The 115,343-nt window shown below is 45.0% G+C and carries 91 protein-coding genes and 4 tRNA genes (1 of these 95 running past the window's edge); 50 read left to right on the top strand and 45 right to left on the bottom strand.

Annotated elements, in window-relative coordinates:
- The 4 genes from AC5WJX_RS08500 to AC5WJX_RS08485 all read left to right on the top strand — a co-directional run.
- Positions 1 to 283 carry the 3' portion of a TonB-dependent receptor gene (locus tag AC5WJX_RS08500; protein WP_494484176.1) on the top strand. It extends 3,047 nt beyond the left edge of the window, so 283 of the gene's 3,330 nt are visible here — the last part of the coding sequence; its start codon lies beyond the left edge, outside the window; its stop codon occupies positions 281 to 283.
- A gap of 23 nt (positions 284 to 306) precedes the next feature.
- Positions 307 to 1,824 carry a RagB/SusD family nutrient uptake outer membrane protein gene (locus tag AC5WJX_RS08495; protein ID WP_494484175.1) on the top strand — a complete coding sequence of 506 codons (1,518 nt, stop codon included), beginning with the start codon at positions 307 to 309 and terminating at the stop codon, positions 1,822 to 1,824.
- A 95-nt stretch (positions 1,825 to 1,919) separates the two neighbouring features.
- On the top strand, positions 1,920 to 2,783 hold the full coding sequence (locus tag AC5WJX_RS08490) for a PfkB family carbohydrate kinase (RefSeq protein ID WP_494484174.1): 864 nt from the start codon (positions 1,920 to 1,922) through the stop codon (positions 2,781 to 2,783).
- Positions 2,784 to 2,824: 41 nt separating this feature from the next.
- Complete coding sequence (locus tag AC5WJX_RS08485) at positions 2,825 to 2,998, top strand: hypothetical protein (protein WP_494484173.1); 174 nt, start codon at positions 2,825 to 2,827, stop codon at positions 2,996 to 2,998.
- Positions 2,999 to 3,005: 7 nt separating this feature from the next.
- On the opposite strand, the gene AC5WJX_RS08480 is transcribed toward AC5WJX_RS08485, so the two are convergent.
- Entirely contained in the window at positions 3,006 to 3,758 is a 753-nt protein-coding gene (locus tag AC5WJX_RS08480) for a LytR/AlgR family response regulator transcription factor (RefSeq protein WP_494484172.1), read from the bottom strand.
- A gap of 52 nt (positions 3,759 to 3,810) precedes the next feature.
- Positions 3,811 to 4,875 carry a sensor histidine kinase gene (locus AC5WJX_RS08475; protein WP_440431494.1) on the bottom strand — a complete coding sequence of 355 codons (1,065 nt, stop codon included), beginning with the start codon at positions 4,873 to 4,875 and terminating at the stop codon, positions 3,811 to 3,813.
- A 146-nt stretch (positions 4,876 to 5,021) separates the two neighbouring features.
- On the opposite strand from AC5WJX_RS08475, the gene AC5WJX_RS08470 reads away from it, so the two are divergent.
- Positions 5,022 to 7,601: a TonB-dependent receptor gene (locus tag AC5WJX_RS08470; protein ID WP_494484171.1), complete on the top strand. Its 2,580-nt coding sequence runs from the start codon at positions 5,022 to 5,024 to the stop codon at positions 7,599 to 7,601.
- A gap of 19 nt (positions 7,602 to 7,620) precedes the next feature.
- On the opposite strand, the gene AC5WJX_RS08465 is transcribed toward AC5WJX_RS08470, so the two are convergent.
- The 3 genes from AC5WJX_RS08465 to AC5WJX_RS08455 all read right to left on the bottom strand — a co-directional run bounded on the left by AC5WJX_RS08465 (position 7,621) and on the right by AC5WJX_RS08455 (position 12,896).
- Positions 7,621 to 9,990 (bottom strand): ABC transporter permease, encoded by a 2,370-nt coding sequence (locus AC5WJX_RS08465; protein WP_494484170.1) that lies wholly within the window; start codon positions 9,988 to 9,990, stop codon positions 7,621 to 7,623.
- A 171-nt stretch (positions 9,991 to 10,161) separates the two neighbouring features.
- Entirely contained in the window at positions 10,162 to 11,523 is a 1,362-nt protein-coding gene (locus AC5WJX_RS08460) for a sensor histidine kinase (RefSeq protein WP_494484169.1), read from the bottom strand.
- A complete protein-coding gene (locus AC5WJX_RS08455) occupies positions 11,520 to 12,896 on the bottom strand; it encodes a sigma-54-dependent transcriptional regulator (protein ID WP_494484168.1) in 1,377 nt (458 codons plus the stop codon). Before AC5WJX_RS08455 ends, AC5WJX_RS08460 begins: the two co-directional genes overlap by 4 nt.
- A 214-nt stretch (positions 12,897 to 13,110) precedes the next feature.
- On the opposite strand from AC5WJX_RS08455, the gene AC5WJX_RS08450 reads away from it, so the two are divergent.
- The 9 genes from AC5WJX_RS08450 to AC5WJX_RS08410 all read left to right on the top strand — a co-directional run bounded on the left by AC5WJX_RS08450 (position 13,111) and on the right by AC5WJX_RS08410 (position 28,423).
- A complete protein-coding gene (locus AC5WJX_RS08450) occupies positions 13,111 to 13,482 on the top strand; it encodes a hypothetical protein (protein WP_494484167.1) in 372 nt (123 codons plus the stop codon).
- Positions 13,483 to 13,634: 152 nt separating this feature from the next.
- Positions 13,635 to 14,879 (top strand): efflux RND transporter periplasmic adaptor subunit, encoded by a 1,245-nt coding sequence (locus AC5WJX_RS08445; protein WP_494484166.1) that lies wholly within the window; start codon positions 13,635 to 13,637, stop codon positions 14,877 to 14,879.
- 96 nt (positions 14,880 to 14,975) lie between these two features.
- Positions 14,976 to 15,674 carry an ABC transporter ATP-binding protein gene (locus AC5WJX_RS08440; protein WP_440431508.1) on the top strand — a complete coding sequence of 233 codons (699 nt, stop codon included), beginning with the start codon at positions 14,976 to 14,978 and terminating at the stop codon, positions 15,672 to 15,674.
- 1 nt (position 15,675) lies between these two features.
- Complete coding sequence (locus AC5WJX_RS08435) at positions 15,676 to 18,045, top strand: ABC transporter permease (protein WP_494484165.1); 2,370 nt, start codon at positions 15,676 to 15,678, stop codon at positions 18,043 to 18,045.
- 43 nt (positions 18,046 to 18,088) lie between these two features.
- The gene (locus AC5WJX_RS08430; protein WP_494484164.1) at positions 18,089 to 20,461 is read left to right on the top strand and encodes an ABC transporter permease; all 2,373 of its coding nucleotides are present in this window, start codon (positions 18,089 to 18,091) and stop codon (positions 20,459 to 20,461) included.
- Between the two features lie 32 nt (positions 20,462 to 20,493).
- Positions 20,494 to 22,881: an ABC transporter permease gene (locus tag AC5WJX_RS08425; RefSeq protein WP_494484163.1), complete on the top strand. Its 2,388-nt coding sequence runs from the start codon at positions 20,494 to 20,496 to the stop codon at positions 22,879 to 22,881.
- 13 nt (positions 22,882 to 22,894) lie between these two features.
- The gene (locus AC5WJX_RS08420; RefSeq protein WP_494484162.1) at positions 22,895 to 25,261 is read left to right on the top strand and encodes an ABC transporter permease; all 2,367 of its coding nucleotides are present in this window, start codon (positions 22,895 to 22,897) and stop codon (positions 25,259 to 25,261) included.
- 23 nt (positions 25,262 to 25,284) lie between these two features.
- A complete protein-coding gene (locus AC5WJX_RS08415; RefSeq protein ID WP_494484161.1) occupies positions 25,285 to 27,678 on the top strand; it encodes an ABC transporter permease in 2,394 nt (797 codons plus the stop codon).
- A gap of 61 nt (positions 27,679 to 27,739) precedes the next feature.
- Positions 27,740 to 28,423, top strand: a complete 684-nt coding sequence (locus AC5WJX_RS08410; protein WP_494484160.1) for an ABC transporter ATP-binding protein — start codon at positions 27,740 to 27,742, stop codon at positions 28,421 to 28,423.
- Between the two features lie 245 nt (positions 28,424 to 28,668).
- Here the strand turns inward: AC5WJX_RS08410 and AC5WJX_RS08405 are convergent, their stop codons facing one another.
- Genes AC5WJX_RS08405 through murQ form a run of 3 tightly spaced genes read right to left on the bottom strand, consistent with a single transcriptional unit; the run spans position 28,669 to position 30,875 of the window.
- The gene (locus AC5WJX_RS08405; protein ID WP_440431521.1) at positions 28,669 to 29,433 is read right to left on the bottom strand and encodes a Bax inhibitor-1/YccA family protein; all 765 of its coding nucleotides are present in this window, start codon (positions 29,431 to 29,433) and stop codon (positions 28,669 to 28,671) included.
- A 51-nt stretch (positions 29,434 to 29,484) separates the two neighbouring features.
- On the bottom strand, positions 29,485 to 30,054 hold the full coding sequence (locus tag AC5WJX_RS08400; protein WP_440431523.1) for a hypothetical protein: 570 nt from the start codon (positions 30,052 to 30,054) through the stop codon (positions 29,485 to 29,487).
- A 14-nt stretch (positions 30,055 to 30,068) separates the two neighbouring features.
- Positions 30,069 to 30,875, bottom strand: coding sequence for an N-acetylmuramic acid 6-phosphate etherase (gene murQ / locus AC5WJX_RS08395; protein ID WP_440431524.1), 807 nt, complete (start codon positions 30,873 to 30,875; stop codon positions 30,069 to 30,071).
- A 232-nt stretch (positions 30,876 to 31,107) separates the two neighbouring features.
- Here murQ and AC5WJX_RS08390 point away from each other — a divergent pair, with 232 nt between their 5' ends.
- Positions 31,108 to 32,715 carry a S41 family peptidase gene (locus AC5WJX_RS08390; RefSeq protein WP_440431526.1) on the top strand — a complete coding sequence of 536 codons (1,608 nt, stop codon included), beginning with the start codon at positions 31,108 to 31,110 and terminating at the stop codon, positions 32,713 to 32,715.
- A 40-nt stretch (positions 32,716 to 32,755) separates the two neighbouring features.
- Here AC5WJX_RS08390 and der read toward each other — a convergent pair whose 3' ends face one another.
- Positions 32,756 to 34,057, bottom strand: a complete 1,302-nt coding sequence (der, locus tag AC5WJX_RS08385; protein WP_440431528.1) for a ribosome biogenesis GTPase Der — start codon at positions 34,055 to 34,057, stop codon at positions 32,756 to 32,758.
- 46 nt (positions 34,058 to 34,103) lie between these two features.
- Positions 34,104 to 34,982: a GTPase Era gene (gene era, locus AC5WJX_RS08380; RefSeq protein WP_440431530.1), complete on the bottom strand. Its 879-nt coding sequence runs from the start codon at positions 34,980 to 34,982 to the stop codon at positions 34,104 to 34,106.
- Between the two features lie 109 nt (positions 34,983 to 35,091).
- Here era and AC5WJX_RS08375 point away from each other — a divergent pair.
- The 5 genes from AC5WJX_RS08375 (at position 35,092) to AC5WJX_RS08355 (ending at position 36,848) form a co-directional block, all read left to right on the top strand.
- A tRNA-Met gene (locus AC5WJX_RS08375) sits at positions 35,092 to 35,167 on the top strand.
- Between the two features lie 39 nt (positions 35,168 to 35,206).
- Positions 35,207 to 35,278 (top strand) — tRNA-Glu (locus tag AC5WJX_RS08370).
- A gap of 42 nt (positions 35,279 to 35,320) precedes the next feature.
- Positions 35,321 to 35,396 (top strand) — tRNA-Met (locus tag AC5WJX_RS08365).
- Positions 35,397 to 35,432: 36 nt separating this feature from the next.
- Positions 35,433 to 35,504: transfer RNA gene (locus AC5WJX_RS08360), tRNA-Glu, on the top strand.
- Positions 35,505 to 35,738: 234 nt separating this feature from the next.
- Positions 35,739 to 36,848, top strand: coding sequence for an acyltransferase family protein (locus AC5WJX_RS08355; RefSeq protein WP_494484159.1), 1,110 nt, complete (start codon positions 35,739 to 35,741; stop codon positions 36,846 to 36,848).
- A gap of 97 nt (positions 36,849 to 36,945) precedes the next feature.
- Here the strand turns inward: AC5WJX_RS08355 and AC5WJX_RS08350 are convergent, their stop codons facing one another.
- From AC5WJX_RS08350 to AC5WJX_RS08335, 4 genes are all read right to left on the bottom strand, one after another.
- Positions 36,946 to 37,974, bottom strand: coding sequence for a phosphotriesterase family protein (locus AC5WJX_RS08350; protein WP_494484158.1), 1,029 nt, complete (start codon positions 37,972 to 37,974; stop codon positions 36,946 to 36,948).
- A gap of 83 nt (positions 37,975 to 38,057) precedes the next feature.
- Entirely contained in the window at positions 38,058 to 39,308 is a 1,251-nt protein-coding gene (locus AC5WJX_RS08345) for a GntP family permease (RefSeq protein WP_494484157.1), read from the bottom strand.
- Positions 39,305 to 40,456, bottom strand: a complete 1,152-nt coding sequence (locus AC5WJX_RS08340; RefSeq protein WP_440431538.1) for a glycerate kinase family protein — start codon at positions 40,454 to 40,456, stop codon at positions 39,305 to 39,307. Before AC5WJX_RS08340 ends, AC5WJX_RS08345 begins: the two co-directional genes overlap by 4 nt.
- A gap of 15 nt (positions 40,457 to 40,471) precedes the next feature.
- Positions 40,472 to 41,041, bottom strand: a complete 570-nt coding sequence (locus AC5WJX_RS08335; protein ID WP_494484156.1) for a DUF4256 domain-containing protein — start codon at positions 41,039 to 41,041, stop codon at positions 40,472 to 40,474.
- A gap of 182 nt (positions 41,042 to 41,223) precedes the next feature.
- Here AC5WJX_RS08335 and AC5WJX_RS08330 point away from each other — a divergent pair, with 182 nt between their 5' ends.
- Entirely contained in the window at positions 41,224 to 41,979 is a 756-nt protein-coding gene (locus tag AC5WJX_RS08330; protein WP_494484155.1) for an MBL fold metallo-hydrolase, read from the top strand.
- Here the strand turns inward: AC5WJX_RS08330 and AC5WJX_RS08325 are convergent.
- Entirely contained in the window at positions 41,976 to 42,578 is a 603-nt protein-coding gene (locus tag AC5WJX_RS08325; RefSeq protein ID WP_494484154.1) for a 2'-5' RNA ligase family protein, read from the bottom strand. The two genes, AC5WJX_RS08330 and AC5WJX_RS08325, sit on opposite strands and share 4 nt — an antisense overlap.
- A gap of 100 nt (positions 42,579 to 42,678) precedes the next feature.
- Between AC5WJX_RS08325 and AC5WJX_RS08320 the strand changes: the two genes are divergently transcribed.
- The gene (locus tag AC5WJX_RS08320; RefSeq protein WP_494484153.1) at positions 42,679 to 43,302 is read left to right on the top strand and encodes a hypothetical protein; all 624 of its coding nucleotides are present in this window, start codon (positions 42,679 to 42,681) and stop codon (positions 43,300 to 43,302) included.
- Positions 43,303 to 43,308: 6 nt separating this feature from the next.
- Complete coding sequence (locus AC5WJX_RS08315; protein ID WP_494484152.1) at positions 43,309 to 43,839, top strand: dihydrofolate reductase family protein; 531 nt, start codon at positions 43,309 to 43,311, stop codon at positions 43,837 to 43,839.
- A gap of 80 nt (positions 43,840 to 43,919) precedes the next feature.
- Here the strand turns inward: AC5WJX_RS08315 and AC5WJX_RS08310 are convergent, their stop codons facing one another.
- The 8 genes from AC5WJX_RS08310 to AC5WJX_RS08275 form a co-directional block, all read right to left on the bottom strand.
- Positions 43,920 to 45,269 carry a Gfo/Idh/MocA family protein gene (locus tag AC5WJX_RS08310; RefSeq protein ID WP_494484151.1) on the bottom strand — a complete coding sequence of 450 codons (1,350 nt, stop codon included), beginning with the start codon at positions 45,267 to 45,269 and terminating at the stop codon, positions 43,920 to 43,922.
- 80 nt (positions 45,270 to 45,349) lie between these two features.
- Positions 45,350 to 46,009 (bottom strand): carbohydrate-binding family 9-like protein, encoded by a 660-nt coding sequence (locus AC5WJX_RS08305; RefSeq protein ID WP_494484150.1) that lies wholly within the window; start codon positions 46,007 to 46,009, stop codon positions 45,350 to 45,352.
- Entirely contained in the window at positions 46,002 to 47,129 is a 1,128-nt protein-coding gene (locus AC5WJX_RS08300; RefSeq protein WP_494484149.1) for a phosphotransferase enzyme family protein, read from the bottom strand. The genes AC5WJX_RS08305 and AC5WJX_RS08300 overlap by 8 nt, the downstream gene beginning before the upstream one ends.
- 29 nt (positions 47,130 to 47,158) lie before the next feature.
- A complete protein-coding gene (locus tag AC5WJX_RS08295) occupies positions 47,159 to 48,283 on the bottom strand; it encodes an acyltransferase family protein (RefSeq protein ID WP_494484148.1) in 1,125 nt (374 codons plus the stop codon).
- A 22-nt stretch (positions 48,284 to 48,305) separates the two neighbouring features.
- Positions 48,306 to 49,172, bottom strand: coding sequence for a PKD domain-containing protein (locus tag AC5WJX_RS08290; protein WP_494484147.1), 867 nt, complete (start codon positions 49,170 to 49,172; stop codon positions 48,306 to 48,308).
- Positions 49,173 to 49,200: 28 nt separating this feature from the next.
- The gene (locus AC5WJX_RS08285; protein WP_494484146.1) at positions 49,201 to 50,718 is read right to left on the bottom strand and encodes a RagB/SusD family nutrient uptake outer membrane protein; all 1,518 of its coding nucleotides are present in this window, start codon (positions 50,716 to 50,718) and stop codon (positions 49,201 to 49,203) included.
- A 27-nt stretch (positions 50,719 to 50,745) separates the two neighbouring features.
- On the bottom strand, positions 50,746 to 53,754 hold the full coding sequence (locus AC5WJX_RS08280; protein ID WP_494484145.1) for a SusC/RagA family TonB-linked outer membrane protein: 3,009 nt from the start codon (positions 53,752 to 53,754) through the stop codon (positions 50,746 to 50,748).
- A gap of 196 nt (positions 53,755 to 53,950) precedes the next feature.
- Positions 53,951 to 54,991: a LacI family DNA-binding transcriptional regulator gene (locus tag AC5WJX_RS08275; protein ID WP_494484144.1), complete on the bottom strand. Its 1,041-nt coding sequence runs from the start codon at positions 54,989 to 54,991 to the stop codon at positions 53,951 to 53,953.
- Between the two features lie 135 nt (positions 54,992 to 55,126).
- On the opposite strand from AC5WJX_RS08275, the gene AC5WJX_RS08270 reads away from it, so the two are divergent.
- The 12 genes from AC5WJX_RS08270 to AC5WJX_RS08215 all read left to right on the top strand — a co-directional run bounded on the left by AC5WJX_RS08270 (position 55,127) and on the right by AC5WJX_RS08215 (position 68,942).
- The gene (locus AC5WJX_RS08270) at positions 55,127 to 56,053 is read left to right on the top strand and encodes an alpha/beta hydrolase (RefSeq protein ID WP_494484143.1); all 927 of its coding nucleotides are present in this window, start codon (positions 55,127 to 55,129) and stop codon (positions 56,051 to 56,053) included.
- 30 nt (positions 56,054 to 56,083) lie between these two features.
- On the top strand, positions 56,084 to 56,524 hold the full coding sequence (locus AC5WJX_RS08265; RefSeq protein ID WP_494484142.1) for an RrF2 family transcriptional regulator: 441 nt from the start codon (positions 56,084 to 56,086) through the stop codon (positions 56,522 to 56,524).
- 216 nt (positions 56,525 to 56,740) lie between these two features.
- A complete protein-coding gene (locus AC5WJX_RS08260; protein WP_494484141.1) occupies positions 56,741 to 58,831 on the top strand; it encodes a ferredoxin-like domain-containing protein in 2,091 nt (696 codons plus the stop codon).
- A complete protein-coding gene (gene cobA, locus AC5WJX_RS08255) occupies positions 58,828 to 59,619 on the top strand; it encodes a uroporphyrinogen-III C-methyltransferase (protein WP_494484140.1) in 792 nt (263 codons plus the stop codon). Before AC5WJX_RS08260 ends, cobA begins: the two co-directional genes overlap by 4 nt.
- Positions 59,597 to 61,105 (top strand): TSUP family transporter, encoded by a 1,509-nt coding sequence (locus tag AC5WJX_RS08250; RefSeq protein WP_494484139.1) that lies wholly within the window; start codon positions 59,597 to 59,599, stop codon positions 61,103 to 61,105. Before cobA ends, AC5WJX_RS08250 begins: the two co-directional genes overlap by 23 nt.
- A gap of 22 nt (positions 61,106 to 61,127) precedes the next feature.
- Positions 61,128 to 61,844, top strand: coding sequence for a phosphoadenylyl-sulfate reductase (locus AC5WJX_RS08245; protein ID WP_494484138.1), 717 nt, complete (start codon positions 61,128 to 61,130; stop codon positions 61,842 to 61,844).
- Positions 61,845 to 61,853: 9 nt separating this feature from the next.
- Positions 61,854 to 62,744, top strand: coding sequence for a sulfate adenylyltransferase subunit CysD (cysD, locus tag AC5WJX_RS08240; protein WP_440431575.1), 891 nt, complete (start codon positions 61,854 to 61,856; stop codon positions 62,742 to 62,744).
- Positions 62,744 to 63,994 carry a sulfate adenylyltransferase subunit 1 gene (locus AC5WJX_RS08235; RefSeq protein ID WP_494484137.1) on the top strand — a complete coding sequence of 417 codons (1,251 nt, stop codon included), beginning with the start codon at positions 62,744 to 62,746 and terminating at the stop codon, positions 63,992 to 63,994. Before cysD ends, AC5WJX_RS08235 begins: the two co-directional genes overlap by 1 nt.
- Before the next feature lie 95 nt (positions 63,995 to 64,089).
- The gene (locus AC5WJX_RS08230; RefSeq protein WP_494484136.1) at positions 64,090 to 66,381 is read left to right on the top strand and encodes a GH92 family glycosyl hydrolase; all 2,292 of its coding nucleotides are present in this window, start codon (positions 64,090 to 64,092) and stop codon (positions 66,379 to 66,381) included.
- Positions 66,382 to 66,387: 6 nt separating this feature from the next.
- On the top strand, positions 66,388 to 67,695 hold the full coding sequence (locus AC5WJX_RS08225) for a M28 family metallopeptidase (protein ID WP_494484135.1): 1,308 nt from the start codon (positions 66,388 to 66,390) through the stop codon (positions 67,693 to 67,695).
- Positions 67,696 to 67,754: 59 nt separating this feature from the next.
- Positions 67,755 to 68,597, top strand: coding sequence for a transporter (locus tag AC5WJX_RS08220; RefSeq protein WP_494484134.1), 843 nt, complete (start codon positions 67,755 to 67,757; stop codon positions 68,595 to 68,597).
- A 15-nt stretch (positions 68,598 to 68,612) separates the two neighbouring features.
- Entirely contained in the window at positions 68,613 to 68,942 is a 330-nt protein-coding gene (locus tag AC5WJX_RS08215; RefSeq protein ID WP_494484133.1) for a hypothetical protein, read from the top strand.
- Positions 68,943 to 69,088: 146 nt separating this feature from the next.
- On the opposite strand, the gene AC5WJX_RS08210 is transcribed toward AC5WJX_RS08215, so the two are convergent.
- A complete protein-coding gene (locus tag AC5WJX_RS08210) occupies positions 69,089 to 69,493 on the bottom strand; it encodes a VOC family protein (protein WP_440431588.1) in 405 nt (134 codons plus the stop codon).
- A gap of 352 nt (positions 69,494 to 69,845) precedes the next feature.
- Between AC5WJX_RS08210 and AC5WJX_RS08205 the strand changes: the two genes are divergently transcribed.
- Positions 69,846 to 72,254 carry an ABC transporter permease gene (locus AC5WJX_RS08205; RefSeq protein ID WP_494484132.1) on the top strand — a complete coding sequence of 803 codons (2,409 nt, stop codon included), beginning with the start codon at positions 69,846 to 69,848 and terminating at the stop codon, positions 72,252 to 72,254.
- A 122-nt stretch (positions 72,255 to 72,376) separates the two neighbouring features.
- Here AC5WJX_RS08205 and AC5WJX_RS08200 read toward each other — a convergent pair whose 3' ends face one another.
- The 8 genes from AC5WJX_RS08200 to AC5WJX_RS08165 form a co-directional block, all read right to left on the bottom strand.
- Positions 72,377 to 72,745, bottom strand: coding sequence for a cupin domain-containing protein (locus AC5WJX_RS08200; RefSeq protein ID WP_494484131.1), 369 nt, complete (start codon positions 72,743 to 72,745; stop codon positions 72,377 to 72,379).
- 17 nt (positions 72,746 to 72,762) lie between these two features.
- Entirely contained in the window at positions 72,763 to 73,335 is a 573-nt protein-coding gene (locus tag AC5WJX_RS08195) for a DapH/DapD/GlmU-related protein (protein WP_494484130.1), read from the bottom strand.
- 147 nt (positions 73,336 to 73,482) lie between these two features.
- Positions 73,483 to 74,211, bottom strand: coding sequence for a peptidase associated/transthyretin-like domain-containing protein (locus tag AC5WJX_RS08190; protein WP_494484129.1), 729 nt, complete (start codon positions 74,209 to 74,211; stop codon positions 73,483 to 73,485).
- 202 nt (positions 74,212 to 74,413) lie between these two features.
- Positions 74,414 to 74,764: a DUF4180 domain-containing protein gene (locus tag AC5WJX_RS08185; RefSeq protein ID WP_494484128.1), complete on the bottom strand. Its 351-nt coding sequence runs from the start codon at positions 74,762 to 74,764 to the stop codon at positions 74,414 to 74,416.
- Positions 74,765 to 74,830: 66 nt separating this feature from the next.
- Complete coding sequence (locus tag AC5WJX_RS08180; protein WP_494484127.1) at positions 74,831 to 76,318, bottom strand: RagB/SusD family nutrient uptake outer membrane protein; 1,488 nt, start codon at positions 76,316 to 76,318, stop codon at positions 74,831 to 74,833.
- A 12-nt stretch (positions 76,319 to 76,330) separates the two neighbouring features.
- Positions 76,331 to 79,492, bottom strand: coding sequence for a SusC/RagA family TonB-linked outer membrane protein (locus AC5WJX_RS08175; RefSeq protein WP_494484126.1), 3,162 nt, complete (start codon positions 79,490 to 79,492; stop codon positions 76,331 to 76,333).
- A 347-nt stretch (positions 79,493 to 79,839) separates the two neighbouring features.
- Positions 79,840 to 80,508, bottom strand: coding sequence for a DUF2490 domain-containing protein (locus AC5WJX_RS08170; protein ID WP_494484125.1), 669 nt, complete (start codon positions 80,506 to 80,508; stop codon positions 79,840 to 79,842).
- A 7-nt stretch (positions 80,509 to 80,515) separates the two neighbouring features.
- Entirely contained in the window at positions 80,516 to 81,103 is a 588-nt protein-coding gene (locus tag AC5WJX_RS08165; RefSeq protein WP_494484124.1) for a hypothetical protein, read from the bottom strand.
- Positions 81,104 to 81,414: 311 nt separating this feature from the next.
- Between AC5WJX_RS08165 and AC5WJX_RS08160 the strand changes: the two genes are divergently transcribed.
- On the top strand, positions 81,415 to 82,389 hold the full coding sequence (locus AC5WJX_RS08160; protein ID WP_494484123.1) for a bifunctional helix-turn-helix transcriptional regulator/GNAT family N-acetyltransferase: 975 nt from the start codon (positions 81,415 to 81,417) through the stop codon (positions 82,387 to 82,389).
- 4 nt (positions 82,390 to 82,393) lie between these two features.
- On the opposite strand, the gene AC5WJX_RS08155 is transcribed toward AC5WJX_RS08160, so the two are convergent.
- Together AC5WJX_RS08155 and AC5WJX_RS08150 are read right to left on the bottom strand one after the other, a co-directional pair.
- Complete coding sequence (locus AC5WJX_RS08155) at positions 82,394 to 83,419, bottom strand: acyltransferase family protein (RefSeq protein ID WP_494484122.1); 1,026 nt, start codon at positions 83,417 to 83,419, stop codon at positions 82,394 to 82,396.
- Positions 83,420 to 83,648: 229 nt separating this feature from the next.
- Positions 83,649 to 84,173, bottom strand: coding sequence for a GNAT family N-acetyltransferase (locus AC5WJX_RS08150; RefSeq protein WP_494484121.1), 525 nt, complete (start codon positions 84,171 to 84,173; stop codon positions 83,649 to 83,651).
- Between the two features lie 78 nt (positions 84,174 to 84,251).
- On the opposite strand from AC5WJX_RS08150, the gene AC5WJX_RS08145 reads away from it, so the two are divergent.
- Entirely contained in the window at positions 84,252 to 84,809 is a 558-nt protein-coding gene (locus tag AC5WJX_RS08145) for an arylesterase (RefSeq protein ID WP_494484120.1), read from the top strand.
- Here the strand turns inward: AC5WJX_RS08145 and AC5WJX_RS08140 are convergent.
- On the bottom strand, positions 84,802 to 85,434 hold the full coding sequence (locus tag AC5WJX_RS08140) for a DUF6266 family protein (RefSeq protein WP_494484119.1): 633 nt from the start codon (positions 85,432 to 85,434) through the stop codon (positions 84,802 to 84,804). The two genes, AC5WJX_RS08145 and AC5WJX_RS08140, sit on opposite strands and share 8 nt — an antisense overlap.
- A gap of 343 nt (positions 85,435 to 85,777) precedes the next feature.
- Between AC5WJX_RS08140 and AC5WJX_RS08135 the strand changes: the two genes are divergently transcribed.
- Both AC5WJX_RS08135 and AC5WJX_RS08130 read left to right on the top strand, forming a co-directional pair.
- Positions 85,778 to 88,198 carry a TonB-dependent siderophore receptor gene (locus AC5WJX_RS08135; protein WP_494484118.1) on the top strand — a complete coding sequence of 807 codons (2,421 nt, stop codon included), beginning with the start codon at positions 85,778 to 85,780 and terminating at the stop codon, positions 88,196 to 88,198.
- 97 nt (positions 88,199 to 88,295) lie between these two features.
- A complete protein-coding gene (locus AC5WJX_RS08130; protein ID WP_494484117.1) occupies positions 88,296 to 89,609 on the top strand; it encodes a PepSY-associated TM helix domain-containing protein in 1,314 nt (437 codons plus the stop codon).
- Between the two features lie 5 nt (positions 89,610 to 89,614).
- On the opposite strand, the gene AC5WJX_RS08125 is transcribed toward AC5WJX_RS08130, so the two are convergent.
- The 4 genes from AC5WJX_RS08125 to AC5WJX_RS08110 form a co-directional block, all read right to left on the bottom strand.
- Complete coding sequence (locus AC5WJX_RS08125; protein ID WP_494484116.1) at positions 89,615 to 90,121, bottom strand: DUF6438 domain-containing protein; 507 nt, start codon at positions 90,119 to 90,121, stop codon at positions 89,615 to 89,617.
- Positions 90,070 to 90,561 carry a hypothetical protein gene (locus AC5WJX_RS08120; protein WP_494484115.1) on the bottom strand — a complete coding sequence of 164 codons (492 nt, stop codon included), beginning with the start codon at positions 90,559 to 90,561 and terminating at the stop codon, positions 90,070 to 90,072. The genes AC5WJX_RS08125 and AC5WJX_RS08120 overlap by 52 nt, the downstream gene beginning before the upstream one ends.
- A gap of 83 nt (positions 90,562 to 90,644) precedes the next feature.
- Positions 90,645 to 90,803 (bottom strand): hypothetical protein, encoded by a 159-nt coding sequence (locus AC5WJX_RS08115; protein WP_494484114.1) that lies wholly within the window; start codon positions 90,801 to 90,803, stop codon positions 90,645 to 90,647.
- An 87-nt stretch (positions 90,804 to 90,890) separates the two neighbouring features.
- A complete protein-coding gene (locus AC5WJX_RS08110; protein ID WP_494484113.1) occupies positions 90,891 to 91,265 on the bottom strand; it encodes a hypothetical protein in 375 nt (124 codons plus the stop codon).
- A gap of 165 nt (positions 91,266 to 91,430) precedes the next feature.
- Between AC5WJX_RS08110 and AC5WJX_RS08105 the strand changes: the two genes are divergently transcribed.
- The 4 genes from AC5WJX_RS08105 to AC5WJX_RS08090 all read left to right on the top strand — a co-directional run bounded on the left by AC5WJX_RS08105 (position 91,431) and on the right by AC5WJX_RS08090 (position 97,034).
- The gene (locus AC5WJX_RS08105) at positions 91,431 to 93,074 is read left to right on the top strand and encodes a carboxylesterase/lipase family protein (protein ID WP_494484112.1); all 1,644 of its coding nucleotides are present in this window, start codon (positions 91,431 to 91,433) and stop codon (positions 93,072 to 93,074) included.
- A gap of 45 nt (positions 93,075 to 93,119) precedes the next feature.
- Positions 93,120 to 93,809 carry a pseudouridine synthase gene (locus AC5WJX_RS08100; RefSeq protein WP_440431632.1) on the top strand — a complete coding sequence of 230 codons (690 nt, stop codon included), beginning with the start codon at positions 93,120 to 93,122 and terminating at the stop codon, positions 93,807 to 93,809.
- An 11-nt stretch (positions 93,810 to 93,820) separates the two neighbouring features.
- Positions 93,821 to 95,086: an alkaline phosphatase family protein gene (locus AC5WJX_RS08095; RefSeq protein WP_494484111.1), complete on the top strand. Its 1,266-nt coding sequence runs from the start codon at positions 93,821 to 93,823 to the stop codon at positions 95,084 to 95,086.
- 364 nt (positions 95,087 to 95,450) lie between these two features.
- The gene (locus AC5WJX_RS08090) at positions 95,451 to 97,034 is read left to right on the top strand and encodes a S8 family peptidase (RefSeq protein WP_494484110.1); all 1,584 of its coding nucleotides are present in this window, start codon (positions 95,451 to 95,453) and stop codon (positions 97,032 to 97,034) included.
- Between the two features lie 72 nt (positions 97,035 to 97,106).
- On the opposite strand, the gene AC5WJX_RS08085 is transcribed toward AC5WJX_RS08090, so the two are convergent.
- Positions 97,107 to 97,292 (bottom strand): hypothetical protein, encoded by a 186-nt coding sequence (locus tag AC5WJX_RS08085; protein ID WP_440431638.1) that lies wholly within the window; start codon positions 97,290 to 97,292, stop codon positions 97,107 to 97,109.
- Between the two features lie 139 nt (positions 97,293 to 97,431).
- Between AC5WJX_RS08085 and AC5WJX_RS08080 the strand changes: the two genes are divergently transcribed.
- A complete protein-coding gene (locus tag AC5WJX_RS08080; RefSeq protein WP_494484109.1) occupies positions 97,432 to 100,617 on the top strand; it encodes a LamG-like jellyroll fold domain-containing protein in 3,186 nt (1,061 codons plus the stop codon).
- A gap of 20 nt (positions 100,618 to 100,637) precedes the next feature.
- The gene (locus AC5WJX_RS08075) at positions 100,638 to 100,844 is read left to right on the top strand and encodes a hypothetical protein (protein ID WP_494484108.1); all 207 of its coding nucleotides are present in this window, start codon (positions 100,638 to 100,640) and stop codon (positions 100,842 to 100,844) included.
- Positions 100,845 to 100,854: 10 nt separating this feature from the next.
- On the opposite strand, the gene AC5WJX_RS08070 is transcribed toward AC5WJX_RS08075, so the two are convergent.
- From AC5WJX_RS08070 to AC5WJX_RS08055, 4 genes are read right to left on the bottom strand one after another with little or no spacing between them, the layout of a single operon-like run.
- Positions 100,855 to 101,718 carry an N-acetylglucosamine kinase gene (locus AC5WJX_RS08070; protein WP_494484107.1) on the bottom strand — a complete coding sequence of 288 codons (864 nt, stop codon included), beginning with the start codon at positions 101,716 to 101,718 and terminating at the stop codon, positions 100,855 to 100,857.
- An 18-nt stretch (positions 101,719 to 101,736) separates the two neighbouring features.
- Positions 101,737 to 103,083, bottom strand: a complete 1,347-nt coding sequence (locus AC5WJX_RS08065; protein ID WP_440431646.1) for a TolC family protein — start codon at positions 103,081 to 103,083, stop codon at positions 101,737 to 101,739.
- Between the two features lie 6 nt (positions 103,084 to 103,089).
- On the bottom strand, positions 103,090 to 106,206 hold the full coding sequence (locus AC5WJX_RS08060) for an efflux RND transporter permease subunit (protein WP_494484106.1): 3,117 nt from the start codon (positions 106,204 to 106,206) through the stop codon (positions 103,090 to 103,092).
- A 10-nt stretch (positions 106,207 to 106,216) separates the two neighbouring features.
- Positions 106,217 to 107,284, bottom strand: coding sequence for an efflux RND transporter periplasmic adaptor subunit (locus tag AC5WJX_RS08055; protein ID WP_440431650.1), 1,068 nt, complete (start codon positions 107,282 to 107,284; stop codon positions 106,217 to 106,219).
- A 146-nt stretch (positions 107,285 to 107,430) separates the two neighbouring features.
- Between AC5WJX_RS08055 and AC5WJX_RS08050 the strand changes: the two genes are divergently transcribed.
- The gene (locus tag AC5WJX_RS08050; RefSeq protein WP_494484105.1) at positions 107,431 to 109,224 is read left to right on the top strand and encodes a M61 family metallopeptidase; all 1,794 of its coding nucleotides are present in this window, start codon (positions 107,431 to 107,433) and stop codon (positions 109,222 to 109,224) included.
- 77 nt (positions 109,225 to 109,301) lie between these two features.
- Here AC5WJX_RS08050 and AC5WJX_RS08045 read toward each other — a convergent pair whose 3' ends face one another.
- A complete protein-coding gene (locus tag AC5WJX_RS08045) occupies positions 109,302 to 109,781 on the bottom strand; it encodes a hypothetical protein (protein ID WP_440431654.1) in 480 nt (159 codons plus the stop codon).
- 221 nt (positions 109,782 to 110,002) lie between these two features.
- Between AC5WJX_RS08045 and AC5WJX_RS08040 the strand changes: the two genes are divergently transcribed.
- The 3 genes from AC5WJX_RS08040 (at position 110,003) to AC5WJX_RS08030 (ending at position 115,300) form a co-directional block, all read left to right on the top strand.
- Positions 110,003 to 111,775 carry an AMP-dependent synthetase/ligase gene (locus tag AC5WJX_RS08040; protein WP_494484104.1) on the top strand — a complete coding sequence of 591 codons (1,773 nt, stop codon included), beginning with the start codon at positions 110,003 to 110,005 and terminating at the stop codon, positions 111,773 to 111,775.
- Positions 111,753 to 113,483, top strand: coding sequence for a gamma-glutamyltransferase (gene ggt, locus AC5WJX_RS08035; protein ID WP_494484103.1), 1,731 nt, complete (start codon positions 111,753 to 111,755; stop codon positions 113,481 to 113,483). The genes AC5WJX_RS08040 and ggt overlap by 23 nt, the downstream gene beginning before the upstream one ends.
- Positions 113,484 to 114,103: 620 nt before the next feature.
- Positions 114,104 to 115,300, top strand: coding sequence for an endo-1,4-beta-xylanase (locus AC5WJX_RS08030; RefSeq protein ID WP_494482823.1), 1,197 nt, complete (start codon positions 114,104 to 114,106; stop codon positions 115,298 to 115,300).
- The last annotated feature ends 43 nt before the right edge of the window (positions 115,301 to 115,343 follow it).

Raw genomic sequence — 115,343 nt, 5'->3', positions numbered from 1 at the left:
AAACAGTCAGACTTCTTCGCGCTTTTTAGAAGATGGCTCTTATTTCCGGATGAAAACGGTACAGCTGGGTTATACCTTGAAAGATGATTTCGCAAAGAAATTAAAGATCAGTTCTTTCCGTACTTATGTGAGTGCAGATAACCTTTTCACCATCACCAATTACAGCGGCTTTAACCCGGATCTGGGTAGAACAGGTTCTATTTTCGATAGGGGTGTGGATTATGGTCACGTAGCTTATCCTTTGGCAAGAACCATTTCCTTAGGCATTCAGTTAACCTTGTAAAATCAACCTTAAATCAAAAAATCATGAAGAAAATATATATAGCTTTTTGTTTCGCCGCGCTGCTTGGCGGATGTAAGAAAAGTGAATTGGAGTTAATTAACCCGAATCAGATCGTTTCGGAAACCTACTGGAAAACGGAAACCGATATACATAGTGCATTCGCGGCAACCTATGGCTTATTGCGAAATGTAGATGGTGGTTTCTGGGGTGTGCGCGGAATAGAACTGGGTAACGGTCGTGGTGATGACTTCTTTATCCGGAACGACGTTGCGGATCTTTATCGCTTATCAACCTTTACCAATAATGCAGATAATGGTACAGCAAATTCACTCTGGAACTACGCTTACCGTGGTATTTTCCGCGCTAACCAAATTCTGGAGAATGTAGGCAGGGTGCCATTGGATGACGCCAAGATGAAGGCCTATATTGCCGAGGCGAAGTTCCTGAGGGGATTGAACTACTTTATCCTGGCGATCAACTTCGGTGATGTGCCTTTGATCTTGTCTGTTCCTAAAGATGAAACCGAGTACGCCAGGCCGAAAGCTGCTGAAGCAGATGTCTGGAAACAGATCATTGCCGACTTTACGGAAGCGGGGGTGGATCTACCAACATCTTACGGAGCGGAATGGGTTGGCCGTGCCACCAAAGGTGCTGCACTTGGCTACCTGGGTAAAGCATACCTTTTTACGAAGGATTATGCGAATGCGGAAACCACCTTGCGCCAGGTAACTGGTATGGGCTATTCCTTGATGCCGAACTATGAAGACAACTTCTTGGTAACGAAGGAAAACAATGCGGAGTCATTGTTTGAGATCCAACTTGGTGACGTTGGTGGAACCAACGCCTGGGGCGGCGAGAATGCAAGTGGTGCTCTAGGCGTTACGACGGCACAAGAGTTTGCACCGTCGGAAGTTGGTGGCTGGTTTGAGGCCGGACCAACAGACAAGTTGTTCAACGAGTTCCAAAAGGAACGGACCACCGATGGTGAGTTGGATCCAAGGATGTACGCGACATTGATCTGGGACTATCCTGGAGCGACGTTCTACAGAAAACCATTCAGTGATTTCAAGCTGCCATTCGGTTTCAAATCTCTGTTTAAGAAGTATCAGAACTATACCCAGGCGAATGAACTAGCAGGTGCCAGCGGTGCGTCTAACTATACTTCCAGCAATAACGAAAGAGCACTGCGTTATGCAGATGTACTGTTGATGCTTGCTGAGGCGGTAACGATGCAAGGCAGGCCAGCGGATGCTTACCAGTATGTGAACCAGATCCGTACCCGTGCGAAGCTTGCTGCACTGCCCGCTGGTTATGATCAGGCGCAGATGATGAATGAGATTGTACACCAGCGTATGATTGAGTTTGCACGTGAAAATCACCGTTTCTATGATCTTAAACGTTGGGGATTACTTCAGCAGGAGATCAGCAACAGCGACAAGGTTGGTAAGCAGTTCTTTGTTCCAGGGAAACATGATTACTTCCCGGTTCCGCAGAACGAGATCAACACTAATCCACTAATGACACAGAACAGCAACTGGTAAATCTTCCAGGCTGGTATATCAAAAGGCTTTCAGGTAACTGGAAGCCTTTTGTTTTAAATCAGCAAAAACTTGTACATTAAGCTTTATTTTTGCGTATGGTTGATATTTGTTGCGTAGGACACATTACGTCTGATAAAGTAGTTACCTCAAACTCCACGATGTATATGCCGGGTGGCACTGCTTATTACTTTTCCTTCCCCTTTGCAAATCTTGATGTAAAGTATTTGTTGGTCACTGCACTGGCACAAGTGGATTTACGCTATGTGGAAACGCTTCAGGAGCAGGGCATTGAGGTGCAGGTACAGGACAGTAAGCATACCGTGTGTTTCGAGAATGTTTACGAAGAGAATACCGACTTCAGAACGCAGTTTGTTTCTCAGGAAGCAGATGCATTTACGGAAGAAGCGTTGCTTGAGGTAGAGGCGAAGATCTTTCACCTTGGACCCTTATTGGCAGGTGACATATCCGTTTCGCTGATCAAAGCGCTGGCGACAAAAGGACGGGTAAGCATGGATGTTCAGGGCTATTTGCGATTGGTAAAAGACGGCAAGGTTTATGGCACCGACTGGGCTGAAAAGCAACAAGCATTGGCTTATGTCGATATTCTGAAGGCAGATGAAACGGAGCTGAGAACACTGACAGGTGTTGAGGATATCCGCGAAGCAGCCGCTTTGGTGGCTTCCTGGGGCGTTAAAGAAGTGGTGATTACAAATGGCAGTCAGGGGTCGATGATCTACAGCGCCGGTGAGTTTTACCCTGTTCCCGCATTTCCACCAGCAAATCTGGTTGATGCCACAGGCTGCGGGGATACGTATATGGCCGGTTATCTCTATCAGCGTATTAAAGGTGCAGATGAGTTGCAGGCCGGGTGTTTTGCTGCGGCATTGGCAACAAGGAAGTTGGAATCAGCAGGACCATTTAAAGGGGTTATTGAAGACGTGCTTGCCTTACTTGATTAATTGTTTGAAGATCATTATCTTGTATCATTAACGTTCAACTGATGACAGATAAGTACTTTATTCTAAAAGCATTGATTGTAGGCTTTGCTTTCTTCTTTTTTCGCTATTCCTTTTATCTTACCAATGGTCCAACAGAAAAGAGAAAATACCTGGGGCTGCTTTCTTTAGTTTTAGTAGGCATCGGCGGGTATTTCGTTTATCTTAAATCAACGTAACACTAAATTATAACCAGTTTTTTAGTAGTTCGGCAAATCCTTCTTTGTACTGTTCCGTAACGGGGATTATCGTTTGTCCAATTTGTACAGAATTCTTGGTTAGCGACTTAATGTGTTCAACACCGACAATGAAGGAACGGTGAATCCTCAGGAAAGCAGGCGTAGCAAGCTTTTCTTCCAGGCTTTTCAGGCTGGTTAAGGTGAGTAGGGGCTTATCTTCTCCTTTTAAAAATAGTTTCACATAATCTTTTAATCCTTCGATGTACAGGATATCTGCCGTGTCAACCTTTTGCAGTTGATAATCCACCTTCAGGTATAAGTATTTCTTTTCAGAGACCGCAAGTGGCAGGTTTGCAGGTAGCGGATTCAAGCTATGCTCCAGCATGATGAAATAATCGTATGCCTTGGTCGCAGCTCTCGAAAAATCCACGAAACTGAATGGCTTAAGCAGGTAATCCAAGGCGTCGACTTTGAAGCCTTCCAATGCGTATTGATCGTAAGCTGTTGTAAATACAATTCTTAAATGCTTCTTTCTGCCCGTTTGTTCAACAATACGGGCGAGCTCGATCCCGCTCAGATCCGCCATACGGATATCCAGAAAGATAAGCTGTATATCTGGGTTTTCGTGTATCGCCTTTAATCCCTCGACACCATTGCTGTACGCGGCTACCAGGTTTAAAAAAGGGGTTTTTTCCACATAGGAGCTGATCAGGCTTAAGGCAAATGGCTCATCGTCTACAGCGATACAATTGATTTTCATCTTTTAGGAATGATGTTATTTGATCAGGATCTTCCCTTATGCAAAGGATCGTTTAACTGAAATCCAAAGTTAGCATAACGGTGTATTCTTTGGTGCTGGTATTGTTGTCAACCGCTAAAGTATGTTTCCCTGGGTAAAGCAGATCCAGCCTTCTTTTGGTATTGATCAGGCCGATGCCATTGCTTTCTTCCAGGTGTTCACGTGCCTCAAAGGTAGAGTTCTTAATTTCTATTTTAACGGTATTGTTCAACTGCCGGATGTCTATGTAGACATAACTCGGATGGAGACTGCTGATACCATGTTTAAAAGCATTTTCAATGAAAGGTAGCAACAACATTGGAGCAACCTCGTAGTTCTTCATATTGGCTTGCTTTTCAAAGATCACCTGCACCTCACCGGATAGCCGCAGCTTCATTAGCTTGATATAATCTTCCACAAACTTCACTTCGTTTTCCAGGCTGGTGAGGTCATTTTTAGTATCGTAGATCACGTAGCGCATCATGTGCGACAGGGTATAGATGGCATCTTTGGCGGCGTTGGTATTACTATCCGTTAAGGCGTAAATAGTATGCAAGGTGTTGAAAAAGAAGTGTGGATTGATCTGCGACTTCAGGAAGGATAGTTCGGAATTGATCTTATCTTTTTCTGTTGCCTGAAAGGCAAGCTGATCATGCTGCATTTTCTTCGAGAGTGCAATAACGGTACTTACGCCATAGATCACCATGGCCATAATGATGGTGATGTAGGTCGCTGAATGATCCTGCTTTTCCGCAGACTTGTGCATCTTCGGGCCGAAGATCTTCTCCATGGCCTCAGGAACGCCTAAAAAGCTGTCCAGCCAATGGTTCAGGAATACGGTAGCGAACAAGGTTGCGATAACAAGAATGACGAAAATCCCTGTACGGTGATTGTAAAGCAGCCGCGGGGTGAAGATGAAATAGTTAGCATAGAACAGTCCTGCCCACATCAGGTTGATCAGCACTTGTTTGATCCAGAATTCAATTGGTAAACGGATGGGCCAGGTAAGTGGAAAGAAGATCAGCACCAGCAATGCCGCCACAATGAAATAGTGGACGGAGGGGAGTTTTTTGCTGATACCGGTAAACGCTGTTGTCATGATAACAAAGATGAAAGATTATCATCAGATATGGTTCAGCGCTCGTCGATCCAAATGGCCGCTCTGTCTATTTTTTATGCCTAACCATCTATAAGGCAATTTAGCATAGCGGTAAATTGCTTGTTTTGCGGTAAATCATAATGATTATGAAGATGAATGCTTACAAACTTTCGAAGTTCCTAAGGGCAAGTTCCAGAAGCGGACTTGTTCTGCTTATATTATTTTTTGCGGTTAGTTGGGCCGGCTCGGTTCAGGCCCAGGTGCCTGGAGCGGGCCAGCCGGCTGCAGCAGCGGCAGGTGGCAGCGTAAGTGGTACGGTGATCGACTCCATCAGTAAGAAACCAGTGGATTATGCCACCGTGAGTTTGTTTAAAGCTGGTTCGACAACACCATTCAGCGGCGGTATCAGCGATGATAAAGGCGCGTTTAAAATCGGCAATGTACCTGCGGGTACCTACCGCGTTCAGGTAAACTATATCGGCTATAATGTGAAGAACATTTCCGGGGTGGTTCTAGCGCCAGGAAAGCAGGATAGAAACCTTGGGCGTATCGTTATTGCACCAAGTGCCAACCTGCTGGAAGCGGTACAGATCACCGGTCAGGCGGCCTTAATCGAGAACAAGATTGATAAACTTGTTTTTAACGCCGAGAAAGATGTGACCAGCACCGGCGGCAATGCTTCGGATATCTTGCGTAAGGTACCCATGGTTTCGGTGGATATGGACGGCAACGTTGCACTTCGCGGCAGCCAGAACGTGAGGATCCTGATCAATGGTAAACCATCCGGTGCATTAACCACGAATGCTGCGGATGTACTGCGCTCCATGCCTTCTGATCAGATCAAGAATGTAGAGGTGATCACCTCGCCTTCGGCGAAATATGATGCAGAAGGTTCTGCGGGTATCATCAACATCATCACCAAGAAAAAAGAGGTTTCAGGTGTGAGTGGCTCGGTGAATGCCGGCATTGGCACGCGTCAGAATAACCAGAATGCCAACATTAACTTCAACAAGAACAAGTTGAGCATCACAGCCAATGTAGGTTATAATACCGGCTGGCCACAGACCACCTATTCATCATTTGAAAGTTCAAACAGCTTGTTGAACACCGAATCTTCGTCCAATGGAGAGAGCACTTCCAACCGCCACTTTTTAAGCGGTTCGGCTTCCCTGGGCTATGAGTTTAACGATAATAACAGCTTTTCTTCATCCTTCAGCAGACGTGGCGGTGCGTTCAAGAATGATGGTTCTTCGGTTAACAGTAACTTTTCTCCGGCACAAGGTCTGATCAATTATACTGCGCAAACCAGAAATGAAAATGCCTTTTCTAACTTCGACTGGAACAATGATTTCACCCATAAATTCAAGCGTGAAGGTGAGGAGATCAGTATTGCAGCCCAGTGGACCCATGGTACCTCAGATGTGGATTACGCTACAGAGTATTCTGCTTTTACGCAGAATCAACAGGCCTTAAATGCTGGAAAGAACAATGAGTACACCGTGCAGCTGGACTATGTAGTGCCCATAAACAAGATGTTTAAATTGGAAGCCGGTGCAAAGACCATCATTCGTGAGATAACGAGCGACTACGACTTCTTTAATCCAAATGAAGCAGGACAATATGTCCTTAATCCAATCACTTCCAATGCTTATGACTATGGTCAGGATGTTTACTCCGGCTATGGATTGTTGACGACGAGTCTTAGCAGCGGGTACACCATCATGGCAGGTGCACGTGTAGAAAATACAAGTATTGATGGCCGGTCTGGAAATACATCCAATGGTTTACAGCCTTTTCAGAACGACTACCTGAACTTTGTGCCCAGCCTTATTATTTCTAAGGCCTTAACGCCGACACAAACGGTGAAGCTGAGCTACAGTAAGCGTATTCAACGCCCAAGTTTACAGTTCCTGAACCCCTTCCGCAATACCAGTGACCCTTTGAATCAGAGTCAGGGTAACCCGGAGCTTTCTCCGGAGATCGGGCAGACCATAGAATTCAACTATTCTACCTTCGTGAAATCGTCTGTGATTAATGCTTCGGTGTATTACCGCAAAACTGAAGACATCATTGAAAGTGTGGTGAGCACTGTTCCGTTTACAACAGTGGACAATGCCGGGAATGAAGTTACCCGTGATATCTCTTTAACGAGCTTTCAGAATGTTGGAAATAACAATTCCATCGGATCAAGTCTGTTCGGTTCCGTACAACTTTGGAAAGCACTTACGCTTAGAGGGAATATCAATGCGTTTACGTACAAGCCGCAGATTATCAATAGCTTGCAGCAAGGTGAACAGTCGACCTACATCCAGTACAATGCCTTCGTAAGTGCAACGGTAAAGATAAAGCCTACCCTTAGTGCAGAAACCTTCCTGATGCAGAACTCGGCACGAAGGACCTTCCAGGGTACGAATCCGGCATTCAACCTTTGGGTGATCGGAATTAAGCAGGAAGTCATGAATAAGCGTGGTACCATTGGTTTAAACATCACACAGCCAACTAAGGACTACAAAGATTTCGAATCTAAGATCAATAGTGGACCCCTAACGCAGCGCAGCAAGTTCTCGGTACCATTCCGCTCATTCGGAATTAACTTTGCATACAACTTCGGAAAGATGAATTTCGGTGCACAGCCGCCAAGAAAGAAACGTGGCGTAACCAACGATGACCTTTTACAGGGTGACGCAAACGGACAAGCTGGTGCTGGAGCAGGTGGACAAAGATAACTTGAATTGATGCGCTGATTTACTCGTACTTCAGCGCATCTACTGGGTTAGCTTTAGCTGTCTTGTACGCTTGTACACTCAAGGTTAGCAGGGCAATGGTTAAGGTGCCCAGGGCAGCAACTGGAATGATCCACCAGCTGATATCTGTACGGAATTCGAAGTTGGTTAACCATTTGTTCATTACAAGATAACTGATTGGAACGGCGATACAGATGGCTAATAAGATCAATTTCAGGAAAGAAATAGACAACAGCTGCATCAAGCTGCCCAGGGATGCACCAAGGACCTTTCTGACCCCAAATTCCTTTGTGCGCTGCTCGGCGCTGAATGCAACTAAGCCAAATAGTCCGATGCAGGAAACGAAGATTGCCAATCCTCCGAAAAGGTTCGAAAGCACACCAAGGGTTTTTTCCTTTTGCAGCAGCTGGTCAAAAGATGTACTTGCAAAACTTAGTTCTACCGGATAAGCCGGATTGATTTCTTTTGTGATCCTTTCTATGGTTGCTATACTTTCCTGCAGGTTCTGCGCTGGATTCAGACGCATGGTAATGCTGCGTGCAGCCCTGCTAAAGTAGATGATCATTGGATTGCTCGACTTGTACGGAGAATCCCAGGCATAGTCTTCAAAAACCCCAATGATATTTACCCTATAGCCATCAAACTTCAGGGTTTTTCCGATCGGCTCATTCATGTTCATGATTTTAGCTGCTGCACTGCTGATCAGTACAGCTGTTGTGTCTGAGGCATATTGTTCGGAGAAATCCCTTCCTTTTAAAAGCTTTAGCCCTGAGGTTTTGATGAAATCGTAAGCCGTGCCGACACGATTAAACATGATACTATTTTCCGCAGGCGTAATGCCGGGCCATTGCAGCCCATTGAAGTTCTCGCCGTGGTGGATCAAGCTAACGGTTGTTTTAGCTACTGCAGTTACGGCGCCGGAATTGATCAACTTAGATTTTAACAGGTCGAAACGGCTATCGAGCTTGCCTTCATAAGGCATTTCAACGAGCGCATTCACATCTATTCCTACCGGTTTATTCTTAATAAATTGAATTTGTTTATAGATCACCAGCGTTGAGATCATGAGCATGACTGCAAAACAGAACTGGGTTACAATGAGCACTTGCCTTAAGCTGAAGCGAAACATTCGACGGGTACTTACTCTTCTTTTAAATACTTCTATTGGATTGAAGGACGATAAATATAAAGCAGGATAACTGCCGGCGATGAGGCCAGTAATGAGTACCGTGCCGAGGATGACCAGCCAGGTCTTATAGTCGAAGAAGGAGATGTCGAGTTTAAGGTTAAGCAAGTTGCCGAATGCCGGAAGAAAGGCTTCTACGAGTGCAATGGCGATGAAAACACTTACGGCAGTGAGTACAATTGACTCGGTCAAAAACTGTACGACTAGGGTGCTGCGGGTGGCGCCAATAGTTTTCTTGATCCCCACCTCTTTGGCTCTTTTCTCTGATTTAGCCGTGGCCATATTCATAAAGTTGATGCAGGCAATTAACAGGATGCCTAAGGCAAGTCCGGTAAAGAGCCAAACCTGGCCGATGTCGCCGCCTACACTTTTGCCGTTTTCGAATTTGCCATATAGATGCAACTTGCTAAGTGGATATAGAAAGAATGGGGTACGTTTCCAATCCGTTTGCTTTTTGATTACCTGGTCCACTTTCTGATTTACATGCGTTAAATCGGCATCAGGGTCAAGTCGTATCAACGTTATAAAACTATAGTTATCCCAGTTTAGATTTTCGGCCCCGGTATCGTACAGTTTATAATCTGACCATGGTAACAGGTAGTCGAAGCGGTTGGAGCTGTTTTCGGGCATATCTTTGATAACTCCGGTGACCTTAAATTCTAACTGATCCTGCAGGCGCAAGGCTTTGTTTAGCACATCTGTACTGCCGAATAGGGTTCTTGCCATCTGTTCGGTAAGTATAATTGATCCCGGTTTTACTAATGCGGTGTTGCGGCTGCCGGCGATAAACTGGAAATCAAAGATGTCCATGATCGCTGCATCTGCGAACTTAGCCTTTTTCTTAAAGCTGTTTTCGCCATTTGCAATCAGCATCACTTTGTCATAGCTTATCCGGGCAACCTGTTTAATTTCAGGTATGCCGCTGGCCAGGGCTGTGGCAAGTGCAGTGGGCGTGCCGTCAAAGGTGGCGATGTCCTTACCGAAATCGTCTGTAATGTGAGTCATTACAACATGCACATCTTTGTGGTGCCTCGAATGCTTATCAAAGTTCCATTCGTAGTTTACATAAATCAGCAACATCAAACATGCGGCAAGCCCGATGGCTAAACCGATAATGTTGATGAAAGAAGTTGTCTTGCTTCTCCAGATGTTACGCAAGGCGATTTTGAAGTTTAAGATTGACATGGGTATTGCCGTTAAAGGTTTGATTGCCAATCACTAAGCCTGTGCCAGTGTCTTGATTAAAGATAACTAATTGTTTTTCAGATTTTTAGCTTTGTTGTAAAATGATGGACGTTCGTTATCGAACAGTTCAATGTCCGGCAATGGACAATTTAATAATGATAACCCATTGGCTTACTGGTATTTGAAAACCAGGGAGAATACCGTTCTCTCAAAGGGCTGCGATTGGATTTCCACACTGCCGTGATGCATTTTCATGATGTTCCTGGTAATCGTTAATCCAATGCCGGAGCCGTTCTTTCGTGTGGTGAAAAATGGAATGAATACTTTCTTGGCGAGTTCATTATCTACGCCCTTGCCATTATCAATCACATCAATGTACAAACGGCTATTTTCAAGCCTGTAGCCAATCTCAATAAAGGGATCTTCCACGTTCTCTACCGCGTAAATGCTGTTGGTCACCAGGTTGATCAAGGCCTGCTCGATCAGCTTGATATCCAGTCGCAGGCTAATTTTAGAGGATGTTTGTACGACTCTTAGATCGATGTTCTTGCCAGAGGCAAATGGCTGCATCAGGATCTTGATGTGTTGCAGGATCTCGCCGATGGTATGATCCTGGAGTACAGGAGTGGGCAGTTCGGCCATGAGCCGGTAGTCTTTCACAAAGTCGAGCAATCCTTCAGAACGGCGTTTGATGGTTAGCAAAGCTGGTTTCAAGTCCTCCAGATCTTCTTTATCCAGGTGATCTTTTCCATCAACCATAGAACTTACCGTATCTGAGAGCGAGCTGATTGGTGTAATGCTGTTAAGGATCTCATGGGAAATTACCCCGATCAATCTGTTCCAGGCCTCCGATTCCTTCTGTTCAATCTCATCTTTGATGTTCTGGAAAGAGATGATGATGTGATCGGTATTGTGCAGGTTTAAGGGAATCAGTTCAGTGGAAAGCTGGGTAAGTTTGTCCTGAATTTTAAGTTCAATGAACTTTTTTCCGCCTTCCGTGATATCGCTTATCTGGTTCGCGAACTCCGGCCGATGGCTTTTCAGCCGATGCCAGTATTTGTATGCCGGCACCTGCAAGAGGTTGCTTGCCGCCATGTTGAAAAACACGATCTCTGCTTTTTCAACATCTTTCTCCAGGGGTTTTAAGACAATAACCCCTACAGGGACCTGTTCGAGGATGGTTTTGATCAGCTGGAACATGGATTCCTTTTCCAGTTGAATCCGTTTATGCACCTGGATGATATCGTCGAAAGAGCGATAAAGTTCCGGGAAGCTGCTTTTATGGCTTTTAGCTTTAAAGTTAATGGTGCTATCCTGGGTTTTCACCGCCAGCATAAAGCGGTTGATGTCTTCCTTCATGCGATCTATGTAATGGTAGAGCGAAAACAACGCTGCCAGCAGGATCACACCTACGCCAAAGATCGTAAACCACAGTTCGGTATTTTGGATGAGGTAAACAAATAATGCGACCAGCAGATTGATGATGAACAATCGGAAGAGCAGGCGGAAAGTGAAGCTGCTGAAGAACTTCATAGATCAAATTTTTCTATGCGTCTGTACAAGGCTGCGCGTGTTAGACCAAGCTCGGAAGCTGCCCGTGAAATGTTGCCTTTATGTTTTTCAATAGCACGTTGCACCATCAGTTTTTCCATGTCCTCCAGGGCCATGTCGTCCTGGACGGAAGGTGTTGTTGTACCGCCAAATTTCTGCGGATTAAGCTGTAGATCTTCCTCGCAGATCTGCAAGCCATCGGTCATGATCACGGCACGTTCAATAACATGTTGCAGTTCGCGAACATTGCCGGGCCATTGATAGTGCAACAATAAAGCTTCTGCCTTGTTGTCGAAAGTTCTGATGTTTCTGTGGTACTTGGTGTTGAAGCTTTGCAGGAAGTAATTGGCCAATAGCAGGATATCACTTCCCCGCTTACACAATGGAGGTAAAAGCAGTTCTACGGTGTTGATCCGGAATAGCAGATCCTGACGGAAGGTGCCTTTGCTCACCATCTCCGCCAAGGGCATATTAGTTGCCGTGATCAAACGAACGTTGATCTTCCGTGCTTTACTTTCTCCAAGCCGGTTTACGGTGCGGTTCTGAATGACACTAAGCAGCTTTGCCTGCAGCGGAAGGCTTAGATTCCCGATCTCGTCCAGGAATATCGTTCCACCTTCAGCCATCTCAAAACGGCCAGGTTTATCCTCCTTAGCATCGGTAAAAGCACCTTTAGCATAACCGAAGAGTTCACTTTCAAACAAGTTTTCCGTTAGGGAACCTAAATCCACATGCATGAATACGCCATTTTTACGTTGCGAGTGCTTATGGATCTCATAGGCAAATACTTGTTTCCCCGTGCCGTTCTCGCCCAGGATCAGAATGTTTGCATCGGTGGGAGCGACTTTCAATAAAACGCTTTGAAGCTTCTGGATGGGTTCAGATTCACCTACAATATGTTCAAAGCGCCGGGCCATATCTTTCTGCAGCGAGGTATGAAGCTTCTCCAGTTTATTAACTTTCTTATTTGAATGCCTGAGTTTTGCGGCTGCAGAAAGTGTTGCAAAGAGCTTTTCATTCTCCCATGGCTTTAAAATGAAATCTGTAGCACCTTTCTTTATTGCTTGCACGGCGAGTTCAACGTTTCCATAGGCCGTCATGAGGATCACCACGTAATCTTTATCTATGGAAAGGATGTGCTCCAGCCAGTATAAACCTTCGCGCCCATCACTTGAACCCTTCTGGTAATTCATATCCAACAGGATGATGTCTACTTCATTCCTGCTCAGGAGCACATTAATTTCCCTGGGCGACTTGCAGGTCACCACCTGGCGGAAATGCTGCTTCAATAAGAGCTTGGCACTTAGTAAAATATCGTCATCATCATCAATTACCAGAACGGTCGCGTCAATCATGTTAAAAGCTTTTCTCAAAAATAATAAAACTGTTCAATGACGTACAAGTAAGTGTCCGATAACGAACGCCTTTTTTGGTGATCGTTTGCTAAATTGCTGTTATATAAGAGTTTAAAGCTGTTTTGAGGGTTTGGCATGTGCTTCGTAAGTAGGTGTGCAGAAACCAGTTGAAGTATAGTGCTGGTGGTTTCAAAGGAATAAAAGAAGTAAAAAAATGAAACGAGTTCTATGTGCATTGATGATTGCTGCTGTTTCAGCAGGATGTAGCATCACACACGACTGGCAAGGCACCAGTCACGCAAGTAAAAGTGAAGCAAGCTTTTCAAAATTCTCCGGCAAGCAGACGTTCAAGTTAGTTCCACATCCGGATGCTGTAACTACACGGATCAAATATGGTATTAACCTTAGCGCCGGAGAGCTGCGCCTGATTATCAGGTCGCTGAAAAAAGAAATTGTCAATATCAATACATCCGGAGTGGTTGAGCGATCCCTGGAGATTAAGAATTTGGCAGGATCAGGTTTAGACGTATCACTTATAGGGAAAAATGCCCGTGGATCTTACTATGTGGAACTGGAGCAGCAGTAGCGGGGGCAGTGTTCGCTCATGGACAATAACTGTTCGGTAATGAACAGTGTCAATTTTGTAAAATCAATTAAGAAGCTCAAATATAAGGCTTTAAGGGTATTTCGGTCATCTGGCATGTGCTTCGCAACATGGCAAACAAGAATAAACAGGTAATGGATAAAGTAATAGAGAAAAAGCGATTTAGTAAAAAGAATATACTGATGTTGGCAGGTATTCTGATCGTGGTTTGCCTTGCAGGTTATGGCTATAGCCTTTCCCTTAACAAGGTATACAAAGCAGATGCAGATAAGCTTACGGTAAGTAAAGTGGCCTTCGGAGATTTCGAAGACGTGGTGCTGTTGAATGCTACTGTTGTACCACTAACGTCAGTGATTGTAAGTTCCTCTGAGGGCGGAACCGTAGCGGAGATCTTTACTGAAAATGGCGCTTCGGTGGTTAAAGGCACACCACTATTGAGAATCGCTAATCCGAATGCGCTCTCGGCGTATACCAGCAGTGAAACCAGCATCATTGAGCAGATCAATCAGCTTCGGAAGCTAAGGCTCGATCTGGAACAAAATCAACGCGTCATGAAGCAAGATATGATGGTCATCGAAAATAGCTTGCGTACCGCTTCTCGCAAGTACAAGATCGATAGTACCCTCTTCGCGAAAAAGGTTATCACGAGGGAGGAGTTTAATACTTCTAGCCAGGACTACGAATATTATAAAGATAGAAGAGCAATCCTGAAACAAGCCATGGATCAGGAGAGTCAAAGCAGGAAGATGCAGTTAAATCAGATCGACTTCTCCATCGGGAGGATGAATGAAAGCCTGGAGTCCATCCGTCAGAACATCGAAAACATGACCATTAAAGCTCCGGTATCCGGCCGGTTATCCTCCTATGATCCAGTAATTGGAAAATCGTATGGAGCGAATGAAATGCTCGGAAAGATCGACGTGATGCAAGGCTATAAGCTGCAGGCGGGGGTAGACGAGTATTACATCAACCGGGTAAAGGAAGGGCAGCGTGCCAACTGCGAGATCAATGGTAAGAACTATCAGCTGTTGGTGCGGAAGGTGATTCCCGAGGTTACCTCAGGACAGTTCCAGATTGAGCTGGTGTTCGATGGCAAGTCGGCGGATGAATTAAGAAGGGGTTTATCGCTACAAACCAAATTAACCTTGTCTGACAACAGTAAGTCCCTGATGCTGCCACAGGGGCAGTTCTTCCAGAGTACTGGTGGTAATTGGGTGTATGTGGTGAAGGATGGCCAGGCTAAAAAGCGCAATATTAAGGTTGGACGTAAAAACTACCTCTACTATGAGATCATGGAAGGTTTGCAGAAAGATGAGGAGGTCATCACTTCATCTTACGATCAGTTCACCCAATACGATATCATACAAATCAGCAAATAATCAATGGGCTGGCGCGACCCTGTAGTGCGTGCAGGAACGTCAGTCCTTTTTCGATCTTAAGCATCGGAATATATCAACGAGATAAAAAATACAGCAATGATAAAAATTGAAAACCTGGAAAAAGTTTACAAAACTGAAGAAATAGAAACCACAGCGTTAAACGGCATTAACCTTCATGTAAAAGAAGGGGAGTTCGTGTCGATCATGGGGCCCTCGGGTTGCGGCAAATCGACCTTGCTCAACGTGATGGGCTTATTGGATAAACCTGAAAGCGGTAGCTACAGATTTATGGACACGGAACTGCTAAAGCTTAACGATCGTGAACGTTCCAATTTCCGGAAGGCCAACATGGGTTTCGTGTTCCAGAACTTCAACCTGATCGATGAACTTACGGTGTTCGAAAACATAGAGCTTCCATTGATCTATAACAAGGTGCCTGCGGCTACCCGAAAGGCCATGGTAAACGAGATCATTCAACGGATGAATATCGTGAATCGTAGCGGCCACTTTCCACAGCAGCTTTCTGGTGGGCAGCAGCAGCGTGTTGCGGTAGCAAGGGCATTGGTAACCAAGCCAAAGCTGGTACTTGCCGATGAGCCCACCGGAAACCTGGACAGCTCACACGGTAACGAGGTCATGGAACTGCTATGCGAATTGAACGAGCAGGGTACAACCATCGTCATGGTTACGCACTCTTCACACGATGCAGGTTTTTCCAACCGGATTATCAATTTGAAAGACGGCCACGTCATCTCCGAAAAAGTTAATAAAGGCATTACTGAAGAATTGATCTAAGATGTTTAAACTGAACTTAAAAATTGCGCTACGTACGCTCTGGAAGAGTAAAGGTTACACTTTAATAAACGTTGGCGGGCTGGCTATCGGCCTGGCAAGCTGTATGCTATTGCTGCTCTATGTGGCCTATGAATGGGGCTATGACAAGCAATTCAGCGATTACGAAAAGACCTATGTCGTATATAACAACCAGGCCGCAAGCGGTAAGATATTTAGTTTTGATGCAACGCCGGGTGTGCTGGCCGCTGAGGTAAAAACAAAGATTCCGGGTGTGAAAACGGTGGCCAGAATGTTCTATGAACAAGAGCGTTTGATCTCCCTCAAGGATAACAATTTCAAGAGACTTTGCAACTTTGCTGATCCTGCATTCTTTCAGATATTTGATTACAAGGTACTAAAAGGAAATCCGGCTACTTTTCTAAAAAGCCCGCAATCTGTCGTGTTAACAGAGACATTGGCTAAAGCATTGTTTGGTGATGAAGATCCAATGGGCAAAAGCCTGAAATTCGATAACGCGGAAGAACTAAAGGTTGAGGGTGTAATCGCGGACCCGCCAAAGAACAGCAGCAATCAATTTGAATACCTGTTGTCATGGACCTTGTTTGAAAAATTAAATCCCTGGGCAAAAGATCATTCCTGGGGCGGGAATTACTGTAACACCTTTATTCAACTGGAAGATAACCGCTTCTTTGAGCAGGCGAATACGCAACTTCAAGGCATGATCAAGGCGAATAACAAAGACAGCAATGGTGAACCATTCATGCATCCTTTATCGAAATACCACCTCTATGATAACTTCGAAGGAGGCAAGTCGGTGGGCGGCAAAATTGATCAACTGCAGATCTTTGTGTTGCTTGCTTTCTGCATTCTGATTATTGCATGTGTAAACTTCATGAATCTTTCTACAGCCAGATCTGAAAAAAGGGCTAAGGAAGTTGGCGTTCGGAAATCCATTGGCTCATCCAGGAAAGACCTGATCGGCCAGTTTATGATGGAGTCGGTGTTAATCTCTATGCTCAGCATGGTAGTTGCTTTCATGCTGATTGAGGTTGCCCTGCCATACTTTAACCGTCTATTAGGTATCGAACTAGATATAGATTATACCTATTGGCTATTCTGGACCACGCTGATCGGATTAACCTTGATCACAGGCGTCATTGCAGGAAGTTATCCGGCTTTCTACCTGTCTTCCTTTGATCCGATCAAAGTGCTTAAAGGCTTTACCAGTACCAACGCGGGTGGCTCATCTTTGTCCGTACGGAAGTTCCTGGTGGTGTTTCAGTTTGTGTTTGCGGCCTGCCTGATCATTTGTACAGCTGTGATCTATCAGCAGTTAAACTATATCGTGAACAAGCCGATTGGTTACAACATCAATAACCTGGTAGAAGTTCCCGTGCAAGGCGCATTGCGGGAACCAGGGAAATTTCAGGTCATTAAAGATCAGCTGTTGAAAACAGGTATGGTAAGTGCCGTAACCAATTACTCAACCAAATTTACTGATGGAGGCAATAACGGGTATAGTGTAAGCTGGCCAGGTAAAAATCCTGACGAAAATGTATTGGTGAACTTCCGCTGGACAAACTACGACTTCTTAAAGACCACTGGCATTCAATTATTGCAGGGCCGGGATTTCGATCCGCAATTTGCAGACTCCAGTAATGTGATCATCAATGAAGCACTGGCAAAAGTTATGGGCTTAAAACAACCTTTAGGCGCTGTAATAAACTTTGGAGATGCTCCTGTGACCATCATCGGCATTATCAAAGACTATGTTGTAGAATCCCCCTATATGGCGGCAACGCCAATGATCATTGGCTTCACCAAAGATGCAAACGAGGTAGTCTTAGTTCGTGTCGCAGATCATGCTAACTTAACTGCAAGTCTGCAGGCCATTGATCAGCAATTTGAAGCCTTAAATCCCGGTTTCCCGGTTGACCGTCGGTTTATTGATGACAACTTTCAAAAAAAGTTCAGGAATGAAAAACTGCTTGGTACCCTCGCCAACTGGTTTGGTGGCTTTGCCATCTTCATCAGCTGTTTAGGGCTGCTTGGTCTGGCACTTTACATGGCCGAACAACGTAAAAAGGAGATCAGTATCCGCAAGGTGCTTGGTGCAAACTCCGCTAACATCCTGGTGCTGCTCAATAAAGACTTCATCAAGCTGGTGCTAGTCGCAAATATGATTGCTTTTCCATTGGGCTATGTCATTGTTAGTAAATGGCTATCGCACTTTGAGTTCAGGATTTCCATCTCTGTGCTTCCATTTGCACTTGCACTGTTGCTATCGTTGGTTATCGCAATCCTGACCGTGAGTCTGCAATCCTTCAAGGTTGCAAAAGCGAATCCAATTGATGCGCTGAAGTACGAGTAGGCTTACCAATTATCTAAGTGTGACCCATTTAAAACTAGATCCCATGTTTAAGCTTCACCTGAAAATAGCATTCCGCAACCTTTGGATGCATGCAACATCATCCATAATTAACGTCATCGGGCTGGCTATAGGACTTGCATCCTGCCTGATGCTGATGTTGTATGTTTCTTACGAGTGGAACTACGATAAGCAATTTGAAGGATGGGAAAATGTGTATCAGGTGATGACCAATTTTGAAGATGAAAATGGTCAGATCACCAGCACGGGAGAACATACAGGCAACATGATTGCTCCAACAATCAAGACTGAAATTCCTGAGGTTGAAGCAGTAGCACGTATCGGATATGGTGGGCAGGCACTGATTGCAAATGGCCAGAAGAGTTTCAAAAGGGAAGCCAAATTTGCCGATCCTGACCTGTTGAAAATCTACAATTATGAGTTTGTTGCCGGCAATGGGGAGATGGCACTTAGTACACCGAATTCAATTATCATTACGGAAAGTACTGCGCGCTTGTTATTCCCTAATGGTGATGGGTTGAACAAACCGGTTCGTTATAATGATGCATGGGATTTCAGCGTGAGTGGAATAATTAAAGACCTACCACAGAATAGTTCAAATGCTTTTGGCATCCTAATGCCATGGTCTTTTTACGAAACATTAAACACCTGGGTAAAGGAGCCAACCTGGGGTAATTTCAACTGGCAAACCTTAGTGCGCCTCAAAGAAAATTCTGATATCGCTTTTGTAAATCGAAAAATGGCTGGAATGATGAGGAAAAAGGAGCGTTTTACTACTGCCGAATCCTTCCTCTTCCAACTATCGGAGAAGCATTTATATGGCAAGTTTGTAAATGGGCAAAGTGTCGGAGGTGAAATCGAACGTATTTACTTGTTTGTGGCTTTGGCCGCCGGTATTCTTCTAATAGCCTGTGTTAACTTCATGAACCTTGCTACTGCGAAGTCTGAGCGGAGAGCTAAGGAAGTTGCAGTGAAGAAAACCATAGGTGCTAGTAGAGGTTCATTGATTGCCCAGTTCATCACCGAATCAATGTTACTTACGATGGTTAGTGTTGTCATTGCTGTAGCACTGGTAGAAATTCTATTGCCATCATTCAATAATCTGCTTCATATAGATCTCCAAATTACATATAGTAATGCATGGTCTTGGATTGGCGTCGTCGCAGTTATCTTATCAACTGGTCTGATCGCCGGAAGCTACCCAGCTTTGTATTTATCATCCTTCAACCCAATTACAACATTGAAGAAAAAAGCCGGGCACTCTGGACGATTGCCCATCAGCTTGAGACAGGTGCTCGTTGTAGGACAGTTCTGTTTTGCCATAATACTGATTATCGCTACACTGGTCATTTACAATCAAGTTCAATATATCAAACAGCGTCCTTTAGGCTACGATGTTAGCCTACTTGCTGAAATGCAACAGGAGGGCATGCTGGAGTCCAAGTATGAATTACTGAAGTCTGAGCTGTTGAGATCTGGTGCCGTCCTTAGCATGTGCCAAAGCTCTGCAACGATAGCACATGATGGCGCCAGCTTTTGGGGATTTCAATGGCCTGGTATGGCAGAAAAGGACAAGCTGGTCTCGTTTGATTTAATTGCTACCACATATGACTTCATCAATACCAACGGAATTCAACTTCTTGCAGGGCGGGATTTCTCAGCATCTTATGCTTCCGACACCTCAGGGCTATTGCTTAGTAGTGCTGCCGTAAAAGTCATGGGCCTTAAAGATCCAGTTGGGACACGAGTAAAGTATCAGGGGGAAGACGCTACCATTGTAGGCGTCTTTAAAGATTTCATTTGGGGTTCTCCATATCAATCAAATAAACCAATGGTCGTGGCTTTTAACAGAGCGTGGACAGGCAACATCACCATGCGCCTAAACCCTGCTCGCAATTTATCTGAAAATATCGATGTCATTACCCGGATCACGAAAAAACTCAACCCAGCTTACCCGGTAGAAATCAAGTTTGTAAATGACCTGTACGCACAAAAACTGCAGGCAGAAAGAACTCTGGGCATTTTAGCAAATCTCTTTGGCGGACTTGCCATTTTCATCTCCTGCCTTGGTCTTTTCGGATTGGCAGCCTATAGCGCGGAGCAGCGCAGCAAAGAATTTGGCGTTCGTAAGGTGCTCGGCGCTTCAATCGGTAACATTATGCAACTGCTTTCCATGTCTTTCATGAAGATGATACTTAATGCAGTGCTGATCGGTGTTCCAATCGCCTATTACCTCATGAACAACTGGCTTAGCCATTTTGAGTTCCGAACCACCATATCCTGGTGGATCATCGTGACAGCAGTTTGTGGAACATTCCTGATTGCCATGCTGACAATAAGTTATCAAGCTTTTAAAACGGCGACTTCAAATCTTGTCGATGCTTTAAAATACGAGTAAAATAAACTACCTAAATCTTAACGCCTGATCATATGTTCAAACTCAATCTTAAAATAGCGCTGCGCAATATTTGGAAAAATAAGGTTTACGCCTTTATCTGCATCGCTGGACTAACCGTTGCATTGGCGGTTTTTATTCTAGCAATGCTATATGCAAGTTATGAAAAGCGTTATGATACCTGGAATGCTGGTTATGAGCAGATCTATCGTGTAAACTATAGCGCTCCAGATGAAAATGTTGCACTAAGCACCGGCAACATGGCCACGTTGAGTAAGCAACAAATTCCAGCTGTGGACGCTGCAACCAGAATCCAGGATTACTGGTGGGGTGATCTGCTCGTTAAGACCAAGAATAAAAGCTTGTACCTAAAGGATATTTTAATGGTGGATAGCACTTTTTTTGAAGTGTTCAACTACCCGGCAGTCTATGGAAATCTCTCTAAAGCACTAAAGAGCCCGCAATCTATAATTATAAGTAGAGAAACAAGTGAACTCATCTTTGGTAAGGATATTAATCCGGTGGGAGAGACGCTTAAGCTGGATAATAAAGAAGGCTTTGTTGTAGATGCCGTGATAGATGCTGCAAACCACCCTGCACACTTTAAATTCAACATGCTCAAAAGATTCAAAAAAAATGTCTCCGATGAGTATTACAGTAATAATTACTATACCTATGTGAAACTGAATGCCCATGCTGATTTAAAACAAACTGAGCATCGCTTTAATAGCATGCGTAAGCAAATTCTAAATGCAGAAATGGCTAAGCTATCCCCGGAGGATCGGAAACAATTTTCTGAATACATTAACAAGATAAGGCTATATCTTCAGCCGGTCAAAGACATTCACCTGAGCAGTAAAGTGGTTGAATATGAGTTCTTGGGAAATGGCACGGGTACTTATATGTATATGATGATCGGCATAGCTGCGCTGGTATTGATCATTGCAGCTGTAAATTTTGCGAACCTTTCACTTACTATGGCTACCGGGAGGGCGAAAGAGACGGGCGTAAGAAAAGTGTTGGGTGCACAGAAGATGCAGATCGGCATGCAATTTATCCTGGAAACGGCACTTCAGTGTATTGTTAGTCTTTTGCTCGCATTGGTGCTGGTAGAGCTGATGCTACCATCCTTTAACAATATGATTGGCCGTTCGATACCACTTTTGCAGTGGAGCGACTACAAGCCTGTTATACTACCAATTTTTGGTGTTTTAATCATGCTGACCTGTTTGGTTGGGCTTTACCCCGCTTTGATGATCAGCAATATCATACCATCAAAGGTTCTTAAAGGAAATTTCGGAAGTAGTAATGCCGGTTCCTGGCTCCGGAATTTGCTAATTGTACTGCAGTTTTCCATTGCAGCGCTATTTATATCTGGTATTTGGATTATCAACAGCCAACTGAACTATATGCAGGCCAAAGATCTTGGATATAAACCGGAGCAAGTCTTTGCTGTTCAAATGCTGCAGGATGACAGTGACCAGCATTATAACAAGATCAAAAACACTTTACAAGACATTCCCGGTGTCAATAGTATTTCCAGAACCGATCATATTCCCGGAGAAGACATGGGTGGAAACAGTTATGTCAATAACGGAACCTCTATCTCTGCCAATTTCATAACGGTAGATGCAGGTTATGTTAAAACCATGGGTCTCGAGCTTCTGGAAGGCCGGGAATATATTTCCGAAAATGTGGATAGCCTCGGCACTTTGATGCTTACCGAAACTGCGGCGCGAACATTCGGCCTGAAAGATCCGGTAGGAAAGACCCTCCGGATGTCTGGTGCTGACTGCCGCATTGTAGGATTAATTAAGGACTTCAATCACTATAGTCCCGAAAAGAGTTTTCAACCCATTGTATTCCACTTCCAGAAAGGGAATCCTATGCGGTATGTGATCATAAACATTAATCCATCAAATTCGAATACCGCAATAAAACAGATCGAGCAGGCCTGGCAAAAGCTGGAACCTGAATTTCCGATTAAAGCGACATTCCTGGACAAAACTTTCCATGATCTCCTGCAGGGCCAACGTCAGCTGAAAAGTGTCATCGCATTACTCTCTGTTGTGACAATCGTGCTTGCCCTGATGGGTTTATTCGCTATTGCGGCATTTAACACGCAACGCCGTAGTAAGGAAATCAGTGTCCGCAAAATACTCGGTGCCTCTTTGTTCGATATCTTGAAACTCCTGAACAAAGGATTTGTAAAGCTCATCCTATTGGGAAATCTGGTTGCATGGCCTATTGCCTATTTGTTGCTTCAGGAATGGCTTACAGGGTTTGCTTTCCGGGTGGAGTTGACCGCGCTACCATTCTTGCTTGCCGGATTAACAACACTGCTGTTAACGATACTTATTGTGAGCCTGCAATCTTTCAGGACGGCTAATGCGAATCCGGTCGACGCCTTAAAATACGAGTAGATAAATAAACGCCATGTTTAAACTCAACCTTAAAATTGCCTTACGTAACCTGAAAAGGAACTTCTCCGTGTCCTTGATCAATATCGGTGGATTGTCCGTGGCTCTAGCTGCATTTATCCTGATTGCGCTGTATGTGAATTATGAGACCAGTTATGATAAGGATAATCCGAATTATGAGCACATCTACATCGTTGGCCGTGATCTAAAGGACCTCAAAACCAACTTCACCCCACCACCGCTTGCAGAGCTTATCGCGCAACACTGTCCGGAAGTGGAATTGGTCGGTAAGATGACGCCATCGAACCTGGACTTTGCCATAATCAGTGATGCTGGCAGAATATACTTGAAGAACACGATGGTGATGGATTATAATGCGGCGAAGATATTCAACCTGCGTCCGCAAGGCGGGTTGAAAAAACCCAAAGGAGAATTCGAGCGACTGACCTATTTGAATGAAGCTAGCATACGCACGCTGTTTCCTGGTAAAAAAGACAACATGCCTGAACTCGTCATGATGGGCAACAAGGCCTTGGGTATTACCGGAACCATACATGGCTCCATTGTCCCGAATCCCCATTCCAATATTCAGTTTGATGCCATTGCAATCGGGAACTATCTTGGTGTTTCCGAGGGTTTTGGTTTTCCAAATTACTACACCTATATACAGGTGAAACCTCGCACCAACATTAGTGCATTGCAGGTTAAGATTGACCGCCTTTTAAAAGAAGGCCTAATTAAAGCGAATGTAGATCGGGCTTCGATAGAAAACGAAACGATTTTCCTAGATCCACTGTCGAATCTCCACCTTAAACCGATTGCCGGAAATGACACGAACTACAAGGTTGTAATTGCCTTGTTCATTTTAAGTATACTTATCGTTGTAATTGCCTGTATCAACTTTACCAATCTCACCATTGCTCAAGCGAATAAAAGGGCGAAAGAAGTGGGGATCAAGAAAGTATTGGGTTCCTATCGCCAGATGCTTACCGTACAATTCTTATTCGAGATCATGGCCCAATGTCTCGTATCCTTGATTCTGGCCCTAGTTCTTGCGGAGCTCTTTATGCCGGCATTTAATAATCTTTTAGGAGTGCCACTGTCATTGTGGGAGGGGGCTGAAGCGCTGTACTGGATACTTCCACTTATTCTGGTGGTGGTGACCCTAATTGCTGCGGTTTACCCCGCATTAATTCTTTCCGGTTTTACTCCTGCAGGCGTACTAAAAGGTCACTTCCACACTGGCATACAGACCAGCTGGACCAGAAAAGGACTACTGGTTGTTCAGTTCGCCATTGCCGTAATCTTTATTGCCGGAATACTCATCGTGAGCAAACAGGTAAGCTACATCCAAACGGAAGATACCGGGTTTGAAGCAGATCAAGTCCTGCTCATTAAAAACATGACCATGTTCAACAAGCCAGAAGTCTTTGCCCCTTTGCGGGAGAAAATGCTGAAAATTGAAGGCATCAAATCTGCAACAGCGGCAAACGTTATTCCTGGAGGAACAGAAACAGGCAGTAACAGCTATGCTTTGGAGGGGAAAGAAGCACTGCTCGACTTTGTGGATGTAGATTTTGACTACTTTGAAACGCTTGGCATTAAACTGAAATCTGGCCGGACTTTCTCAAATGAATATAAACGGGACACCGTAAATTCCGCGATCATCAATGAAAGTGCCGCTGCTAAATACGGAATCCTAGATCCGGTTGGCAAGACGATCCGCGGCTGTAATATAGACTACAAAATTGTCGGTGTAATCAAAGATGTCAAATCTCAGGGCTTTGAAGCTGCCGTACAGCCAACCATCTACACCATGAAGAATCCCTGCGGCAATCCACGCTTAGAAATTATGCTTAAAGTAGAAGCAGGAAAGATGGCTGCAGTCATTGCAAGCTTGAAAAAACAATGGCCAGAGATCAACAAGCTAGATGGTGAAGATTTCCGGTATGATTTCCTGGATGAACTCTACGGCCGACTGTTCAAAAAGCAGGAGCAACTGAAGTCTGTCTTTTTCACCGCTTCCATGCTTACCGTTTTCATTGCCATTCTTGGTTTGTTCGCTTTCTCTAAAATCATGACCAGCAACCGGAGCAAAGAAATTGCAGTGCGTAAGGTACTCGGTGCCTCAGATTTTCAGGTGCTCAAGCTCTTAAATTCTTTCTTCCTATGGATGCTGCTGTTGGCGAATCTAATTGCATGGCCATTTGTATACATCCTCGCAAAAACCTGGCTGGACACTTTTGCCTATCGCATTGAGATCTCCATCGTACCTTTTGCTATTGCGGGGATCATTTCAGTTGTGCTAGCCATAATTACAGTAAGCCTGCAGGCAACTAAAGCTGTTCAGGCCAATCCCGCCAAAGTGTTAAAACATGAATAAATTTATCCAGTAATCGCTGCGCCATGTTCAAGCTCAACTTAAAAATCGCTTTGCGTAACTTGTGGAAACACAAAGTTTACACCTTCATTAATGTTGCAGGTCTCTCCGTGGGCATGGCTGGCTGCATCCTGATCTTCATTTTCATCAGGTATCAGCTGAGTTATGATGATGATTTCAGCAACAAAGACCGCATCTACCGGGTGGTTAGTAACTGGACGTATAAAAGCGGTACCGACGCCTCTCAGGGGGTACCAATTCCACTTGCTGCGGCTATCCGTAACGACATCCCACAGTTGGAGAAAGTGGCAGCCATTCAGCGTACCACCGGTGTACTGGCAGCGCTTGATCAAGCAGGGCAATTGAAATTCAAAGATTACGAAGCAGCATACTTCGCCCAGCCTGAGTTCTTCGAGATCTTCAATTTTAATTGGTTGTCTGGTGATCCAAAACAGGACTTAATCGCACCGAACACCGTAGCCTTATCGGAGAAAGCTGCAATTAAGTACTTCGGCGACCGGCATAACGCGCTGGGTAAAACATTGCGCTTCCAAAAGAATGAGGACTGCCGCGTCACGGCGATTTTTAAAGACCGGCCAGAAAATACAAATCTACCCCTGGAGGTCGTATTCAGCTACGCAACATTTAGTCTTAAGGACGACAAGAACTTTGGAACCGTACGTTCGAGTTCTGAGTGTTACGTGCTACTTAAGCAAGATGCGCAACTCGCTGACGCTGAGGTAGCCATAGCCAAATTCAACGAAACAAAATACAAGGATAATGATGAATCTGGCCAGCAGTACCATACTTTCCAGGCATTGCAGGACATCCACCACAATGGCCGTTATGGCAACTTTGCTGGAAAGATCGTTGAAAAGGCTGAGATCTATAGCTTGTCGATCATCGGGCTGTTTCTGATCCTTACCGCCTGTATAAACTTTATAAATCTGGCTACGGCACAAGCAATTGGGCGATCGAAAGAAGTCGGGATCCGCAAAGTTATGGGTGGCGAACGCCGGCAACTCATCATGCAGTTTCTCAGTGAAACCCTGGCGGTAAGTATTATAGCCATGCTGATTGCCTGTGTACTTACAGAAGCAGCACTGCCATACATGCAGCAGCTTTTTGATGAGAAGATCTCCTTCAGTTTACTGCAGTATCCCGTCATATTTTTATTCCTGCTGGGCCTGGTGGTACTGGTAAGCTTACTTGCAGGCTTCTATCCAGCATTGATTATTTCAGGTTTCAATCCCGCCCTTGCGATAAAAAATAAGATTAATGCCAACAGCAATGCGGGTTTAGGCTTACGCAGGATTTTGCTGGTACTGCAATTTACAATCACCACAGTACTGGTCATCGCCACGCTGGTGTTGCTAAAACAGATGAATTACATGCGCGAAAAACCGCTTGGGTTTGACACAGAAGCGGTGGCAATGCTAAGCTTACCTGCAGACAGCTTGAGTCTGCAGAAACATGAAAACTTTAAAGCACGACTGCTTACCATCCCAGGCCTGCGTCAGGTTAGCTTTTGTGATGTTCCTCCTTCTTCAAACAATGTCTCTGAGTCCGACTTCTCGCTTAATGGCACCAAGAATAAGGACTTTCAGATCAGGACCATGCATGTCGACCAACATTACTTCGAAACTTTTGGCATCAAACTGATCGCGGGTAAAGCCCTGCCAAAGAGTGATACCGCCAATGCCTTCGTTGTAAATGAAACCTTTTTGAAGCGGAACGGTATTGTGGAGCCGGAAAAAGCATTAGGTAAGCTGCTCACGATAAATGATGTGACAGCTCCAATTGTTGGCGTAAGCAAGGACTTCAATGATAAATCTTTGCACGAGCAGGTCTCGCCGATTGCTATGTCTTCCAATAAATGGGATTACTACAACATGGCCGTTAAGATGGACCGACCTGAAGTGCTTCAGGCTATGCGAATGGTGGAGCGGCTTTGGAATGAGACCTTTCCGAACGATGTCTATGATGCCAGCTTTGTAAACGACGATTTAGATGAATACTACGATTCCGAACGCATCATGGGGGTTCTCTTCAGGGTGTTTTCCCTGGTCATCATCTTCATCTCCTTTGTTGGCTTGTTCGGATTGATCTCCTTTGTAACCACACAGCGAACACGTGAGGTGGCCATAAGAAAAGTACTTGGCGCCTCAACCTTCGAAGTGGTTCGACTGCTTAATGGTTCTTTCTTGTTACTCGTGTTTTTAGCAAATTTGTTTGCCTGGCCACTTGCCTACATCCTGATCAATCAATGGCTCAGCCAATACGCTTATCGCATTGATCTAAGTATCTGGCCATTCCTTGCCGCGATGTTCATATCTATGTTGATAACCCTATTAACGGTAAGCCTGCGTTCCTATAAAGTTGCTGGCACCAATCCCGTGGATGCGCTGAAGTACGAATAGTCTTTAGATTGCCATTCAGGTATTTAGAACAAAATAATTAACTTAAAAAAATATACATCAGATGATCGCACTATCAAATATCGAGAAGTACTACAGCAACAAAGGCGTTAAGAACTATGTGCTGCGCCATGTGACAACACAGATCGGCCAGGGCGAATTTGTAAGTGTAATGGGACCTTCCGGCGCCGGAAAATCAACCTTGCTGAATATCCTGGGCATGCTGGAACAACCCACTTATGGTAAATACGAATTCATGGGCGAGGATGTCTCCGCATTGAAGGAAAGTAAGCGCATTGAGCTGTACCGCCATCATATTGGCTTTGTCTTCCAGGCTTACCACCTCATTGATGAGATGACTGTTGCCGAGAACATCGAAGCACCCTTGTTATACAAGAAGGTGGGCAGTGCAGAACGCAAAAGCAGGGTGGCCGATGTCCTGGATCGCTTTAACATCGTCGCTAAAAAAGATCTTTTTCCAAATCAACTATCCGGCGGACAGCAGCAGCTGGTTGGTATTGCCAGGGCATTAGTTGCGCAGCCATCCATCATCCTGGCAGATGAGCCCACTGGAAACCTGCAGTCTACCCAGGCATTGCAGATCATGGATCTGTTTAAAAAGCTAAATCAAGAGGAGGGGATCACCATCATACAGGTTACCCACTCCGAACTAAATGCTACTTACGGTTCCAGAATCCTGCATTTACTAGACGGCGTAATCAAAGAAGACGAAGCCATTGTAGCTTAATATCCGGCTAGAAGATAATCCTGAAATAGCTATACACAGCTTCGGATCAAACGCAGATCAAACGCACATCAAACCCAGATGAAACGCACAACAGGCGCAGGGCCCTGTGTGTTTCATCTGGGTCTGATGTGTCGCTGTTGTTGGGTTCAACTGCATCCGTTCTGAAGGAGTTAAACAGCAAATCCGAGGTATAAAAAAACCGGCTGCATCAATAGACACAGCCGGCTTTAAACGATGTTTTAGAATTACCTTCTGTTACCGAAGATTCTTAACAGATAAAGGAAAATGTTAAGGAAATCCAGGTAAAGGCTTAATGCGCCCATAATGGCAAGTTTCTTTGAGTCTGCAGCAGCGATCGTGTCGCCGTTTTCTTCAATACCCTGACCGATCATTTTCAGTTTCTGAACATCATAAGCGGTTAATGCGGTGAAGATTGCAACACCGAAGAAGCTTAAGATGTAGTCAAACTGTGAGCTGCCAAGGAACATATTGATCACGGTACAGATCACCAGACCGATAAGACCGACCATCAGGATTGATCTGAATTGCGTAAGGTCCGTATTGGTTGTGTAACCAAGGAAGGCCATAATACCGAATATACCAGCAGCGGCTGCAAAACAGCTTACGATAGAGCCTGTGGTATAAGCCAGTAAGATGAAGCTTAAACTAACCCCGGTCAGTACTGAATAAAGTACGAATACACCCAGCAGGGCGGTATAAGAAAGTCGGCTTAAGCCGGCGCTCATGAGCATTACTAAACCAAGTGGAGCAAACATTACAATATAGCCCAATGTGCTCATGCCAGCACGCATTCCGGTTTCGTCATACCTGATCAGGTAATCCATATAGCCTGGCGTGTTTGCCATAAAAAAGGCAGCAAGTGTAGATAGTCCAAGGGCTATAAACATCCAAAGAAAGACGTTTGCAAAAAACTTCTTTGCAACGGCACCTTTCTCTTCCTGTACGTATACAGGTCTTTGTGCCCATTCATAATTGTTGTTGTTATCCATTTGTGTTAAATTTTATTAATAAAGATAATCATTACCCGATAGATACAAAAGCTATGCCCCGAGCCTTTTTGTCAGGGTTTCTTCAACTTTTTTGAAAATCTGGATGGGTTTCATCGTCCGCCATGCCAAATCGTCCAGCTGGCCTCCAAAATTGATGTAGTAATCGATGTTGCTGCTGCGGAACTCTTCGATCACATGATCGTTGAAGTTGATGCCTGCAATCCATCCATCTTCCACATCCTGGAACCACTCTTCGTAATAGCTGTCTTCCGAAGCATGGAAGTTCAGTACATTCTCTCCGATGAGGATAAATTTGTTAATGCCTTCATCGATCATCAGTTCTAAAATTTCACGCTTCATGAGCATGATGTCATTGCTGATGGCATCATTCCATTCCCCGATATATTCGATGATGGCATAACCACGGTCGTAGTCTACAAAAAGTATTTTTAGATAGAGCGTGCTGGAGCCGAAATCATCCCATTGGGGGTGAATAAGGAAATTATAGAGCTGTTTATCGAAATGAAACTCGGAATATTCCGTGTTGTAAAATGGCGAACGGTCATCTTCAGCGGCGATGTAATAATCGCGCCACTGATAATATGGTTCAATCTCGTGCATGGGTGTTGTTTGATTTATTTGTGAGCAGCGTCAACAGCTTTTCGGACGCTCCCATGTTGGTTCAGGAGCTCCTCTGCACTTGCCTGATCGATGTTTAACTCTTCCATGATCATGTAAATGCCTCTGTTTATCAGCTTATGATTGGTTAACTGCATATCAACCATTTTATTGCCTTTTACCCGGCCAAGTTTTATCATTACCGTAGTGCTGAGCATGTTTAAGACCAGCTTTTGCGCTGTTCCGGATTTCATACGGGTAGATCCGGTTAGAAATTCGGGGCCAACCACAACCTCCACCGGAAAATCGCTCTCCGCTACAATCGGACCACCTTCATTACAGATGATGCAGCCGGTAAGAATGCCGTGTTGTCTGGCAGTCTTCAGTCCACCGATCACGTAAGGCGTTGTACCCGAGGCTGCCAGTCCGATCAGACAATCTTTCTCGTTGATCTGGTATTCGCTGAGGTCAATCCAGGCTTGTTCGCTGTCATCTTCGGCATTTTCAACGGCCTTTCGAATCGCTGTATCGCCACCGGCAATGATGCCAACCACATAGTCGAAGGGTACGCCGAAAGTAGGTGGGCATTCTGAAGCATCTACAACGCCTAATCTGCCGCTGGTACCGGCACCGATATAAAACAAGCGGCCGCCTGCTTTCATCCTTTCGGTTACGGCTTCTGCAAGCTTCTCGATCTGCGGGATAACTTTTTCAACAGCAAGCGGAACCGTTTGATCTTCTTTGTTAATGCCCTGAAGGATCTCGAGAATGGACATTTGATCAATATTGTTGTAGTGGGATTCCTGCTCAGTTACGCGTATCATAGCTTAGTTTTTTTGTTAAAACTCGTTAATTTCTTTTTAAACCGGAAATTGTAATCTATTTCGGCTGTATTTCGGGTCAGCATACAGGTATAATGCACCATTCCGGAGCGTATTTCATTGAATTTCCCGGCAGTTTTTTCCTGAAGAAAAAACTTGCAAAACATTATCAATTAAACGTAGTTAAGTAAGCAATTAAAACGGCAAATGCATAACTTTGTATTAGATCGTCTCCATGAATAAAAATACCCGTCAGAACCTTTACATTGCCCTAACATACTCGCTCACTCTAATAGGTGGAATGTTCCTTGGTTACAAGTTTCTGAGGGATCAGGGCTTTACTGTCGAAAAGCGTATCACCTATGCTGATAATAATGATGAAAAAGTAGACGAAATCCTCACCATCATCAACAAGAACTATGTGGACGAGGTAAACACTGAAAAGCTTCAGAAAATGCCGATTGACAGCATGCTGCATCAGCTTGACCCACACAGTGTGTATCTGCCACCGGCGAAAGCCTTTGAACAGAATGAACTACTGGAAGGGCAGTTTGAAGGCATTGGCATCGAGTATTATATTCTGAATGATTCTTTATTGGTAACCAATGTGGTTAAGGATGGTCCGGCTTATCATGCGGGTATGCGGATTGGCGACCGGATCTTGAAGGTCGACAGCACCATGGTGTCTGGAATGGGACTACCCCGGGCGAAGATGATCGGTAAGATCAAAGGCAAACGTGGTACGCCAGTAAAACTCACGGTGCTTCATGGAACCGGTTTCAAGCCCGTAGAACTTACGGTAAAGCGGGGCAAGGTGCAGGTGAGCAGTATTGACGCAGCCTACATGCTGAACAATGAAGCGGCGTATGTGCGCATCAGTAAGTTTGGAGCTAACACAGACCAGGATTTTGTGGAAGCCGTAAGGAAGCTGAAAGAAAAGGGCATGAGCAAGCTTGTGCTCGACTTAAGAGATAATGGAGGTGGTTATCTGACCGCGGCCACCGGATTGGCTAGTCAGCTTTTGCCGGAGAATGAGCTCATCGTTTATACGGAAGGCAAGCACGAGCCACGGACCGATTATATTTCAACCGGAGGCGGCGCTTTCGAACATGGCAAACTTGCTATACTGATCAATGAGCAGACGGCATCTGCAAGTGAGATCCTGGCCGGTGCGGTTCAGGACTTGGATAGGGGCCTGATCATCGGTCGCCGCTCGTTCGGAAAAGGATTGGTGCAGGAGCAATTTCCTTTCGGTGATGGTTCTGCATTGAACTTGACGATCGCAAGATATTATACGCCGCTTGGCAGAAGCATTCAGAAGTCCTATAAAAAGGGCTATAGCGCTTACCAGCATGAGGTAGATGAAAGGTTTACCAAAGGCGAGCTTACGGAAAAGGTTGATCGGCTTCGCGATTCCCTAAAAGGCGGGAGAGCTTATATAACGGCCTCTGGAAAGCGTGTGTTTGGTGGAGGGGGTATTCAGCCGGATATCTATGTAAGAATGGATACCACAGGCGTTACAAAGCTTTACACTGAATTAATCGATAAACATGTACTGTTTGATTTTGTATTCGAGGTTCTTGCAAAGCGGTACAATCCAACTTACCTGGAGCATAACCTGAACATGTTCAGCGTTAGTGAAAATGACCTGAAAGATCTTACCAGGTACATCCAACAGCGGGGGATTACCGTGGATCCGAAGCAGTTCTTAGCGTCTAAGAACAACATCAGCACTGACTTAAGGCTATTGCTATACAAATACCATCTTGGAGATGCAGGCTATTACAGAGCACTGAATCTAAACGACAAGATGGTTAAGCAGGCTTTAAGTAGTCTGCAATAACCATCTTGAATATTCTTTTTTCCTGAAATGTATTTCTTTCTTATTTCTGTCTGAAATAGATCTGAATAGGTACGCCTTTGAAGTCGAAGTGCTCACGTAGTTTGTTCTCTACAAAGCGCTTGTAAGGCTCCTTAATGTATTGAGGAAGGTTACAGAAGAAGGCAAACATCGGAGAGCTTGCGTTGATCTGTGTGATGTATTTAATTTTAATGTATTTTCCTTTTTGGGATGGCGGCGGATAGTTTTCAATGATCGGCAGCATCACGTCGTTCAGTTTTGAAGTCGGGATCTTTTTGCTTCTGTTCTTGTAAACTTCAAGTGCTGTCTCCACCGCCTGGAAGATACGTTGCTTGTTAACTACGGAAGTAAAGATGATCGGGATATCTGTGAAAGGCTGAAGTTTCTGGCGGATCTGTTCTTCGAACTGTTTAACCGTTTGATTGTTCTTCTCGATCAGATCCCATTTGTTTACCAGGATCACGATACCCTTTTTGTTCTTCTCTGCAAGGTGGAAGATGTTTACGTCCTGCGACTCTAAACCTTCTACCGCGTCGATCATCAGGATCACCACATCAGCTTCTTCCAAAGCTTTAATGGTCCGCATTACAGAATAGAACTCGATGTTCTCTTTAACTTTTGTTTTCTTTCTTAAACCTGCTGTGTCGATGAACATAAACTCATGCCCGAACTGGTTATAGTGTATGTGAATGGAATCTCTGGTTGTACCTGCGATCGGGGTGACGATGTTTCTGTCTTTACCCATCAGCGCGTTGATCAGCGAAGATTTACCAACGTTAGGCCGGCCTACAATGGTAAGCTTAGGCAAAGCATTTTCTTCTTCTACAACGTCTTCAAAGTGTGTGATGACATCATCCAGTAGATCACCTGTGCCAGATCCCGTCATGGAAGAGATTGGGTAGATTTCGCCTAAACCAAAGCCATAGAAAACTGCGGCATCATTTTGAAGTGCGTTGTTGTCAACTTTGTTTACGACAATGTATACAGGTTTTTTACTTCTGCGTAAAAGTTGGGCGATCTCATCATCAAGATCGGTAATGCCGGTGGTTACATCCACCATAAACAATAGAACCGTTGCTTCTTCGATTGCGATAACCACTTGTTCGCGGATCGCTGCTTCGAAAACATCTTCAGAGTTGGCTACATAACCACCAGTGTCGATCACGGTAAAGTGTTTGTCAGTCCATTCAGCCACACCATAATGACGGTCACGTGTTACACCGCTAAAATCATCAACAATAGCTTTGCGACTTTCAGTTAAGCGGTTAAAAAGTGTGGATTTGCCTACGTTCGGTCTGCCGACAATTGCAATAATGTTACTCATATGTTGTGTGAATTGTATTAATTATTAAGGGGTTGCAAAGGTACGCTTAATTTTCGTACCCGAAGCTTTTTAGGTAATTCTTTTTACTACGCCAGTCGGGTAATACCTTCACGAAAGTTTCCAGGAACACCTTCTGATCCAGGAACTTCTCGATGTCTTTACGCGCTTCTGTACCAACCTTTTTAAGCATGGAACCACCTTTACCAATGAGGATATTTTTCTGCGAGTCTCTTTCTACGATAATCTCGGCACTGATCCTGGTGATCTTTTCTTCTTCCTTGAAAGCGGTGATGACCACTTCCGTGCTGTAAGGGATTTCTTTCTGGTAGTTGGTAAAGATCTTTTCCCGGATGATTTCGGATACAAAGAACCTTTGACTGCGGTCGGTAAGGTCTTCTTTATCGTAATATGGGGCATGCTCCGGCAAGTTTTCTAGTAACATGGTCATGATGCCGTCCAGGTTGTACTTATGCAATGCAGAGATAGCGAAGATGTGTTTAGGGTTAAGCTTCTCCTGCCAGAAAGCAGTTTTCTCATCCACTTGATCCTGCGTCGCATTGTCGATCTTGTTGATGAGTACAATCATTGGGATGGTGGTGTTCAGGATTTTTTCCAGAACATCATTCTCATCATACTGTTCATTGATATCGGTAACGAATAAAAGCAGATCCGCATCGCTAAGCGCACCATTTACGGAGTGCATCATGGAATCTTGTAGTCCGTATTTAGGTTTGATGACCCCAGGGGTATCAGAAAAAACAATTTGATAGTCTTCTTCGTTCACGATCCCTAAGATACGGTGACGTGTCGTTTGGGCCTTGGGCGTGATGATGGAGAGCTTTTCGCCGATCAGCGCGTTCATCAATGTAGACTTGCCCACATTGGGCTTCCCGATGATACTTACAAAACCTGCTTTATGTGACATAAACTTTTTTTTAAAATAAATTTGCAATGCAAAGAAACGAAATATATCTTTGCAGTCCAATTTAAAAACAACGCAGGCTAGTTCTTTAACGTTTTAAATTGATAAATAGTGCGGGGTGGAGCAGTTGGTAGCTCGTCGGGCTCATAACCCGAAGGTCATCAGTTCGAGTCTGGTCCCCGCTACCAAGAAAAGCATAAGCAGTAATGTGAGTCGCTTTTAATTTTGGCCCGTTCGTCTAGGGGTGAGGACGCCAGATTTTCATTCTGGAAACAGGGGTTCGATTCCCCTACGGGCTACAAAAATGAAGAGGAGGGCAGGAGCCTTTCAGTAAAATACAGTGCGGGGTGGAGCAGTTGGTAGCTCGTCGGGCTCATAACCCGAAGGTCATCAGTTCGAGTCTGGTCCCCGCTACCAAAGGAAGCATAGCAGCAATGTTAGTCGCTTCATTTTGGCCCGCTCGTCTACCGGTTAGGACGCCAGATTTTCATTCTGGAAATAGGGGTTCGATTCCCCTGCGGGCTACAACAGATAAGAAGGCTGTAAACGAAAAGTTTGCAGCCTTTTTGTTTTTCCGTCCAATTGCTAAACGCATGGATTAGCCCTAAGCGTTGAGCATTCAGAAAATGAATAGAAATGTTAGCTTTACTACATGGAAAATGAAAAAAGTAAATCCCTATATGCATTTTAGGGAAGAGAATTTATTGGAATGGAGGGATAGTAGTGTGGCGTACATGATTTGTTTAGAAGAAGCACAGTATGGAAGCTTTAGGTAGACATAACTTCCGTTTCTATGAACTCGATATCTTACGTTTTTTGGCTGCCCTGGCAGTACTTCTTTATCACTACACTTTTGCCGGAACCAGGACGTATGGAACACCTGAGTTTAGCATGGACAAAGTACTACGGTATGGGTATTTGGGTGTAGATGCATTCTTCATGATTAGCGGCTATGTTGTACTGCTTTCTTCAATGCATAAATCGCCCAGGTACTTTCTAGTTTCCAGGATCGTGAGATTATACCCAGCTTTTTGGGTCTGCTGTTTACTCACCTTTTTTATTTTATATTTTGGAAAAATATCGCTGCCGGGTATTCCAGGTGTAAATTTCAAACTGCTCGCCTATAATTTGACGATGCTACAGGGTTTTTTTGGCAAACCTGACTTAAATGGAGTCTTTTGGACGCTGACCTATGAAATAGGATTTTATTTCATAATTCTTTTGATAGCTGCATTTAAGCTATGGAAAAACCTTTTGCTCATTATATTATTATGGCTTAGCTACACTTTTATTGCGGGTCCAAATACTGCAAACAATGCATTCTATTTTCTATTGATTCCTAAGTTTAGTTGTTCATTCATTGCTGGTATGCTGTTCTATTTACTACGAATCAAATATGCACCAGCATTGAAAATCTATCTCTTGCTTGTCTTTTGCTTTATTTTAAATATCAAGCACGATATGGTGTTTGTACAAAACATGAATGATTTTTATCATGATCCAACCGCTTACCGCAACGCCATCATGATTTTAATTGTCAGCGGATTTTACCTATTCTTCCTGCTATCGGCAAATGGAAAGCTTTCTTCCCCTAAACTTAAATTTACAGCACACCTGGGTGTACTCACTTATCCACTTTACTTATTACATGGATTTGGAGTGGGCGCTATGATGGTATGGGGTAATCGGCTGAACAAGTATGTGTTGTTAATCGGAATTTCAGCATTAATGATCTTTTTGTCTTATCTGGTTTACCGGTATATAGAAAGGAAGTTTCAACCCGTACTCAAATCATTTTTGATTAAACTTATTGAGATGAATCATAAATCTGCAAACCCTGCTGTTGTTGCTGAAGTCATCAAAAGTTAGACATTCGACACGCTACGGAAGCCGCTTGCAACATAGTACGATTGGTGTGATAGATGAAGGCCTCCGCCTTTAACTCCCCTGAATGTATTACGGAATATCAGGTTCGTCTCACTTTGATACTGAATGCGGCTTGCGGATTTGCCCGAAACAGCAGGTCAAGTTCTTGGGGCGTAAAGCCATTTTCCTTTAGCAAAGGTATAAAGTCGTTTAGAATGCAAGTATATGGGTTGAAGTTACCGCCTCCAGGTTCACCTACGTTATACCAGCCAGAATCCTGGGATACCAATACCCGCTGAAGCAAACCCTGTGCTTTCATCGTTTTTAGATATCCTAAATTATCTGGGAGTGTTTGCGGATTTACACCATCAAAAGATACCCAACAGCCGAGTTTTGCAGCTTTGATATGGAAAGCCTGGTCTGGCTCTGATTGCGCGTGAAACCAAATCCTTGCCGCTGGCGAGACACCCTGTTTTTTCAGAATATCCAGTTGTTCAAATGCAGCAGCTCCGTCTCCGGTATGAATGCCGATTGTCAGTCCTGTCTCCAGGTGGGTAATCGCCGCGGCCTCGATCAATTTCCTTTGTACAGGCGTCAACGGCCCCTTATCAGTACTTGTTTTAATGAGTCCGGGCCGAATGTTTGTCCCCTCAATACCATTTATCCACTCGCTTATCCATCTGTTCGCTAACTGTTGGGCAGATTCGGTGAACGCATGCCTGGGCACATATTTTTCCTTTACTGCGCCATAATATCCTGTTGTCGTTATCAAATTCATACCTGTAGAATCCGCCAGTCGCTTCAAGACGGTAACGTCTCGACCGACATATGCAGGCGTACAATCAATGAAGGTTTGAACACCCCGTTCCTTTATGTCTTTCAAAAATGGAGATGCTACTTCAACTACGTCGTCAACATTGTATCGGCTTTTGCTAGCGTCTGATGCGCCGATAAAGTCTACCATCACGTGCTCGTGTGCTAGTGTAAAACCCATCTTTTCGGAGGGTATCAGGCCATTGACGGTCATGATCTTACCGCTAGCTTTTAATGACAAAAAGCCCGGAAGTAATATTGTTCCGGCACTCATTAGAACCCCACTAAATATGAATTTTCTTCTTGATGTTTTCATGTGCTTTTATTTAGTTGCTGGTAAAATTAGCTGAGGCTTAGATCTCTTTTTACAAGCGTATTGGGATAATTTTTTGTTTATTGCTATTTTCCGAAAAGCAGATAGGTGATCACTGACATAGCCGTTAAAAATATCCCGATTGCAGTTTCATAAGGAATCAGTTTTAGTCTGTTGTTTATGGCCACATTCGTTACCCCACCTGTGGCATGGAAAAAGGAGCCATGTGGTAAATGATCCAGTACAGTAGCTCCAGCATTAATCATCGCGGCTCCCCAAATGCCGTTTATTCCTGCGTTTATGATAATGTCTGCGAAAGAAGAGGAGGCGATTGTGGCGCCTGCTGTTGTGGAAGCCGTAGCTGCACCCATCAGAATGCCCGAAAGCGGTGCAATGCTCAGTGCTCCAAAGTTAGAACTGGTCAGGGCATCTAAAAACACATCTTTTAAGGAGGAAGCTTTTATGATCCCTGCAATGGTACCCGTTCCGATGAGCAGTATGGCTATGCCCGACATGCGCTCCAATCCGTAACGCATCCCTTCGTTCAGCACATCCAATCTTCTTACAGCAAAGACACCTGCAATTCCACCGAGCGGTAAAGCAATCAGAGGGTCGATCGCAAAGCCAAAAACCGGACGCATTGCAAGCAATAGAATGGTGACTGCAGGAGCCGTAATGCTTGCGATAAAGGATGGGGGCTGATCTTGTTCTTTGTCTAAATCTGCTTCCTGTACAAGCGCGCCTGTGCGGGGCATTAACCTCGCGATGACATAAATCGTAAATAGGAGGCCGGCAACTGCCGGCAGGATGTTGACGTACATCACGGAAATCAATTCCGCTTTAAAGTTTTCAGCAGCGATAATGGTGTTGGGATTTGGAGAAATAATGTTCCCACATTTACCGCCGCCAATCATCACCAGCAGCAATATTGCTTTGGGGATGGATAGCTTTTTTCCAATGTTCAAAGCGATAGGTGCAACGGTAATTACGGCTACATCGATAAATACGCCGATCGCGGTGAGCAGGAAAGTTGCCAAAGCAATGGCTAAGTAGACATGTTTATGGCCTAACTTCTGGATGATGGCATTTGAGATCGAGGTGGCCGCACCGGTTTTGATTAATACCCCAGAGAGCACTCCAGCCGTTAGAATCCGCAGGATGGCGGGCGATACGTCTCTAACCCCATCGATCATTTGGCCTACGGTTTCCGGCAGGCTAAATCCACCCATTAATCCACCTACAACTGCCCCCAGGATTAAGCTGTAAGCGGGTGAGACTTTTCGGATGATTAAAACAATGGATAATATCAATCCAAGCAAAGCGCCTATTGCAGTCATGCCCCGGTTGTTTTGAAGTTTTTAAGTAGTCGGAATAGTTGATCGAGTGTCCGCGTGATGTTCGCAATGGTGAATTCTTTTTCCATTGCCCGCTGCATGGAAACCGGATAGGGTGTGATCGGGAGTACAGCAAGAAATCCCAGATCGTTTAGCAGCTGGACGTCCTCCGTACATCCACCAATGGCAATTACCGGAATGTTTCGTTGTTGGGCGGCTTTCAATATCGTAACCGGTGCTTTTCCCATACTGGTTTGTTGGTCCAGTTTACCTTCTCCAGTGATCACCAGATCGGCATCTTCGATGGTGTTTTGAAAGTTAAGGGCATCCAGGATCATCTGCGCACCGGGTTTTAACTCTGCATTTGCGAAAGCCAGGAATCCACCTCCAAGGCCGCCAGCAGCACCCGAACCTGCAATCTGGTTTACATCTATGCCTTTGGTCAGTTTAACGACTTCCACAAAGTTCTTCATTCCTTCTTCAAGCGTGTGAATGGCCTGGTCATCTGCGCCTTTCTGGCGGGCGTAAACATGCGCAGCACCCCTGGGACCAGTACAAGGGTTGTCCACATCGCAGGCTATGGTAAAAGTTGCAGCCAAAAACTCCGGGATTGCTTTGGAGTGGTCAATGGCCTGAATAGCTCCTAAGATCTGTCCACCAAGTGGCAGCGCCTGCCCTTCCTTGTCCAGGAACTTAAAACCTAATGCCTGCAGCATTCCGGTCCCTCCGTCATTTGTGGCGCTTCCTCCAATGCCAATTAGAAAGTTCTGGCAGCCACGGGCAAGTGCATCTTTTATGAGTTCTCCCAATCCATAGGTAGAGCTGCGTAGGGGATTTCGATCGCTTTGCGGAACCAAGGTCAGTCCACAGGCACTTGCCATTTCGATTACTGCGGTCTTTTCATCAGCAAGCAGACCGTATACAGCATTCACCGGTTCCCCCAAGGGACCTTTAACCATGCAGCTGATTTTTGTTCCAGCCAATGCGGTAATGAGAGCATCAACTGTACCTTCACCACCATCGGCCATTGGTATTTTCAGGATCCTGCAGTCCGGAAAGTTTTTCAGAATAGCGAGTTCAGCAGCGCCGGCTACTTCCAGGGAACTTACAGAACCTTTAAAGGAATCTGCGGCAACTACAATTTTCTTCATGGGTCACCGGATAAGTTAAATTTTCAAAGCCGCACGGAATCCCCGGGCAGCATAGTAAGACTCCGCACCATTATGGTAAATAAAGACTGTGTCATACCGGTAGTCCCCAAATAGGGCGCCACCCAGTGCTCTGATCTTATCCGGGGTTTGGATCCAGCTGGAGGTCTTCGTATCGACCTTTTCCAAGGATTGAAGGAATCGATATTGATCCTCATTTAACATCGCAACTCCAAGTTCCGCCCCCATGCCGAGAGCGCTATTTTTGGGCTTATTTTCTTTCCTCGACGCCAATGCCGCTTCATCATAACATATACTTCTGCGAAGTTTTGGACTTTCCGCCGAGCAGTCGAAGAAAATGTACTCGCCTGTTTTTTCATCATAAGCAACGACGTCTGGTTCCCCGCCGGTTAGTTCCATCTGCTCTAGCGACCAGAGTTTTTCCGGATTGTTCTCTAATCTGGCCTGTACATGATCCCAAGTCAAGTTAGGGTGACGATGCATGTTGCTGGTAAATCGCTTTTCCAGAATGTGAAATAAAGCTTCAATTTGATCTGATGATAGTTGTTTAGTATGGTTGTTAGTCATAGGTGAATAAAGGTTTAAAGCTTTATTGGATAGTTTTTAGTAAAACGGATGGTTTTATTCCTAAAAATAGCTAAAACATTGATACGCAATGAAACAAGTTGTTCTGATGTTCCAAAACCACCTTAGACAAAACAAATTGTTCCTGGGCAGGATTAATGATAACATCATAACCATATAATTAGATGGAACACAACATTAAAGAAGAGACCCTCACATTGACTGTTATTGGTTCAGGCGATGCTTTTGGGAGTGGTGGTAGATTAAACACCTGTTTTCATGTTCAAACTTCAGGTACTCAACTGTTGATTGACTGTGGTGCGACCACTTTAAGTGGTTTAAAGCAACGAGGGATTCGAGTTGAAGACATTGAGGTCATTGCCATCACGCACTTCCATGGTGATCATTATGGAGGATTGCCATTTTTCCTTTTGGACTACGCGAGGCAGAACCCGGCAAATCCACTTACCATCATTAGTCCACCAGGTTGTAAAGAACGAGTACAAAGCCTATTGGATTTATTGTATCCCGGCAGTCTGCAGCTAGACAACCTTGCCGTTGACTTCATAGAATATCAACCCAATGAAGTGGTTAAGACCAACAACCTGGTTGTGCAAACCTTTCCTGTAGTTCATGTTGCAGCTGCGATACCTAATGCGCTTAGGATAAAAATTGGAAACAAGGTCATCAGTTATTCAGGAGATACGGAATGGACGCCAGATCTGGTAGAACTTGCCAGAGCGGCTGACTTGTTTATCTGTCAGTGCAACTTTTACGAGAAAGTCTCAAAGGGGCATTTAGACTACCAAACGCTGCTACAACACTTACCACTGCTTTCCTGCAAACAAATCTGGCTTACACATTTTGATGTGGAAATGTTGGATAATCTGGATAAAATTGATCTGGAATATGCGGAAGATGGAAAGCAAATATTGATTTAAAAAAGCTTTGCCTGCGCACTATTCATGGGCTTTCCATGAAAAATGAGTTCGGCGACCCTGTCGAACTTGCCATACATAAATCCTGGTGTTCTTCGCAGCAGCAGCATACGGTCTGCCTTGAAAGATGCTTGATAGTTCTTGTTCTTCCATGCTGGCCACACCTTCTCGAAATCATGCCGTGAGATGCCTTTCGCTATGGTGAGATGTGCTTTCGTAGAAGGACGATAGGTTGGATTTTTTCCGCCCCTTAGCCAATTGCTTAATACCTTTTTAAGGTTGCTGAGTAACCTGGAGAGATCTGGATCTTCTTCAACCCTAGAATATATGGTATAATTTTGCCCTGCAAAGAAATTGAAGTTAGATAGTCTGATGTTGAAGCTTGGTGTTTGGGTAGTGATCTGCTCAAAGTTCTTAATAAGAATTCTTTCACTTTCTGCATTGCCAAGGTAGGAGAATAGAGTTAGATGAGGTTTGGTGCCTGCTTCTAGTTTCCAGCCATAATCTCTCTTACAACTTTGTTTCATTTCCTGGATGTCTGCACGAACTTTTTCTTCCGGGCTGATGATTGCAAGATATTCGTAAATTGTACCGTCCAACATCTGATAGGATTTGCTGTTTACTGCTTAGATATGAGTAAATTAGCAAATTTGTAGCGTAAGTTATGCTGCCGCCGTTTATACAATATCTAAGCCCAACTGTATGATAAGATACATTTACTTGCTGATAGCCGTGACCTTGCTTTCGGCCTGTTCAAAAGAAGAACTGATTGGTCCTTCAAAACTTAAAAACGGAGAAGAAGTAGAAATATTGGTCAGCGACCGCTATGGGACAACTGATGATCCAGTCCGGTTACTTCCTTCTAATCAACCAGCAGAAATGTCGCTATTGGGCTTTATGGAGCGTGAACCAGGGTACAGTTACCGGGTAAAAGCGAGAATCGTTAAGCCAGCTGAGCCTCCTCAGGATGGTTCTGCTTATTGGCTGGATTTTATCAATGTCTTGGAAAAGGAAAAGAGCAACAGCAATGCGCCGTTTACACTTGCAATAATTCAATCTTTTGTGCCTGGCGGGCCGATCATCCGGCTTAGAAAAGAAACTGATAAGTACTATTTCGATGATAAGCTGATGCTAACCTTTGCGAACGAGGAGGTGAGGCAGCAGCTGGAGGAAATCTGGACCTTCAACAAATCTATATATGAAAGCTGGCAGGAGACTAAGACGGTACCGCCGATGAAATGGAAAGCGATAAATGCATCGGTAACTCATGATCCACAGCTTTTTGGGAAAGCCTATCTGATTTCAAGAATCGAGTTTACAGAATAGAATGTTATGAGAAAAGTCATATTGGGACTAGCCATTTCCCTAGACGGTTACATAGAAGGGCCGAATGGCGAATTTGATTGGTGTTTTACCGATCAGGATTATGGACTGGCGGATTTTTATAACCGCATTGATGCATTGTTTATCGGACGTAAGAGTTACGAAATCAAACAACAATTTGAAGAAGGTAGCGGAGAAAGTATTCCCGGCATGCCTGCGATGACCGAATACGTATTTTCAAGAACGCTGAGCGCTGTTAAGACGGGTGCAGTTTTAATCAGCGATGATGCTATTGCTAAAGCAAGGGAGATCAAGGCGAAACCAGGAAAAGATATATGGCTATATGGGGGTGCTGTGCTCACGGAGCAAATGCTGGAGGCAGGACTTATTGATGAGTTATGGTTATCCGTTCATCCGATACTCCTGGGCAGTGGCAAACAGTTGTTTAAAAAACAGAAAGAGCGCATTAATTTGGAGCTGTTGGAGTCTAAAACTTACGACACGGGACTGGTTTCACTACGATACCGTATTTTAAACTGAGAATTTCGGTAAGAAGAAAGCGGCCAGTAAGGAATAGCTTACTGGCCGCTGGTATAAACATTGAATAATTTTTAACGGGCTTACAATCCGCTATCATCAAGTGCAAAGGTGTTTTTTCTTTCCTTCCATTTACCTTTTGTGAAATCAGGGAATTCCTGTGGAGCGTTACCTTCATTCAACGACTTCTCTGATAGTGGTGTAATTACACTCATTGTTAAGGAGTCATAAATATCAATAGGGGTTTGCTTGCCTTGTTTAACTGCCTGTATGAAGGCGTTAAATACATACCAGTCCATACCTCCGTGTCCCGCACCTTCCGCCTGGGCCGCATATTTCTTCCATAGCGGGTGATCGTATTTTTCAAACCAGGTCTCTGCCTTGTCCCACTGATCATGTTTTGCAGATTTACCTTCAATGTAAATGGAATTATTTACATCCATCCAGATGCCTTCGGTACCCTGTACGCGGAAACCTAAGGAATAAGGTCTAGGCAAGTGGGTATCATGCGTTAAGGTAACCGTTTCCCCATTTGCGCAGTTCAGCATGGTTTTGGTCACATCCCCATTTTTAAACTTGATTTTCGCGTTTTTATGTCCTGGAGAAACTTTCTCGATGTAGGAGTTTAAGCCTCTGGATTTTGAAGAAAAGGAAACCAGGTTGGTGAACCGGTTGCCCCGGTTGATGTCGATGTAGTTCATTACCGGACCGGCACCATGGGTGGGATAGATGTCGCCATCGCGGTCGATGTTCCATTGCGTGCGCCATTGCGCTTCACCAACGGTATTGGGACCGAACTCCGCGCCTTTACCGCTAAAATTCTTGCCATCATTGAACAGTACACCTCTAAGGTCATGCTCATAGCCGCCTTCCAGATGGATCAACTCACCGAAAATGTTCTGACGCACCATGTTCAAAACAGCCATTACATCTCTGCGGTAACACACATTTTCAAGGGTCATGTAGGGAATTTTGGTTTCTTCATAAACCTTCAGGATATCCCAGTGATCCTGTTCTGTGATACCCGCAATGACTTCACAGCCCACATATTTTCCGGCACGCATGGTATCAATGGCCTGATCTTTATGGAATTCCCAAGGTGTAGAAATGATTACCGCATCGATATCCTTACGGGCAATAAGCTTTTTGTAGGCATCCAGTCCGCCGGTGTATTCTACCGGGAGCTTTTTCTTGGCCTTTACGAATTGCTCACGACAGTATTTTAGGGAGCTTTCCTGTATGTCGCAAATGGCAACAATTTCCACGTCATTACGCAGAAGACCTTCAGCGATGTGGTTACGTCCGCGCAAGCCAACGCCTATATATCCAAGTCTTACTTTATCAGTATCTTTTGCGAATAACATGCCCGAGGGCAGGATAGTAAAGCCAGTTACGCCAAGGGCAGTGTTTTTAACGAATTCTCTGCGATCCATAATTATGTTCTTATTTGTTCTTTATTCGGTTTGTTTAGCCAGTCATCATTGAATCTGGCCTCAGTATGTATATGGTTATTTTATTGAATGGTTGCCTCGCTCTTAAAGATAGCATCTTTGAAAAAAGCGGGTAAATGAAACTCGGGTTTATCAGCTATAATGTTACTCCAACATAGAAAGTGAGGGGCTGGTAAGGCGTCGCCACATTTATAAAAGTTCAGCCGTACCGGTGTTTGCTCAAGCTGAAGTTTGGGGTGGAAGTTAAAGAGTTCCTTTGGTAGATATAAGGTCAATTCCCAACTTACACCTGCTGACGACTCATTCCTGATACTCACCAGGTAGCGTATCGCCTCCAGACGTTTGGCACAGATGAAGTTCCTTTCCGTTTTGCCGGCCCCGAATTGTACTCGCGCCGTTCCGGCACAATTGAATTCAAGGTTGTAGTATTCCGCTTCGTTGTTAAATGAAATGAAGAACTCCACGCAGCTATCCTCATATACCGGATCATTAAACTCCTGGTAAGTGGCTTTAATCTGCTGCTCGGTTACGTAGTACTTCAGCAAAATGGCTTCACCATTGTGCGCAATGCTGAAAGCTGCGGTTGGGCGACTTGATTCATCCTCCCAGGGTGCATGAATGATTTTATTGATATTCAGCGAATCCAACTTTTCAGATAGGATTTCTATCGGTGTGTGCGCATTTACCTGGGGCAAAAATGGAATAAGGAAAGGGTTAGCCATGTTCTTGGGAGGTCTTTAGATTGCTTATTTCTTTCTGTATGATCTGCTGAATCTCTGCTGCTTTTTCATGGAGATTCCTGAACAACTGGAACTGTGCACGTGTACGTTGGAGGTTATGGTTCGGGAACTTAATTTTATAATACGTGTCGCCGTTCAGGTGATCCGTTAAAAACCTCATGCCTTGCATATAGGGGAACAACAAGACCCCTTTTACCAACGACTCGATTTCCTTGTCTGTGAGAAAGTTTGCTGCATGCTCCAGGTAGCCGCGGGTGTATGCCCGAAACAAAGGGATGTTCAGTTGTATTTTTTCGAGATCCGCTTCATCTTCCGCCGCTGTATTGATGATCGTTCTGATGGCATCACCAAAATCATAGGCCACATAGCCCTGCATCACCGTTTCCAGGTCAATGACACACTGTGCCTCATCGTTTTGATCCAGTAGCACATTGTTAAACTTGGTATCATTATGCGTAACCCGCTTTGGCAGTGTAGCAAGCGTTTCCGGTTGTTGAAAGTACAGCATGGCGTTTGCATGTGCTTCAACCAGTTCCAATTCTTCAGAAACGGTTTCCAGGCGACCTGCCAGATTGCTGGCTATGGCTTCTTTAAGCTGCGACAATCGAAACTCAATATTGTGAAAGTTGGGGAGTACCTCAAACAGTTCGTTTGAAGGAAAATCTGCGAGCATGGATTGGAACCTGCCGAAAGCTTTCCCTCCTTCATAGGCCTGCTTTTCTGTCGATACCATGTCGTATGACCGGGTGTCTTTCAAAAAGTAAAACATACGCCAATAGTTGCCACCGCTGTCGAGATAATAGTACTGATTGTTGCGGCTGGGAATCAAGGTCATGACCGCTTTCAAAGGATCACCATTTTCGCTGGAAACCTTGTTTTTCAAATGTTCCGTAACGCGCAGCATGTTTCCGGTAAGCGCTTCCACATTGGTGAATATGGAATTGTTAATGCGTTGTAACAGGTAATCTGGACCACCAGCCGCTACATTTTTTACCAGAAAGGAGTCGTTGATATGACCCGATCCGTAAGGTTGGACATTGCCAGCCTCGGCGGAACATTGGAAATTGCTAATAACTTCAGGGATGTAGTTGGATATTTGCACTATGGTGAAATTAAAATTAGGAATGTGAGTTAAAGCTTAAAGAATATGCTACGTTTATAGAGCCAGTAACATAGGCCCCATTCTAAGAGTAGCGTTAGCAGTGCCGATACGACTGCAGCGGTCGCTTCCGGAACCCCTAAGAAAAGCTGCAGCATCTGGCCGCTAAAAATGTCTACGGCGCCATTTACCCACTGCATACCTACGGTCTCAAAAAAGAGATAGATGAAAATAGCATTCATCCCCATGACGGTTGCGATCCAGGCGTAACGGTTATTTTTTTTGATGTCCACAATCCAGTATACGGCGGTTAGCAAGAGTAAGACCCATCCTCCGGAAGCCAGTGCAAATGAACTCGTACTGATCCGCTTAATGATGGGCGTGATGTTCAGCAGATCCAGACCATGGCCCAGGATCAAAGCGATGATACCAGCGACTACCAGGGCTTTCAGCTTATAGGCGCTACTGCGATCAGAGATTAGCAGCTTACCGGCCAGCACACCCCAAATGGTATGTGCAGCTGTCGGGATGATGTTTATGGCCACCCAACCATCACTGTTGATCTTACCCATGAGTATGGTATCCATATAGGACCCGAAGTTCTGACCCTCAACGAAAGGTTGCGAAAAGCCTGGCATCAAGACCGTGCGGTATAAAAATTCCGTGAGCAGGAGCAGTCCGATGGAAAATCCGATCTGGAAGGTAAAGGAGCGGTTGATAATCAGATAGGCGATGAGCGTGGTAAAGGCCAACTGCGTAAGTACGTTCCAGAGTTCCCAAACAGGCTTATCTGCGTAAATGCAATGGAGACCAACGCCGCAGATAAACAGTCTCAGGCAACGTACAAGAATATGCTTGAAGTCTGCAGACCAGCTGCTACCTTTCGCAAGCTTGCGGCTGTAGGAGATGTACATCGCCGAACCTGCCATAAACATAAATGCGGGTTGCACCAGGTCCCAAAAATGCAGGCCATGCCATGGATGATGGAAAAACTGGTTTACCAACCCTCCGGCTACTCCGGAGGGACCGAGATGTTTGATCGACTCGTAAACCCTGCAACTTTCAGCGCAAAGCAGTATCATGATGATGCCACGTAGCACATCAAGTGAAATCAGTCGGTAATTACGGTGTGGATCAGCGGTAATGGAATTTGTCATAGAAGGTGTTGCGTAAAATGCATTATTCACTCATGTCCAGAAAGAAACTCGGCGCACCTTCATCCGGTGCATTACCCAATACCACAGACCAGTCATTCTTAATCGCCTGGACACCGATTCGCATACCTTCGCCGGTAAGCCCTTTCAACTTGCCTCTGGCAATGCGCATTTCAAACTTCACCATACCGCCTTCTTCTTTCACGGTGCCTACGTTGAAAGCTTCGGCAATAGATTGTTGGTCGAACGCAAAAGCGTTCTGGTTGGTGCCGGCATGATAGAAGATATCCAGCCCTGCGGTTAGCAGTTGTCCTTCAAGCAGTATATCATACGCGCCTCCAGGAAATGTTCCGGTCAGCAAACCTGTACCAGCATTATTGTCTGAATCGATATAGAAATCGAAGATGTTTGCGTCTGCTCTACTGCCGGTCATCTCTGCGTACATATAGATGTAGTTACCGTCATAATCAAACTTGACGGCGTTGAATATTCCTTTGGAATTGCCCAGGGTGACCACGTCTTTCGTTACGGTTGCCCAGTCATCCAGGCTGTTGTCATTGATCTTCACCGGTGAAGACTTGGCAATACGGATCACGGTAGAGGATTCTGCAGCTTGTCCGTTCACCATGGCAGTTAATGTTGGGACATATTTGCCCTTGCCCGGATAAGTGTGGCTGGGGTTGGCATCCGTAGAGGATTGTCCGTCCCCAAAGTCCCAGCTGTAGCCCGTAACGCCTTCGGTGATCACTTTGAAAGTTGCGGTGCTACCTTCTATGACCACTTCATAGGCCAGGTCAGTTTGTGGCTGGTAGTCATCTTCTTTACAGCTGTTTAGTAGTGTCCCCGCAAGTGTTACACAAAGCAGGCACAGGTATGATCTTAAATTCTTCATCTCAATGATATGGATAAACCTCGTTAAACTATTGGTTTTGAATGGCCTTTGGATTACTTAGGATCTCGTCTACCGGCAAGTAATAGATAATCCTTGGACTGGTATAGGGAACACTCAGGTTCTGATAACCGGACGGTGTTTTCGAAAGATCAATATCAGTTTCTTTCAAACCCAGGATGTGGTAGCCCCAGTACGCTTTGTTCAGGCTTCGCTTGTTGCGGAACACATCGTAGGTGCGGTGACCTTCAAAAGCCATCTCAATACGTTTTTCTGCCAGTACCAGGTCTAAAGCATTGCTTCCTTGGGGTAAGGTCTTGTTGTACATGGATGCTTCCAGTCCGCGGTTTTTGCGGATCATATCCAGGTCGTCCAAGGCGGCTGCAGTAGCACCAGTCTTTGCCTCAGCTTCTGCACGGATCAGGTACATCTCTGCCAGTCTGAACATGATCGGTGAGCTTAAGTTCGGTTGTCCGTTCTGGAAGGAGAACTTGGTGATGTAGTACATTTCAATACCGTTTTTCTTTAACACGGCACCGGATCCATCCGTTGCCGGAACAATGTAGGACCATCTTACATCTTCAGGGCGCGAGGCCATTGCAGCACGCAGGGAGGATGAAGCAAACTCTTCACCCCAGCCGGAGTTACCATCAGAGTAGATCATGGACGCAATAGAACCAAATTTGCCGTAGTCATCTGCTGCGGTGAAAGCAATGCAGAAAATGGTCTCCGGGCTGGTGCTCGCATTGGCAAAAAGTGACGGGTAGGTTGCTTTTGTCATCAGGCTATACTTCCCTGAATTGATCACCTTGTTCGCATATTCAATGGCCTTTGCGTTGTCTTCTTTGTAAAGGTTTACGCGGGCAAGTAAGCTCCAGGCGGCTTCAGCCGATGCATATTGAACGCCTCTTGGTTGTGTCATCAGGCCTGCCGCTTGTTCAGCATCCGCGAGTACCGAGGCGTAAACTTCGGCAACGCTGGAACGTGCTTTCTGACCTTCATCGGTCAGGTTGGTACGTAAGATTATGCCTGGGGATTCCGGCGCCACACTGTAAGGCTGGCCAAATAATCTTACCAGATTGAAGTGGCAGAAGGCGCGCAAAAAGTAACACTCCCCCAGAAGCTGCTTAGTCCTTTCATCCGGGTCAGGTAATTTCTCTATTGCGTCGATTACGGTATTCACGCCCGTGATGATCTTGTAAGATACATACCAGAAATACCTGGTGTTGGCTTGGGAAGGGGAGTGCCCGAGGGTGAAGCTGTTGAACAAAGGGTCTTCTGTGATTTGTCCGCAGGTGATGTCGTCACTCGCAAAGTCAGACAAGTGATAGAACTGACGTAGGTACATGTTGTTATTGTCAACCGACCCGTTAAACTCGATATGGTCTTTGAACAGTGCATATGCACCATTTAGTGCGTTTGTTAATCCGTCATTAGTGGTTACCAATGTTCCGGTGCTGATCGCGTCGCTTGGATTAACCTCTAGTTTTTTACAACTGCTCGTTGCGGCCATAAAAAGCATAAACAGGGCGAATAATTTCTTTTTCATCTCTTGAAGTTTTAAATACCTGTTTGGTTAAAAGTTGAAGTTGATATTGAATAAATATTGTCTGTTGTTCGGGTACTTGAAGTCGGATACCCCTGGTGTGCCAAAGCTGCCTGCCTGTATGGTGGTTTGAGGATCCTGGCCCAGAAAGTTTGAAAAGGTTGCCACGTTATCTGCACTGAACCCGACGGTGATGCCTTCCATATTGATACGGCTGGACCATGCTTTTGGTAACCTGTACGAAAGTGCGATGTTCCGGATGCTGAAATAACTACCGTTTTTCAGGTACCGGGTCGAGGTTTCCGTGGAGTTTGCAGAGTTCTGCGGACTAGGCTCTGTTGCTTGGGTATCACCAGGGCCGGTCCAGATCTTCGAATCGTCGGGCATCTGGATCTGGTTGTAATATGGCTCATGACCATCATTCATCATGAAACGCAGGTTATTGCTGAACACCTTGTTGCCGTAGTTGAAATAGGTGCTTACACGCAGGTTGAAGTTCTTGTAGCGGAAATTGTTGTTGAAACCACCCTGAAACTTCGGCAATGCGGAACCACTTTCCTGGATCGTTGCCTGTGCATAGTCAGAAGTGCTTTCACGTCCCGTTTCATTGCCATCTGCATCGTAGTTCACCTTTTCCCAAAGCGGGCCACCGGTCTGTGGGTCAACACCCAGCCACTTGGGCATGTAAAACTCATACAGGTTTCCGCCATTGCGGTAGATCTGCGAGATGCTCCAGGAGCCGGTTTTAACGATGTTTGCAGGTAAGCCTTCCAGTTTGTTGCTGTTGAAGTTAATACTGAGATCCGTGTTCCACTCAAAGTTCTTGTTCTGAATATTGGCGGAGTTGATGCCAAGCTCTATACCTTTGTTGACCACGTTGCCTGCATTCTCCCATTTAGTTTCAAAGCCCACAGAAAGGGGTTGAGATACTTGCAATAACAGATCCTTAGTGTCATTGCGGTATACATCCAGGGTCAGGTTTACGCGTTTAAACAATCCAATGTCAAGACCAGCGTTGATCTGGTGTTTGCTTTCCCAGGTAAGATTAGGACTGGCCAATTGGTAAGGCACGGCACCCACGATTGAATTGTACTGTGTGGTTAAGGAGTAGAGACCCAGGTACCTGGAAGCGCCGATGTCCTGTGTTCCGGTGATACCATAACTCGCCCTTAATTTCAGGTAGTTCAGAATGTTGCTGCCGGCAAGGAAATCTTCATTGCTGATTAACCATGCTCCGGAGATTGCTGGGAAGCTGCCATATTGTTTGGTTGGTGCGAAGGCTGAAGAGCCGTCGTAGCGGAATGATGCGGTAAGGAAGTACTTTTCTTTATAGTTATAGTCAACCTGTGATAGCAGGGACTGCAGATAACCCTGATTATTATAGCCATTCACCAGCTGATTGTTCGAAACCACGTTCAATACTCTTAGTCCTTCAGGAAGGCCTCTGCCGGAAGCACCGGAATATTCTGTCTGACTGCCTTCGAAAGCACCGCCGGCAAATCCGTTTAAGCTATGGTCGCCCATTTTGAAGGCGAAGCGGAACAACTGGTTAGATACGATGCCATAGTTCAGCGTGTTCAGCTCATCTAAATATCCAGAACCGCGGTAGGTGCCCGCGGCAAGCGGCGAGACAAAGTTGGTGCCTTTGTTGAAAGCAGCTGCAACCCGGTTGCTACTGGAAAATGTTAACCAGTCGGTAATACGGTAGTTTACACCCAGATCATAGTTTACATCGAAGCCTTTGTAAGCATGATCGGAGTTTTCAATGGTGTGTAGTGGGTTTACTTTATCCCTTGACCACCATTTGAAGGTAGAGTTCCCATCTACGTAGACCGGGTTTCCAGCTTCATCGTAGGGGTTATCCCAAGGCATGTTCAGGAAAGAATAGTAGACATCCATGTAGTCGTAGCTCTTACCCATGTTTGCACTCAGGTTGATGTTGTTCGTGACATCCAGCTTTTTCGAGAAGTGATACGTAGAGTTACCACGTAAGTTGATACGTTGATATTTGGTGTTTAAGAAGGTACCCTTTTCATTATAGTAGGATGCACCAACATAGTAATCGTTCTTTTCTGTTCTGCCACTGGCGGAAAGGTAGAAGTTATATATCGGGGCGGATGTAAAGGACTCATCCGGCCAGTTATAATCCTGGTCGCGAAGTGTTATTGGCCGCTCTGCGTAGAATTTACCGAGATCTATCTTGTAAGAGTTGTCAGGCGCACCAAGGATATAGTCCCTGTAAAACTCCTTTTGATGATCATAAAGTTCATTGCTGCCCATCACCTGGAGCTTTCCGAAATCTGCGGTACGGAATCCGGTAGATACCTTGGCTTCAAACCTGGTTTCACCCTGCTTCGCGCTTTTGGTAGTTACGACGATGACACCGGCATTTGCCTGTGATCCATAAAGCGCAGTAGATGCAGCGTCTTTAAGTACGGTAATGCTTTCCACATCGTTGGGATCATAGTTACCCCCGATGATACCGTCGACAACGAAGAGCGGGCTCTGGTTCGCATTTACGGAGGATACCCCGCGTAAGCGGATATCAGGTGCTGCACCCGGTGCACCGGAGCTGTTCACCACCTGCAAACCGGCAACTTTACCCTGTAACATGGAACCTACGTTGTTGGTGGTGACGTCCTTCAACTGTTCCGAGGAAACTACTGAAACCGCACTGGTAAGTGCACTCTGCTTTTTACTGCTATAACCCACAACCACGACATCACTGAGCTGCTGAACATCTTCATCCAGCCTGATTTCTATGCTGCGCTGTCCGGCGCTTACTTCAACCTCTTTCCTCAGAAATCCGACGAAAGTTAAGATCAGTGTAGATGGTCCGGCAGGGGCTGCAATGCTGAACTCACCGGCACCATTGGTGCTGACCGTGTTCGTGCCACCTTTCAGCGACACGCTAACGCCAGGCAGCGGCTGTCCGTCCCTTGCAGCGAGAACTCGGCCGGTAACGCGTTGCTCCTGTGAAAAGCTGGCAAAATGCATTGTCAGTAAGCAACAACAGAGGAGTAAAATTTTCTTAATCATGGTGCGAAATTTAATTGGTGGTTTGGAAATGAGGTGCTATTGTAAATATGAAGTAAAAAAATTGTTAAGGAAAGTTCATCGATTTTAAGCATGACTAAAATCATTGCACGCAAACGGTTGCGTAGCTTACGCAAACGATTGTGCAATTTCAACGCAAACGGTTGCGCTAAATCAGGATTCGATAATGCTTTTCGGTTTATTGACCTGCAGGACGGGTGTATTCGATCATCTCTGAATCGATAATGTGCTGCAACAGTGGGGCTTCAGTACCAGCAGGATTTCCGGCATGTTTAATCAGCTGGAAAAGAAAGTCTGTGGCCATGGACGACTGCTGATAGGCGAACTGCTCAATGGAAGCCAAAGGCACGCTGTCCATATACTCCCAGATTGGAAGGTTTGCAAAGCTGATAAAACTCATGTCTTTGTTAATGACCAGGCCGCGGGATTTCACGGTAGCAATACAATCCAGCAGTACATAGTCATTGAAAACAATTACTGCTGTAGGCGGCTCAGCGATGTCCAGCAGCTGGCTCATCGCCCTGCAATTGTCGGCTTTGGATAGGCTGGTAGAAACGATAATCTCATGGTCCAGCTGCAGGTCATGGGCTTTGAGGCACTTGTAATAGATCTCAAGCCGCTGTAAGGTTGCCGCGAGTTTTGCCGGGCCATTAATCAGCCCGATGCGGGTATGCCCCAGGCTCACCAGCTTTGTAATGGCTTGCAGCATCCCGGAAACGAGATTGCAGGCGACATAATTGATGTCCTTTTTACTTGGAATGCGGTCGAAGAAGACCACAGGAATGTTGTACTTTTTGAGGCTCTCGAAGTGCTCATAGGAAGAAGTTTCCTTCGTAAGCGACACCAAAATGCCGTCTACCCGGTGATCCTTCATGTTTTCTACAATCCTTTTCTCCCGTTCAAAGCTCTCCAGCGACTGCCCAATGATCACATTATAATTATTAGCTTCTACAGCATCTTCAATTCCGGTTAGGGCAGAGGAGAAGAAGGGCTCAGAAAGGTTGGGGATGATAACGCCTATAGAATAGGTTTTTCGTTCTTTGAAGTGAATTGCGGAGCGGTTTACTTCATAACCCAGCTCTTTGGCCACGTTTTGCACGCGCATCGTCGTCACCAGTCCAATACTCGGATGATCACGGAGTGCGCGAGACACCGTTGATACAGAAACATTAAGTCGTTTGGCAATTTCCTTAATGGTGGGTAATCTATATTCAGACATTGTGGTTTTTACTGCATTTCCTCCCTAAATGTATGATTTTTATCCATTATGTGTTAATTTACTTGCCTAAAGATCATCGCAGAAGATCGCTGATTTGATCCGGAATCTAAGTATAAGTTCTAATTGCATATGTCCATGAAAGAAAATAGCCGGCGAATGTTCCTGAAAACCTCATCCCTTAGTCTTGGTGTCTTAAGCACCTGCAGTTTTAGCGCATTAGCTGTTCCAGCTGCCGAAGATGAACCAAACTTGCAGCTGGAAGAAATAACGATCAACTTGTGGGCTGAGGGCTCTAAAAACAACGGAACCGATCCAGGTAAACGTCCCAATCTGGTAATCTACAGGCCTAAAGGAAGTGCCGTAGTTAAGCGGGCCGCAATGGTCGTTTGTCCGGGTGGCGGCTATGGCATGCTGGCCTCAGATCATGAGGGTATCCAGTTTGCGAGGCTATTTGCTTCAAAAGGGATGGTCGCTGCGGTGCTGACCTACCGGGTTGCACCCAATAAGTTCCCGGCGCCTTATGCAGACGCGGTGCGTGCCATGCGCATTGTTCGATCCAGAGCGGCTGAGTTCGGTATTGATCCTTCACGCATCGGCCTGATGGGTTTCAGCGCCGGCGGGCACCTGGCCTCAACCGTGGCAACCCAACCCGAGCTATACAAGGACCCCGAAGATGATCTTGCTGCAACAGTATCTGCCCGGCCGGATCGCGTGGTACTGGGCTATCCGGTAATCACATTCGGTGAATTCACGCACGCAGGCTCCGTAAAGAACCTGCTAGGAGACCATCCTACACAGGAACAAAGGCAACAGTTCTCGGGGGAGCTACATGTTGGTCCACAAACTCCGCCTGCCTTCATCTTCCATACCGCCGATGATGGCGCCGTGCCGGTGCAGAATGCCTTTCTTTTTGCAGAGGCTTGCGTAAAGCACAAAGTTCCGGTAGCTTTACATGTATATCCGCGGGGTAAACACGGTGTAGGTGCCGCGCTGGATAACCCTGAGCTGAGTGGCTGGACCGAGGTGCTGCTGCGCTGGTTGGCCGACTGGCAGCGTGTTTAGGTTTACAAATAAATTGTTTTACTTTGCTGAATGCTATCCAAAAAAACGCAATATGCCATTAAAGCGCTCGTGATCCTGGGTAAAAACTATGGAAAAGAGCCCATGCAAATATTACGTATCGCTCAGGAAGATAAAATTCCGAAGAAGTTTCTCGAGCAGATCCTGCTCGAACTGCGAAATGCCGGACTGCTGGTAAGTAAGAAAGGTGCTGGGGGTGGTTATAGCTTGAATAAAGATCCGAACGAGATTTTCCTAACCCAGATACTGCGGATTACTGGTGGCCCAATCGCCCTGCTGCCTTGCGTAAGCTTGAACTTTTATCAGCGGTGCGAGGAATGTATCGACGAGAAAACCTGCGGCATTCGAGACGTCTTCACCGACGTTCGAAATGCTTCATTGAAGATCTTATCCGAGACCAGCATTGCTGATGTCATTGCCCGCGAAAACAACCTGCTTAAAGGGCTGTTCTAAACGTAATATCATTTTTAAACATTATTTCCAAAGAAGATCCCGGTGACATTTCACCGGGATTTTTGTTGCTATATACTGGTATTCAGTTAGCTGTGTTGATTTAAATGGCGTGTTTTTTCATTTATTTAAAGAAAGACTACTAAATCTATATGCATTATATTATATTTGAAATAACCAACGCTATTTTATAAATCAACCAACCATTACTAAATACCAATGCAGAGTTTCAGAACCGAATTGGAAAATCCAATTGTAGAGCAGGATATCATTGACCTGGAGTTAAAGATCCGGGCATTTCGGGAAGGGAAGATCCATGACGAAAAATTCAGAAGTTTACGGCTTGCGCGCGGCGTTTACGGCCAGCGACAGCCGGGTGTGCAAATGGTGCGCATAAAGCTTCCTTTTGGGAAGGTCAGCTTCAGGCAGTTATTAAAGATTGCGGATATTTCCGATAAGTACGCCAGCAGTAATTTGCACCTGACCACTCGTCAGGATATACAGATACACTATGTGAGCCTGGACAGAACGCCTGAACTCTGGGCGGAGTTGGAGCAGGATGATATTACCTTGAGGGAAGCCTGCGGAAATACCGTGCGGAATGTTACCGCCTCACCGACGGCCGGCATTGATCCCAATGAGCCATTCGATGTTTCGCCATACGCCCACGCCACTTTCGCGTATTTTCTTCGTAACCCAATTTGCCAGGATATGGGCAGGAAGTTTAAGATTGCTTTCTCTGCAACGGACGACGATACCGCATTTACCTATATCCATGACCTTGGATTTATTCCCAAGCTTAAAGGCGAGGAAAGAGGATTTAAAGTCATGCTTGGTGGCGGCCTTGGAGCCATTCCATCCATAGCACATCCCGTAAACGAGTTTTTACCTGAAGACCAGCTGATACCTTTTATTGAATCAACCTTAAGGGTATTTGATCGCCATGGTGAACGTAACAACCGGAACAAGGCACGGATGAAGTTCCTGGTACAGAAGATCGGCCTGGAGGAGCTGCTCCGCCTAATCGCTGAAGAGCGTACGGCGAATAAAGTGAAAAGCCTGGAGGTTAACCGGCATGCACTGCGCCAGCCGCTGCTTCCTGAAGAGGTAAGCTTCCCGGAAGTAGAGATCATCAATAAACACCATTACGATACCTGGTTGCAGACAAACGTTTTTCCGCAAAAGCAAGAAGGCTTTTTTGGCGTGTACATCAAGGTATTGACCGGCGATATCCCTACCGTAAAAGCAAGACAACTGGTCGAGGCCATTCGCCCGTATGTAGCGGATGAAATCAAAATCACCATCAACCAGGGCCTGCTTTTACAATATGTACGGGAAGCGGCACTACCGGCTTTGTTTGTAGCACTGGATCAGCTTGGCTATGCCATTCCAGGCTTCAACAGTGTCGCCGATGTAACCACCTGCCCTGGAACAGATACCTGCAACCTTGGTATCTCCAACAGTACGGAGATGGCAAGGGAACTGGAAAACCTGATCTATGACGAGTATGAAGATCTGATCCTCAATCAGGATATCAAGATCAAGATCAGTGGCTGTATGAACAGCTGCGGACAACATGGGCTGGCACATATTGGCTTCCATGGCAGCTCCCTGAAAGCCGGTGCAAAGGTTATCCCAGCAGCACAGGTGCTCGTGGGTGGTGGAACTTTCGGAGATGGCGCAGGTCGTGCAGCGGACAAGGTTATCAAGGTGCCCTCCAAGCGCGTGAAGGATGTGCTAAGAAGGATACTAAACGACTACAGCTTAAATCAGCTGCCAGGAGAAACCTTTAATGCTTACTACGATCGCTTCGGCAAAGATCATTACTATCAGCTGTTGAAGCCGCTGGCAGATTTAACCAATCTGACCGATGATGAATTTGTAGACTGGGGCCATCAGGAGACTTTCCAAACGGCCATCGGGGTAGGAGAATGTGCCGGAGTGGTGATCGACTTAGTAGCAACCTTACTTTATGAAGCTGATGAGAAGCATGGTTGGGCTAAACGGGCATTCGAAGGAAAATCTTATGCTGATGCCATCTATCATGCTTACAGCGTGTTTATCAGCGGTGCCAAAGCGCTGCTGCTTGACAAAGGGGTGAACAGCAGTACACAAACCGGCATCATCAAAGAATTCGACATCCACTACGTAACTGAACATGAAATTGAGCTGGACGGCACATTCAATGATATCGTCCTTCAAATAAATAAAAATGAACCGTCTGCGGAATTCGCTGAAGCCTACCTGAATCAGGCAACGGCATTCCTGGAAAAAGTTAAAGTTAAAAGAGAGGCATTGGTAAATCTATGATACAGACCAAAACACAAACAACCGTAAAAGAACCTAAAATAACCCTTGTTGGTGCTGGTCCCGGCGATCCGGATTTGATCACCCTTAAAGCCATCAAAGCCTTGAAATCGGCCGATGTGGTGCTTTATGATGCCCTGGTAAATCAGGCGCTCTTAGATCATGCACCTGAACATGCCACAAAAGTGTACGTAGGAAAACGCTCCGGTGATCATTCTTACTCACAGGGCGCTGTAAACAAACTGATGGTGGATTATGCATTGAACTATGGCCACGTGGTGCGCCTGAAAGGTGGTGATTCCTTCGTGTTTGGAAGAGGTTACGAAGAGGTCGAATTCGCGGATTCGTACAGCATCAAAGCAGAAGTTATTCCTGGAATTTCCAGTTCGATCTCCGTACCTGCGCTGCAGGGCATTCCGGTTACGCACCGCGGCCTAAGTGAAAGCTTCTGGGTAGTCACCGGTACAACAGCTGATGGCAGTATCTCTAAGGATCTCTACGATGCGGCAAAAAGTAAAGCAACGGTTGTCGTATTGATGGGCATCAAGAGGCTTGCAGAAATCGCCGCTGTTTTTGCGGCTGAGGGTAAACACCGGCTTCCGGTCGCCGTGATCCAGAATGGCTCCATGGAAAACGAAAAAATGGTTGTCGGCACAGTTTCCACCATCGTGGAGGCTGCAGCTGATAAGAAGATAGACTCACCGGCACTGATCGTGTTCGGAGATGTAGTAGGCCTGCATGCTGACTTCCAACCGATAAGAGCTTTCTATGAACTTGCTGAACGAGAATAAACCAGAGGTACTAACAACGGCCGGTGATAATCAGCTTTTTCCGGTTTTTCTCAAGCTGAACACGCTTCGGGTACTGCTTGTTGGTGCAGGTAATGTTGGCCTGGAGAAGCTTTCTTCATTGATCAGCAACAGCCCGGCATGCAAGATCAGCATTGTAGCAGAGGAGGTGTCAGCGGCAGTAAGGGCTGTTGCATTGGATTACGATAACATTGGTATTCAGGAGCGACCTTTTTCGGTCTCCGACCTGGACGATGCAGACCTGGTTATCGTAGCCACCAACAATCATCCTTTGAACGAGATCATCCGTCAGGAAGCGAGGACACGAAAACTGCTCGTGAACTTCGCAGATAAACCTGCCTTATGCGACTTCTACCTTGGTTCCATCGTAAAAAAGGGTGATCTGAAGGTCGCCATTTCAACCAATGGGAAGTCGCCGACCATGGCAAAACGGATCAAAGAAGACCTGGAGAAAGCCTTGCCAGATAATGTGGATACTGCCATACAACAGCTGCATCAGGTACGGAACAAGCTGAACGGTACTTTCGCGGAGAAGGTAAGAAAGCTGAATGAGATCACAGAGGTGATGATTACGGGCAACCAACCGGCAAAGCGATTTAATACCAATTACAAGCTGCTGGCCTGGTGTACCATTTTCATCAGTGCAACAATCATAGGGGTGCTGCTCTGGCATTATGAGCCTGGCTTCCAGCAAACGGTACAAGGCATAAATCCATATTTCTACTATTTCCTTGTTGCTGGATTTATCTTTTCGATGATCGATGGTGCGATCGGGATGTCGTATGGCGTTACTTCAACCACCTTTTCGCTGTCCATGGGTATACCACCAGCCTCGGCCAGTACGGCTGTGCATCTCTCGGAGATCATGAGTAATGCCATTGCTGGATGGATGCATTTTAAACTCGGTAACGTAAATAAAAAGCTTTTCAAGCTGTTGGTAATCTCCGGTAGTATAGGTGCGGTGACAGGCGCCTACCTTTTGAGCAGTTTTGAACATTACAATATGTATATCAAGCCCGTTGTGTCGACCTATACCCTGGTGCTCGGACTGGTGATCCTGTCCAAAGCCTTCCAAGTGAAAAGACGTAAGCTGGGCGACAAGATCAAGAAGATTATCCCCCTAGGTCTGGGTGGCGGATTTATGGACGCTGTAGGTGGCGGCGGCTGGGGCTCCATCGTGCTGTCTTCACTGATCGCTGGCGGTCGAAATTCCAGAACCTCCCTGGGAACGGTAAAACTTTCCAGGTTTTTCATTGCCTTTCTGAGTTCGATCACTTTCATCACCATGGTAAATGGCTTGCACTGGGAGGCGATCGGAGGGTTAATCATTGGTAGTGCCATTGCATCACCGATTGCTGTCCGCGTGTCCAATAAGATCTCTGCCAAAACGATCATGGTTTGTGTGGGCATTATCGTCACGCTGGTAAGCCTGAGAAGCCTTTACGTTTTCCTGGACAAGCTGACGTAAAGCAATTTTAAAGCATTTTAAAATGGATTTTTCAACAACACTAAAAGACAAAATACTAGACGCAACGCCTGTAGAGACCTTGCAGGCTATTGCTGCGGCCTACCCTGGTAAGGTCGTGTTTTCAACCAGCTTTGGCTGGGAAGATCAGGTGATCACCGATATGATCTTCCGAAATAACATTCCTATAGAGGTTTTTACGCTGGAGACGGGCCGGCTGTTTACAGAAACCTACTATGTGTGGAACCGTACCCTGGAGATGTATCAAAAGCCTATTCTGGCCTACTATCCTAATCAGGAACTGCTGGAGGATATGGTGAGCAAAAAAGGGCCAAACAGCTTTTATGAATCTGTAGAGAACCGTAAGCAATGCTGCGGCATTCGTAAACTGGAGCCATTAAAACGCGCTTTGTGGGGGAATGAGGTTTGGATCACAGGCATCCGGGCAGAACAGTCACTAAACCGGCATGACATGAGCGCCATAGAATGGGATGAGCAGAACCAGCTCATCAAATATCACCCCATCTTCAGCTGGTCGCTGGAGGAGGTAAAAACTTATATCAAAGAAAATAACATTCCGTATAACCCTTTGCACGACCGCGGCTTTCCCAGTATTGGTTGTGCACCATGCACGCGTGCGGTACAGCCCGGTGAAGATTTCCGCGCCGGAAGGTGGTGGTGGGAGGATTCCTCCAAAAGAGAATGCGGATTACATACGCACAATGAAGTCGTAGAGAAATAGAGAATAACAATGGATTACTTAGATCATTTAGAAGCTGAAGCGATATACATCTTACGCGAAGTGGCGGGGCAGTTTGAGAAACCTGCCTTACTGTTTTCTGGCGGAAAGGATTCAATTACACTGGTACACCTGGCCCAAAAGGCTTTCAGACCGGGCAAATTCCCCTTTCCACTGGTACATATTGATACCGGACATAATTTTCCTGAAACCATCAGCTACCGTGATGAGATGGTCGAACGGATTAATGAAAAGCTGATCGTTGGCTATGTTCAGGACTCCATCAACCAAGGTAAGGTCGTAGAGCAACGAGGTAAAAATGCCAGCCGCAATGCCTTGCAAACCGTAACGCTGTTGGATGTGATTGAGAAATATCAGTTTGATGCCTGCATCGGCGGCGCGCGGCGCGATGAGGAGAAAGCACGTGCTAAAGAGCGCATCTTTTCCGTGCGTGATGAATTTGGGCAGTGGGATCCGAAGTTACAGCGCCCTGAGTTGTGGAGCTTGTATAACGGCAAGATCCATAAGGGGGAAAACGTACGTGTGTTCCCAATCAGCAACTGGACGGAGCTCGACGTCTGGAATTACATCAAACGTGAGCAAATACCGCTACCAAGCATTTACTTCTCGCATAAGCGGCAGGTGATCACACGTAACGGTCAGCTGATGGCTGCTGCAGAATACTTGAATATGGACGAAGAGGATATTATTACTACCAGATCAGTGCGTTTCCGTACGGTTGGGGATATGACCTGCACGGCTGCGGTAGAATCAGAAGCTTACCTGATCGATGATATCATTGAAGAGATCAGCAGCTCGAAAATTAGTGAAAGAGGAGCCCGGATGGACGATAAAGTGTCTGAGGCAGCCATGGAAGACAGAAAAAAAGGAGGATACTTTTAATGGATATTTTAAGATTTATTACTGCAGGAAGTGTAGATGACGGTAAAAGCACCTTGATCGGTCGTTTGTTGTACGACAGTGGCTCCATTCTAGCCGATCAGCTGGAAGCACTTCATTCCTCCAACAGGAAAAATGATGATGGCACCATTGACCTTGCCATCCTTACCGATGGACTGAAAGCGGAGCGCGAACAAGGTATCACGATCGATGTTGCTTACAAGTATTTTCAAACGGATAAAAGAAAATTCATCATTGCCGATGCACCCGGACATATTCAGTACACCCGGAACATGGTTACCGGAGCATCTAACTCGGAATTGGCAATCATCCTGATCGATGCACGGAACGGGGTTTCAGAGCAGACCATTCGCCACTCCTTCCTGGTTTCACTGCTTGCGCTACCCCATGTGGTGGTCTGCATCAACAAGATGGATATGGTTGATTATAGTGAGGCAGTGTTCAATGACATCAAAAAAGCATATCTGGAGATCGCTGGGAAGCTGAATTTGGAGGAAGTCACCTTTATTCCGGTGAGTGCTTTGAAAGGCGACAACATCGTCAATGAATCGAACGCAATGTCCTGGTACAAGGGCAAAAGTTTACTGCACCACCTGGAGACTGTTCCCGTGACTGCAAAGGCGCCATTTGAATATGGGCGTATGCCGGTGCAGTGGGTCATCCGGCCACAAACGGAAGCGTTGCACGACTACAGAGGATATGCTGGCAGGCTGGTAAGTGGCACTTTCAAAGTCAATGATCAGGTTGTGGTCCAGCCATCCGGCTTTAGCACCAGCATCAGCCGCATTGAGTTTGCAGAACAGCAGCTGGATTCCGCAGAAAAAGGAATGTCGGTGACGTTGCATCTAAAAGATAACATCGATGTAAGCAGGGGCGATATGCTCGTAGCGGCAGGCCGGGAACCTGTAGTCTCCAAGAAGATTGAAGCAGATTTTTGTTGGATGGATTCACGCCCGCTGGATACTTCAGTGATGTACCTCGTGCAGCATCATAGTAAGCATACCAAGTGTAAGGTTCAGGAAATCCGTTACAAAGTCAACATCAGCAATCTGGAGAAATATCCTGCAGAAGATTTTAAGCTGAATGATATTGGAAGAGTGGTCATTAAAACCGCGGATCCAATCGCATTTGACCGTTACGAGGAGAGTCCTTCCAACGGCGGTGCGATTTTGATTGATCCACGGACAAATTTGACGGTAGGCGCTTTGCTATTCCGGCGGGCGGTAGATTAAACATGCTTTGTCACAACATTTCTATAGCTTTCCTGTGAGAAATGCAGCCGATAAAATTATTTTTACGGCATCACAATCAATGTAGAAGACAAAGCATGAAAAAACTATTCGTTGCACTGGCAGTAATCCTGAGTTCAACCGCTGTCCAGGCACAAAAACAACCGTACCAATATGTTAAACCAATTATTGGTACCGCAAAGATGGGGCACACTTATCCTGGAGCCACCGTCCCTTTTGGTGCTGTTCAGTTGAGTCCGGACACAGATACCTTGTCGTACGAAATGAACGGCAAGTATAATCCAGACATGTACCGCTACTGCGCAGGTTATCAGTATGCTGATAAAACCATTGTAGGCTTTTCTCATACGCATTTTAGCGGCACCGGTCATTCGGATCTGGGTGACTTCCTGATCATGCCGACCACTGGAAAACTACAGCTAAACCCAGGCACCGCCGATCATCCGGAGAATGGCTACCGCTCTGCTTTCTCGCATGATAATGAGGTCGCGGAAGCGAACTATTACAAGGTAAAGCTGGATGATCATAACATCGTAGCTGAAATGACCACGAGTCCGCGCGTTGGCTTTCACCAATATACCTTCCCAAAATCAGACCAGTCGCACATCATTCTCGATCTGATGGCCGGTATTTACAACTACGACGATAAGAATGTCTGGACCTACGTGCATGTGGTAAATGATACCCTAGTTACGGGATATCGCCAGACTTCAGGCTGGGCTAGAACCAGAACGGTCTACTTCGCCATGACCTTCTCCAAGCCATTTACGGAATATGGACAGAAGAATTATGACGACAAGCAGGTTTATAGAGGCTTCTGGGGCAAATGGAACCAGACCAAAAACTTCCCGGAAATGGCAGGAAAGCGTATGCGGACTTACTTTGACTTCAAAACCACAGAAGGTGAGCAGGTGAAGATCAAGTTCGCGATCTCTCCGGTAAGCCAGGAAAATGCCTTGCTGAATATGCAGACCGAAATTCCAGGTTGGGATTTCGAAAAGGTGAAGAAGGATGGGCAGCAGAGTTGGAATAAAGAGTTGAACAAAATTGCAGTAAACACCCTTAATGATGATGATAAGGTGAACTTCTATACCGCCATGTATCATACGTTCATCAATCCTACGGTGTACAACGATGTAAACAAAGATTATCGCGGATTAGATCAGAACAACCATAAAGCGGCTGATTTCGACAACTATACCACCTTCTCTTTATGGGACACCTTCAGGGCCTTACATCCATTCTTTAACATCGTACAGCAAAAGCGAAGCGCTGATATGGTGTCATCTATGATGGCCCATTATGATCAGAGCGCATGGAAAATGCTGCCGATCTGGTCGCATTATGCAAATGAGAACTGGTGTATGAGCGGCTACCACAGCGTTTCCGTAGTTGCAGATGCAATCGTGAAAGGCATATACAAAGGTGATCCAAATGCCGCTTTAGCTGCCTGTGTGGCGACTGCTAAAAAGCGCGATTATGAGGGCATAGGCGCATACATGGATCTTGGTTATGTTCCGGCAGATGTCAACGGAACCTCGGTTTCAAACACCCTGGAATATGCTTACGACGACTGGTGCATTGCTCAGCTTGCAAAGAAATTAAACAACACCGAAGTCTACAACGAATTCATGAAACGCGCCGAAAACTGGAGGAACGTTTATGATAAGCAGTCAGACTTTATGCGTCCGCGTTTGAAAGATGGTTCCTTCAAGAAAGAATTTGATGTGTTAAGCACCCATGGTCAGGGCTTTATTGAAGGTAATGCATGGAACTACAGTCTTTATGTGCCACACAATCCGGAGGAGCTGATCAAACTTCGTGGTGGAAAAGCACGTTTTTCTAAACACCTGGATTCATTGTTTACCATGCACCTGCCGGATGAATTTTTCGCGCATACAGAAGACATCACCAGAGAAGGGATTATTGGCAACTATGTACACGGCAACGAACCTGCACACCATGCAGCTTACCTATACAACTACACCTCAACCCCCTGGAAAACACAGGACCGGGTAAGAATGATCCTGAAGAAAATGTACGGACCAACTGCTGATGGTTTAGGTGGTAATGACGACTGCGGACAAATGAGTGCCTGGTTCATCTTCAGCTCACTTGGATTTTACCCAATGGCGCCTGGTTCAACAACTTATGAACTCGGTAGCCCGGCCGTGGTGAATGCAAGCATCAATCTGGAAAACGGAAAGACCTTCAGGGTAAAAACCAGAAACCAAAGCAACAAGAATGTGTATGTTTCCAAAGTGCTCCTGAATGGCAAAGTACTTGACCGCAGAACATTGAACCATGATGAGATCATGAATGGCGGACAGATTGAGTTCTTCATGTCTGCGAAGCCGACCACGAAATAGACCATTGTGATCAATTTAAAAAGGCACCTGAAAAGGTTTCTGCTTGCAATACCGCTGTGGTGTTGCGGGCAGACACTGCTTGCTCAGGATATTGAATATGCAAGATCGGTCGTGAAAACCCTGGCATCCCCAGCCTATAAAGGCCGGGGATACTTTGGAGATGGTGCAAAAAAAGCATCTGAATTCATTGCAGGGGAGTTTAAGAAAGCTGGGGTGATTCCTTTGAATCAAGGCTCCTATTTTCAGAACTTCAACCTCTCCGTGAACACCTTTCCAGGTAAGGTAGAGGTCTCGTTGGTTGGCCATAAACTGGTCACCGCAAAAGATTATTTAGTTGATGCAAGCAGTCCGGCCTGTTCGGGCAGTTTCCGCGTATACCCAATACTTCGCGCGGACCTTGAAAATGCCTCCAGGCTCCTGGAAGTATTAAACGAAGTGGGAGAGCAATTTCTGTTGGTGGATAACCGGAGCGTTTCAGAGGAAACTGCGGAACAAACATCCGCCATTTCGCAGCACCTGGAAGCGCTGAAGGGCGATCCTTCTTTGAAGTTAAAAGGTCTGATCATTTACAGCAGGGACAAACTCACTTGGACCACGCTTACCGAGCAAGGACCAAGGTTTGTACTGCAGGTAAATAAAGCTGATCTCAACCCGGCTAAATTAACGCGTATTGACATCGATGTGGAGGCCATGCTTATTCCGGAATACCAGACGCGCAATGTGGCAGGCATGATCAAGGGTAGTTCTGGATTGGACTCTACCGTTGTAATTACCGCACATTTCGACCATTTAGGTATGCTAGGAAAGGATGTTTATTTTCCTGGTGCCAACGACAATGCGAGCGGGGTATCCATGATGCTCAGCTTTGTTAAACAGTTCTCTAAAAAGCAGCCTAAGTACAATACCGTGTTTCTTGGTTTTTCGGGGGAAGAAATTGGTATTCTCGGGTCGAAAGCCTTTGTTGAAAATCCGCTAATTGATCTTAAGAAGATTAAATTTCTGGTAAACTTTGATCTTGCAGGCACCGGTGAGGAAGGAATTAAAGTGGTTAATGCAACCATTCACAAAGACAAGTTTCAGCAACTTGTGGCGCTAAATACAGCGAATAAGCTGTTGAAAAAAGTAGAACCGAGGGGCGAGGCATGTAATAGTGATCACTGCTGGTTTCACGAACAAGGCGTGCCTTCATTTTTCATCTATACGCAGGGTGGTATATCCGCCTACCACGATATCTATGATTGTGCAGAAACACTTCCACTAACTGCTTTTGTACCGTTCTTCAAGCTAATGAATAGATTCTTTGAGCAGTTATAACGCCTAAACAGACTGCACAAGGCCAAGTAAAACAACTTTAGCAAAGTAGGGTTATTGGAATGATGAAGCATTTCAAGATCCTACTTTGTTCGTTTTTCACCCTTGCCAGCGTTGCCGGCTTTGCCCAACAAGTAAAAACAGGCAAGTACACTTTATTAAATCCGGTTCCCAAAGCGCAGATGCGGGAAATGGCAACGGACCGCCTAGGAATTGCGGAAACACCTAAAACCGTAGATGCGGGTCACGTACAGTATGAAACTGCTCTATTCAGTTATGGCATTGAACGCGCAGAAGGTGTAAAAACAAAAACATTTACCTTCAATGCGCTTGACTTTCATGTAGGTCTTACCAGTTCGACAGCACTGCAATTAATGCTAAATACTTATATGATTGAAAATGCGCAGGAGCAGCGTACAGCCAAAAAATCGAGAGATGCAGGGATTGGCGATCTAACATTCCGATTAAAACAGAACTTTCGCGGCAATGACGCTGGAAATTTCTCCATTGCCTTGTTGCCATACTTTACATTACCGACCGCAAAAAATGCCAATAACAACAAGGTAGAAGCAGGGCTTCTGTTGCCTATGGAACTTAAGCTACCTGCGGATTGGACGCTCGGTTTACAGCTTGAAATCGATCGCCTGAAAGACAAAGACAAGAATGCCCTTCATACGGAGGTATTGCAGGCAATTAGTCTTAGTCAACATGTAATTAAAGATCTTGATGGTATTGCTGAAACTTACCAGACCTATGAATTTAAGAAGCACCAGTGGACAAATTTCGTGAATGCAGCGTTGCAGTATGCGGTAAATTCAAACTGCAAGTTTGATGCAGGTTTAAGCTATGGTTTGCAACATGATGCACAACGATCCTTCTTTTTAGGGCTTGCTTATCGTCTATAATACTATATTGCTGCTATGAAGTACTGGGCTATTACTTTTTCGAAGCTACCTGCAGATGCGATGGCGTTATATCCTTTCATGATCTTTAAAAAGCAGGTACTCCAAAGTAGTCAGGTGATTATCAATCATGAAAAGGTGCATTTCAGACAGCAGCAGGAATTGCTGATCATCTTCTTTTATCCACTTTATTTCCTGCACTATCTGATCAATCTGGTTAAATATCGAAATCATTACAGCGCTTATCGTCAGATTTGTTTCGAGAAGGAAGCTTATTCCAATGAAGGTGACTTTGAATATTTGAAGCACAGAAAGCCCTATGCATGGTTGAAGTATTTGAGAGAATAAGCTACTTTCACAGGTCAGAAAAAATCATTTCCATAGCTATATAATTTCTCAACTTATCTCATTAATAATGCAATCTATTAATGAGATAAATTGAGCTGGCTGTACTTCAGCCGGAGTACAACTACACCGCATCATATGTTATTTTCTTAGTTTTTGGATCTCTTGATTGCTTCCTCAGTAAGGGGGCTGAAGAAATTCACAAGGTTTCCATCCGGGTCACGAAACAACAGGGATTTATTTCCCCAAGGCATCAACGTCGGCTCTTGGATAAGGTAAGTTTTTAGAAAGTCACCGAGCCTTCTGTACACATCATCTACATCTTGCACCCTAAATTCTATGATTGCTGTTCGGTTTTGGGCCGCTTTTGCGACTTCCTCGGCTCCGAAAAACTGTAAGGTTTTAGTACTTCCGATTGCCAGAGTCACGGAGTTGGTTTGCAATTCGGCAAAATCATCCGTGTATTGCAAAGCGCTCATTGCAGTTACTTGCTCATAAAAATTTACCAGCCCTTTGACATCTTCTGTAATAATTCTAATCGAAACGAGATTCATAATCCTAATTTTTGTTTGTTAATATAATGACCATTGCGAGTACAAAGATTAGATTGGGTTATGACAACAGTATGTCAGAAGTACTGAACCTTTTTTCTTTCATCTGAATATTTTGGAAGGATCAGTTTGTATGGCTAAAACTTAAATTAGATGTCTTAACCATAACAGCCGATCGCGGCTTCGCATCCTACCTTGCTGATGGGAACACGCTTTTGAATGAGTGATGCATACAATTCGCTTGATATGAACCTGTTTTTCGTTCATATATGAACATCAGCACTGTTCAATTTCGAACAGCTGCACCAAGAAGTATCCCTCAAACGTCATTCAACACCGCTATTTGCAATGGCACATGCTTTGGTCCCCCACAAGAAAGCCAATCGTCATGTTACAGCATCATTTTTTATTATTCTACAGGAACTTTAAAAAACATCGAAGCTCATTTTTCATCAACTTGATTGGACTATCTGCCGGGCTGTCTTGTTCAATCCTGATTTACTTATGGGTAGTTGATGAAACCCGCATGGATAGATTTCATGAAAAAGCTGCGCAGCTGTACCAGGTGATGGAAAACAGCGAGACTGCAGCTGCCATCAATACCACTGATGGAACATCAGCGCCACTGGCGGAAGCCCTGAAGAAAGAATTTCCTGAAGTAGAAGATGCTGTAATGGCGTCCCCAACCCACTGGCTCGGGGACTCAAAGATTTCCATCAAGGGGAACAATAACATCAAAGCCAGGGGCAAGTTTGCCGGGCCCGATTTCTTCAAAATATTTTCCTATCCTGTAGTCAGTGGTAATGTTAATCTTATGCTTACAGGATTAAACAAGATTGTCATTTCCGAAAGCCTGGCAATTAAACTTTTTAAATCCACCAATGTACTTGGCAAAGCGCTTACCTGGAGGAATGGAGATGTGGAAAAAGAAAACCATGCACTAATCTCTGGCGTATTCAAAGATACACCTTCAGCCTCTTCTGATCAGTTTGATTTTCTGGTAACACAAGAGCTCTTCTTGCAAACTGCTCCGAATTATCTTAAATGGGGCAATGTAGGACCCAATACCTTTATCGTCCTGAAAAAAGGAACCGATGTAAATGCATTCAACCATAAGATTGAAGATTTTATGCTAACAAAAGGACAACAGCATAGAACGTTATTCATCAGGCCCTTCGCCGAGGGCTATCTATACAATAGTTATGAAAACGGCAAGTTAACCGGTGGAAGAATTGAGTACGTGAGGCTCTTCAGTCTGATTGCGGTCTTTATCCTCGTGATCGCCTGCATCAATTTCATGAACCTTTCCACTGCTAAAGCTTCCAGAAGGATGAAAGAAGTTGGTATCAAGAAAGTAATGGGGGCTCGTAGGGAATCATTAATGATGCAATTCATGGCTGAATCTATGATGCTCACATTCTTGTCCTTATTTATTGCCCTAGTTACGGTTGAGATGTTACTTCCCTGGTTCAACAACATCATCGATAAACAGCTGGCTTTAACCTCCAGCTGGACAATGATATGGTCTTTAGTTGGCATTACCATCTGTACAGGGTTAATCTCTGGTAGTTATCCTGCGATTTATCTTTCAGGTTTTAACCCTGCCGATGCTTTGAAAGGGAAATTGAGTCAGACAGCAGCAACACTTTTTACCCGGAAGGGATTGGTTGTTTTTCAATTCACGCTTTCGGTGGTCCTGATTGTCGCAGTCTTCGTAATCTATAAACAAATAGAATACGTGCAATCGAAAAACCTGGGCTTTAACAAAGAAAATGTCTTGTATTTTGAAGCCGATGGGCGGGTAAAGACAAGTGTGAACCAAACCTTATCCATGATCAAAAAAATTCCTGGGGTGGTTAATGCCTCTAGCATGGACAGAAATTTTCTCGGGGACCTAAGCTTCACCTTTGGTGACTTTTCCTGGGAAGGCAGGGATCCTGAAGAAGTGATTAAATTTCAACGAGCACAGGTAAATGCAGACTTAATAGAAACGCTGGGCATTGAAATGGCGGAGGGGAGAAGTTTTTCCACAAAATTCGGTTCCGATACTTCTAAAATGATCATAAACGAAGCGGGCATCAGGGCTATGCGTTTAAGAAATCCAATAGGGAAGATCTTTACGTTGTGGGGGAAAGAATACCAGATCATTGGAGTTGTTAAAGACTTCCATTTTGAGTCACTTCATGTTGCTGTTCAGCCAATGTTCTTCAGGTTCAAACCGGAGCAGACCAATAGAATTATGGTAAAGATCAGAGCAGGTAAAGAACAATCTGCCATTTCCGCGCTTCAGCATTTTTACGAGCAATACAATCCAGGATATGCCTTGGACTACAAATTTTTAGATCAGGATTACCAGGCCCAGTATGTTTCAGAAAATAGGGTAGGCTTACTCTCCAGGTATTTTGCGGTGCTGGCGATTCTGATCTCTTGTTTAGGGCTATTTGGCCTTGCCGCATTTACTGCTGAGCGGAAACTCAAGGAAATCGGCATCAGGAAGGTCTTGGGGGCAAGTGAATTAAATATCATTTACACCCTGTCTAAAGATTTTACGATTCCCGTGGTGGTGGCGATTGTTATTGCGCTTCCGATCAGCTATGTGCTGACCACCTATTGGCTGAATTCTTTTGCCTATCGAATTGATCTGCAATTGTGGTATTTCGTTGCGGCAGGGGTCCTGGCATTAATCATCTCCTGGATCACGGTTAGCATGCAGGCCATAAAGGCGGCACATGTCGACCCCATAAAATGCTTAAAACAGGAATAACCTTAACGGTTTCCTCCACGATATTCTTCATCTGTCACTTTGTGCAGCCAGGTTACAATACCCTTTTCTGTTTTCGGAAGAATATACATTTGCATCATGCCCGAATCAAAACCTGCACCATGCTAGTGTTCTACATTGGGTGGACATTGCACGACATCACCTTTTTTAAGTGTTTGTTTAGGTTGTCCTTTAATCTGGTGGTAGCCGACCCCATCTGTAATGATCAGGATCTGTCCAGCAGGATGTCTATGCCAGTTACTTCTTGCGCCCGCTTCGAAATAAACATTTCCGATAACGGTGTTATAAACACTGTCATTAGCTACAATGCCGATGTTCCATGCCTTGCCCGTAAAGTTCTCAGCTGGTCCTAACTCACCTTTTGGAAATATGAAATTAAGCTCATTTTTGGGCTGTTTGCTGTTGGTCTGCCCTATACAACTAGTGCTAAACGCTGCCAGCAGGGTGATGGTCGTTATTAGTAATGATTTCATCTGAGTTGGTTTAGCTGCTATATGGTTTTGATAATTCTTGCGGGTACTCCTGCCACAATGCTATTTGCGGGAACATCTTTGGATACTACAGCTCCTGCAGCTACCACGGCGTTTTCACCCACGGTTACCCCCGGCAATATTGTAGCTGCGGCCCCAATCCATGCATTTCGTTTAATTAGAATTGGCTTGGTAATTAATGCACTTCTGTCGCTTGGATCTAAGGGATGATTTTCGGTGATGAGATTTACCTTAGGACCAATCAGAACATGATCCTCGATCGTAATGCCCCCCATATCAAGAAAAGAACACGCATGATTGATAAATACGTTTTTTCCTATGGTGATGAATACCCCGAAGTTTGTATACAATGGGCCAAAAATCGTAGTGCTTTCATCTATGTTTGAACCAATGATATCCGAAAGGATCTCCCGGACAGCATTGGCGTTCGTAGCTGTATTCATCAATTGTGAGAGCCGAATGGTTCTATTTACAATTTCATAAATTTTGGCATATTCTGGATCGTTCAGCCGGATAGGTTCACCTGACCTTAATCGATCTAGAACCCCTTTCTGATTTGATGTTGTAGACATAGGCTGTAATTTGCCACAATATAATATATTTAACAGGAAGACACTGCTGTAAGTGGCTTTAGCTTATACATGATTTTAGCATACCAGTTTGGTTTGGATTGGATTGGGAAATAACCCAATAGACCTACTACATAACATGATTTACATTTATTTTTGCAAAGCCTGATCTTTTTTAAATTGCTCGAAAGAACGTTTGATATAGGCCAGCAGATCGTAATCCGACCATGCAGCCAGTTGTTCCGCCTTCGGGCGGAAGACGACTTTAAACTGCTCAAGTTCGATATCGCTCATATCTGGTAAAACAGACTTGATAATGTTGTCATTAAACCTTCGCGAAACCACCGTGTATTCAATCTCTCGTTTCGCAAATTTCTGAAGGCTTCTTGCTCTTTTAGCATCTTTGCTAAACAACTCGTAAAAAAAAGTAACCGGACTACCACCAAAGGGTGAAAGCAAATAGATTGGCGGTTTTCCTTTAAAAAAGATGCCTTTGTCCTTATAAGCATCCTCCATATCTTGTAGAGTGGATTTAACATTTTGGCCCTTTATGATCACTTCTGCCAATTCATTTATACGGGAAAGAAATACATGGTTCTCAGTCGTAAGATCTGGTATTAAGACCTTTTCCTGATAATTAACTTTACTTAATAGAATGGTATCCTTTGCTGAAGCAGCAACGATAAATCTGCCCAGCGAATCCGTGAACGTAGTTGCTTTTGTTGCCTTATTATATACCGCTACATGTCTTATCCCTGTGTTTGTACCACTTTCAAATACTACCCCTCGTACGCTGTTCACATGTTGAGCCAGGCAATTATCGGCTGTTATTAGCTGAACCATCATGAAAACTACTAAAGAACTTGTCCACAGCTTCATACGGCTATATGTTATGAAATATAAATGATCTTTATACGCCTATACATTCGAATCTACATTTCTCTTTTTACTGGGGAGAAAGTTTAACAATTTTTAGCCCTGCAAATACACGGATGGGGCTTGATCGGATATCATGTACATTGTTGGTGCTCCACATGATGAAAACGGAAAATTCATCGAAACGAGTTCAACGCTCTCCAGATCAATTCGCTAGTGCTTCAGCTCTGGAACTAACAAAGTTTACATGCTTGCCTTTATTACTTTCATAGACAAAGTCCTTGAAGCTTTTGGAAGTAAATGCTGTAAATTCACCAATGATAAACAGCTGTACCCGGTAGTTTGAAAACTTTTGGAGGATCTCACCCGCCATGCCAGTTTTTAGATCAAAGAACTCAGGCACTAGATGCTCTTCATACAAGATTACCTTGTCAAAGCCTTGATAATATAAATCGCCAAGCAGGTTTATCCCATCTTCAATGTTATTGATTATGGTGTCTTCTGAAATAACCTCTGCGATTTTGGAGTTGTTTATGATATAGCTTTCAACTTTCACTTGTGGTCGTATTATAAAAAAAGGGGCGAAACTGTTATTTTTCGCCCCTTTTTATGCTTAGAAAGATTATTCTCCCACCAATGGATTGGTGTTTCTCTCGTTAACTGGTATAGGGAATGTATAGCGAGGATCGGATACAGCAATAGTTTGTCCGGCAGCACCGATAGCTGGTAATGCTCTGTTCAACCTTGCGAGATCGTTATATCTATGGCCCTCACCAAGTAGTTCAATTCTGCGTTCCTTTAAGATCGTCTCGGTCAATGCAGTGCCGGCAAGAGGTCCAAATTCGTAGTTAGCATCAGAACGTTTGCGAACAGCATCCAGGAGTGCTCTTGCACGAGCAGGATTACCGCCAGGTGCAGCTTCAGCTTCAGCAACATTAAGTAACACTTCAGCATACCTGATCATAGGCACGAAATCGGTCCAGGGTGAAGGCGTATTGTACTTCTTCAGCACTGGTTGGGCAGTTAAACCAGAACCTGTAAATAACGCTGTGAATGCTACTTTACGAGCATCAGTCTCAGGCCAAAGCGGATCTGCATAAATTCCAGGAGTATTCTTATTCAATGGATAGATCAAGTTCGCACCTGAGAAGTTGTTGTAATAATAAGCCAATTGGTTTTGGGTTCCAGGAGCATTTGTTGCGGCCATTGGGAAGGAAAAGATTGATTCCGATACCGTGTACGGCGGGACATATAAGGAAGCAACATTAGTCGCTAAAGCATGGCCGGCACCAACGGTAGTCGAAAATGGTGCTGCCTGAGGAACAATTTTATTGCCTTCTTCTATCACTTTCGCATGGTTCGCCATTGCCAAATACACACGTGTTTTCAGCGCGATCGCAGTGTTTTTATGCGCTCTTGTTGTTTTCGCTAGGGCAGTAGTGTAGGTCGCAGGTAATTGGGCCTCCGCTTCGTCAAGATCTTTAAGGATCTGAGCATAGACTTCTGCGACTGTACTTGAAGCCAAAGCATTATTTGCAAGCGTGGTCTCGGGTCTCAATCTAAGTGGAAGGCCCCTTGATGCTCCTCCGTCCATTACGTAAGGTTTAGCGAATATCTGAACAAGTTGGAAGTACACCAGGGCTCTGATAAATTTAGCTTCTCCTAGTGCAGGATCGATAACAGTGGGTGCTAATCCGGCAAGATTAACTGTTAAGCCATCAATCGCTAAGTTGGCGCGGTTGATTGTAGAATATCCAACAGACCAAAAACTAGAGATGTAGGAGTTCGTAGCATCGTTAGTTGCCTGAAACACGTCGGCACCTGTTACATTGTTCGGATCTCTTAGTATGTACTCTTCTGCGCGAATGTCATTGTAAATCTGATAACGACCCCCAAAAAGAGATCCATTTTTTGCCGATGAATATAATCCAGTGATTACTTTATCAACACGCTGAGGCGTAGTATAAGCCTCTTCCTGTGGTAGCTCCAGCTCTGGCGCTTCAACTAGAAATTCTTTCTTACAAGAAGAAGCTAGTGCTGTAAGCATGATTGCAACGGCAGCAACTCTTACTGCCGGGAATCTATATTTTATTTTATGAAAAATTTTCATGTTGTATTTAAATTATAAGCTTAAACTAATTCCGAATGTGAATACCCTTCCCTGAGGAATACTATTTCTTTCAATTCCACTCGCTAAATTCGAATTTCCATTAGAAGAAATCTCAGGGTCAACACCGGAATATCCTGTGATAACGAAGGCGTTGTTCACTTGACCGTACACTCTCAAGCCGGAGATACCTGATGTACCAAAAATCGTTTTGGGTAATCTATATCCTAAAGTAGCTGTTTGTAGTCTTAGGAAATCTCCTTTTTCAATATTCTCTGAAATCAGGAAGGCAGATCCATTGGAAACGTTGTCGGTGTATACTGGAAAAGGAAGCGTACCTGATGTATTTGTCGGTGACCATGCATTAGTTACCACCTCCTGGAGATTGTTCCAGAATCTTTGATCCAGGAGACCTGCACGAGATCCGTTGTAAATGTAATTACCACCAGAGAAAGTGAAGTTTAAGGAAAGATCAAAGTTTTTGTAGGACATGTTATTGTTAAATCCACCATACCAGGTCGGTAAGGTGTTACCTAAAATTTGTTGCTGACTTGCAGGCGATGGTGCTGGTGATCCATCGTTAACATACGTATAACCGTTTCCAGCACTTTGGTGTAGGTATTGAATTTCCCGGCCCTCTCTATCAACAAATATACGTTGACCATTAACTGGGTTTATTCCGTTTGTTTTTACACCATAAATCTGTGCTGCAGAGTAGCCTGGTTTGGTAATGCTGGTTTGCTCTAAACCTGAGGTGCTGGTTAAAATTTGCTCAACCTGAGGGTCTAATGCCGTAACCATGTTTTTAATTGAAGTGAAATTCAACGTAGCTGTCCATTTGAACTCCGTATCACGGAAGATACCTGCATTCAAAGCGAACTCAAAACCTCTGTTGTACATGCTACCAACGTTGGAACGGATAGTTCCACCAGGGATACCTTTTGAAGGTGCTTGAGGAACTGCAAGAATCAGCCCGTCAATATTTTTATTGAAATAATCTACTTCCAGGGAGAACCGGTTTGCTAAGAAACCAATGTTGATCCCTACGTCTGTTTGCTTGCTGGTTTCCCATCCAAGATCTACGTTTCCAGCTCTATTGAAAACAAAGCCAGTACCATTTTCACCGTATAAGGTTGGATCATAGGTTGTAAAGTAGTTATATGCGCCAACAGCAGCATTACCAACCACACCATAGCTACCTCTGATGCGCAAATTGCTGATTATGGAGCTTAGAGAGGAGTTCTCAAAAAAGCCTTCCTTGGTAACTTCCCATCCCAATGAACCGCCGCCAAAATTACCCCATCTTTTTGCCTCAGCAAAACCTGAGTTACCATCTCTTCTGAAGTTTCCGCTGATGAAGTATTTATTGTCATAATTATAGTTAGCGATCGCCAAATAAGATGCTAGGGCAGTTGCGTCTATTCCGTTACCCGCGGCAGTATTGTTGATGAACTGACCTTGGAACTGTGTGTAAAAAGGATCAGATAAGGTTGTACGGTTTGCGCCCCAGTCATCCACTCTTGTACTTTGTGCTTCATTACCCGCAATCAGGGATACGTTATGAACGCCACCAAATACCTTATTGTAATTCAGGGTATTGATAAAGTTGCGGTTGTTTCTGCGGTTGTTATTGTTATAGGCACTTCCTGTAGTGCTGAATCCGTCACCCGACAGCGGATTCCAGAACCTGTAGTTCTCTGTGTTTCCGCGATCCCATGAAAACGAAGACTTTAAAAATAAACCTTCTGCTAGTTTTAGTTCTGCTCCTAAATTGGCTATTAATCGTGTTGTTTCCGAGGTATTTCTATCTCTATCGATTAAGACCGCCGGATTGGACCAGGTAGAGGAAATCAGGTTTGATCCATTTCCAATCGTACCACCAGTTGGATTTAAGTTATAAGAACCATCATCATTAAACGGCCTTAGGTTTGGTGATAAAGCGAATGCTAACCTGCCTAATCCTGAACTTGCAAATGCACCCCCATCAGTAGAACCACTGTTTGGGCTTTGATTAAAGGAGTTCGTATATGCCATGTTCATGGTTAGCTTTAAAAAACTAGTTGCCTGATGAGAAACATTGGCACGGCCAGTATACCTTTTGAAATTATTTCCTTTCAAAAATCCTTGCTGATCTGAAAGTCCTCCAGAAATAAAATAGGAAGTTTTTTCAGTTGCGCTACTTAAACTTACATTGTGATTCTGGGTGAACGCCTGGCGATAAACCACATCGTTCCAGTCCGTATCTACAGCAGTACCATCAGCTCGAAAATCCTGAAAAAAACTATTCCCGTCAGCATCGGTTGCCACTTGGGCGGTTGGATTAACCGACTTCAGATTTTTAATTGCTTGATTCTTGTAGGCAATGTATTCAGCTGCATTCATCACTTCAGGAAGCCTTACTGCATTGCTTACACCTGCCCAGCCATCATAATTAAGACGAGTTTCCCCTCTTTTGCCTTTTTTAGTGTTGATGATTAATACACCAGCTGCACCTCTGGAACCATAAATAGCAGTTGAGGCGGCATCTTTTAAGATGTCAATGCTCTCGATATCTTCTGGGTTGATGTCTCCAAGCGGGTTGTTAGCCGCTGAATTTTGGGAAGAATTCGATGTAGAAACCGGGATACCATCCACTACAACTAAAGGAAAGGAGGAAAGAGACAATGAACTTAATCCCCTAACACGAATTACAGGCGGGTTATTCAGCAATCCGTTCGGTTGAACAATACTTACACCGGTAGCCTGGCCAACTAAACCCTGTCCAAAACTTTGTACCGGTTTGTTAGCTATTTGCTCTGATGTAACAGTCGCTGAAGCGCCTGTAAAGCTTTTACGTTGAATGTTACCATAGCCGGTTACAACAACTTCAGTCAGGTCATTGGCATCCGAAACCAGTGCTACGTTCAAAGTGTTAGAACTTCCAACTGCTTTTGTTTGTAAAGCATAGCCAATGTAAGAAAACTCTAATGTTGTGGTTGAGCTAGGGACAGAAATGGAATATTTACCGTCTGCTGATGTCAGGGTTCCAGTTTTCGACCCTCTGATTTTCACTGTTGCCCCAGGGAGCGGTGTACCATCCGGGCTGGATGTAACTGTACCAGTGATTGTCCGGTTTTGCGCGACTGCCGTATGGGCAATACATAGCAAAATGAACAAGCTTTGTAGTAGTTTTTTCATAATTTAAGTTAAAGGTTAGTTAAAAGTTTTGTCATTTTAAATCAATATATAAACATTCAAGCGAAAAACTTCTAAGAATTTATTTTTAGTGATAATAGGTTTGAAAAAAACTTAAAAACCATAGAATGAGCGCATATCACCTGAATTCAGGTATAACTTTCGACGCCTAAAATCAGACTTGAATTTCGTCACAGATTAAGGCCGGTACTACATGGCCCCTTGGGTGAAAATTTAGTAATTCTTCATGATAGAAGCTATCTAATCACGAAAATATCCCTCATTATAGCCGGGTTGCTACATAGGAGGAAAATGGTGAATAAACTCAGCTTTTTTCCTTGGTGTAGGACTTAAAAGTTGTGGTAAAAACCAATGTTTAGAAAGAGTTTATGCTTCAAGGTCGTAAATACTTCTTCCATTCGATAGTCTGCTCCAGTCTCAATTCTATTATCCTCGCCGATGGTATAACCGACTACCGCTAGTCCACGGATCTCCATGTTTGTCTTTGACGACTGCAGAATACCAAAGTATTCATTGTTGAGCTTCAGGTAAAATTCGTTAGGATCTACCTGCAATCCGCTTAGTGGTTTTTCCCAGCTGGCCCGATAGCGCAGGCGAAATTGTACTGATTCGTCTTTTTCAAAAGTCTGGTCGGTTCTAAAGCGGTGACTCAGTCGTGAGCTGTAAAGTTTTTGGGTATAGGCATATTGTTGAATGAAACGGTGGATAAAATGCCCTCCTTCACGGCGGATCAGATAACCAAGTCCCAGGTCATTGGAAGAGTTGAGTGCTGTGTTCGCGACAACCTCCAGGTCCAGTCGCTCAAAAACCCGGTCGTTTTTACCATCGGGAAAAGGGTGTTGCTTCAAAAGCTGCCGACCCTCCAGCTTAGAATTAATTTTCCAGTCATTCGGCAGTTTGATGCTGGTGTTAATAACCGGTAGAATTCCAAATTGGTTCTGCGCGGAAGCCATTGAACTCACTAACGTTAATAGCGCAAGGATCAGGTAATATTTCATAGGAACATCAGAAAAGTAAGTGCGGCGTATCTTTTTGAATGATCTTTGATGTGCTGATAAGCGTTCCTTCGTCATCAACCAGCACTTCGTAGTCAGAAGTGCTTCTATCTTTATTGCCCCTGATAACCAGTTCATACCTGGTCGTGTACTTTTCCACAGGTTTCTTTTTAGCAAGAAGTTGCTGCAGGCTTGCATCCGGCCCGGTCCACTGGCGTTGCACTTTGTAGATTTTAATACGGGAAAAATCTGCTTCAAGTGTATTCATGATGGCTTGCTGGAGCTTTTCGGGTAAGGATTTGAACTTGATTAGTGTTTCAATGTCCTGAAGGTTTCCCCGCTCATCAAATTCTATACTGTAAATGGTACCATCCTGTTTAACTTTGGCTTCAATACTTTTACCTTTTTGGCTTTCTTCGGCATACCATCTGATCCGCTGTCCTTCAAATGCTTGGTTAACAAATTTCAAGGCCTGTTCAGCTACTTGTGCTGGTTTTATAGCGTATTCCCGCTCAATCTTTTGCTGCGCGAATGCTGGTTGAGGCAGCACAAAAAGTATAAGCGCGACCAGTCCAAGGTTGAATTGTAGTTTATTCATAAAGTATACTCGCATGCTCATTCCAAATTTTTAAGTAACAAATCGTTGCGACCGGAGGTAAGCTTTACGGCAATCAATAATGCCGGGCGCCCGCTTTCTTATTTCATCAACGTTGATAGGTGCCTAATGTTTTTGAATCTTGCTGCAAAAAGGGGTATTCAGCCTTGCAGTCGTGCTTATGAACGAAGGTTATGAACCTCATCTGAACTATCACTTACTTCCAGGTTTTTCAAAATTACCGCTGCTAATTTTGCATTTATTACACTAATGTCTAAATTTACGTAATCAGTTACGTAATCAATAGCACTACTATGAACTTTTATAAAGAAGCGGGCATCAAGGCCATTGGAAGTCGTTTAAGAATGCTCACAGATAAGATCACGGATGATGCCGCTGCCATATACAAGCTTTATGAAGTTGACATGCAGCCAAAGTGGTTTCCAGTATTCTATGCCTTGTCGAAGGGCGAAGAAAAGACGATCACAGGCATCGCGCAGGAGATTGGACATTCCCACCCTTCGGTAAGTAAGATCATTAGTGAGATGATCAAAGCGGGGGTGATTTTAGAAAGGAAAGATGATGCAGACGGTCGGAGGAACTTGGTGCGTCTCAGTAAAAAAGGCCAGGACATCATTGATAAGATTCGATACCAATACCATGATGTAGAGGAAGCAATTCAATCGATTTCGGCACAGGCCAGACATGATCTTTGGGCAGCAATAGAGGAGTGGGAGTATTTGTTGGACCAAAAATCTTTATTGCGCCGTGTAGGGGAGCAAAAGAAACAACGCGAAAGTGCCGGTGTAAAAATCGTAGACTATCAACCAGTTTACGCAGCTGCTTTTAAAGCACTGAATGCGGAATGGATATCGACTTACTTTAAAATGGAAGCGGTTGATTACAAATCTCTGGATGATCCGGAAGGCTATATACTCGATAAGGGTGGCTATATTCTTGTGGCTTTGCTTAACGATGAACCAGTGGGTGTTTGTGCGTTGATAAAGATGAATGACGGAGCACACGACTTCGAGCTGGCTAAAATGGCGGTTTCACCTGCGGCGCAAGGAAAGCGTATCGGCTGGTTGCTGGGCAACGCGGCTTTGGATAGAGCTGCTGAACTTGGCGCAAAAAAGGTTTATCTGGAAAGTAATACCATACTGGAGCCAGCCATCAACCTATATCACAAGCTCGGATTTGAAAAAATTGCAGGTCATCCAACGCCATACGAACGGTGCAACATCCAAATGGCCGTAGACATCAGCAATCGCATTTTCCTGGGGCGCTAAGTGCTCAACTGGCCTGTTTTTCGATCTTTATGGCTTCGCCGCTGTCCGGTTGCGCAGGACGGCCATTGCCATATTTGATGCGATTGGAGAGTATGGCTGCAGAGTTTTCTATGTAGCGCCAGAAAACCCAGGCAAATAGATAGCAAACTGCTGCGGCTGAAACAAACAAGACCCAATGGTAACTTGGTTGAAGATGTCGTTGAAACAGATTTATTAGTTTAACGCCTATTGGAAAGTGTATCAGGTAAATAGAATATGAAATCACCCCTGGGTGCTCCAAGGCGTGCGGGATGGCCTGCTTGTAGAACAAAATAATTAATATCGTTGTCGTCGCTACGCTGCAGGCAACCATGCCATAATAGTGGTAAGCAAATCCTATTGACAAGCTCAGCATGACCAATTCTATTATGCCACTATTTTGTTTTTTGTACAACAGAAATCCGAGAATTCCGATCACAAAAAACACTATAAAGCCCAAAAGATCGATGAAGGCGGCTGCTTCTGACTGGCTAAGCGCCAAAAGTATTGGTATACCAGCAATGAGGCAGTATTTTTTGAACGTCCTCAAAAGAGGAAAGAATAGCCCGATAAAAATGTAATATTGAGCTTCAACCTTCAGGGTCCAGAACACGGGATTGTCTGCCGGAATGTGGGCGTAAAAGAAGGAAAGGAATATGCTATGAGCATTTTCCGTGTATACCAGATGGCGGATACGATAGGAGGCGGCAGCAATTAGAAGTGTAAGTACCAAAGCTGCTAAATACGGCGGATGTAAACGTAACAATCTTTTAAAAAGAAATTGCAAGTAGTGCTTAATTGAATACTTCGCCCTGTCAAGGCTAAATGGAATAACGAATCCGGAAATTACGAAGAATATGTGCACTCCATAAACACCATATTCAGACAAAAAGCTAAAGAGCCAAGGGAAGGTAGTGCTGTTTACCAAGGGATCAGCAAAATGACTAAACATGACACTCAAAACCGCAATTCCGCGTAAGACTACCAAGCTTGAGACCGTTGATTTAGGCATGGGGCAGAAGAGAATATATTATTGAATGCACCAATATTGACATTGGTGGAAGCGACTTTTGCCTCTGGTATTAAGATAGGAAGAATAAGTCTATTATTATTGTCTGTCAGTAAATCATGAAAATCTGTAAAAGAACTGTGGTAAGTTTCACATATGTGCTGATTAACGAAACACTAAGAATCATACAACGCCAAGCTTACTAACTTGCTTGCCTTTATCAAAGCCAGTATCAGTCAACTAAGTCAGCCTTGCTGATCTCGTAAACATAATTCAGCTTTGGCAGCTCAGCAAAGTAGCTCACTTCCTGCTCGGCGATTTTAACCGCGCCTAACCTGCCAATCGATATTTGTGAGCGCAGGTTGGCTGCCCCTATATGGAAGTAAACTTTGGAAACATACTGAAAAGCATACTTCAACATCGATTTTTTCACGGTATGGTTTATACCCTTGCCCCAGCATTTCACAGCATAGAAGGTATACCCGATAAAGATACTGCTGTCCTGTTCGTTGAAGTCGTAAAACCTGGTGCTGCCCAGAATCTCTCCACTAACTTTGTCCAGGATTTTAAATGCACCTTTACTTTGCATTGCGCCTTCGAAAAAGTTACTGAATACTTCTTTTTTCCAGCGGTCTTTATTAGGGTGCTGCTCCCAAATTTCCGGATCTGAGGCAACAGCATACAAAGCTTCAAAGTCTGCACTTTCCAGTGGATACAGCGCAACTTGCCCGCTTTCGAGTATCGGTTGTATGTTCATATTTTCCACGCTTAGCTCCTGTAATATGCTAAATTGATTTTAAGCAAACATAATGTAGATTTATCAAGTTTAGGCTGCATGCATAATATTCTCTTTTTTGGTGACAGTCTTACCGCGGGCTATGGGCTTGCTAATGTCTCCGTAGAATCACTGCCTGCGTTATTGCAGGAGAAGATCAATGCTGCGGGCTTGGAATATAAGGTGATCAATGCAGGTGTTAGCGGCGAAACTTCTGCAGGGGGACATTCTCGTATCGACCTGTTGCTTGACCGGCCAATTGATGTGTTTGTGCTGGAGCTTGGGGCAAACGACATTCTTCGGGGCATCTCCCCACAAAGTACCGCGGCCAACCTGCAGGGCATCGTAGATAAGGTTAAAAAGCGCTACCCGGAAGCCAGGATGCTGCTGCTCGGCATGGAGCTGCCTGCCTGGATTCCGGGTACGCTTGTGGCGGATTTCAGAAGGATCTTCCGCCAGGTGGCACACGACAATAACATGGCCCTTGTGCCATTCATGCTGGACGGGGTAGCCGGCATCCGGCACCTGAACCTGCATGATGGCATTCATCCAACAGCTGCAGGCTATCGCATTATAGCAGATAAGATCTGGCCAGTGTTAAAGCGCCTCCTTAGTTGATCCTGCCTAGGTATAAACTGTTCGATACCTGGCTTCTGTCTTTGGAGATGAAAGCAATGAACACCTCCAACCTTTCCAGTAAGTAGGAGGGTTGCAGGGGTAGGAAATCCTCTGCCCGGCTTCGTTTCGCACCTGCGGTTTCAAAGATAGAGGTGTTCTGATCAGGCAGATAAGCCATCATCATCACCTGATCCTCTGCGGCTTCAAAATCACCCGCATTCCAGTTCCAGTTAAATCTCAGTCCATCCACTTCGGCAGATACCTGCGCTGCTTCCGGTGGGGCTGCATCTCCCACACTGAGCGACAAGGTATCGTATCGCAACTGCTGCAAGCCATCGTCTAATCCAATGAGGTTTAATCTGTTGATTGAGGTCGCCAGATTGTGATAGTTCAGGTCTGTGCCACGCGCAGCACTACTGAATCCCGCTTTTAGAAACGGCTTGATAGAACTGAATAAGGCCATAAGCGTTTTCATTCTTCCAGTGTTCTGTTTTTCTCCTGCGGTTGGTCCGGATTCCCGCTGACCGATCAGCCGAACCACATTTTTGCTGCCAAGTTGATAAAATACGAAATGCTTTAACTTTCCTCTTGCAGCACCCAGTACTCCATTGTTTGTTGTTCCCATTCTTTTAAGTTTTTATTTGGTGAATTATAAATCTATAAGAAAGATTTGGAGAATAGGGTGGCAGGGTGGCAGCCACCCTGTGCCACCGCCCGGCTCATGCAAGGTGTTGACAAGGCCTTGACCAGACTATAGCCTTGTCAAGGCCTTGTCAACGCCCTGTCAACCCCTTGTTAAAGCCTCGTTAAGGCAATGCTGATCCACTGTTTTACCACATTACTTATAAGCTTATCTTATTAATCTGTAACTAACCTGTTTCTTTATTTAAATAAATTCTAAATAAGGCTTGGAAATTGGAAAGACCTTTCTATTTTTGCCAAGCTTTAGAATTGATCTAAATAAAGAAATGAAGAAACTTTACACGTTATTACTTTTAAACTTCCTGTTTTTGAATACCCTGCTTGCACAAAACACTTCTGTAAAAGGAAAGGTGCAAAATGAAGCGGGCGTAGCTTTACAATCTGTTAACATCACTGTTGAAAAATCCAATGTAAGTAGCCGTACAGACGAATCCGGTAACTTCGAATTGCGGATTCCTGCTGGTAAATATACCTTCAAAGTAAAACTGATGGGTTACGAAACCCAGAGCACTAGTGTTGAAGTTCCTGCAGCTGGTACCCAGATCAACTTCACGTTAAAAGATGCAAAAAACGATCTGTCGGAGGTTGAAGTTTTCGGAACCAGCAACAAGCAGCAGGAAAAACTCGATGCCATCACCAGGTTGCCCTTAAAAGCTAGTGACCAGATTCAGAGTATATCGGTAATTTCAAACAAATTAATTGAACAACAAGGCGCATTAAGTGTAATCGAAGGGGTACGTAACGTACCAGGTGTATATACTTATGCAACATATGGTGGTGTTAGAGAAAGTATCTCCTCACGTGGTTTCCGTGGTATTCCAACCCTGAAAAATGGTGTTCGTGTAATGAGCGATTTCCGCGGTATGGGCTTCTCCTCTGATATGCAGGGGGTAGAAAGTATCCAGGTAATTAAGGGCGCTAGCTCAATCACCATGGGTGCTGCAACCGATCTTGGTGGCCCGGGTGGTATCGTGAACGTGGTAACAAAAACGCCTAAATTTGAAAACTCCGGAAATGTTTCCTTCCGTACCGGTAGCTGGGATCTTGTTCGTCCTACCTTTGATATCCAGCGTGTGGTAAATAAATCGAACACCCTTGCTGTACGCTTAAACGGTGCTTATGAAAATGGTGGTAAATTCCGCGACCACATGGGCAACGAATCTTTCTACATCAATCCTTCATTGGAATGGCGCCCGGATGCAAAAACAAGTTTGACTTTGGAGATGGATTACTTCAACGAGAAGCAGGCTGTTGATGCGGGTACCGTGAACCTTTCTGTAGGTAATAAAACCAACCAGATCTATGACCTTCCTTCAAACCGCTTTTTAGGTTTCGAATCTGATAAAACCGACACCAAACACAGTACATACACCGCGAGGTTGAAACGTGATCTATCAGATAAACTTTACCTGCGTGCAGCATTGTTCTATTCAAACTATGATAGTGACGCCATTAAAACCGGACTTGCTGCTGCTAGAGGCAACGGCATCAACGTGGATCAGGTAAATATATATAACCGCTCTATCGCACACAACAATGCCAGAGAAGATAAAAACACCGTGTTGCAATTAGACTTGATCGGTCAGAAAGTGCAAACCGGTAAGATCTCTCATACTTTCCAGGTAGGCGGTGATTTCAGATACTTAGATCTATATCAACCTACTTATAACAGTATCGCGGTAGACCAGATCAACGTTTTCGATCCTTCAACCGTAACGAATGTATTGCCAACAGGCATCAATCCTGCCTTTCAGTTAACCAATGAAGTACAATCTTATGACTACCGTTTTGGTATCACTATTCAGGATGTGATTCAGGTGACGGATTGGGCCAGAGCTTATGGTGGTGTTCGTTACAGTACCAACAAAACCCGCGATAATGGTGCATCCAGTGCAACCTCAAGCTTCTGGAATCCTTTAGCAGGGGTGATGTTTACCCTTAAGCCAGGTTTCAATGTTTTCGGATCGTACACCAATAGTACCAATCCAAGATCTGCATCTGTCGTGGATATCAATGGTGATCCATTGGGTGCTGAGCGTATTGATCAGATGGAAGCTGGTATCAAATCGGAATGGTTCAATGACCGTCTTCGTTTCAACCTGACTTTCTACAAGATCAACAACAAAGACATGAACCTTGAGGCTTTTAATGTTGATGAAAACGGCGTTGTACAATCGGCTGGCTATTACGTTAAAGGTGGTAATGATGAACGTAAAGGTATTGAAGTGGAGTTAACCGGTAAGATCCTACCGAATCTGGAAGTGGTAACGGGTTACGCTTACATCAACGCGCAGTTCAAAGATCATACGACTTTTGTTCCCGGATCTGCACCGAACAATACGCCTAAACATACATTCAACGCATATGCCAACTATACCTTCAGAAATAATGCTTTGAAAGGTCTGAACCTTGGTGCGGGCGTATATTACCTTGGTGAGCGTCCGTACAACGATTGGACTCAAGAAGGCGTGCAGTACCATGCCATTGATCCTAATACGGCACCATGGTTCAATAAAGCATATACCCTGGTAAACGTACAAGTAGGTTATCCAGTGACGAAAAACCTAAGCTTACGTGCTTTGATAAACAATATTTTTGACAACGTCGGTTATGATGCCTACCGTTCAAACTTTATAGACAGGATTGCGCCACGAAATATTTCAGGGGTGCTGAGTTATAGATTTTAAAGAATAGCCGTACATGATGGTAAAGGTATCCTCCACAAAGGGGGATATCTTTTTGCATAAAATATAAATCGCCAAACAGACATAAAAAAATAGCCAAATGAAAAAGAAGTACAGCTTTCGGAAGTTTTCAAATGACATCCATTTATGGTTAGGAATTGCCAGCGGCCTGGTGCTGTTCGTGGTCTGCCTGACAGGCACCATTCTGACCTTTGAAAAAGAGATCGTAGAATGGGCAGACTCGGAACGTTACCATGTTGAAGCAGCTGCTGGGGCAACAGTTATCCCGATTGATGAGTTGGTTGCCAAAACGGAAGCTGGCTTAAAGGGTAAGGTAACCGGTATTGAGATTCCGGCTAATCCAAATGCCGTTTACCGTTTCACCGTTCAGGAAAAGGGTCCTAAGGGCGGCAAACCGGAAGAAGGAAAAGGTGATCGCATGAAGAATGCAGAAGGTGGAGGTGTGAAGAAAGCTGAAGCTGGGCCGGGTGCAAAGGCTGAGGGTCCCAAAGGCGGCAAAGGTGGTGGCGGAAAAACCTATCTGGTGAATCCTTATAACGGCGACATTACCGGTACAACCAAAAGCGCAACTGCGGAATTCTTTTCGACCATGATGGGTTTGCACCGCTGGTTATTATTACAGGATAGTGGCGGTAAGATCATTGTGGGTGCTGCAACGATCATTTTCGTGTTCCTGGTACTTTCTGGCTTGGTACTGTGGTGGCCGATTAAGCTTCGTAACTGGAAGCAGGGCTTTCAGATCAAGTTCTCTGGAAACTGGAAACGGATTAACCATGACCTGCACAATACGCTTGGGTTTTACTCTTTTATCGTGCTGTTGATCATGGCGCTGACAGGACTTTGCTGGTCATTTGAATGGTATAAGACTGGTGTTAGCGAGGTGCTCGGCGACGAAGTATTCAAACAGCGTAGAGAGAAGCCGATGCCGTCTGATCCGATGAATGCTGGCAACGCTGCAAAACCAATGCTTGCTTCACTGATCTCAAGCGCAGATCAAAGCTTCCCTTATGAAGGTAATTACAGGTTGCGTTTTCCTGCAGATTCAGCAGGTTCATACGTGATCAACAAGAGCCGCTCTGGCTTCTTCGTGCTGACTGCAGCAGACAAGATCCAGTTCGAGCAATATACCGGAGCAGTACTAAAGACCGAGAAGTTCAGCGATAAACCTTTCAACGAGCAGGTGGCAAGCTCTGTACGTTCCTTACACCTGGGTGATATTTATGGTACTTTCTCTAAGATCATTTACTTTTTAGCCTGTCTGTTTGCAACCAGCTTACCGGTTACCGGTACAATTATCTGGATCAACAGGCTTAGGAAGAAAAACAAAAAACAGGCTGCTGGTAAACGCCGTGTTCAAAGGTTGCAACAGCACCAGGCTGCACCCAGCATCTAGATTACTTAAATCCGGATTATAGCGCTGTGTAAAAGGCTTCCCCATTCTTTGCCAAGCTTCATAAGCTTATCGTAAACTGCAGTTAAGCCAAAGGTTCCTTGCATGCCGTAGTCCCTTATGATCTTTTTTGATTGATCTTTAAAAGTAACGATCAATGTAGCGGTTTGATCGTCCGTCCAGTTTACTTGATAGTTGTTTCTCAGGTGCTTAACGTCAATATAATTGAGTAATTCAGCAAGTTCTTCAAAATGTTTCTTAGACAGTTTTTTATAGGATTTACCAATTTGGCTGGTGTATGCTAAACCTTCGTAATACGCTCTTCCATCTTTCAGGAGTTTCAACTTCTGCACAGGACAAGAGCCAAAACAGCCGCTTGTATTTATTTCGATAGACTCAATTTCATCAAGTGCAGGTCTACCTAGTTCGATAAAGCTGTTGAATTTGAAAACAAGCGTATCGACTACTTTGACTTCTTTATAGGCAAAAAGTTCTTTACTATCGTGATCCGGCACGGTTTTTTTTGGAATACTCTTAGGTAGTTTACGGAGTCCACTTTTATTGGCTTCACAAGCTCGCAGTCTTCAAACGTGTTTTTAGAGAATCTAAAAAGCTGAAAGTTGTCATTACCCATATCAACATAGGCCAATGCATCATAACCTGAATTGTGGCCGATGAAGATTAAGTCAGTAAGCCCATCATTCGTGATATCTGCTTTTTCCCAGTTCCTGATGTCCCAACTTTTAAATATGCCCTCGCAATTCAGATACTTTGCGGTGGTGTCTGCAGGCTTAAGTTCATAGTTTACAAAGCTCTTGGTTGCAAGATCAGCGTTTATGGACTTTAAAAATGTCTTCACATCCTCGTCGGTTTTCAAGCTGTCTATTCTATTGGAGAAAACCTGTTGGCTGAAAAGCATTAGAAACAGTAGGAGCAAGGTTGAGTAGCGGTTCATAAATCTTTTTTTTGAAGGTACTTGTTCCATTTCTGTAGAACAAGTAATTACAGCGCTCAGCTATGAATTGCTAGTCGGATTGCTTACATCGTGAGTACATATGGCTTTATAAAGATATCCCAGGCAAAACGCAGGATGGTTGCAGAGACAACCACAAGGAAGAAGATACGGATGAATTTGTTACCCTTCAACAAGGCAAGTTTGATCCCCAGAAACGATCCGCATAAATTGAAGATCGCCATGGAAATTGCAAAACAAAGGTGCGAAAAAAAAAATCCGGCTTCTGGGGCATTCTTGAAGCCGGATTAAGGTAACCTTAAAAAAAGATTTTATTCCTTCACCTTAGTAAAGGGTTCTTTGGTCCATGCACCTGCACGTTCAGGGCAGTCATCCGAAAGCGGTGTTAATAGCAATTGTTCTCCTTGTATGGCGTACTTCAGGGTAAAGGTTGAGCCCTCAGGGCAGACACTGTTTCCAGAGGTTTTCTTCAGTATGATCGTATCGCCACTGATCTTGTAAGTCATGGTTTCCACCAGTTCATTGCTTTCTGCTAAACTGACTTCAAATACGTCTGTCTTAAAATTTAAGTACATCGGCGTAGATTCTGGAACAGTCAAATTACCGGTCCATCTGGTATTGGCCAGCTGTGCATGTGCTAATACGCCAACGAACATGAACAGCATGAGTGTTACTAGACGTTTCATAACTTACTGGTTTGTAGCTCAATTTAATGAATTTGTATTGCACAAAAAACAACATAATTGTGCCATTTGTGAGAAAACTCAAGGACCATTAAACGGTTCTGAAAGAAATTTTTTAAATTGAACTCGCTCAGCACGCTGGGTATAAACAACCGATATAAACCTTTTATGAGAATAATTAACATGTTCATGTTCATCCAGCTGGCTATCGTTGGTCCGCTGGGTTTTGCGAATGCACAATCAGGCAAGACAGTACAAACCAAAGTTGCTAACGGCCTGCTGGAAGGTACAAGGGAAGCCTCGGGCGTAAAAAGCTTTAAAGGTGTTCCTTTTGCAAAACCACCCGTCGGAGAATTACGATGGAAAGCGCCGCAACCTGCCGAAAACTGGTCGGGTGTTAAAAAGGCGGACCAATTTTCAAAGAGTCCTATGCAAGCCAGGGTATTCGGCGACATGATGTTCCGCTCACCTGGCACCGGTGAAGACTGCCTCTACCTGAACGTCTGGACACCAGCAAAAACCATGAAGGAGAAACTACCGGTACTAGTATATTTTTATGGCGGCGGCTATGTGGCAGGTGATGGCTCTGAGGGGCGGTATGATGGCGAAGCTATGGCCAAAACGGGTGTCGTAAGTTTAACAGTTAACTATCGATTGGGTGTTTTCGGGTTTATGGCCCATCCTGAACTTTCCAGGGAAACGTCCTATAAAGGATCTGGAAACTATGGTTTACTAGATCAATATGCAGCATTGAAGTGGGTACGCGAAAATATCGCCGCTTTTGGTGGCGACCCGAACCGGGTAACGATTGCAGGTGAATCTGCAGGATCCATCTCCGTTTCGGCACAGATGGCTTCTCCGCTGTCAAAAGGTTTGATCGCAGGTGCTATCGGCGAAAGTGGAGCGATGATTAAACCGACACTTGCGCCATTGACATTGGAAGAAGCCGAAAAGAACGGACTTGCATTTGCGGAAAAAGTTAAAGCAGGTTCATTGGCCGAATTACGGGCGCTTTCTGCGGAAGAACTGTTGAAGGTCGCTTCCGGTCCAAATGGATTCCGTACTGCAGCAACCATTGACGGGTATTTTCTGCCGAAAACCTTGAACGAAATATTTGAAGCTGGCGAACAGGCCAAAGTGCCACTGCTTGCAGGCTGGAATTCTGCTGAAATGCCTTATCAGGCTTTTATGCGCGCGGAGAAACCTACTCCGGAAGCTTATGCGAAAAGAGTAAAAGAAGACTTCCCGGAGCAGGCGGAGCAGGTACTTAAACTGTATCCGGGGAGCAACGAAGCGGAGGTGATTAAGTGTGCCACTGCTTTGGCCAGTGACCGGTTCATCGCATACAGCACCTGGAAATGGCTGGACCTGCATGCGAAAACCGCTGCTAAGCCAACTTATCGCTATCTGTTCTCGAAATCCAAGCCACCAATGACTAAAGATTTCGCCAATGCGACAACAGGTTTGGCAGGCGGCGTAACCAAAGCGGATGATCAGAAAGCGCCTGCCCCGGCCGCACCGATATCGCAGGGTGCACCCCATGCTTTTGAAATTGAATATGCTATGGGTAACCTGGACAAAAATCCGGTTTATGCCTGGACACAGGAGGATCATCAGATCTCTAAGACCATGCTGACTTATTTTTCAAACTTCATCAAAACTGGTGATCCGAATGGTTCCGGACTTCCGAAATGGGCGCCGATCAGCAAGCCGGAATCCGCTACCTTCTTGAATATCGGTCCGAAAACTCAATCTGAAAAGGCAACTGATCTGCAGCGCTACCGCTTTATGGATCAGCTATATTCGAAATAGGCAGGATAATAACGTTTCGGGTGTTATCTTTGCAAAAAACTTAGAATGCTCGAAATTATCTATCAGGATGAACACCTGATTGCCATAAATAAACCGCACGGACTGCTGGTTCACCGGTCATTCATCGCAAATGATGCAAAGGAATTTGCATTGCAGATGTTGCGTGACCAGGTGAACCGTCGCGTAAGTCCGGTGCACCGCCTGGATAGAAAGACCTCCGGGCTGCTCCTATTCGCATTTGATAAAGAGGTGGAAGTTGCCCTGCACAAGCAGTTTCAGGAGGGCGCCATTCGAAAAAAGTATATGGCCATATTGCGTGGTTACGCGCCCGATAGTATGGACATTGACTACCCGCTGGTGAAGGAAAATGGCGCCATTCAGGATGCTTTCACCTCTTTTGTAACGGTGAAGCGGGCTGAACTTGATGTTCCGCTGGGTAAACACCCTACCTCAAGATATTCCTTGGTTGAGGCTACACCAACCACCGGCAGAATGCATCAGCTGCGTAAACACTTTGCGCATATCTGTTACCCGATCATTGGTGACCGTAAACATGGCTGCAACAAACAAAACCGTTTCTTTAAAACGCAGTGGGACATGACCACCATGTTGCTGCATGCTTCGGAGCTGGACCTGATACATCCGGTTACCGGCGAACAGTTGATCCTAAAAGCGGGCTTTCATCCTGAATTCAGTAGGATGATGACGCTTATGGGCTGGAATGAACACGAATGATCCATATGAATATGATTTCTAATTTAGTTAAACGTATGCTGTTCATCGCAGTGATGGCAGCACCTTTAATGGTACAGGCACAAGGGGATTTTCCTCAGCGCATTGTTGCAGATCGGCAGAACTCGGTGGCGCAACAGCAAAAACCTTATGTGATCCTGATCTCTGCGGATGGTTTTCGCCATGATTATGCGAAGAAATACCAGCCGGAACATTTGCTAAAGCTAAGTGCTGCGGGCGTACAGGCGGAAAGTATGATCCCGAGTTATCCAACGCTTACCTTTCCCAATCATTATACCCTGGTGACGGGACTTTACCCTGCACATCATGGATTGGTTAACAACACTTTCTACGACAAAGCCCGAAATGATCGATATAGTATGTCTGCAAAGGCTAAGGTGCAGGATGGCAGCTGGTATGGGGGCACACCGCTTTGGGTACTTGCGGAACAGCAGCAAATGGTGTCTGCCAGTTTTTTCTGGGTTGGTTCGGAAGCGGATGTGAAAGGGGTACGTCCGACCTATAGCTACGATTTTACGGAGAAATTCCCAATGAAGGAACGTATACAGGTGGTTAAAGACTGGTTGAACCTCCCCGAAGAGAAAAGGCCACACCTGATTACCTTCTACATCTCCGAACCTGATCACTCTGGGCATGACCATGGTCCGGAATCTCCAGAAGCGGCTGAAGCGGTGAAAATGGTTGATCAAGCCATATTTGAGTTGACAGAGGTCGTAAAAACAACCGGACTGCCTGTAAACTTTATTTTCCTTTCAGATCACGGTATGACCGCGGTGGATCGGGAACACCCGCTCAGGCTGCCAAAAAGTATAGATCCGGAGAAATTTGTGGTGCCTACATCAGGTACCACGGTGAGTATCCATGCTAAAAACAGTGCCGACATCAAACCGCTGTACAAGCAGCTAAAGAAAGAGGCTGTGGACTATGAAGTGTATCTGAAAAGCAAGATGCCGAAGAAGTTCCACTATGGTGCTAAGGACGACCGGTTTGATCGTATTGGCGACATCGTGCTGATCCCAACATGGCCACGGGTATTCTCCAGCAGAACACCAAGCCCGGGGCAACATGGATTTGACCCTGCAAGAGTTAAAGATATGCATGCAACCTTCTTCGCATGGGGTCCTGCTTTTAAGTCTGGTTTAAAGATCCCATCTTTTGAAAATATAAACGTGTACCCATTGATCACAGAAATACTTGGCTTGGAATACACCGAGAAGATCGATGGTAAGAAAAAGGTGCTTGAGGACATTCTGAAGTAGCGCATGAGCCAGGTAACAAGCATTTAACATTTTTTAACATCTACAACATTAGACCTTTTAAGAAAGCTATAGTCCTATAGACAACACACCGCAAGAATCCCTGGGTATTCTCAGATCTCGCTGGGTTGATTGAGCATACCGTTTGACATCGGTAGGTGGATAGGTTAGGTTAGGTGAGGCCGGAGCAGGAATGTTCCGGCCTTTTTCTGAAAGGTGTTTGTCTTTTGACCAATTTAATGTTTAAGTCGGCTATATTTGAAATCCTGATGTTGCGTTAGTAGGAGCATGTTATGCTTCTCTGCTTGTGGAAACAATCCATGTAGGTAACTGAGCAGCATCGAATAAGAACAATTTAAGTAAAACTATGATTAACAGATTTTTTACCGGAAGAATGCGGCTGATTGTTGCCCTGTCGTTTTTCCCATTTTTTACATTTGCACAGAAGTCAAACTGGCAAAACCTGGATCTTAAAACAGATTCTGTATTCGGTATCAGTACAGAGCGTGCTTACAAAGAACTGCTAAAAGGCAAGAAAGCTACACCTGTGATTGTCGGCGTATTGGACGGGGGTGTAGACATTACCCATGAGGACCTGAAAAGCGTATTGTGGGTAAACAAAAAAGAGAAGCCAGGCAATGGCATTGACGATGACAAGAACGGTTATAAGGATGATGTAAACGGATGGAACTTCCTGGGTTCTGAAAAAGGCTCCATTGAATTTGAAACCCTTGAACTTACCCGTTTGCTTCGCCGAGACATGAAGAAATTCGAGAACGTATCTGAAGTTGCTAAAGAAGATGAAGCGGCCTACGCCCAGTATAAAGCCATGAAGGCTGATTTTGACAAGCAGGTTGCTGAAGCTAAAGAAAGTCTTGCCGGTATCGAGGGTTTCAAATTTGTATTGAACAGCGTTGTTAAGAAAATTGGAAAAGCGGAGCCTACTGCTGCAGACTTTGAGCAGTACAAGGCAGAAAATGAGATGGAAACCCGCTTGAAATCCGTTATGGTGAATGCTTTGAAAGAGGATAGCTACAAGGATTTCTATAAAAATCAGATCCAGAAAGGTGTTGACCACTATGACGAAATGTTGAAGTATAACCTGAACCTGGAATATGATCCAAGAGCAGAACTTGTTGGTGATGATTATGCCAACGGCCGCGAAAGATCATACGGTAACAACGACGTCAAAGGTCCTGATGCAAGTCATGGTACCCACGTTGCTGGTATTGTTGCTGCAGATAGGACCAATAACATCGGTATCAAAGGTGTAGCGGATAAGGTGTTGATCATGGGTGTGCGTGCAGTACCAGGTGGCGATGAGCGTGATAAGGACGTAGCCAACTCGATCCGCTATGCGGTAGACAATGGCGCCAAAGTCATCAACATGAGCTTTGGTAAAGCCTATTCATGGGACAAGGAATTGGTTGATGAAGCAGTAAAATACGCGATGTCTAAGGACGTGCTGCTTGTTCACGCTGCCGGAAATGATAACAAGAATACCGATGTGGAGGTAAACTATCCAAATCGCAACTACCTTTCAGGTGGTGTTGCAGGTGCTTATCTTTCCGTAGGTGCTTCAACTCCAACAAATGATGAATCCTTAAAGGCTGATTTCTCGAACTATGGAAAAACATCGGTAGACGTTTTTGCACCAGGTTATCAGATCAATTCGACCATCCCGGATGGAAATGCTTATGCGAAGTTTAATGGAACCAGTATGGCTGCACCCGTTGTAGCAGGATTAGCCGCAACCATCCGTTCGTACTATCCGAAATTAACAGCTTTACAGGTAAAAGAGATCATTATGAAATCTGTTGAGAAAGTTAATCACCCGGTAACGGTAATGGTTGATGAAGCGCCGGTATCTATGCCTTTCTCTGATCTGTGTGTAACGGGAGGTATTGTAAACGCTTACAATGCACTGAAACTCGCAGCAACCTATAAATAAGTACTGTATTTAGGATCAGGAAGCTGATCCTTTCAATCCCCTGTGTCAGATTGTTATTGATGATGCAGGGGATTATTTTTTGTCCTCCTCAAACTTGATAAACTCCCAGACTGCTTTTTTTCGCTTATACCAAACCTTGTAGCTCTGGCTTGGCGGTATGGTGAAATGGAAGGTCAGTTCTGTCTCATTAGAGTCCTTCGGGAGGAAGCTGGATAACAGCGCATCTGCTATGTTCTTGATTTGTTCTTCGGTATGCATATGAAAAGTAAATGTACAGGCTGATGTTGTGAAATTACTAATAATTATTTCCAAATTATAGGGCTGGTAATCTGATATTTCAATTCTGCAACCTTTCTGAGTGCTTCCTGCGCTGGAATAAGTACCATTGAAATATCAAATGGCTAAGATCTGTAAATTGTTTCTGCTTCTTGTCTTTACCGGTTTTCAGGTAAGTGCCCAGGCTTGGTTGCCAGGATATAATTATCGTAAGAAGATTACGATCCATAAAGAATTTGTGGCGGGTGCGGTGAACCTGGAGAACTTTCCTCTGCTGGTTGCATTGGAGGATCCTGACCTCCGGTATGTAGCAGGAGACTGTTCCGGGAATAAGATCTCCGGCAGCAAGGGCCGTGATTTTGCTTTTACGCTGGTGACTGCCGCAGCGACACCTTTAAGCTATCAGCTGGATCACTATGAGGCGGCGAGCGGTAAGCTGTTGAGCTGGGTACGACTGCCATCACTTGCGGCGGCGGGAACTGCTACCGCAGCTACGGAAATCTATCTCTATTACGGGTCCAATAACATTCACTTTCCCAACGCTGCAGCATCACAGTTCACCTGGAACAATGATCAGGATCGAATATGGCACATGAATGCAGCGCCTTCAGGCGTTCCCATTGAAAATGCTGCCCGCAGTGTAGCAGCGGAAGCTTTGCGACCAAGCAACAATATGACTGCCTCCAACTATGTACCCGGAAAGATAGGAAGTGCCATACAGTTGAATGGCAGCAACCAGCAGCTGAGCGCGGGGAAAATTAACAGCACCAATTTCTTTATGTCCTGCTGGATCAAATTTACCGCAGCCAACCGCGAGCAGGTGATCCTCAGCACAGACAGCGCTGCTTTTGGGGGTTATGTCTTGAAGCTGGAAGCATCAGGGCGCCTGTCGCAGGAAACACGGACGAATTCATCAACTTCAGTTAAACTGTCAACGCTGATCATGGTGCCGGATCGCTGGTATCATTTAACGAGCCAGTCTTATCAGGGGCGAAGGGACATTTACATAGATGGGGTAAACTATGCTGTCGGTTTAGGTAGTTTTGCCTCGAAGCTGGGCGGCAGCCTGGTGGTAGGCTCCAGTAAGGTTCAAGATAAGTATTTCGGCGGCATCATAGACGAATTGAGGATACAGACCTTCAATGCAAGCCCCGAATGGATCATGACCAATTATATCAACCAGCGAGACCCTGCAGCCTTTTATGCGGTGTCTGCAGAAGAGTCAAATGTAGAACTGCTGCGTACGGGCATGGTATTCAGTAATGTGCTGAATCAATCATGGGCCGAACCATCAAACTGGAGTAGCAAGGAAGTGCCGGAAAACTATGAACAAGTGATTATTGGTCAGGGTGCAAAGCTAAGGGATGGAATACCTGAGGGATTAAGCTTGAATAGATTAACCCTGGAACGAGATGCGATAATGCTGCTGGGGCAGCCCATGGAAGTGCTTTGTGACTCCAGGCTGGATTCGGGGGCCAGGCTTAGCATAAATGAGGGCGCCTACCTGCAGCTCGATGCCAGTCTGATTAATCATGGCCTGTTGGAAAGCAATGCGGAGGCACAATCCGGTGGACTACGGGTTGCAGGTGCTGCTTCGCAATTCGTTTTTGGTTCGGGGCATATCGCCGTACAGGAGCTCTTGCTGGATAAGGCAAGTACTTCCGCGGTGCTAAAGTTAGAACAGCCAGTTGACGTGTTCGGCTATGTGCAGACGAAAATGGGCGTACTGAATTCCAATGGTCATTTAACCCTGAAGCATACCGGTACCGCGAAGCAAGGTTTTTTATGGCCGATCTCGACGCCGCCTGAAGCGGCGGTTATCGGGGAGGTCAATGTGGAGCAACATGTTGCAGGTGCCTTTCCTGCGCCTGCAACCGCCCGGGGTTGGCGCCTGTGGAGCTCGCCGGTTTATCATGGATCGGGTGCAGACTTGTCCTACTATCATTTGTTTGATCTCAAAGCTGCCTTGTTTGTAACTGGTCCGGGTGGAATGCGGAATGACTTCGATGATTCTCCGCAGAACGGACACACGATTTATACCCACAATCAGGCGCTGACCGGCACACTCTCGCAGAAGTATAGCGGGATCCCGGTGATGAACACAACCGTTGATGTGGGTAGAGGCATCTATGTGTTTTCGCGTGGTGACCGGCTTGTGCCTGATGCTTATGCCAGGCAAGTCCAGACCGCCCCGTTTGAAAGCCCTGGATCTTACACCATCAAGCATAAAGGGCTCCTGTTTCAGGAAAGTTTGCATATGGAGCTCCAGAACCGCAACATGGGGGAACCGGGTGATGGCTTCCATCTGCTGGGGAATCCATATGCAGCAGTGCTTAGCTGGTCGGATTTGCAGCGAGAAAATCTGAGCCCATACGTCTGGAAATTCAACCCCTTGAATAATGCATACGATGTGACAGATGATCCAAATACCAGGATCAAGGCTGCTGAAGGATTCTTTGTAAAAGTACTGAACGGACAGGGCAGGGGCAGCATTGACTTTAGCCCCGGGCATGCGGATGAAACGATCTCCGGGAGATCAAATAGACGTTTGGCTACAGTGGAACATCATGCTACGCAGCATGCAGCTGATGGTAAGATCCGTGTCGTGCTGGCAAGAGAGGCTTTTGAGCAGCAATATACCCTGGTGTTGTCGACCCTGGGCAACAATGATGTCGATGACCGGGATGCAACTGCGCTGGGCGTCGGTTATGTAAGTGTTGCCGGACTTGCCGGTGCTGAAACAAAGCTTTCGGTAGATACGCGTGCAAAACCCGAAAGGCGACTGCTGGAGGTGCCATTGTACGTGAAAGGGTATGTAACAGGTAAATACCAGTTGCGCATATCGGGCATTGGAACACTGGAGGCCGGCACGACGTTGATCCTGGCAGACCGCTATCTGCGTACCCAGAAGGTCCTGTCCGAAGATCAAGTGTATGAGTTTGACTTAAATACGGCAGTAGCGGAAAGTTTCGGTGAACATCGTTTCGTATTGATGCTCAAACCATCGAAGCTTGAACTGCAGCCGGAAACCGATACAGCTGGCGAGGAGCTTGAGTTGCTGATTTACCCTAATCCTTTCTACAGTAGTTTCGAACTGAAGCTTCCCGGTATGGTGCGTTTCAGGATGGAACTGCGTCTACGGGATCTGATGGGACGGCTGCTCCTGCGACGCAACTTCGGCTGGCTGAATGGTGCGGAAGTGCTGCAGGTAGATACGCCCGGTATTGGATCCGGACTCTACCTGGTGGAATTGATCAATCTGGATACGAATCGACCGGTGAAAACCTTGAGGATCATTAAACGCTGAAACCACATAAATTAGAGATTATGGTAATTACTCCACTGCTCCCCGTCAACCTACAGATTTGGACACTGATCTTACTGCAAGCAGCAGGGATGGACGATCCAGGCATGCCCGGGGGAGACCCTGATCTGCCGGAAACACCGCTGGATGCTGGTGTTTACATCCTGATCATTATCACGCTGCTTTATGGTGTATGGAAGATCCGCAGGTCGAAGCGTCCAACAGTTTGACTGCTCCCAGTTAGTCTGCCGCCAGCTGAATACCTTCCTTGTGCAGGATGTAGTTGAAAATGCCATGGATCGGTTTCTGATAGATGTTGCCAATTTTCACATCATTCTCCTGGCAAACTGCTCTTAGTACGTCCTGATAAAAATAAGCGATGGATCCAATAAAATGGCAGTTCAGATTTTTGTAGTCTGCGTAATCCTTGATGTTTGTGTCTACAAATTCCTGGAAGCCCGCGCGCAGAACCTCCACAATAAATGGATGACTCAGGTTGCTGGCCATAAATCTGCTAAGCGAAGCCAGGTAGATGTTTGGAAATGGCCGTTGATATACATTGGTGATTACGCTTTCTTTATTGATGTCGTAGGTTTCTGCGAATGCTTTACCAAGCTTCTCCGGCATGGAGCCATACAGGTAAGAGGTCACGAGTTTACGGCCAAAGTAAGTTCCGGAGCCCTCATCACCAAGCACGTAACCAAGACCATGCCTGCTGTCGTGTACATGTTTTCCATCGAAGTAAGAAATGTTTGAACCCGTACCAAGAATGCAGGATAATCCTTTCTCATCACCACATGTTGCATAAGCGGAGCCTACAAGGTCATTGTCTACACTGATGAAAGCTTTCTTAAAGAATAGTGACAAGCCATTGGATACCACCTCATGTTTGTCCGGCGAGGAACTTCCAGCACCGAAAAAGTAGATCTCCTGTACTTTGGAAGCATAAGGTGCAAATTCTTCCTTTTTTGCAAGTACCTTATAGATCTCCTGTTCATTCAGGAAGTAGGGATTTATGCCTTTGGTGTTGAAAGTGATAATTTCTCCATTATCATAACCCATCCAGTCTGTTTTCGAGGAACCGCTGTCAGCTACTAATATCATGCGTTAAAAATAATAATCTTATTGAACATTTAGGGTTCCGCTGATTTCTTTCAGACTGATCTCGGTGATCTTTGCCTGGTACTCAGCATCTAATAGTCGGGTAATGGCATTGATGGAGTTTCGCTGAGCCTCACGCAGTTCTAGTGGAGATATGCTACCCAGGCGATATTTCTCTAAGGTGATTTCCAGGTTCTGATCTGCAACCTGCACGTTGCCAGACTCGACTTTAAGCAGGTCGAGATTGGTCATATAATTCTGGTAGGTAGAAATCAACTGTGCATTGATGGTCTGTCTGGTTCGTTCGAGGTCGAGCACTGAAGAGCTGATGGAAACCTTCGCATTGCGTTCATTTTGTCTTTGGAGAAAGCCGTTGAAGATGTTTACACTGGCAGAAAGTCCGTAGGTGAGTCCATTAGACTGGATTTTCTGGTTAAATCCGGTAGGGCTGGTACTTCGGGACACCTGGTAGCCACTATTTACGGCAATGACCGGATACCGCTGGCCTTTGATCTGCTTGAGGTTGAGCTCGGCGATCTTCTTGTTGATAAATGCGTTCTGCAGACTTGGGTTGAGCTGCTGTGTCTTTTCTGCAAGATCCTGCAAGACCAGGTTGTTCTGGATATTCATGTCTTCATCTACCTTAAATTCGATGTTAAGGTCCCGGGCCATGATCTGGTTCAGGGTAACCATGGATGTTTTCAACAGGTTTTTTTCCTGTAAATAAGATGAGGTATCGGTATTAAAATCTACAATGGCTGTTAGCACGTCCAGCTTGGAGCCACGGCCGATCTGCAGCTTGTTTTCCGCTATGCGACGTCTTAATCTGGAGATCTCCATGGCACTGTCTTTGGCTACAACAAGCTGCTGCTGGCGTACCATGGCGTAATAGGCATTAACGACATCAGCGATGGTAGTTAGGATCACAGCTTTTGTGTTTACTTCGCCTTGTTTCTGGAGTTCCTTCAAACGATCATAATTGGCGAACATCTGAAAGCCGTCAAAAACCGTCCAGTCGAGCGCCACCCCATAATTGAGGTTGGTGTTTTTTACGCCTGAAAGTTCTTGCTCTGGTCCTGAAGCGGGGGTACGGATGGTGTGCTGGTTACTCCCGTTGTTGGCTACACTTCCAACCAATGCAGGCAAAAAGCCTGCATTACCGACATTTGCATTGTTTTTGGCAATGAGCAGATCATTGTTGACCAATTTGATGTCGTAGTTGTTCTTTAATGCGGTATCTATAGCCTCCCTTAGCGTAAAACGCGGCAAGGAGTCGGTATTCTTATGGAGAATATTCTGTCCGTAGGTATATTGGCTTAGGCCTAAAAAGATCAGGCCCAGGATAAACATATTTATGCTGATTTTCATGCAGGATTAAACATTAACGGTTTCTAATTTCTCGCTTTCGATAGCTGCTTCCAGTGAACGGGTAAGTTCCTTGTTTTCCTTGTGCTCTTTAGACCAGTAGGAATAAATTGCAGGGATAACAAACAGGGTAAGCACCAGAGAGAAGGTGGTACCACCTACGATCACGATACCCATACCCATACGGCTTTTTGCTGCGGCACCAAGTGCCATGGCAATAGGTAAGGCGCCGATGGCGATGGCCAGACTGGTCATCAGGATCGGTCTTAACCTGGATACGGAAGCTTCCCGGATAGCCTCCTGAACGCTTTTACCCTGTTCTTTAAGCTGGTTCGCAAACTCGACGATCAGGATACCATTTTTAGTTACCAGACCGATAAGCATGATTGTGCCGATCTGGCTGAAGATGTTCCAGCTCTGACCAAAAAGCCACAACGACAGAAATGCGCCCGCAACAGCCATTGGCACCGTTAAGATAATGATGACCGGGTCTTTAAAGCTTTCAAATTGGGCGGAAAGGATCAGGTAAACCAGGAGCAAGGCCAGTCCGAATGCAAATAGGGTGTTCGAAGAACTCTCCCGGTAATCCCTTGACTCGCCACCAAGATCGGTTGAGAAGGTGTCATCGAGGACTTTCGCAGCAATTCTATCCATGGCATCCAGGCCTTCACCAATACTTACGCCTGGGGCAAGTCCTGCAGACACGGTTGCTGCAGTGAACCTGTTGTTACGGTACAACTGCGGTGGACTGCTTTCTTCTCGCTGATCAACCACGTTGTCGAGCTGAATAAGTTGTCCTTTATTGTTTCTGACGTAAACGGAACTTAGGTCCAGAGGATCTTTACGGTCTGCAACTTCAAATTGGCCAATAACCTGGTATTGTTTCCCGTTCATGAAGAAGTACGAGAAACGCTGTCCGCTTAAACCAAGCTGTAAGGCCATTCCGATGTCTTGTGCAGAAACTCCAAGGTTCTTGGCTTTGTCGCGGTTTATGGTCAGGTTGATTTCCGGCTTATTGAACTTCAGATTCACATCTGAGGTGGTGAAGCTTGGATCATTTGCGACTTCTTCCATAAACAAAGGCACTTTCTCCCGTAGCTTTTCAAAGTTCTGCGCTTGGATAATGTAGTTTATCGGTAAGCCACCCCGCCGTCCTACGGAAATTGTGGGTTGTTGCGTAACCACAACCTTTCCTTCAGAATACTTGCGGGTGATGCTGGTGAGCTTGTTGGCAATCTCCGCCTGCGGGCGCTCCCTTTCTGAAGGTTTTACCAGGCCCATTCTGAAGAATCCACCATTGGTGGATCCGCCGCCAAAGCCTGGTGAAGTGATGCTGATGTTTACGTTTGTTTCAGGAACGGAGTCTGCGATCATGGTGCCGATCTTGTTCATGAAGTTGTCTGTATAGGTGAAGGAAGCACCTTCAGGTGTACTTACGTTCATGTTGATGGCGCTGCGATCGTCATATGGTGCCGTTTCCTTTGGAATGATGTTCCAGAACAGGGCGATCATTGCCACACAGACTACGATGATTGGAATTGCTAACCAGCGACGGCTAAGGAACTTGTTTAAATTCTCTTCATAACTATCATTCAGTTTCTGGAAGTAGGGCTCGGTCATGAGGTAAAACTTCGATTTGGTATGACCGGTACTCTTCATCAGGTAAGCGTTCAGCATCGGTGTCAGGGTTAGCGACACAAATGCGGAGATGAGCACTGCGGCGCCAATTACGATACCGAACTCCCGGAAGAGCCTGCCGACGAATCCTTCCAGGAAGATCACAGGCAGGAATACTGCTGCCAGCGTAATCGAGATGGAGATCACGGCAAAGAAGATTTCATTGGAACCCTTGATTGCCGCTTCAAAGGGCGAATAGCCTTCTTCGATCTTCTTAAAGATGTTTTCGGTAACTACGATACCATCATCTACCACTAGTCCGGTAGCGAGTACAATCGCCAGCAGGGATAGTACATTGATGGAAAATCCAAAAATGTACATGATGAAAAAGGTAAAGATCAAGGATACGGGAATATCGATCAATGGCCGGAAGGCAATTGCCCAATCCCGGAAGAAAAGGTAGATGATCAGAATTACAAGGATCAACGAAAGGATGATCGTCTCTGTAACTTCGGTGATCGACATCTTGATGAACTCGGTTGTATCCAATGAAACTTCCAGTTTGATGTCTTCTGGAACATCTTTTTTCAGCTGTTCGAAGCGTTTGTAGAATTCCTCGGAGATGGCCAGGTAGTTGGCACCTGGTTGGGGAACAAGCCCCACGGCCACCATCGGTTTGCCCGATTCGCGTAATACAGTTTCCTCGTTTTCTGATCCCAGCATGGCATAACCTACGTCCTGCAGCCTGACCACGTTATTGGAGTCACTGGTAAGAATCAGGTTGTTAAATTCCTGTTCGTTGGTAAGTTTTCCTAAGGTTTTAACGATAAGCTCCGTGTTGGCACCGGTGATTTTTCCAGAGGGCAATTCTACGTTTTCGCGGTTCAGCGCATCAACCAGATCAGAGGAGGTTAATCCGTATGCTGCAAGTCTAGCCGGGTCAATGCGAATACGCATGGCATATTTTCGCTGCCCCTGGATTTGAACGCTACTTACACCAGAAATGGTTTGCAGACGTTCTGAAATGACGTTTTCCGCATAATCGCTTAATTCCATCACATTACGTTTATCGCTCTGGATGGTCATGGTGATCACGGCCTGTGAGTTAGCATCCGCCTTGCTCACTGTGGGATTGCCGTCAATATCCTTTGGCAAGCTTCTAGCTGCCTGTGACACCTTATCACGGACATCATTTGCTGCATCATCGATATTCTTGTCGAGGTTAAACTCTATCGTGATGTTACTGCTACCCTGGTTACTTGAAGATGAAATGTTGCGAATACCATCGATACCATTAATGGATTTCTCGAGCGGCTCGGTAATCTGCGATTCAATGATATCGGCGTTGGCACCCGGATAAGAGGTTCGCACGGATACAACGGTAGGGTCGATGTCGGGGAATTCCCTTACGCCCAGGAACGAGTAGCCAATGATCCCAAAAAGCAGGATCATGAGGTTCATTACAATGGCAAGAACCGGCCTTTTTATACTGGTGGTTGAAATACTCATGTTCTTTGAATTAGTTGTTTACCACAGTCACCTTTACAGGAGCATCTTCCTTTAAAGCCATGGCACCGGTGGTAAGTACCGTGTCGCCCGCCTTCAGGCCAGATGTAATTACAATTCGTTCTGCTGTTCTGGTCCCGGATTCTACCGGCACCTGTTTTGCTTTACCGCCTTTGGAGATGAAAACGGTTTTACCTTTTAGTACTGGAATAATAGCTTCATTCGGGACCATCAATGCATTCTCCACTGTACTTAGCGTAAGTCTGATCTTTGCAAATGAGCCTGGCAATAATTCATTTTTAGGATTCTGTGCAAGAGCTTTGATTGATAAGGTACGTGTTTGCGCGTTGATTGCAGGCTCAATAGCATAGACTTTGCCTTTATAGGTCTGATTTATTCCGTCTGTGTTAAAATCGACCTCTGAATTCAGTTTAATCTGGCCTGAATATTTCTCCGGGACAGAGAAGCTGATTTTAACGGGGTTGATGGCCGATAAGTTGGCGATCACCTTATTTGGGGTTAAATATTCACCAATAGAGATGTTTCGTAAGCCGATCTTACCATCAAATGGTGCGCGAATGCTTGCTTTCGCAAGTTGTGCCCGCACCAATTGCGCCTGAGCATTTAAGGATTGTAGTTCTGCCAATGCGGTATCGTATTCTTCCTGGCTTATGGCACCTTTAGCCAATAGCTGCTTTGCACGATTTTCGTTCGATTGTGATAGTTTTTGACCTGTAAGTACCTGTTGCAGCTGTGCTTGGATATCGCGGTCATTGATCTTAACCAGCAAGGTGCCTTTTTTAACATTGCTGCCTTCGGTAAAATATATCCCCGTTACCAATCCAGCGATCTCACTCTGAAGGGTTACAGATTCGTTTGCTTCGACAGAGCCGGTGACTTCCAATTCATTTTCAAATGCATCTGGCGTTACCACAATGCCGTTTACAACCATGCCGGAGCCAGAGCCACCACGGCCGCCCTTACCGGATTCGGAAATGGCTTTGTTTGCTGTAATTCGGTAATAGACAAAGTAGGCAAGTGCCACTGTAAGAAGGGCATAAACGATGTATCTGATTTTCATTTTTGAGATTGTAAATGGGATTAACAAACAAAAATATCTAAATAAGTTAGCAGGTTCATGTTGTATTAAGTATGTTACACCTCTAAATTCAATTTATTAAGGTTAAAGTAGGAGAAGTCCTATTTTTGTCGAAAAGCTGTTAAAGTATGTTTAAAAAAAAATCACTATTAGGGGTGGTCATTTTACTATCCCTTGGCCTTACGGCGAAATCGCAGGTTAAGATCGGTTTTGAAGTAAGTTTTACAGAGCCACAAGCACATTATGCTGAAGTGGAGATGAATATCTCGGGCATCAACAAGGACTACGTTGATGTTAAAATGCCGGTTTGGGCACCAGGATCTTACCTGGTAAGGGAATTTTCCAAGAATGTGGAAGGTTTCCAAGCAAGTGCTGCAGGTAAACCAGTAAAATTTGAAAAAGTTAGAAAGAACATCTGGCGGATCTATGGCGCTAAAGCGAATCAGCTAAAGATCAATTATCGCGTATATGCTTTTGAGGTTTCCGTACGTACCTCGTTCATTGATGCTTCACATGCTTTCTTGTCTTCCACAGGTATATTTATGTATCCTGAGGGGCACCTGAAATCGCCAAGTACCGTTAAGGTCATCCCTTTCAAAGGCTGGTCTAAAGTATCTACCGGACTTGAACCTGTTGCCGGACAACAATTCACTTATACTGCGAAAGACTTTGACATCCTTTATGATAGTCCCCTGGAAGTAGGTAATCAGGATATATTTGAATTTACGGCTTCTGGTGTAAAACATGAAGTTGCGATGTATGGCGGCGGTAACTACGATAAAGAACGCTTGAAAGTAGATATGGCCAAAATTGTGGAACAAGGCACGGCCATTTACGGCGAGAATCCGAATAAACACTACACTTTCATTGTGCACAACTTTGAGCGTGGCGGCGGTGGTCTGGAGCACTTAAACTCTACGGTGCTTGGTGCATCCCGTAATCAATATAACAATGAAAGAGGCTACAACGGCTTTTTAGATCTTGTTGCGCACGAATATTACCATTTATGGAATGTTAAACGCCTTAGGCCGGTGGCTTTAGGTCCGTTCGACTACGACAATGAAGTTTATACCACCAATCTATGGATTGCGGAAGGCTTCACGGCTTATTACGAGAATAAACTAACACACCGCGCAGGGTTTAATGATCAGTTAACCTTTGTCAACAAACTTGCCGGCGCAGTCGCTGCGGTAGAAAATACCCCAGGCGCAAGGGTACAGTCGGCAGCGATGGCCAGCTACGATGCCTGGATCAAACAATACCGTCCGGATGAGAACTCCAGCAACAGCTCGATTTCCTACTATAGCAAAGGTGAAGTCATTGGTTTAATGATGGACCTTGCGATCGCTCATGCCACTAAGGGTGAAAAGAGTCTTGATGATGTTATGAAAGCGATGTACCTGCAGTGCAAAGCACAAGGTAAAGGTTATACAGATGTCGAGTTCAAAGCTATGGTTGAAAAGATCAGCGGCATTAGCTTCACTGCTTTCTGGGACAAATATGTTACCGGTACAGCGCCGGCGGATTATGCCACCTACTTTGGTTATGCTGGAGTTACGGTGAAGAACGAAAATGAAGGCAAGCAAGTACCTTATCTTGGTGTAGCTTCGCGTAAAATAGAAGGACGTATGTTCATCTCGGCAGTTTCCAGGAACTCCGCTGCATGGACAGCAGGATTGAATGTAAACGATGAGCTGATCAGCATCAATGGTGTGCCTGTAGAGGCTGCGGTGGAGCGTATGCCGGAGCTGACCAGTAAAAAGGTTGGAGACGTTGTTGCGATCAAGGTTGCCAGGGATGGAAAACTGCTGGACTTTAAGGTAACGCTAAAAGCAAATCCAAACATCAAGCTGGTAGCCCAAATTGATGAAAATGCAACGCCTGCACAAAAGGCGGTGCTTAAGAGATGGGCAGGGGTGTAAACGCCCTCCATCGGACATAAAAAAAGCGGCTGGTCATTTTTCGATGACCAGCCGCTTTTTTTATGTTTAAGGTTTACTTAAAATGTAAATCGTACCGACAGACCTAAACCTGAAGAATCGAATTCTGTAGAAGGTGCAAGTTCAATTGCTGGTTTCCAATCTAAAGACAAGTTGATCGGCGCGTCAGCGAATTTGTAATCTAAACCAACTACACCGTCAAGAGAGATATAGGCTTTGTTGGTGTCGTCAAACTTCCATTTTCTCGAACCTACGGATCCACCGATACCATAGTACCAGTTCAGTCCTGGAGCACCTTGAAGCGGATTGTAGATCTCATATAGACCCGTTACTCGGAAATAAGAATAGCCGTCGTTTGATCTGAAATTTGCAATCAGGTCCAACATCTTGTTGTCGCCAAGGGTGGTTTTAAAAGTCACACCATTTGCGGTTCCAAAACGTCCACCTATGGCATTCCTGTAGCTTTGGGCATTAGAAGTACTGTAAAGGCCGATAGTGGCAATCACAGTTAAACACATCATCGTAAAAAGTTTTTTCATAATTTTTTTTAATTAAACAATCAAATTGGACGATTCAACTCTTGTGCCAGTAAATTCCGGCAGCTGCAAATGTACAATCGCCGGGGCATAAGGCCTAATATAAAGGGGGGCGATTTAAGATTCTGAAGGGGGTAGACAGCGTTAATGCAAGCATTCCGGAGATTTTAATACATTGATTATTTTGTTAGATTTGAGATACACCAAATATTTAAGTAAACTTTATGGGAACAACAGTCACACGGGTATTTGATATTCTAAACTATAACATCGAGAATTTCCCTAAAGATGATTTCGTCAGCGGAAAGGTTAATGCAGTATGGAAATCTTATAGTACTCAAGCCTTTTGCGAAACGGTCGACCGGCTAAGCAGAGGCTTAGTTAAACTTGGCATGGGAAAAGGTTCCAGAATTGCAGTGATGTCACCGAACAGGCCTGAATGGAACATTGCTGATTTCGCTATTATGCAACTTGGTGCTTACCAGATTCCATTGTATCCGACCCTTGCTGCTCAGGATATTAGCTTTATAATTAAGGATGCTGAGGTTGACTTGATCTTCGTTGCGGATGAAGCTTTGTATTTGAAGGTTAAAGCTGTTATTGATGCTTTAGATATTCCAATTGAGGTCTATAGTTTTGATCAGGTTTCTGGTGTGCCGCATTGGTCGGCCTTGGAGCAGGCTGGTATGGCTGCCGCAGAAATTGATCTGGAGCCCTACCGGCAAGCAGTTACGCCGGAAGATATTTTAACGCTGATCTACACTTCGGGAACGACGGGTACACCCAAAGGCGTGATGCTAACCCACAATAATCTGGTGCAGAACTTTAAAAATTGCGCCAAGATCTTTCCTTCAGGGGTACACCGGGTGTTGAGTTTCCTGCCTTTGTCGCACATTTTTGAACGCATGATTGTTTACGTATACTTTTATACCGATGCCGCTGTGTATTATGCGGAGAGTATGGACACCATTGTAGCAGATATTCAACATGTGAAGCCACACGGCTTTTCTACCGTACCGCGCCTGTTGGAGAAAGTGTACGATAAGATTATGGAGAAAGGGAAGGAGCTTGCCGGCCTAAAACGGAAGATCTTCGATTGGTCGGTCTCAGAGGCGGAGAAATTCGAATTCTCCAATGGCTGGTTCTATAAGATGAAACTGAACATCGCCAGGAAACTTGTGTTTAAAAAATGGCAGGCGGCGCTTGGCGGTGAGATTATTGTCATTGTTTCTGGTGGTGCAGCCTTAAACCCGAGGCTAGCCAGGATCTTTTGGGCTGCAGGTATGCCGGTTTTCGAAGGGTATGGGCTAACGGAAACGTCACCAGTAATTACGGTAAACCATTTCGATCATACCATGTTTGGTAGTGTAGGTCCGGTAATTGATGGGGTAGAGGTGAAAATTGCGGAAGATGGCGAGGTGCTCACACGCGGGCACAATGTGATGAAAGGCTATTACAATCGTCCTGACCAGACTGCAGAAACGATTGATGCGTCGGGTTGGTTTCATACAGGCGATATCGGTGAGCTGGTCGATGGGAAGTTCCTGAAGATCACGGACCGGAAAAAGGAGATCTTTAAAACTGCCGGTGGCAAGTACGTTGCACCGCAGATTTTGGAGAATAAATTTAAAGAAGCACTGCTGGTGGAGCAGGTGATGGTATTGGGTGAAAACAGGAAATTTCCTGCTGCGCTAATTGTTCCTAACTTTGCGGCACTCAAAAACTGGGCTGCTGAAAAGGGGATCTCTTATGAAAGCAATCATCAGCTGATCGAAGCACCGCAGGTGCTCGAGAAGTATCAGCAGATTGTGCAGGAAACCTGCAAAGATTTTGGTAAGTGGGAACAAGTGAAGCGTTTTCATTTACTCGAAAAAGAATGGACCATTGAAGGTGCTGAGCTTACACCTAAACTAAGTTTGAAGCGGAAAGTCATCCTGGAAAAAAACAAGGATGCGATAGAGGAAATATATAGAAATGCAGAAAGTTACAAGATTTAGGGCAGTTGTATGGGTGGTTACCGCCATGCTTCTTCCCGCAGTAGTACAAACCGGTTGTTCAAGCCGTAAATCGGGACTAAGCACTGGCTCGGAAATACATAAAAGTGTTGAAGCCCCCCGGGGCATGGTTGTTACAGCAAGTGAATATGCTTCGCAAGTGGGCCTTGATGTACTTAAAAATGGCGGTAACGCCGTAGATGCAACGGTGGCGGTGCAGTTTGCGTTAGCAGTGGTTTATCCGAATGCCGGAAATATCGGTGGCGGTGGATTTATGGTTTATCGTAGTGCAGCGGGCGAAACCAGTACGCTGGACTACCGCGAAAAGGCGGCTTCTCAGGCTAGCCGCGACATGTACCTGGACAATGCAGGTAATGCAATCGTTGAAAAAAGCCTTTATGGCAGTCTTGCTGCAGGTGTGCCCGGCTCCGTTGCCGGTATGGTTGAAGCGCATAAAAAATACGGTAAGATGAAGTGGTCTGCGCTTGTGGAGCCCGCGGTTCAGCTTGCCAGAAAAGGATTCAGGATCTCTGCCAGGCAAGCCCGGGAATTGAATGGCTTACAAGAACGGCTGAAGCAGCTCAATCCGATGGGTACAGCGCTGATCAAAGATAACTGGACCGAGGGAGATTTGCTGATGCAGCCTGAGCTCGCATTTACCATGGAGCAAATCCGGGATAAAGGTCGCGCAGGGTTCTATGAAGGTCCGGTTGCTGACGCTATTGTTGCGCAGATGAAGCAGGATGGGGGCATTATCTCTAAAGAAGATCTTAAGAATTACCATGCCGTTTGGCGTGATGCCGTCACCGGAAGTTATAAAGATTTTAAGGTTATCACCATGCCGCCGCCCTCTAGCGGTGGAATTGCCTTAATTCAGCTGTTGAAGTCTGTGGAGGCATTTCCATTAAAACGTTGGGGATTCAATAGAGACTCGACGATTCAAGTTATGGTAGAAGCAGAACGTAGGGTTTATGCCGACCGTGCCGCTCACCTGGGTGACCCCGATTTTTACAAGGTTCCTTCAAAGGCGTTAATGTCTGATGCCTATATTAAACAGCGTATGGCAGACTTCAGCTGGGCGCGTGCAACACCAAGTAGCGCTATAGCTGCAGGAGAAATTGCTCCGGCGGAACATGAAGAGACAACACACTTCTCTATTGTTGATGCTGAAGGTAACGCGGTGTCGAGTACCACAACGTTGAATGGTTCCTATGGCGCTGTTGTGGTTGTTAAAGGAGCTGGATTTTTGCTGAACAACGAGATGGACGACTTTTCCGTGAAACCGGGATCACCGAATATGTACGGCTTAGTAGGTGGTGAAGCAAATTCCATCGCGCCGAATAAACGAATGCTGAGTTCTATGACCCCAACCATTCTGGAGAAAGACGGCAAGCTGTACATGGTGGTTGGCACACCTGGCGGTTCTACAATCATTACTTCGGTATTCCAGACGATCCTGAATGTTGTGGAGTTTGATCAGGATATGCAGACTGCCGTAGATGCTAAAAAGTTTCATCACCAGTGGTTGCCTGACGAGGTGGCTTATGAGGCTGAGGCAATTGATAGTCTTACCTTAGATAAGCTTAAAGAAAAGGGGTACAAAATGGTACCACGTGGCCCTATTGGTCGTGTTGACGCGATACTTAAGATTAAATCAGGTTATCAGGGCGGTGCAGATCCGCGTGGTGATGATAAGGCAATGGGATTTTAATCTTCTTATCATTCCATTAGCCTTGCTGACCAAGGCTTACAAAGCTCCTCCATGCGAGGAGCTTTTTTTATTTTGCGTTGCGCGAAAAATCCCCGTACCGAGCAGTATTTTCCCAACTTTACTCATTTTACGCGTTTTTCACGCAGGATTTACTTTTGGACAGCGCTAAAATAGGGTTGAAATTCCTTGTTTTTGGCTGTTTTTGGCTGGTTTTCTTGGGTTCGTGAAAATATTTTTAAATTTTTTCCTCCGGATGATAGTGTAGGTCTGCGTTAAACCGCATATGTGCTGGTTGTAATCTCCTCAGTTTTTGATTATGGCGGGGTGTTGGTTAATCTATTAATTTTTAGTTAGTTGGATGATAATTCTGGCGGCTTTTAGTTAAGGATGCTTAACCATAAGTATTGGTTTTTATGGATGGTATTTGGTTGTTTTGTGCTGCTTTGGTGGGGGATGCTGGGGGCTTAGTGTATTTTTTAGGGGCTTACAGTAATCAAATACGTAGCCAAAAGGTGTATATACCGTATAAATATTTTTAAATATGGTATAAATCCCAAAATGTTGCGTAATATTGCATTGTCAAACAACAACAAAAACATCACCCTATAAAATCACACAAAATGAGGTCTACCAGCCCAATCACAAACAACAAATTCAAAGCAGCAGCATTAGCACTAGCTTTATTCGCAACCACTTTCACCGCATGTAAGAAATCCGCAGATGAGGATTTTGCACCACAGGAGTCCGTAAATCAAAGTGAAACCGTAGTTTCCACAGATGACCTGGGAGAAACCGCAGAGAAAGGCAGCTACCACTTAAAAGACCATACTTTAAAAGGAACCTTCAAGTTTCCGATTGGTGCGGCAGTAGTAAAAGAGTTACTTGATGATCCTTTGTATGCTAAAACCTTAGTTAAAGACTTCTCCAGACTAAGTTCTGAAAGTAACTTTAAATGGGGTGCTGTGCACCCGTCAATTGACAAGTATACTTTTGCAAAAGCGGACGCAATTGTAGCCTTTGCAGAAAAGAACAACATGAAAGTTCATGGCCACACCTTGCTTTGGGCACATGATGGAAATGAACCGCAATGGGTTAAGAATTTTCAAGGTGATAAAGCAGCTTGGGAGAAATTGATGAAGGACCACATCACCACTGTTATGACACACTTCAAAGGTCGTGTACAATCTTGGGATGTTGTAAATGAGCCAGTTAAAGAAGGTGGTGTTTATACCAACAGCATCTGGTACCGTAAGCTTGGTAAGGACTGGGTAATCAAAGCCTTCAAATACGCTCAGGCAGCGGATCCAAAAGCCAAACTTTTCTTGAATGACTATGGCCAGGAGTATGGTGGCAAGAAAATGCAGGAGCTTTTGAATATTGTAGATGAAGCCAGGAAACAAGGTGTTACCATTCATGGTATGGGCTTTCAATTGCACACAGTATTGCGGATGGAAACCAAGCTTATAAACAACAATTTAAAATTGGCAGCAGATAAGGGATTATTGATACATATTTCTGAGTTGGACATCTCTGTGAAATATGGCATGCCGAAAACCTTCCCGCTTAGCGATGCAATGGCAAGGGCACAAGGCGCTAAGTTCAAAGAGATTGTTGCAGGTTACCTGAATACTGTTCCTAAAGCGCAACAATGGGGTATCACCACCTGGGGTGTATCAGATAAAACTTCGTATTTCAATAAAGGATATGTAAACGCTGATCACGACTATCCATTATTATTCGGAAAAGACTACAAAGCGAAATGGGCTTACAGGGGTTTCATTGAAGCAGGTCTGAACAGATATCCAGGTTCATTCTAAAAAGAAAACATTAATAAATGCTTATAGGGAAGGTGGCTCAGCG

This window comes from Pedobacter sp. NEAU-ZC8 (assembly GCF_059278965.1).
The sequence above is the reverse complement of the archived record's forward strand: the minus strand, read 5'-3'. Positions and strand labels throughout refer to the sequence as shown.

Coding starts and splice junctions, on each gene's coding strand:
- AC5WJX_RS08495 (WP_494484175.1), top strand. CDS start 307: ATGAAGAAAATATATATAGCTTTTTGTTTCGCCGCGCTGCTTGGCGGA.
- AC5WJX_RS08490 (WP_494484174.1), top strand. CDS start 1,920: ATGGTTGATATTTGTTGCGTAGGACACATTACGTCTGATAAAGTAGTT.
- AC5WJX_RS08485 (WP_494484173.1), top strand. CDS start 2,825: ATGACAGATAAGTACTTTATTCTAAAAGCATTGATTGTAGGCTTTGCT.
- AC5WJX_RS08480 (WP_494484172.1), bottom strand. CDS start 3,758: ATGAAAATCAATTGTATCGCTGTAGACGATGAGCCATTTGCCTTAAGC.
- AC5WJX_RS08475 (WP_440431494.1), bottom strand. CDS start 4,875: ATGACAACAGCGTTTACCGGTATCAGCAAAAAACTCCCCTCCGTCCAC.
- AC5WJX_RS08470 (WP_494484171.1), top strand. CDS start 5,022: ATGAAGATGAATGCTTACAAACTTTCGAAGTTCCTAAGGGCAAGTTCC.
- AC5WJX_RS08465 (WP_494484170.1), bottom strand. CDS start 9,990: ATGTCAATCTTAAACTTCAAAATCGCCTTGCGTAACATCTGGAGAAGC.
- AC5WJX_RS08460 (WP_494484169.1), bottom strand. CDS start 11,523: ATGAAGTTCTTCAGCAGCTTCACTTTCCGCCTGCTCTTCCGATTGTTC.
- AC5WJX_RS08455 (WP_494484168.1), bottom strand. CDS start 12,896: ATGATTGACGCGACCGTTCTGGTAATTGATGATGATGACGATATTTTA.
- AC5WJX_RS08450 (WP_494484167.1), top strand. CDS start 13,111: ATGAAACGAGTTCTATGTGCATTGATGATTGCTGCTGTTTCAGCAGGA.
- AC5WJX_RS08445 (WP_494484166.1), top strand. CDS start 13,635: ATGGATAAAGTAATAGAGAAAAAGCGATTTAGTAAAAAGAATATACTG.
- AC5WJX_RS08440 (WP_440431508.1), top strand. CDS start 14,976: ATGATAAAAATTGAAAACCTGGAAAAAGTTTACAAAACTGAAGAAATA.
- AC5WJX_RS08435 (WP_494484165.1), top strand. CDS start 15,676: ATGTTTAAACTGAACTTAAAAATTGCGCTACGTACGCTCTGGAAGAGT.
- AC5WJX_RS08430 (WP_494484164.1), top strand. CDS start 18,089: ATGTTTAAGCTTCACCTGAAAATAGCATTCCGCAACCTTTGGATGCAT.
- AC5WJX_RS08425 (WP_494484163.1), top strand. CDS start 20,494: ATGTTCAAACTCAATCTTAAAATAGCGCTGCGCAATATTTGGAAAAAT.
- AC5WJX_RS08420 (WP_494484162.1), top strand. CDS start 22,895: ATGTTTAAACTCAACCTTAAAATTGCCTTACGTAACCTGAAAAGGAAC.
- AC5WJX_RS08415 (WP_494484161.1), top strand. CDS start 25,285: ATGTTCAAGCTCAACTTAAAAATCGCTTTGCGTAACTTGTGGAAACAC.
- AC5WJX_RS08410 (WP_494484160.1), top strand. CDS start 27,740: ATGATCGCACTATCAAATATCGAGAAGTACTACAGCAACAAAGGCGTT.
- AC5WJX_RS08405 (WP_440431521.1), bottom strand. CDS start 29,433: ATGGATAACAACAACAATTATGAATGGGCACAAAGACCTGTATACGTA.
- AC5WJX_RS08400 (WP_440431523.1), bottom strand. CDS start 30,054: ATGCACGAGATTGAACCATATTATCAGTGGCGCGATTATTACATCGCC.
- murQ (WP_440431524.1), bottom strand. CDS start 30,875: ATGATACGCGTAACTGAGCAGGAATCCCACTACAACAATATTGATCAA.
- AC5WJX_RS08390 (WP_440431526.1), top strand. CDS start 31,108: ATGAATAAAAATACCCGTCAGAACCTTTACATTGCCCTAACATACTCG.
- der (WP_440431528.1), bottom strand. CDS start 34,057: ATGAGTAACATTATTGCAATTGTCGGCAGACCGAACGTAGGCAAATCC.
- era (WP_440431530.1), bottom strand. CDS start 34,982: ATGTCACATAAAGCAGGTTTTGTAAGTATCATCGGGAAGCCCAATGTG.
- AC5WJX_RS08355 (WP_494484159.1), top strand. CDS start 35,739: ATGGAAGCTTTAGGTAGACATAACTTCCGTTTCTATGAACTCGATATC.
- AC5WJX_RS08350 (WP_494484158.1), bottom strand. CDS start 37,974: ATGAAAACATCAAGAAGAAAATTCATATTTAGTGGGGTTCTAATGAGT.
- AC5WJX_RS08345 (WP_494484157.1), bottom strand. CDS start 39,308: ATGACTGCAATAGGCGCTTTGCTTGGATTGATATTATCCATTGTTTTA.
- AC5WJX_RS08340 (WP_440431538.1), bottom strand. CDS start 40,456: ATGAAGAAAATTGTAGTTGCCGCAGATTCCTTTAAAGGTTCTGTAAGT.
- AC5WJX_RS08335 (WP_494484156.1), bottom strand. CDS start 41,041: ATGACTAACAACCATACTAAACAACTATCATCAGATCAAATTGAAGCT.
- AC5WJX_RS08330 (WP_494484155.1), top strand. CDS start 41,224: ATGGAACACAACATTAAAGAAGAGACCCTCACATTGACTGTTATTGGT.
- AC5WJX_RS08325 (WP_494484154.1), bottom strand. CDS start 42,578: ATGTTGGACGGTACAATTTACGAATATCTTGCAATCATCAGCCCGGAA.
- AC5WJX_RS08320 (WP_494484153.1), top strand. CDS start 42,679: ATGATAAGATACATTTACTTGCTGATAGCCGTGACCTTGCTTTCGGCC.
- AC5WJX_RS08315 (WP_494484152.1), top strand. CDS start 43,309: ATGAGAAAAGTCATATTGGGACTAGCCATTTCCCTAGACGGTTACATA.
- AC5WJX_RS08310 (WP_494484151.1), bottom strand. CDS start 45,269: ATGGATCGCAGAGAATTCGTTAAAAACACTGCCCTTGGCGTAACTGGC.
- AC5WJX_RS08305 (WP_494484150.1), bottom strand. CDS start 46,009: ATGGCTAACCCTTTCCTTATTCCATTTTTGCCCCAGGTAAATGCGCAC.
- AC5WJX_RS08295 (WP_494484148.1), bottom strand. CDS start 48,283: ATGACAAATTCCATTACCGCTGATCCACACCGTAATTACCGACTGATT.
- AC5WJX_RS08290 (WP_494484147.1), bottom strand. CDS start 49,172: ATGAAGAATTTAAGATCATACCTGTGCCTGCTTTGTGTAACACTTGCG.
- AC5WJX_RS08285 (WP_494484146.1), bottom strand. CDS start 50,718: ATGAAAAAGAAATTATTCGCCCTGTTTATGCTTTTTATGGCCGCAACG.
- AC5WJX_RS08280 (WP_494484145.1), bottom strand. CDS start 53,754: ATGATTAAGAAAATTTTACTCCTCTGTTGTTGCTTACTGACAATGCAT.
- AC5WJX_RS08275 (WP_494484144.1), bottom strand. CDS start 54,991: ATGTCTGAATATAGATTACCCACCATTAAGGAAATTGCCAAACGACTT.
- AC5WJX_RS08270 (WP_494484143.1), top strand. CDS start 55,127: ATGAAAGAAAATAGCCGGCGAATGTTCCTGAAAACCTCATCCCTTAGT.
- AC5WJX_RS08265 (WP_494484142.1), top strand. CDS start 56,084: ATGCTATCCAAAAAAACGCAATATGCCATTAAAGCGCTCGTGATCCTG.
- AC5WJX_RS08260 (WP_494484141.1), top strand. CDS start 56,741: ATGCAGAGTTTCAGAACCGAATTGGAAAATCCAATTGTAGAGCAGGAT.
- cobA (WP_494484140.1), top strand. CDS start 58,828: ATGATACAGACCAAAACACAAACAACCGTAAAAGAACCTAAAATAACC.
- AC5WJX_RS08250 (WP_494484139.1), top strand. CDS start 59,597: ATGAACTTGCTGAACGAGAATAAACCAGAGGTACTAACAACGGCCGGT.
- AC5WJX_RS08245 (WP_494484138.1), top strand. CDS start 61,128: ATGGATTTTTCAACAACACTAAAAGACAAAATACTAGACGCAACGCCT.
- cysD (WP_440431575.1), top strand. CDS start 61,854: ATGGATTACTTAGATCATTTAGAAGCTGAAGCGATATACATCTTACGC.
- AC5WJX_RS08235 (WP_494484137.1), top strand. CDS start 62,744: ATGGATATTTTAAGATTTATTACTGCAGGAAGTGTAGATGACGGTAAA.
- AC5WJX_RS08230 (WP_494484136.1), top strand. CDS start 64,090: ATGAAAAAACTATTCGTTGCACTGGCAGTAATCCTGAGTTCAACCGCT.
- AC5WJX_RS08220 (WP_494484134.1), top strand. CDS start 67,755: ATGATGAAGCATTTCAAGATCCTACTTTGTTCGTTTTTCACCCTTGCC.
- AC5WJX_RS08215 (WP_494484133.1), top strand. CDS start 68,613: ATGAAGTACTGGGCTATTACTTTTTCGAAGCTACCTGCAGATGCGATG.
- AC5WJX_RS08210 (WP_440431588.1), bottom strand. CDS start 69,493: ATGAATCTCGTTTCGATTAGAATTATTACAGAAGATGTCAAAGGGCTG.
- AC5WJX_RS08205 (WP_494484132.1), top strand. CDS start 69,846: ATGCTTTGGTCCCCCACAAGAAAGCCAATCGTCATGTTACAGCATCAT.
- AC5WJX_RS08200 (WP_494484131.1), bottom strand. CDS start 72,745: ATGAAATCATTACTAATAACGACCATCACCCTGCTGGCAGCGTTTAGC.
- AC5WJX_RS08195 (WP_494484130.1), bottom strand. CDS start 73,335: ATGTCTACAACATCAAATCAGAAAGGGGTTCTAGATCGATTAAGGTCA.
- AC5WJX_RS08190 (WP_494484129.1), bottom strand. CDS start 74,211: ATGAAGCTGTGGACAAGTTCTTTAGTAGTTTTCATGATGGTTCAGCTA.
- AC5WJX_RS08180 (WP_494484127.1), bottom strand. CDS start 76,318: ATGAAAATTTTTCATAAAATAAAATATAGATTCCCGGCAGTAAGAGTT.
- AC5WJX_RS08175 (WP_494484126.1), bottom strand. CDS start 79,492: ATGAAAAAACTACTACAAAGCTTGTTCATTTTGCTATGTATTGCCCAT.
- AC5WJX_RS08170 (WP_494484125.1), bottom strand. CDS start 80,508: ATGAAATATTACCTGATCCTTGCGCTATTAACGTTAGTGAGTTCAATG.
- AC5WJX_RS08165 (WP_494484124.1), bottom strand. CDS start 81,103: ATGAATAAACTACAATTCAACCTTGGACTGGTCGCGCTTATACTTTTT.
- AC5WJX_RS08160 (WP_494484123.1), top strand. CDS start 81,415: ATGAACTTTTATAAAGAAGCGGGCATCAAGGCCATTGGAAGTCGTTTA.
- AC5WJX_RS08155 (WP_494484122.1), bottom strand. CDS start 83,419: ATGCCTAAATCAACGGTCTCAAGCTTGGTAGTCTTACGCGGAATTGCG.
- AC5WJX_RS08150 (WP_494484121.1), bottom strand. CDS start 84,173: ATGAACATACAACCGATACTCGAAAGCGGGCAAGTTGCGCTGTATCCA.
- AC5WJX_RS08145 (WP_494484120.1), top strand. CDS start 84,252: ATGCATAATATTCTCTTTTTTGGTGACAGTCTTACCGCGGGCTATGGG.
- AC5WJX_RS08140 (WP_494484119.1), bottom strand. CDS start 85,434: ATGGGAACAACAAACAATGGAGTACTGGGTGCTGCAAGAGGAAAGTTA.
- AC5WJX_RS08135 (WP_494484118.1), top strand. CDS start 85,778: ATGAAGAAACTTTACACGTTATTACTTTTAAACTTCCTGTTTTTGAAT.
- AC5WJX_RS08130 (WP_494484117.1), top strand. CDS start 88,296: ATGAAAAAGAAGTACAGCTTTCGGAAGTTTTCAAATGACATCCATTTA.
- AC5WJX_RS08120 (WP_494484115.1), bottom strand. CDS start 90,561: ATGAACCGCTACTCAACCTTGCTCCTACTGTTTCTAATGCTTTTCAGC.
- AC5WJX_RS08115 (WP_494484114.1), bottom strand. CDS start 90,803: ATGGCGATCTTCAATTTATGCGGATCGTTTCTGGGGATCAAACTTGCC.
- AC5WJX_RS08110 (WP_494484113.1), bottom strand. CDS start 91,265: ATGAAACGTCTAGTAACACTCATGCTGTTCATGTTCGTTGGCGTATTA.
- AC5WJX_RS08105 (WP_494484112.1), top strand. CDS start 91,431: ATGAGAATAATTAACATGTTCATGTTCATCCAGCTGGCTATCGTTGGT.
- AC5WJX_RS08100 (WP_440431632.1), top strand. CDS start 93,120: ATGCTCGAAATTATCTATCAGGATGAACACCTGATTGCCATAAATAAA.
- AC5WJX_RS08095 (WP_494484111.1), top strand. CDS start 93,821: ATGATTTCTAATTTAGTTAAACGTATGCTGTTCATCGCAGTGATGGCA.
- AC5WJX_RS08090 (WP_494484110.1), top strand. CDS start 95,451: ATGATTAACAGATTTTTTACCGGAAGAATGCGGCTGATTGTTGCCCTG.
- AC5WJX_RS08085 (WP_440431638.1), bottom strand. CDS start 97,292: ATGCATACCGAAGAACAAATCAAGAACATAGCAGATGCGCTGTTATCC.
- AC5WJX_RS08080 (WP_494484109.1), top strand. CDS start 97,432: ATGGCTAAGATCTGTAAATTGTTTCTGCTTCTTGTCTTTACCGGTTTT.
- AC5WJX_RS08075 (WP_494484108.1), top strand. CDS start 100,638: ATGGTAATTACTCCACTGCTCCCCGTCAACCTACAGATTTGGACACTG.
- AC5WJX_RS08070 (WP_494484107.1), bottom strand. CDS start 101,718: ATGATATTAGTAGCTGACAGCGGTTCCTCGAAAACAGACTGGATGGGT.
- AC5WJX_RS08065 (WP_440431646.1), bottom strand. CDS start 103,083: ATGAAAATCAGCATAAATATGTTTATCCTGGGCCTGATCTTTTTAGGC.
- AC5WJX_RS08060 (WP_494484106.1), bottom strand. CDS start 106,206: ATGAGTATTTCAACCACCAGTATAAAAAGGCCGGTTCTTGCCATTGTA.
- AC5WJX_RS08055 (WP_440431650.1), bottom strand. CDS start 107,284: ATGAAAATCAGATACATCGTTTATGCCCTTCTTACAGTGGCACTTGCC.
- AC5WJX_RS08050 (WP_494484105.1), top strand. CDS start 107,431: ATGTTTAAAAAAAAATCACTATTAGGGGTGGTCATTTTACTATCCCTT.
- AC5WJX_RS08045 (WP_440431654.1), bottom strand. CDS start 109,781: ATGAAAAAACTTTTTACGATGATGTGTTTAACTGTGATTGCCACTATC.
- AC5WJX_RS08040 (WP_494484104.1), top strand. CDS start 110,003: ATGGGAACAACAGTCACACGGGTATTTGATATTCTAAACTATAACATC.
- ggt (WP_494484103.1), top strand. CDS start 111,753: ATGCAGAAAGTTACAAGATTTAGGGCAGTTGTATGGGTGGTTACCGCC.
- AC5WJX_RS08030 (WP_494482823.1), top strand. CDS start 114,104: ATGAGGTCTACCAGCCCAATCACAAACAACAAATTCAAAGCAGCAGCA.